This is a genomic window from Nocardioides sp. (assembly GCF_036405735.1).
GTDB lineage: Bacteria > Actinomycetota > Actinomycetes > Propionibacteriales > Nocardioidaceae > Nocardioides.
The window spans coordinates 1-96,528 of sequence record NZ_DASWXC010000109.1; the positions used below are offsets into that span (position 1 = coordinate 1).

Sequence of the window (96,528 nt, forward strand, 5' to 3'; positions counted from 1 at the left end):
CCGCCGTACCCGCCGCCACCGGCCGCAGGAGCCGCGGGCGCGGAGGCCCACGGGTCGTTGGCCGGAGCACCGCCACCGGCGGGAGCACCCCCGGAGGGGGCGCCGCCGCCGTACCCGCCCTGCCCGCCGGAGCGGGAGGCACGGGTCACCTTGGCGGTGGCCCAGGTGAGGGAGGGACCGACCTCCTCGACGTCGAGCTCGAAGACGGTGCGCTTCTCGCCCTCTCGCGTCTCGAAGGTCCGCGACTTCAGCCGGCCCTGGACGATGACGCGCGTGCCGCGCGTCAGCGACTCGGCGACGTTCTCCGCGGCCTGCCTCCAGATGGCGCAGCGCAGGAACAGGGTCTCCCCGTCCTCCCACGCGTTGCTCTGCTTGTTGAAGCTCCGCGGCGTCGAGGCAACCGTGAAGTTGGCGACGGCAGCACCCGACGGAGTGAAGCGAAGCTCCGGGTCGTCGGTGAGGTTGCCGATCACGGTGATGACGGTGTCGCCTGCCATGGGGTCTCCCTATGCCCTAGTTCTCGATCTACGTCCGTGCGTCGGAGCCCATCCAAGCGGATGGGACCGACAACGGAGAGGATCAGTCCACAACGACGCTCAGTGAGCGTCGGGGCGGATGACCTTGGTGCGCAGGATCGACTCGTTCAGCGTGAGCTGGCGGTCGAGCTCCTTGACCGTCGCGGGCGTCGCGGTCAGGTTGACCACGGCGTAGATGCCCTCGGCGTTCTTCTTGATCTCGTACGCGAGGCGACGACGACCCCAGACGTCCACGTTCTCGACGGTGCCACCGTCGTTGCGGACCACGTTGAGGTACTTGTCGAGCGACGGGGCGACGGTGCGCTCCTCGAGGCTCGGGTCGAGAATGACCATCACTTCGTAAGCACGCATAGCGTTCTCCACCTCCTACGGACTCGGCGGCCACGGTCTCTCCGTGGCAGGAGGGCTTTGCGTTGTCCAGGCTCCGACAGGGCAGAACCGGACGGGACAGGCTAGCAACCGGCGTACGCCGTCCCGAAATCGAGCGCGGGCCGCGTGGGCTTGCGGCGGACGTCATACGAGCTGGCGGCCAGAGCAGCCGCTTCGTATGACGTCCGCCCCGACACCTAGGCTGGGCCGCATGGTGGCCATCGGTGCGCACGTCGACCAGACCGACCCGCTCGCGGAGGCACGGGCTCGCAACGCGCCGCTGGTGCAGTTCTTCCTCGGCGATCCGCAGGGCTACAAGGGCCCCGAGGTGCGGTACGCCGGCGGCGCGGCCGCCCTGCGCGCGGACGCCGAGGCCGCGGGCGTCGACCTCTACGTCCATGCGCCCTACATCGTCAACGTCGCGACCACGAACAACCGGATCCGGATCCCCTCGCGCAAGCTGCTGCAGCAGCACGTCGACGCGGCCGCCGAGATCGGCGCGAAGGGACTGATCGTGCACGGCGGCCACGTCAACCAGGCCGATGCCCCGGAGAAGGGCTTCGACAACTGGCGCAAGGCGATCGAGGCCACCGACCTCAAGGTCCCCCTGCTGATCGAGAACACCGCCGGCGGCGACAACGCCATGACCCGCTACCTGGAGCGGATCGCCGGCGTGTGGGAGGCGATCTCCACGACCGAGCAGTTCGACCGGGTCGGATTCTGCCTCGACACCTGCCATGCCCACGCGGGCGGCAACCCGCTCGAGACGGTCGTGGCCGACGTACGCGCGATCACCGGCCGCATCGACCTGGTGCACTGCAACGACTCGCGTGACGACTTCGACTCCGGCGCCGACCGCCACGCCAACTTCGGCGCCGGCCGGATCGACCCCGACCTGCTCGCCGCGGTGGTCCGCGAGGCCGACGCGCCCGTGGTGTGCGAGACGCCCGGCGGCGCCGCGGAGCACGCCGCCGACTTCGCCTGGCTGCGCGAGCGACTCTGATGAGACCGGCTCTCCGGCGCCCTGCGTCACGCCGCCACCGGTCGGGCAAGAGCTGCAGCGATCTGACCGAAGAACCTGTCCGGCTCCAGACGAAGGCCGAGCAGGGGCAGGCGCAGCACCGTGTCGCCTTGCAGCATCAGGGTGTTCTGCCGCAGCGCGTCCGCGACGACGTTCTGGGCCCAGGTGTGGTGGATCCCGTCGATCTCGACCACGAGCCGGTGATCGGGCCAGTACAGGTCGAGGAAGTAGCGGCCACTCCCGTCACGCCGCAGGACCTGCCGCTCGGGCACGGGAAGCCCCCGGCGACGCAGCTCCGTGGCGAGCTCCAGCTCGCCCAGGGACCGAGCGCCGCCGATCAGGTCGTTGACCACGGCATGCAACAGCCGTAAGCGGCGGTGGCGCTTGATCCGCAACAACTCCACGCCCAGCTGCTCGGGAGTGGCCAGACCCTGCTGCACCGTCAGGGTCAGCAGATACGACGCCTGCTTGTCGGTCGTGGCCCAGAGCGCACCGCGGATCGCGGCGACCGGCGGTCTGGTGCGCGCAATGCCCGACGGCGACCGGTCCTCCTCACGCAGCCGCCGCGTCTGGCGGATGTCGTAGAGGCGCGTACGTCGCACCCTCGCCCCCCGCGGTACCGAGACGCGGTGCCGGTCGACCGTGAACCGCTCCAGGCCCGAGGCGATCAACGCCGACGCGCCGTCCAGGCAGGCTCGTGGCCCGCCCTGGATCACCGCCGCCCAGCGATGGGAGTCGTCGCTGACCTCACCGTTGTGGAGGCAGACCGACTGGTCGCCCAGGAGCTGCCAGCGGCCGGCGCGGACCTGGCCGGTGATCTCCCACCGGGTGATGCCCAGGCCGTACAGGTCCTTGCGCGACAGCACCCAGGCCTGCTCCTTCGCCGCGGCCAGGGCGGTCGTCATGCGCTCATTGGTCGGTCGGGTTCGCTGCGGCATGGAGTCACCGTGGACCACACCGCAGCCGAGGAGGACCGGTCGGCCGACCGCTGTGGACGACGGCACCGGGAACCACTGGCGTGGACGATGACTGGCCCGCGGCGTTCCAGCCTGCGTCATGCGGGCGGTGGACCCGTTGCCACCGACCGTATGACGCTCGGGTCGACGGGATGAGGTGGAACCCCCGGCCGGGTGCCCTGCAGACCCGACCGGGGGCGGTCTGGTCAGTGGCCGCGGCCGAGGGCCCGGAACTCCCAGCCGGCGGCCCGCCACGCCTCGGGGGAGAGCACGTTGCGACCGTCGATGATGACCCGGCCGGCCACCATCCCACCGATGGCGGAGGGGTCCATGGCGACGAACTCCGACCACTCGGTGAGCAGCAGCACCAGGTCGGCGCCCTCGACGGCGGAGGCGAGCGACGGCGCGTAGGCGAGGTCGGGGACGCGGCGCTGCGCCGGGCCGGTGGCCTCGGGGTCGTAGACGACCACGTCGGCGCCGTGCAGGTGGAGCTGGCAGGCGACGTCGAGCGCCGGCGAGTCGCGGACGTCGTCGGAGTTGGGCTTGAACGCCGCGCCCAGGACCGCGACCCGGTGACCCGCGACGCGCCCGCCCAGGACCTCGTGGGCCAGGTCGACGGTCCGCTGCCGACGGCGGGTGTTGATGTCGTCCATCTCGCCGAGGAACGACACCGCCCGCCCGAGGCCGAGCTCACCCGCCCTGGCCTGGAAGGCGCGGATGTCCTTGGGCAGGCAGCCGCCCCCGAAGCCCAGCCCGGCCTTGAGGAAGCGGTGCCCGATCCGGTCGTCGTGGCCGACCGCGTCGGCGAGCTCGACGACATCGGCGCCGGTGGCCTCGCAGACCTCCGCCATCGCGTTGATGAAGGAGATCTTGGTGGCGAGGAACGAGTTCGCGGCGACCTTCACCAGCTCGGCGGTCTCCAGCCCCACTTTGAGGAACGGCGTGCCGTTGGCCACCGGCTCGCGGTAGACCTCACGCAGCCTCTCGACGGTCTCCGGTGACGGCGAGCCGACGACGATCCGGTCGGGGGACAGGGTGTCAGCGACGGCGTACCCCTCCCGGAGGAACTCCGGGTTCCACGCCAGGTCCGCCGACGGGCACGCCTCCTTCACCCGCTCGCGCAGCGCCGTGGCGGTCCCGACCGGCACCGTGGACTTGCCGGCGACCACCGCACCGGGGCGGAGCACCTCGCAGAGGCCGCTCACCACCGCCTCCACCTGGGAGAGGTCGGCCGCGGGACGGCCCGGCAGCTGCGGCGTGCCGACGCAGACGAAGTGGACGTCGGCGTCGGCGGCGTCGGGCAACGCAGTGCTGAACCGCAGCCGGCCGCTCTCGACGTGCTTGCGCAGCAGCGGCTGCAGCTCGGGCTCGAAGAACGGCGGCTCGCCCTGCTCCAGCAGCGCGACCTTGTCGGCGTCGGTGTCGATGCCGACCACCTCGTGGCCGAGCTCGGCCATGCAGGCGGCGTGGGTGGCGCCGAGGTAGCCGGCGCCGAGAACGCTGAGACGGAGAGGAGTGGCAGTCATCGCAGGGCGGTCCTTTCCAGGTGCGACCCGGAGGGCCGCAGACAGGTGGTGTTCAGCTCGCGGAGGGTTCCGCGGAACGCCGAGAGCTCGGCGTCGCTGGTGAGCTCGTAGTGGCCCGTGGCGCCGGTGGACTCCGGCGTGGTGTTGAAGTAGACGAACCCGACGATGTCGGGCCGCTCGGTGAGGAAGCCGGCGAGGCTGGCCAGCCAGCGGGTCTTGTCCTCGCCGTCGGCGCCGATCTCGCTGAGGATGGCCGGCTTGTCGGTCAGGTCCCGCACCTCGTCGTACCACTCGCCGTAGGTGTCCTCGACGGTGCCGGCATGGCCGTAGCCGCTCACCGCGACGTAGTCGACGTACCGGTCGCCGGGGTAGACCTCCTCGAGCGGCAGCGGGTCCTCCCACCAGGTCCGGGCCGGGGCCCAGACCCACTCCAGGTTGTCGGCCTCCCGCGACATCAGCCGGTGCACGTGCTTCCAGGCCGCGACGTAGTGGTGGGCCTCGTTGTCGTTCGCGCCGACGCCCCAGGGGTACCAGTCGGCGTTCATCTCGTGCGCGAACCGCAGCAGCACCCGGTCGGGGTGCGCCGCCAGCACGCGGGCGATGCGGATCAGGTCCGCGTCGTGCTCGCCGCGCACGATGCTCTCCAGCGAGTACGCCGGCAGCTCGGGCTGCTCGCGCTCCGACTGCCACGACCAGGGCTCCAGCGTGATCATCGGGGTCCGTGCCGCGCCGCTCATCGTCTCGAGCTGGGCGGGCGTGAAGGTGCTGTCCAGCTTCACGAACCGGTTGACCACCTCGGGGCCGCACCCCAGCTCCTCGGCCAGCCGCGACACCCGGGCCGGGTCCGCCTGGGGGACGTCGACGCCGAAGAACGGGCGCGCGGACCGGTCCGACCCCAGCCGCTGCGCGACCAGCGCCCCGGCCAGGACCACGACGACCGCGGTGATCGCTGCGACGACGGCGGCCAGCACCGGGCCGGCCGGCAGCCGTCCGATCCGCGGCCTCATGATCCGCCCTCCGCCGCCGGTGCCGGCTGGGCAGGGGCGCCACCGCCGGCGGCCGGGTCGAACAGCGGCGCGGTCATCGGCGCCAGCCACTCGGCGAACGTCGCGGTCATGTGGCTGTCGTCGCGGTAGACGAGCATGTCGCCCACCACCACCGGGCAGCCGCGCGGGGTGCACAGCCAGTCCGACGGGTCGACGGTGGTGACGCCGACGTCGGTCAGTGCCCGGTCGACGTCCTGGACCCGGTCGCCGAAGTGGCGCGACTCCTTGACCGACGTGTTGCACGCCCCGACGTCGTCGAGGTTGCCGGCGAGGCACTCGGGCACGTCCTGCGCGGGCATCGGCGTGTCGAGGAGGTAGACCGCCGGGACGCCGCGGGACTTCAGCGCCGCCATCGTCCGTGCGGTCGCGTCGGCCCACTCGGCGTTGCTCGACGAGCCGGCGACCGCGTCGCTCTGCGAGACGACGACCATGTCGGGCTTCGCACCGACGATGCGCTCGGCGGCCTGGCTGCGCCAGTCCATGCACTCGTTGTACCGGCGGCCGAGCTGGTCGTTGTAGACCTCCCAGTCCGCCACCGAGCACGCCGCCTTGGTCAGGCCGAGCACCCGCCAGCCCTTGGCCTTCGCCTCGGCGTCGAGTGCGGGGAGCCACTGCTGGGCGTGGCTGTCGCCGTACAGGACGAGCGTGTGCTGGCCGCCCGGGTCGCCGTAGACGCACTCGCCCTGCTGCACCTCCAGGAAGTCGAGGTGGCACCCGTCCTTGGTGGAGGCCGGCTGGTCCTGCGTGGCGCTCTCGATGGACGGCTTGAGGTTGCTCGGCGCCTCCACGATCTGCAGGCCCTCGCCGAGCGCCCGCTGCACGGCGGCGTTGTCCGGCTTGGCCAGGTTGACGGCCCGGGCCGCGTCGCCCGAGCCGACGAAGGCGGGCAGCGTGACGGCGAGCGCCAAGGCCAGCGCGGAGACCGCACCGGACCCGAGCAGCCCGGCGCCGAGCCAGCTGCGGGGGTGCAGTCGGCTGCGCAGCGCGGGGTTCTCGACGAGGTAGTGGGTCAGCACGGCGAACCACAGCGCCAGCAGCGAGATCTCGACGAGGTAGGGCCACGGGAGCTCCGAGCCGATCGCCAGCGGCACGAGGATCACCAGCGGCCAGTGCCACAGGTACCAGCCGTACGACACCCGGCCGATCCCTCCCATCGGTCGCCGTCCGAGCAGCGCCTCGACGCCGCCCCTGACCAGCGGCCCGCCGGCCGCGATCACGGCCGCAGCGCCCAGCGTCGGCAACAGGGCCGCGAGGCCGGGGAACGGCGTCTCGTCGGTGTAGCCGATCGCGCTCTCCACGATCAGGACCAGGCCCGACCAGCCGAGCGCCACGGCGACCCAGGTCGGCATCTTGGCCAGCCGGTCGGCGGCCAGCGCCACCAGGCCTCCGAGCGCGAGCTCCCAGGCCCGGGTGTGGACGCCGAAGTACGCCTCCGACGGGTTGCTCTGCGTGATGGTGGCCGATGCCCACAGCGACAGCGCCGCTCCGGCGAGCAGCCCGACCGCCACGGCCGGGCGCCGGTGGCCGCGGAGCAGCAGCGCGCCGAGGAAGCCGCAGGCCATCATGAGCAGCGGCCAGAACAGGTAGAACTGCTCCTCGACCGCGAGGGACCACAGGTGCTGCAGCGGGGAGACCGGACCCGAGGCCTGCTGGTAGTCCACGCCCTCGGCCGCCAGGTGGTAGTTGATGGCGTAGAAGGCGCCCCACAGTGCCTCGTTCGCGATGTCGCGGACGTGGAAGATCGAGCCCCAGACCCGCGCCATCACGAGGGTGGCCGCGATGACGATCAGCGCGGGCGGCAGCAGTCGCCGGATCCGCTTGCCGTAGAACCGCACCAGCCGGATCCGGCCGGTCTGGTCGAGCTCACGCATCAGCTGGCCGGTGATGAGGAAGCCGGAGATCACGAAGAAGACGTCGACGCCGACGTAGCCGCCGGTGATGCCCGGGACGTTGGCGTGGTAGAGCACGACGAGCAGGACGGCGACGGCGCGCAGGCCCTGGATGTCCGGCCGGAACCGCCGCGGTCCGACCGCCTCCGGCGTGAGCTCGGGCCCCGCGGTGGTCGGCTGCCGCCACCGCTCCGCGAGCCGGCGCAGCGGCGCCAGCGAGAGTCGCGGTCGCAGCGAGAGGCCGGTGCGCATCAGCAGGATCGGCAGCTGGATGAACGCGGCCAGTGCCGCGAAGACCAGCATCGCCCAGTAGGCGTCGACGCCGTAGCTGCGGGCGCCGAGGTAGAGGCCGGTCCACAGCAGCACCTGGCTGGCGAGGATGTAGAGCTTCGTCCAGCGCAGGATGGTGACGGCCAGCGGCGTCCCCCGGGCGGCACCGGTCGCCACCCAGCCGCGGGTGCGGCCGGTGAGCGTGTGCACGATGGCCGCGAGGTGCGAGAACGAGTAGAGGTACTGCACTCGCAGCACGTCGAAGCGCCAACGGCCCCGCATCACCGCCGGGAGGATCAGGAACCACAGCGCCAGGGCGCCGACCAGCCACACCGAGTTCGCCGGCTCCACCCAGTCGGGGTGCAGCCACAGCATCGCCAGCGCCGGCAGCGGCGCGACGACGGCGTTGACGGCCGTGGAGATGTAGTAGAGGAAGCCGGCCCAGAAGCAGAGCTTCTGTCGCTTCGAGAGCGCGTCGTGCTCGTGGAAGGAGTCGTCGCGCAACAGGCTCATCGAGCCGGTGCACCAGCGGTACTGCTGGCTGACGAAGGCGGCCACCGTGTCGGGGCACAGGCCCTTGGCCAGCACCGCGGGGACGTAGCGCAGGTGGAAGCCGCTCTTGAGCAGCTTCACCCCGGTGTGGACGTCCTCGGAGTGACCGATCTGCGCGAACCCGCCGGCCTCCTGCAGAGCGGCGCGCCGGTAGACGGCGCAGGTGCCGACGCAGATCGCGGCCCTGACGCTGTCACGGCTCGGCTGGACGAACCGGTAGAACAGCTCCTGGGTCGCCCCGGCGCAGCGCTGCAGCCAGCCCATGCCCTTGACGTGGGTGTCGAAGAACTGCGGGGACTGCACGATCCCGACCTCGGGGTCGTCGAAGTACGGCGCCAGCTCCAGCAGCATGTCGTGGCGCGGCACGAAGTCGGCGTCGAGGATCAGGATGAGGTCGCCGCGGCTCTGCTCGTAGCCGTAGCGCAGGTTCCCCGCCTTCTTCAGGTGCCCGCGGTCGGGCCGGCTGCGGTAGCGGAAGCCGTGCCGGTTCGCGAGCTCCTCGACCTCGGGCCGGGCGCCGTCGTCGAGCACCCACACGTCGAGCTCCCCGGCCCACTGCAGCCGGCTGACGTAGCGGTAGGTGTTGGCGAGCACGTCGAGCGGCTCGCCCGCGGTCGGCAGGAACACGTCGACGCTCGGCACCCGCGGCGGGTCCCACCCTGCGACGTCGGCCAGGTGGTCGTCGAGGTCGACGCGGCGCCGGTGCGTGCCGCTGAGCAGCGACACGAGCAGCGTGACGCCGTACAGCGTCACCGGCACCAGGAAGAGCAGGAACCGCACATCGGCGGTGGCGAAGCGGAGGATGGAGTAGGCGATGAGCAGGAAGGAGAGGGCCTGCACGCCGAGCAGCCAGCGGTGCTGGCGGCCGAAGTAGGAGTACTTCTCCTCGCGCGAGGGCGGTGCGGGCAGGAAGTCGGTCTCCGCGGGCGCCGGCGCCGGAGGTGGCACGGGCGGGGCGGAGCGCAGTAGCTCGAGCTGAGCGGTCATCGTGACGGGGCCTTCGCTGTCGTCGGACGATCCGCGTCCGGGCAGCGCGCAGGGCCGGCAAGGCGGCGCGCGCGGTCCGGGGTGCAGGGCGGATCCCAGTGCAGGACTGGGCGGATGGGCTTTGGTCGACGAGCGTGTCGTCGTGGCGGGCGAGCGTGTCGCCCTCGGCCAGCCCGGGACACCCGGGGGCCGGGTCGCGCACAGCGGTGTGCGGGACCGTGATCTCTCCCCCGGTGGCACACCCCACGCTCCCGCAAACGGGGTACGCCGAGGAATTTCTCGCACTCGATCGCCGGGTAGGGTCACCGCGTGACCCAGTCCTCCCCCTCGGCCCTCACCGTGCGCCGGATCGCGCCGGAGGAGCACCTGGAGTTCATCGCCGGCCAGCGGTCGGTCAGCTTCCTGCAGACCCCGGCGTGGGGCCGGGTGAAGTCCGAGTGGCGCTCCGAGAGCATCGGCTGGTTCGCCGGCGGCGAGCGTGGCGAGGAGCTGGTCGGGGCGGCGCTCGTGCTCCACCGCCCGGTCCCTAGGCTGAGGCGGGCCACACTGGCCTACCTGCCCGAGGGTCCCGCCATCGACTGGTCGGGCGACCTCGACCAGTGGCTGGCGCCGATGACGGCGTACCTGCGCGCGAACGGCGCCTTCGGCGTCCGCATGGGTCCACCGGTGGTGACCGCCCGGTGGACCGCGGCGCAGGTCAAGGAGGGCGTCGCCGACGAGGCGGTACGCCGGCTGACGGATCTGCCGCCCGCGCACCGCGACCCTGCCGGCGCTCGGGTGGTCAGCCGGCTGCGTGAGCTGGGCTGGCGGCTGCAGAGCCCGGAGGACGGCTTCGGCGCCGGCCAGCCGCAGTACACCTACGAGGTCCCCCTGGTCTCCGAGGACGGGACGCCGCTCACCGAGGACGAGGTCCTCAAGGGCATGAACCAGCTGTGGCGCCGCAACATCAAGCGCGCCGACAAGGAGGGCGTCGAGGTCGTCTCGCGCCCCGGCGGGGCGCTCGAGGACGGCGACCTCGAGGCGTTCCACGAGCTCTACGTGCACACCGCCGAGCGCGACCACTTCACCCCGCGGCCGCTGTCCTACTTCCGCACGATGCTCGCCGCGATGAGCGAGGAGGACCCCGAGCGGATCCGGCTCTTCCTGGCCCGCCACGAGGGCGACCTGGTGGCCGCCACCCTGCTGGTCCGGGTCGGTGCCCACGCCTGGTACTCCTACGGCGCCTCCTCCACCAAGAAGCGCGAGGTGCGCGGCTCCAATGCGCTGCAGTGGGCGATGATCCGCCACGCGCTGGGCTCCGGGTGCGACGTCTACGACCTGCGCGGCATCACCCCCACGCTCTCCTCCGACGACTCCCACGTCGGCCTGATCCAGTTCAAGGTCGGCACCGGCGGCCAGGCCGTGGCGTACGTCGGCGAGTGGGATCTGCCGCTCAACCGGCTGATCTACAAGGCCTTCGACCTCTACATGCGGCGGCGGTCGCGGTGAGCCTGGAGCTCCACGTCGACGGGCCGCGGTGGCGTGCCCACCTGCGCTCGGTCGCCGACGCGACCGCCGGCCTGGTCCCGGTCGCCAAGGGCAACGGCTACGGCCTCGGTCTGGGCCGGCTCGCCCGCAAGGCCGGCTGGCTGGGTGCGGACACGCTCGCCGTCGGCACCTACGAGGAGCTTCCCGAGGTGGCGTCGCGGTTCGACGGGTCGCTGCTCGTCCTCACCCCCTGGCGGCCGTTCTCGCCGCTGCTGGAGGCGGGTCTCGCCGCCCGCGTGATCCACACCGTCTCCCGCGCGGCGGACCTGCCGCTGCTGCTCGCGCGCCAGCCCGGTGCGCGGGTGGTGCTGGAGCGGATGACCTCGATGCGGCGCCACGGCATGGCGGCCGCCGAACTGTGGGAGGCGGCCGCGCTCGCGCGATCGCAGGCCCGGTACGAAGGCGTGGCGATCCACCTCCCGCTCGACCGCGGGGAGAACGAGAGCGAGGCCCGCCGACTGATGGACGACGTGGTCGGTGCCGAGGCGGCGACCGTCTGGGTGAGCCACCTCAAGCCGGCCGCTCTGGACCACCTCGCGCAGTCGTACGCCGGCCTGGCGGTGCGTCCCCGCGTCGGCACGGCGCTCTGGCTCGGCGACCGGGGCGCGCTGTCGGTCTCGGCCACCGTGCTCGACGTCCATCCGCTGGGCCGCGGCGAGCGCTACGGCTACCGCGGTCGCACCTCCCGCCGCGGCGGTCATCTCGTCATCGCCAGCGGCGGCACCGCCCATGGGATCGGGCTGGCGGCGCCCACCGGCGAGTCGAACGTTCGGGCTCGGTTCTCGAGCGCCGCGAAGGGCGGCCTGGAGTCGATGGGCGTGCTGCGGTCGCCGTACCTCCTCGACGGCGAGCCGCTCCGCTTCGCCGAGCCGCCCCACATGCAGGCCTCCATGCTGCTGCTGCCGTCGGGCACCCGGGTGCCGCAGGTCGGGGACACGCTCGACGTGCGGGTGCGCTACACCGCCACGACGTTCGACTCTGTCACCATCACCTGACGGCTGGTCGAGCAGTGAGGCCGGCTCTCCCGCTGGTCGAGCAGTGAGGCCGCCCGCCTTATCCCGCTGGTCGAGCAGTGAGGCCGCCTGCGGCCGAGCGTGTCGAGACCACCGCGACGTCGGCACCCGCTGTGGCCGGGGTCCCAGCACCGCCCACCGAGGTCTCGACACGCCTCGCCTAGCGGCTCGGCGGCTCGACCAACGGAGAACGCGGCTCGGCGGCTCGACCAACGAAGAACGCGGCTCGACCAACGGACACGCCCGTGCTCGACCAGCGGACTCGGGCGCGCATCACACTGCTTGCGCCGGGGTATGACACCCCTACGGGACGGGTCCGCCGACCCGGCGGGAGGTGCCGCGATGCCCGAGCTCGATCTCCGCGACGGCCACGCGCTGCGTCGCCCGCGCTCTCCAGCCGTCCCGCCCCGCCAACTGGACCGGCCGCGAACCGAGCGCCGGCCGGTCCTGCCGTCCTCGGTGTGCCTCTACACCTGCTCGGTCAACCCGTCCGGCATGGGCGTGCACATGCTCGCGCTCGCTCGGCACCTGGTCGAGGCCGGCGTGCGGGTCCTGGTCGCCTACTGGCCGGCCGAGGCGGCCGAGGCCCTGATGTCGCAGGCCGGCTCGCTGGGCGCGACGACGGTGCGGACGCCGCACCCGCGCGACCCGGCGTACGCCCGCGAGCTGACGGCGCTGCTCGCCGAGCACGCGCCCGACATCTGCCACGTCCACGTCGGGACCGGCCGCGAGGACTTCGGGGGTGCCCGGGCGGCGAAGGCGGCCGGCGTGCCGGTCGTGGTCGAGACGCTGCACCTGCCGTGGCTGCTGCATGCCCGCTGGAAGCGGGAGGCGTTCTTCGCCTCCCTCGACGCGGTCGACCAGCTCGTCGTCGTGTCCGCGGCCCAGCGCGCCACCTACGAGCGGATCGGCGTCGCACCCCACCGCCTCGTCACGGTGCCCAACGGCGTCGTCCCCCGCGGGCCCGGCCCCGGCCGCGTCGCGGCACGGCACCGTCTCGGTCTCGGTCCGGCGGTCCCGGTGGTCATCACGGTCGGTCGGCTGGTCGCCCAGAAGGGCCACCGCGACCTCATCGACGCCGTCCCGGTCATCCGGCGCGACCATCCGGACGTCACCGTGGTGATCGTGGGCGACGGCCGTATGCGCGGCCCGTTGGAGGACCGGGCGCGGCGACGGGGCGTGGGCGATGCGGTCCGCCTCGTCGGGCACCGCGACGACGCCCGGGCGCTGCTCGACGCCGCGGACGTCTTCGCCCTGCCCTCCCTCGAGGAGGCCATGCCGATGGCGGCGCTCGAGGCGATGGACGCCGCGCTGCCGGTCGTCGCGACCCGGGTCATCGGCACGACCGAGGTCGTCCAGGACGGCGTCACCGGACGGCTCGTCCCACCGCACGACCCGGAGGCCCTGGCAGGGGCGATCTCCGAACTGCTCGCAGACGCCGACCTCCGCCGGCATCTCGGCCGGGGCGGCCGGCAGGCGTTCGAAGCGCGCTTCACCGCACGCCGCATGGCGACCGACACGCTGGCCGTCTACCGCCAGGCGCTGCAAGCGGCCACCGTCCGGGCCCGGGTGGCGCCGTGACCCGCACGCGCGTCGCGTGCATCGGCAGCGGCTTCATCGCCGGCCGCCACCTGGCAGCGCTCGGCTTCTTCGACGACGTGGAGGTCGTCGCGGTGGCCGACACCGTGCCCGACCGCGCGGAGGCGGCGGCTGCCGCCTTCGGCGCTCGCGCGTACGGCGACGGCCTCGACCTGTTGCGTGAGCAGGAGCTGGACGCGGTCTGGATCTGCGTGCCGCCGTTCGCCCACGGCGCGCTGGAGGAGCTCGCCGTCGCACGCGGCGTTCCGCTGTTCGTCGAGAAGCCGCTGGCCTGCGACCTCCCGACCGCCGAGCGCATCGCCGCGCTGGTGCGCTCGACCGGCACGCTGGCGGCGGTCGGCTACCACTGGCGCTACCTCGCGCTCGTCGAGGAGGTGCGAGAGCTGCTCCGGGACCGGCCACCGGCCGTCGTCACGGGCTACTGGCTGGACCGCACGCCGGCGGCCCCCTGGTGGGTCGACCGGGCCAGCTCGGGCGGCCAGATGGTCGAGCAAGCCACCCACCTGCTCGACCTCGCCCGGCTGCTGGTGGGCGAGGTCTCGGCGGTGCGGGCGGTCGAGGTCCCGGCCGGCCCCGACGCGGGGCCAGCCACGATGGTGCCGATGGCCGCTTCGGCGACCCTGTCGTTCACCGCGGGAGCGATCGGCACGGTCACCTCCGCCCGCTTCCTCCACGCCCGGCACCGGGTCGCCCTCCATCTCCTGGGCGAGGGGTGCGCGATCGAGCTGTCGGAGCGCTCCCTCACCGACCACGAGCTGCTGGTGTCGACCACCGAGGGCACGCGGGTGCGCGCGTCCGACGAGGACCCGATCCGTCGGGAGGACCGCGCGTTCCTCGATGCGGTCACCGGTCGCGGGCACGACGTGCGGGCGCCGTACGCCGAGGCCCTGCGCAGCCACCGTCTCGCCACCACGGCCGAGCGCTCCGCCCAGGAGGGCGGCACCCTGCTGAGCATCGGGGACGGCGATGCGTGAGTGCCGCTCGCTCGGGGTGGCGGCACCGCACGAGCTGGCGTTCTTCGAGCTCCCGGTCCCGGCCGTGGAGCCGGGCGGAGCACTGGTGCACACGTGGTTCAGCGGTCTGTCGAGCGGCACGGAGCTGACCTACGTCAAGGGCACCAATCCGGCGTTCACCTCACGGATGGACCCGGACCTGTGCGCGTTCGTGCCCGGCGACGGCGCGCGGCGCTACCCGGTGACCGCCATGGGCTACATGGAGGTCGGCGAGGTGGCGGAGAGCCGGCGGGAGGACCTGCCGGTGGGGACGGTCGTGGCGGCGGCGTACGGCCACCGCTCCTGCCACGTGGTCTCCGGCACCGACCATGTCGTCCCCGTACCGGCGGACATCGACCCGGTGCTGGGCGTCTTCCTGGCTCAGATGGGGCCGATCGCCGCCAACGGTCTCCTGCACGCCGCCGCCGAGTTCCGACCGCACCCCGACCCGGCGCTGGGCGACGGGGTCCGGGACAGGTGCGTGCTCGTGACCGGCGCGGGCGTCGTGGGGCTGCTCACCGCGCTCCTGGCCCGGCGGCACGGGGCGGCGGCGGTCGCCGTCGCCGATCCGGACCCGCGGCGGCGTGCTGTCGCGGCGGCCCTGGGCCTCGAGCTGGCCGAAGACCCCGCCGACGACCCCGCCGCCGACCCTGCACGTGAGCCTGCCGGCGAGGCCTGGCGATGGTGCAAGGACGCCTGGGTCCACGGCCATCGCGACCGGGGGGCCGACCTGGTCTTCCAGTGCCGCGGTCGCGACGCCGTCCTGCACGACGCCCTCCGAGCGCTGCGGCCGCAGGGCGTCGTGATCGACCTGGCGTTCTACCAGGGCGGTGCGTCCGGCCTCCGCCTCGGCGAGGAGTTCCACCACAACGGCCTCACCATCCGGTGCGCCCAGATCAACCGCGTGCCGCGCGGGCTCGCCGGCAGGTGGGACCGCCGCCGGCTCTCGGAGGAGACGGCGGCCCTGCTCCGCGCGGACGGCCCGGCGATCCGCGAGCACCTCGTCACCGACGTGGTGCCCGTCGACGAGGCGCCCGAGCTCATCGGGCAGCTGGTACGGCGAGAGCGGCATGCGCTCCAGATCGTGCTCGACTTCCGTCGGGGGTGAACAGCGAGCGCACGACGAGCGCGACCAGGAACAGCTGCCCCGCGACCCGGACCAGGATGGCGAGCCAGTAGAACCACGCGTCGTCGCCCGCGGCCGGCTCGAGGAAGCCGCCGAGATACCACCACACGGCGGCGAAGTAGACGATCTCGCTCGCCTGCCAGACCAGCTGGTCGCGCCACCGCGGTCGCGCCAGCACCGCCAGCGGCAGCAGCCACAGGACGTACTGCGGCGAGTAGACCTTGTTGACCAGCAGGAACCCGACGACGACGAGGAAGCCGAGCTCCGCGAGGGTCGGGGTGCGCCGGGCGGCCAGGCCCAGCACCAGCACGGCCACGCACCAGGCCCCGAACGCGATCCACGACCCGGTGTTGACGGTCCCCGGGGAGATCGCTCGGTCGCCTGCCTGCTGCAGCACCAGCCAGAGCGACCCGAGGTCGGGGCCGCGCTCGGCGTTGAACGACCAGAACACTCGCCACTGGTCGCGCCCGGAGAGGTACGCCGGCGCGTTGGCCAGCAGCCAGGCGACCGCGGCCGCCGCGGCCGCCACCACGAACTCGCGCCAGCGGCGCGCGCGCCAGCAGATGACCAGCAGGCCGCCGAGCAGGAACAGCGGGTAGAGCTTGGTCGCCGCGCCGAGTCCGATGAGCACGCCGGTCCAGCCGGCTCGTCCTCGGGACCAGGCGAACAGCGCCGCCGCGACCATCGCCACCGCCAGCAGGTCCCAGTTGACCAGACCGGTCAGCAGCAGGGCCGGCGAGAGGGCGAACGCCGCCGCGTCCCAGGGCCGGCGCCGGTCGACCCCCGCGAGCAGCCAGGTGGTCAGGAGGGCGAGCACGGCGAAGCCGACGGCGTTCACCGCGAAGTAGAGCCCGATCTCGCGCTGCACGTCGGGTCGGCCCCACAGGGCGTCCACCGCGCCGGCGTACCGATCGCCGAGCTCGGGCAGGCCGACGAGGACGTGGGTGGCCCACGCCGCGCCGTACGCCCAGTAGGCGATGCCCACGGGGTACTCCATGACCGTGTAGCGACTGCGCACCTGCGCGTCGCCGGTGAACGGCCACTCCCGCTCGGCGAAGCCGCGGCCGGTGTAGAGGTAGGGCAGGTCGGAGTAGCACATCTGGGTGTAGCGACCCTCGCCGTCGCTCCACTGGTCCGCGACACACCCGGCCTTCTGCACCATGCCGAGGGCGAACGTGAGCGCCGTCAGTGCCAGCAGCACCCGGACGGGCGTCCACCAGGGGTGGCGGCCCGCCCGGCGTCCGGGCGGGCCACCGACGCCCTCACTGAGGCTCGCCACGACCGGGTCGGCCGTGGCCGGACGCACAGGCACTGGGCTACGGCGCGACGTACCGACCAGCAGGCACACCGCCGCCGGTGCCACCAGTGCCGCCGCCTGTGCCGCCACCCGTTCCGCCGCCACCCGGAGGAGGGCAGACCTGTGGGTCGGGATCCAGGCAGTCATCCGGTGATGGCGTCGGGACCGGGACCGGGGCAGTGCTGCTCGGTGTCGGCGTCGGCGTGGGCGTCGGCTCGGCGCTCTGCGTCGGCTTGGGCTTCGGCTTCTTGGTCTTGGTCGGCTCGGGCTTCGGCGCCTGCGTCGGCACCGGGTCGTGGCCGTGCGCGGGCGCGTCACCGTCCACGAAGGCCGGCGGCGGGAAGCGCAGCACCTCCTCGCCCTCCAGCAGCCGCGACATGGTCGCCGCCCAGGTGTCGGCCGGATAGGCGCCACCGAAGTACGACGGCAGCCAACCGTCCAGCTGCTCGTTGCCCTTGCCCCGCACGTACACGACCGAGGTCGCCAGCTGCGGGGTGAAGCCGGTGAACCACGCGGAGGAGACCTCGTCGCGGCCGTTGGTCGCCGTACCGGTCTTGGCGGCCGCGGGTCGGCCGATCTCCCGCGCGGTGGAGGCGGTGCCGTTGCTGACGGTGCGCTGCAGCGCGTAGGACACGTCGGCCGCGACGTCCTCGTCGATCGCCTGGATCGTGTTGTTCTTGAACTCGTACCGGACGACGCCCGAGCGGTCGACGACCTTGGTGACGACGTGGGCGTTGGCGCGCTTGCCGCCGTTGGCGATGGTGGCGTACGCGTTGGCCATGTTGATCGGGCTGACCACCGCGTTGCCCAGCGTCAGCAGGAAGTTCTCCGGGTTGAAGTCCGCGCCCGAGGCCATCGGGATGCCGGGGAACTTCGGGTCGGGCTGCGCCGGCGGGATGCCGGCGGCCCGCGCGATGTCGTAGATGGCCTTGGGACCGTCCGGGATCGCGTCGGTCATGTCGACGAAGGCGGTGTTGACCGACTTCTCCATGGCGCGGATGCCGTCGACCTGGGAGCCGTAGTCGGAGCCGCCGCCCTCACCCTGGTTCTCGATCTCCAGGCCGCCCGGGAACTCCATGGGCGAGTTGCCCTCGAAGGTGTCCTTCAGCGAGAACCCGGCCTCGAGCGCGGCGGCCAGCGTGAACGGCTTCATGGTCGAGCCGGCCATGCCGCCGGTCGCGGCCCAGTTGATCTCGGACTTGAGGAAGTCCTGCCCGCCGTAGAAGCCACGCACCGCCCCGGTGCCGACCTCGACGCTGGCCACGCCGACGTGGAGCTGCTTGTCGCCGAAGCCCTCCGGCCGCTGCTCGAGCACCGCCTGCTCGGCGGCGTCCATCGCCTCCTTGGTGAACGTGGTGGTGACCCGCAGGCCGCCGCCGGTGATCTCCTCGTCGCTGAAGCCGAGCCGTGCCAGCTCGTCGCGCACGAGCCGGAGCTGGTGGCCGCGCTGACCGCCGTTGCTGCTCTGCTTGCGCACCTTGGGGAACTCCGGCAGCGTCGCGGCGGCCTCCGCGGCCTCGGCGTCGGTGATCGCGCCGACCTCGGCCATGCCGTTGAGCACGTAGCGATAGCGCTGCAGGAGCGCCGCCTCGGACTCGGGCCCGTTGGCCGGGTCGAAGCGGTAGGGGTTGTTGATGACCGAGGAGAGCACCGCGCACTCCTGCAGGTCCAGCTTGGCCGCCGGCTTGTCGAAGAAGGCGCGCGCCGCGGCCTGGATGCCGTAGGCGCTGCGCCCGAAATAGATGGTGTTGAGGTAGCCCTCGAGAATCTCCTGCTTGCTCTGCGTGCGCTGCAGCTTGAGCGAGAGGAAGGCCTCCTTCATCTTGCGGGTGTAGGTCCGCTCCTGGGTCAGGTAGAGGATCTTCACGTACTGCTGGGTGATCGTGGAGGCGCCCTGCGTCGTCCCGCCGGCCTTCGCGTTGCTGAACGCGGCGCGCACGATGCCCTTCGGGTCGATGCCGCGGTCGGTCCAGAACGTGCGGTTCTCCGCCGCGACGACGCCGTCCTTGATGCAGTCGGGCATCTCGGCGTACGGGATCGACTCGCGGTTCTGCTCCGCGAACTGCCCGACCTTCGACTTGCCGTTGGCGTAGTAGATGAACGTCGTCTGCGTCTGGAAGCTCTTGTTCGGGTCCGGGATCTCGGTGCGCTGGTAGGCGAAGACCGCCGCCGCGATGCCGATGATGCCCAGCACGAGAGCGCCGAGCGCGCCCCACTTCAGGGCCCGCAGCGCCCAGCCCTTGACGCCGGCCGGCCGCTGGCGTCCCTTGGTCGTGCCACGGCCTCGGGCAGGGGCGGCCTTCTTGGCCGGGGCGCGGCGGTTGCCGCTCGCAGACGGACTCACGAAAGGGATCTCCACGGGCTCGGGGAAACGTGCGAGGCCGCTCTGGCCCCGCTAGAGACTACGCAACCGGCCATGGCGGTGCCGATTCACGCGCGCCGGGGGCGGCCGAGGGTTCGGGACTGCCCACGGGTTCGCACAAGCCGGATATATCGCTACGATAGATCGCATGGCACGTCGTGGGGAGACCATCGAGCTCGCAGTCCTCGGACTGCTGCACGAGGGACCCATGCACGGATACGAGCTGCGCAAGCGGCTCAACCTGATGCTCGGGTGGGGCAGGGTCCTGTCCTACGGATCGCTCTACCCGACGCTGAAGAAGATGCTCCGGGCCAACCTCATCGAGGAGGAGACGGCGTCGGTCACTCCGGTGACGCGCCGGCCGCGCATCGTCTACAGGGTCACCGAGGCCGGTCACCAGGAGTTCGAGCGCCTGATGTCGGAGGTGGGTCCGACCGCCTGGGAGGACGACAACTTCGACATCCGGTTCGCGTTCTTCTCCAAGACCGACATGGAGATCCGGTTGCGGGTCCTCGAGGGCCGGCGCACCCGGCTCCAGGAGCGCCTCGACCGGGTGCAGCAGCAGCTGTCGATGACCCAGAAGGAGGTCGACCGGTACGCCGCGGAGCTCCAGCGCCACGGTGTCGAGTCGGTCGAGCGGGAGGTCCGCTGGCTCTCCGACCTCATCAATGCAGAGCGCAACACACAGCAGCAACCATGAGAGGAGCCCTGATGGGTTCGGTTCGCGTAGCAATCGCGGGAGTCGGCAACTGCGCCAGCTCCCTGGTGCAGGGCGTCGAGTACTACAAGGACGCCGACCCGTCGGGCACCGTGCCCGGCCTGATGCACGTCAAGTTCGGCGACTACCACGTCTCCGACGTGGAGTTCGTCGCCGCGTTCGACGTCGATGACAAGAAGGTCGGCAAGGATCTGTCCGAGGCCATCAACGCCTCGGAGAACAACACGATCAAGATCGCCGACGTCCCCTTCAAGAACGTCGAGGTCCAGCGTGGCCCGACCCTCGACGGCCTCGGCAAGTACTACAAGCTGACGATCGACGAGTCCCACGCCGACCCGGTCGACGTCGTGCAGGTCCTCAAGGACAAGCAGGTCGACGTCCTCGTCTCCTACCTCCCGGTGGGCTCGGAGGAGGCCGACAAGTTCTACGCCCAGGCCGCGATCGACGCCGGCGTCGCGTTCGTCAACGCGCTGCCGGTCTTCATCGCCTCCGACCCGGAGTGGGCCAAGAAGTTCGAGGACGCCGGCGTCCCGATCGTCGGCGACGACATCAAGTCCCAGGTCGGCGCGACCATCACCCACCGGGTGATGGCCAAGCTGTTCGAGGACCGAGGTGTGATCCTGGACCGCACCTACCAGCTCAACGTCGGCGGCAACATGGACTTCAAGAACATGCTCGAGCGTGAGCGCCTGGAGTCCAAGAAGGTCTCGAAGACCCAGGCGGTCACCTCGAACCTCAACGGTCCGCTGGCCGGCAAGATCGACGACAAGAACGTCCACATCGGTCCGTCCGACTACGTCGCGTGGCTCGACGACCGCAAGTGGGCCTACGTCCGCCTCGAGGGCCGCGCCTTCGGCGACGTCCCGCTCAACCTCGAGTACAAGCTCGAGGTCTGGGACTCCCCGAACAGCGCCGGCATCATCATCGACGCGGTCCGCGCCGCCAAGATCGCCAAGGACCGCGGTGTCGGCGGCCCGATCATCCCGGCGTCGGCGTACCTCATGAAGAGCCCGCCGGTTCAGATCGAGGACACCGAGGGTCGTGCGCTCCTGGAGAAGTTCATCGCCGGCGAGTGACCTCGTCGGCCGAGTAGCGAGCCCCGACGCGGACTCGCTGGTCGAGTAGCGAGCGCCAGCGGGCGTATCGCGACCACGAAGGCCCCGCCTCCCGTGAGGGAGGCGGGGCCTTCGCCGTACGCCGGGCCTAGCTCAGCGCGACGACTCGATGTCCGCCTTCAGCCGCTCCAGGGTGGTGCTCATGCCGTCCAGCAGCTCGGCGGTGAACGGCTCCTGGCCGCCGAAGGCGACCTTGGTCAGCGCCTTCGACAGCGCGGAGATGCCGCGCGGCGTCTCGCGCCGGTGGGTGACGAGGGTGCCGCCGTCCGCGGTGGGCTCGAGCTGGAAGGACCACACGGTGTTGTTTTCCAGCACGGTGAAGGCGAAGTCGCTGTGCGGGGTGAAGCGGATGACCTTGGCGTTGGTCGGCCAGTGCTTCCAGCCCTGGTGGTTGATGTTGAAGAACCGGGTGCCGAGGCGGACCGGGCCGCCGAGCACGAAGCTCTTCACGACCTGGTCGCTCCACTCCGACATCCGCTTCACGTCGGCGACCAGCGCCCACACCTGGGCGGGCGACGCGTCGATGGTGATGGTGGCCTTGAGCTCGGTGCCGGTCGCTGAGGCGGCTGCATTCGTCATGGACGAGATGTTACCGATGAGTACGTCATCCCGACAGAGGCGTTTCGGGCGTGGGCCCGAGCGCCCGCGCTCAGCGACGTTCCGCCCACCAGGCTCGCAGCACCGCCTCGGCCTCCTGCTCGCTCATCGGCCCCGACTCGATGCGCTGCTCGAGGAGGAACCGGTACGCCTCGCCGACCTCGCGGCCGGGTCGGAGGCCGAGGATCTCCATGATCTGGTTGCCGTCCAGCGCAGGACGCAGCGAGTCGAGCTCCTCCTGCTCCGAGAGCCGGGCGATCCGCTCCTCGAGCGAGTCGTAGGTGCGCGCGAGCCGCTCCGCCTTCTTCCTGTTCCGCGTGGTGCAGTCGGCGCGGGTCAGGACATGCAGCCGGTCCAGCTGCTCCCCCGCGTCCCGGACGTAGCGCCGCACGGCCGAGTCGGTCCACTCGCCCGAGCCGTAGCCGTGGAACCGGAGGTGCTGCTCGACGAGCTGGCAGACCGCGTCGATCTCGGCGTTGGAGAACTTCAGCGCCTGCATCCGCTTGCGGGTCAGCTTGGCGCCGACCACGTCGTGGTGGTGGAAGGTGACGGACCCGTCACCGACGAACTTCCGGGTGCGGGGCTTGCCCACGTCGTGCATCAGGGCCGCGAAGCGCGCGACGAAGTCCGGACCGTCCCCGAGCCGCGGCTCCAGGTCCATGGTCTGCTCCAGCACGGTGAGGGTGTGCTCGTAGACGTCCTTGTGGCGGTGGTGCTCGTCGCGCTCGAGCCGCAGTGCCGGCAGCTCCGGCAGCACCCGGTCGGCCAGCCCGGTGTCGACCAGGAGCGTCAGACCGAGGCGGGGATACGGCGCGCACACCAGCTTCACCAGCTCGTCGCGGACCCGCTCGGCGGAGATGATCGTGATCCGCTCCGCCATCTCCGTCATGGCGGCCACGACCTCCGGCGCCACGGTGAACCCGAGCTGGGCGGCGAAGCGGGCTGCGCGCATCATCCGCAGCGGGTCGTCGGAGAACGACGCCTCCGGGGTGCCCGGCGTCCGCAGCGTGCGGGTGGCCAGGTCCACCACGCCGCCGTACAGGTCGACGACCTCGCGGCCGGGGAGCCGCACCGCCATGGCGTTGACGGTGAAGTCGCGGCGTACGAGGTCGCCGGCGAGCGAGTCGCCGAAGTCGACGTCGGGCTTGCGGGAGGTCGGGTCGTAGACCTCGGAGCGGTACGTCGTCACCTCGACCTGCCACGGTCCTCTGCGGCAGCCGATGGTGCCGAAGTCGCGGCCCATGTCCCAGGTCGCCCCCGAGGGGTCCTGCCGCGCCCACCGCTTCAGCAGCCGCTCGGTGTCGTCAGGGCGGGCCGAGGTGGTGAAGTCGAGGTCGTTGTGGTGCCGGCCGAGCATCGCGTCCCGAACCGGCCCGCCGACGAGCGCCAGCTCGTGGCCCGCCTCGGCGAACAGCGCGCCGAGCTCGTCGATCACCGGGCCGATGCGATCCAGCTCCGCGGTGACCGAGCGCTGCACGTCCGCCACGGTCAGGGACGGCAGCGGGGCGGAGGGATCGGCGGCGGACACGAGGGACGAGTCTAGGGCGTGTCTCCCAAGCCCCAGGGCGTCCCTTCCGACGGATATCCTCGACGCCATGCCCCGTCCCCGGTCGTCTTGGCGTGCCCCGGCCGCGGTGGCGACCCTGGTGACGCTCCTCGGCCTGATGGGGACCGGGCTCGCGGTGCTCGCACCACCCGCTGCCGCGCGGGTCGCCGACGACACGCCCCTTCGGGTCGCGATCGAGTCGCTCACCCCGAGCGTCGTCCCGGCCCGCGGGCCGGTCGTCGTCCGCGGCCGGGTCACTAACGCGGACACCGAGCCGTGGCAGGACGTCACGATCGCCCCCTTCGTCGCGAGCAGCCCGGTCACCACCGTCACCGAGCTCGCCTCCTCGATCGCGACCGCCGACCTGGACCCGGCGGCTCCGGTCGGCGACCGGATCCTGGACCCGGGAACCTTCGCGACCGTGCCGCTCCTCGAGGCCGGCTCGAGCGTCGCCTTCGAGCTCACCGTCCCACGGCGCGTGCTGCGCGCCCGGGGCGTCGTCGCCGACGGCGTCTACTGGTACGGCGTCCACGCGCTCGGCTCCGGCCCCGACGGCTGGGACGAGGTCGCCGACGGACGCGCCCGCACCCTGCTGCCGCTCGTCACGCGCCGCACGGAACGCCGCGCCACCGCCTCTCCCGTCGAGGCCGCGGTGGTGGTGCCGGTCCGCGCGCGGATCTTCCGCAACGCCGACGGCCGGCTCGCCAACGTGACCGGGTGGGTCGGCCTGCTGAGCCCGAACGGCCGGCTGGGCCGGCTGCTCGCCCTCGGCACGGCGCCCGAGGGGGACCGGCTGAGCTGGCTGGTCGACCCGGCCGTCATCGACGCGGTCCAGCAGCTCGCCGCCGGCAACCCCGCCCGCGACATCGGGCCGACCGACGGGGCCGAGGAGCCGGACGCCGAGGACCCGGCGCCGGAGGCGTCGGACGCGCCCTCCCCCTCGGCCAGCTCCACGCCGGAGCCCGACCCCGCGACTGACACCGCCACCGTCACGGCCACCACGCTCGCGACCGGCTGGCTGGCCGGCATGCGGCAGGTGCTCGCCGAGAGCGACACGCTCGCGCTGCCGTACGGCGACCTCGACCTGGCGGCCACCGCCACGCACGCGCCGGCGCTCTACGAGACCGCGCGCACCCGCAGCGCCGCGGTGTTCGAGGAGCTCGGCGTCGACGTGACGCCGGTCAACGCACCCGCCAGCGGACGGATCACCACCGAGGCCCTCGACCTGGTCGAGCCGGAGCTCCCGGTGCTGCTCTCCGACGAGATGCTCGAGCCCCAGCAGGCGAGCGACACCGCAGACCCGATCGCCGGCGCCGCGCCGGTCGTCGCCACCGCAGCGCAGCGCCGAGTGCTGCTCTCCTCCTCGGCCGCGGCGCGGGGCGGCCCCACGCCGGGCGACCCGCTGGCCGGCGTACCGCTGCGGCAGCGGCTGCTCGCCGAGGCCTCGCTGCGCCTGCTCGACCCGACGCGTCCACCGCTGCTGGTGACGCTGCCGAGCCGGTGGCGTCCCGACGCCGCCCTGGCCGAGGGCCTGGAGCAGCCCTGGCTGCGGCTGAGCGGGCTCACGTCCCTCGCCAGCGCACCGGCCCCCGCCGACAGCGAGGTCGAGCTGACCTACCCGGCCGACGAGCAGGCGGCCGAGATCGATCGGGCCTCCTTCGTCGCCGCGGAGCGGCTGATGGCCGCCGGGAGGACGCTGCAACGGGTGCTCACCCGCAACGACCGGGTCGCCGACGAGGTGAGCGCCGAGGCCCTGGCCACGCTGGCCTACCTCGCGCGGGGCGCGGTCACGGACCCCGCGGTGGCGTCACGGCAGGCCATCCTCGCCATGCTCGACGACATCGAGGTCCAGGCGCCGGCCGCGGTCACCCTGTCCAGCTCCAACGGCCGGTTCGCCGCCACCGTCGTCAACGGCCTGCCCGAGCCGGTCACCGTCGAGATCGAGCCGGTCGGCGGCGACGGCATCACCATCGGCGTGCCCAGCGACGTGGAGGTCGCCGGCGACGGGCGGGCGACGGTGCTGCTCTCCGCGGACACCCAGCGCGCGGGCCTGCACAACGTCTCGCTGCGGATCACGGACTCCGAGGGCGTCGCGCTCGGCGGCGCGACCCGGGTGCCGATCCGCGCCGCCCAGGTCAGCGGCATCATCTGGCTCTTCCTCGGCGTCGGCGCCGCCCTGCTGTTCGGTGCGATCGGCGTCCGGCTGTTCCGTCGGATCCGGGCCGCCCGCCGTACCCCCGCCCCGGAGGCGGCCGAGACTCCTCAGCCCGACCCCGCGACCCTCACGGGCGCGCCGTGAGCGAGACCAGCTCGATCCTGCGCTCCAGCGCCGTGATGGCGGCCGGCACGACCGTCTCCCGGCTGAGCGGCTTCGTGCGCTCGGCCCTCCTCGCGGCGGCGCTCGGCAACTCGCTGCACGCCGAGGTGTTCACGATCGCGAACACCGTGCCCAACATGGTCTACATCCTGGTCGCCGGCGGCGTCATCAACGCCGTCCTGGTGCCCCAGCTGGTGCGGGCCCTGAAGGGCGACCCCGACGGCGGTGACGCGTACACCGCCCGGCTGCTCACCCTCGTCGCGCTCTTCCTGGCCACGGTCACGGTGGTGCTGGTGCTGGCCGCGCCCTGGGTGATGCGGATCTTCGTCGACGACTCCTGGCCGGACTCCGCCTTCGACAGCACGGTCTCCTTCGCCCGGCTCTGCCTGCCGCAGGTCTTCTTCTACGGCATGTTCGTCCTGGTCGGACAGATCCTCAACGCCCGCGGCCGGTTCGGTCCGATGATGTGGGCGCCCATCGCCAACAACGTCGTCGCCACGGCGGTGCTCGCACTCTATCTCGTCGTCTACGGCGCCGGCGACCCGCACGCCCCCGGCTTCGGCCAGGGCGAGACGCTGCTGCTCGGCCTCGGGTCCACCCTCGGGATCGCGCTGCAGCTCGCCGTGCTGGTGCCGTTCCTGCGCGCCGCCGGTGTCTCGCTGCGCCCGCGCTTCGACTTCCGCGACGCCGGTCTGAGCCACACGTTCCGGCTCGGCGTGTGGACCGTGCTGTTCGTCGTGGTCAACCAGATCGCCTACGCCGTGGTCGTCCGGCTCGCCTCGACCGGTACGGCCGAGGCGGACCCCGACGGCACCGGCTACACGGTCTACTCCTCGGCGTTCCTGATCATGATGGTGCCGCACTCGATCATCACCGTCTCGCTCGCGACCGCGCTGCTGCCGCGCCTCTCGGCGTACGCCGCGGACGCCGACCGCCGCGGCCTGGCCCGGACCCTGGCCCCGACACTGCGCACCGCGCTCGCCGTGGTGGTCCCGTTCGGCGCGCTGCTGCCGCTGCTCGCGGCCCCGGTCGCCCAGGTCGTGTGGGGGTACGGCGCCGCCGCCGGCGCCGTCGACAACTACGTCGACACGCTCCGGCTCTTCGGGCCCGGCCTGATCGCCTTCACGGTCCACTACCTGCTGCTGCGCGGCTTCTACGCCCGGGAGGAGAACCGCACCGTCTTCTTCATCCAGTGCGCCGTGGCGGCCACCAACATCGTCGCCGCGGTCGTCCTCGTCGGCGTCTCCGACGACCACGGCACGGCTCCGGCGCTGGTCGTCGCCTACACCGCGTCGTACGCCGTGGGCTCGGTGGTCTCCTACGTCGTGCTGTCCCGGCGGCTCGGCGGCCTGCAGACCCCGGTGCTGGTGCGTTTCCTGGTGCGTCTTGCCCTCGCGGTCCTGGGCGCCGTGGCCGCGGGTGCCGCCGTCGTCGCCGCCCTGGCCCCGCTCGACCTGGCCGACTCGACGCCGGGGGCGCTCGTCGTGGGTGCGGCCGTCGGCGGCGCCGCGCTCGTCGTCCTGCTGGCGCTCGCCCGGACGATGCGGATCACCGAGGTGACGGAGATCGTCGGCACCGTCACCGCTCGGATCCGGCGCTGACGCCGGCCTATCTACCCGTGCGTCCCTCCGCCACCAGGGGTGGGTTCGTCCTACGATGTCGGCGCATCGGTACGTCGGGCGGGGGGAGGACCGGTTCATGGTGACCAACCGCCCCGGCGACGTCCTGATCGGGCGCTACCGCCTGGTCGACCTGATGAGCGAGAGCCGCGAGGGCCGGTTCTGGCGCGGCTACGACACCGTGCTGGCCCGCCCGGTCGCGGTCCACGTCCTCGACGCCGACGACGACCGGGCACCGCAGCTGATGGCCGCCGCCCGGGCCTCGGCGCAGGTGGTGGACAGCCGGCTGCTGCGGGTGCTCGACGCGGAGCGGGACGGCCGGATCTGCTACGTCGTCAACGAGTGGGGCGAGGGTGCCTCGCTGGATCTCAGGCTCGCGGAGGAGGGGCCGCTGCCGCCTCGGCTCGCTGCCTGGGTGACCGACGAGGTGGCGGCGACCCTGACCGTCGCCCACGAGGCGGGCATCGCCCATGGCCGGCTCATCCCCGAGAACGTCCTCATCGACCACAACGGCTCGGTGCGCATCATCGGCTTCGCGGTCGAGGCCGCCCTCTACGGCCTGGGCCCGGACCGGATCGCCGTCGACGTGGTCGACCTCGCCGGGCTGCTGCACTGCGCGCTGACCGGTCGGTGGGCGGGGCAGACGGAGTCCGGCGTACCCCGGGCGCCGGTCGAGCGCGGGCTGCACCAGGACCGGGTGCTGCGTCCGCGGCAGGTGCGGGCCGGTGTGCCCCGCACGCTCGACGACCTGGTCGACGAGGTGCTCAACCGCCCCCACGGCAAGCATGCGGGGCCGAACACCGCACGCGAGATCCACGAGCTGCTCAGCGCCTTCGTCGGCGACCCCACGGGGCTGCCGGAGCGGCTCGCCACCACGGCGCGTCGGCCGGTGACCATAAACCTGGCGCCGACTGAGGCGGTGCCGGTGGTGGAGCCGGCTGCTGAGCCCGTTGAGGAGCCCGTTGAGGAGCCCGTTGAGGAGCCGGTCGGGGAACTGGCCGAGCAGACGGCCGACCCGACCGGAGGTACCGGCGAGGCGACAGCGCTCGGCACGCCGGTGTTCGAGGACAGCGGCGAGGTCGGGTGGTTCAGTCCGCGCGCCGAGCCCGCTCCGCCGCCGCCGGCGTTCGAGCCCCCGCCGGAGCGGCCGCTGTTCGCTCCCGAGCCGAGCAACGGGGACACCGCCCGCCGCGGGTCCGCGGCCGCCGCTCCCCAGCCGGACGACGGCGGCGAGGACGCCGCACCCGGCTTCTGGCCCTGGTCCCCGGCCGGGGCGGGTGAGGAGCAGGGCGAGGTGCCGGGTCGCGGCTGGCTGCGGCTCGGGATCGCGCTGGCCGTCCTGGTCCTGCTGGTGGTCGGTGTTGTCACCGCCTACTCGCTCGGTCGTGACGGCAACCTGCTGTCCGGCGAGGACGGGACGCCCTCACCATCCGCGCCGACGACCGCGCCGAGCGAGACGGCGGCGGTGGTGCTCGAGGGCCTGACCGCCATCGATCTCGACCCGGAGGGCGACGACGGCGCGGAGAACCCCGACCTGGTGGCCGCAGCGGTCGACGGCGACCGGGACACGGCCTGGCGCACCGCGACCTACAGGCAGAACTTCGGGCCCGGCGGGCTGAAGTCCGGGGTGGGGCTGGTCGTCGACCTGCAGCAGCCCAGCACGGTGACCGAGGTCGTCCTGGACTGGGCCGACGACGGCGCCACCGTCGCGCTGTACGTCACCGAGACCGAGCCGACGACCGTGGCCGGCCTGGAGCCGGTCGCGGAGCTGACGTCGCTCGCGCACAGCACGGTGCCGCTCGTGACGCCGGCCACCGGCCGGTTCGTGACCGTCTGGATCACCCAGCTGCCGCAGGTGCGCGACGGCTTCCGGGCGGACCTGGTCGACGTCACCGTGACCGGCCGGCCGGCACCATGAGCGACACCCGCTCGGACGCGCAGCTGCTCGCGGACCACGTGGCGGGCGATGTGACGGCGTTCGGCGTGCTCTTCGGGCGGCATCGTGACCGGCTGTGGGCGGTCGCGCTGCGCACCACCGGGAACGCCGAGGACGCCGCGGACGGACTCCAGGACGGGCTGATCGCCGCCTACCGCCGGGCCGCGTCCTTCCGAGGCGACGCGGCGGTGACCACCTGGCTCCACAGGGTGGTGGTCAACGCCTGCCTGGACCGGCTCCGCGCCGCGGCCGTACGCCGCACGGCGCCGCTGACCGAGGTCCCCGACCTGCCCGATCCGACCGCCGACGTCCACGCCGGCGCGGAGGCCGACGAGCGTCGGCGGCGGGTGCTCGCGGCCCTGGCCGAGCTCCCGGCCGAGCAACGCGCGGCGCTGGTCCTCGTCGACATGGAGGGCTACTCGGTCGCGGAGGCGGCGAACGTGCTCGAGGTGCCGGTCGGGACCGTCAAGTCGCGCTGCTCGCGCGGCCGGGTCCGGCTGGCCGGGATGCTGCGGGACCTGCTGTCCGACGGCGAGCAGCCGGCGGAGGGGAACCCCGACGGGCCGCCGGCCGTCCCACCTCCGGACCGACCCGCGCGAGCGCCACCGGCCTGACCGTTCCCGCAATGCTCCGGACCCCGGAGCCATCCGTGCCATCCGCGTCCCCACCCCGAGAGGAGGTCCGCCCGTGAACGACGACGAGCTGGTGCGCCGGCTGCTCGCCGAGGCCCGTCACGACGAGCCGATGCCGGCCGACGTCGCCGACCGCCTCGACGCCGTCCTCGCCGAGCTCGGAGCGGAGCGGTCCGAGGGCGAGCCGGACCCGGCGGTCTCCTCGCTGGCGGCGCGGCGTGCGACCCGTGGCCGGGCGTGGACGCGCGTGGGCCTGGTGGCCGCGGCGGCAGCCGTCGTCGGCGGGGTCGCCGTCGGCCAGTTCCTAACCACCTCCTCGCCCGACGCGAGCCAGTCCAGCACGGACGGCAGCGCGGGCGGCAGCGTCCGCGAGGACAGCCTCACCGAGGGCGGCTCGCTCGCCGTGGATCCCCGGCTGGCCGACGCCTACAGCGAGCAGGGATGGCGTCCGGTCTCCTCGCAGCGGCTCGCGGCCGACGTACGCGCGCTCGTGGCGGGGCTGCCCCCCGCGGACGCGGACTCCGGATCGGACTCTGGGTCCGACTCTCGATCGAACTCTGGGTCGCCCGGTGCGCTGCTCGACCTCCGGGCCGCCTGTGCGCCCGCGGCCTGGGGCCCGGGTGAGCTCGTCCCGGTGATGCTCGACGGGACGCCCGCCGTGCTCGCGGTCCGCCCGCCCGACGGCAGCCAGCGCCGCGCCGACCTGTTGGCGTGCGGCACCGGCGAGCTGCTGGCGTCCGTGCCCGTGCGCCAGCGCTGATGGGGGAAGAATCCTCACCTAGGATCGGTTACAGACGGTGCGCATAGACGCGCATCGATATCCAGGCTTCAACGGAAGGTCCGTCATGTCCGACGCCGCGCTCCGCAACGTCATCGTCATCGGCTCCGGCCCGGCCGGCTACACCGCCGCGGTGTACGCCGCCCGTGCCTCGCTGAACCCGCTCGTCTTCGAGGGCTCGGTGACCGCCGGCGGCGCGCTGATGAACACGACGGAGGTCGAGAACTTCCCCGGCTTCCGCGACGGCATCATGGGCCCGGAGCTGATGGACAACATGCGGGCCCAGGCCGAGCGCTTCGGCGCGGAGCTGGTAGCCGACGACGTCGTCGAGGTCGACCTCACCGGCGACGTCAAGGTCGTGAAGACCGCGACCGACACCTACACCGCCAAGGCCGTGATCCTGGCCATGGGCTCGGGCTACCGCAAGCTCGACCTGCCGAACGAGGAGGCGCTCTCCGGGCGGGGCGTGTCCTGGTGCGCGACCTGCGACGGGTTCTTCTTCCGCGAGCAGCACATCGCGGTCGTCGGCGGTGGCGACTCCGCGGTCGAGGAGGCCACCTTCCTGACCCGCTTCGGCTCCAAGGTGTCGCTGCTGGTGCGTCGCGACGAGCTGCGGGCCTCCAAGATCATGCAGGAGCGCGCGTTCGCCGACCCGAAGCTCGAGATCGAGTGGAACACCGCGGTCGAGTCGATCAACGGCACCGACCGGCTGGAGTCGCTGACGCTGAAGGACACCGTCACCGGCGAGACCCGCGAGATGCCGGCGACCGGTCTGTTCATCGCGATCGGCCACGACCCGCGCTCGGAGCTGGTCCGCGGCCAGGTCGACCTCGACGACGAGGGCTACGTGCTGACCCGCACCGGCTCGACCGCGACCAACCTCACGGGCGTCTTCGCCGCCGGCGACCTGGTCGACCACACCTACCGGCAGGCCATCACCGCCGCCGGGTCGGGCTGCTCCGCGGCGCTCGACGCCGAGCGGTTCCTGGCGCTGCTGGAGCACAACGAGACGGCGCTCCTCGACGAGGCCGCCGACCCGATCCTGACCCCCTGACGAGGGCCGTCGCGCCGGGAATGAACCGGCCCGAGCCCGCTGTTGGGATGCACAGACGTTACGTTCACCGCCGGCACCGCCGGCTCAACCGAAGGGTGGCCCTCTGTGGCTGACAACATCGCTGCCGTGACCGACGCCGAGTTCGAGCAGACCGTCCTCAAGGCCGACAAGCCCGTGCTCGTCGACTTCTGGGCCGAGTGGTGCGGGCCGTGCAAGCAGGTCGCGCCGATCCTCGACGAGATCGCCGGCGCGCACGGCGACAAGATCACCTTCGTGAAGATGAACGTCGACGAGAACCCCGTCACGCCGTCGAGCTACCGGGTGACCGGCATCCCGACCATCAACGTCTACCAGAACGGCGAGGTCGTGAAGTCGATCGTCGGCGCCCGCCCGAAGGCGGCCCTGCTCAACGAGCTGGCGGACTTCATCAACGCCTGACCCCCCGCGGGCACCTGACCTCCTCCACCGCGACACGCCGGTGGATGGTTGAGGTTGTCAGGTGCCGGCCACACTGCCCCGGTTCCACGTGGAACCGGGGCAGTTGTCATGGGGGGCCTCAGGTGAGCGTCATCGGAGGCCGCGGTGGGCGCGGGTCGCCTTCGGCGCCGCCTTCGCAGGCCGTACGACGCCCAGCAGCCGCTCCAGCGCACCCTCGACCTCCTCGCGCCAGGTGACGGCGCCCTTGAGGTCCATGCGCAGCCGCGGCGCACTCGGATGCGGCCGGTGGGTCTTGAAGCCCACCCGCGTGAGGAACTCGGCGGGCGTCGCGCACGGATGACGCCGGTCGAGGGCGCCGAACGCCTCGACGGCGCGCACCCCGCCGCGGTCGATCAGGTCGCGCGCCATCCCCTGCACCAGCAGCCGGCCGAGGCCGCCGCCGCGGTGCGCCGGGTCCACCCACACGGTGGTGAGCAGCACCGCGTCGGAGGAGATCGGAGCGGTCGGGAAGCCGGCCGCGCCCGGGACGAACGCCTCGGGGGCGTAGACCGCGAACCCCACCGGCTGGTCGTCGGCCACGACGACGCGACCGCACGATCCCCACTCGCGCAGTACGTGCGAGAGCCAGGCGTCCTTCTCGAGCGTCTGCTCGTCGTCCCGGACCGCCCGGCGCCGGACCGGGTCGAGCTCCCAGAAGAGGCATTCGCGGCAGGGGGCCGCGAGTGCGGCGTACCGGTCCAGGGTCAGCGGCACCGTCCTGCGGGCCATCGCAACCTCCCGTGTGACGCGTGTGATGCGCCCGATTGGCGGCCCGGCCGTGCGGGACGGGCCGCCATCGTTCATGCTAGTAGGACCATGGAGATCCAGCCCGCGCGCCACAGTCACGTCCTCGACCCCTTCGTCGACCGGTACGCAGCGCGGACGGCCGGTATGACGGCCTCGGAGATCCGGGCGCTGTTCGCGGTCGCGTCGCGGCCCGAGGTAGTCTCGCTGGCCGGCGGCATGCCGAACATCTCCGGCCTCCCCCTCGACGTGGTGGGCGGGGCGATCTCGGACCTGGTGGCCACGCAGGGCCCGGTGGCCATGCAGTACGGCTCCGGCCAGGGCGTTCCGGAGCTGCGGGAGCAGATCTGCGACGTGATGCGGCTCGAGGGCATCGAGGCCAGCGCCGACGACGTCGTCGTGACGGTCGGCTCGCAGCAGGCCGTCGACCTCGTCACGCGGGTGTTCTGCGACCCCGGTGACGTCGTGATCTGCGAGGCGCCGTCATACGTCGGCGCGCTGGGTGTGTTCCGCTCCTACCAGTGCGAGGTCGTCCACGCCGACATGGACGCCCACGGGCTGGTGCCCGAGGCGCTGCGGCAGGCGATCCGCGCCACCAAGGCGGCGGGCAAGCGGATCAAGTTCCTTTACACGATCCCGAACTTCCACAACCCCGCCGGCGTGACGCTGTCGGCCGAGCGGCGGCCGGAGATCCTCGAGATCTGCCAGTCCGAGGGCATCCTCATCCTCGAGGACAACCCCTACGGCCTGCTCGGCTTCGACCGGGAGCCGATGCGCGCCATGCGCGCCGACGCCGCGGACGGGGTCATCTACCTCGGCTCGTTCTCGAAGACGTTCGCGCCGGGCTTCCGCGTCGGCTGGGCGCTCGCACCCGCCTCGGTGCGCGAGAAGCTGGTGCTGGCCCAGGAGTCGGCGACGCTCTGCCCGCCGCAGTTCAGCCAGATGGCGATCTCGGCGTACCTCGCCCAGCACGACTGGCAGGGGCAGATCAAGCAGTTCCGGGAGATGTACCGCGAGCGGCGCGACGCGATGACGTCCGCGCTCTCGGACCTGATGCCGGCCGCCGTGCGCTGGAACGTCCCCGACGGCGGCTTCTACGTCTGGCTGACGCTCCCGCCCGGCATCAACGCCAAGGCGATGCTGCCGCGAGCGGTCACCGCGCGGGTCGCCTACGTCCCCGGGACGGCCTTCTTCTCCGACGGGTTCGGGTCCTCGGCGATGCGGCTGTCGTACTGCTACCCGACCCCAGACCGCATCCGCGAGGGCGTACGCCGGCTCGCCGGCGTGCTCGAGGCCGAGATCGAGCTCCACTCGACCTTCGGCACCGGCACCGACACCGCCGAGCTCCGCCTGGGCTCGCGCGGCGTCGAGAACCCGGGCACCGACGTCCACTGACCGGGTGCGCGGAATCCCCGGTTCACCGGTGACTCCGCGACGGTCTTTGTCGACAAAGAGACCAAACGACAAACCGCTACATCTGTTTGTCGTTCAGATCGAGCGCGGGTCCATGATGTCGACGATGCGTCGCAGGTCGTCCAGCGTCGCGAACTCCACGGTGATCTTGCCCTTGGCCTTGCCGAGGTCGACCTTGACGCGGGTCTCGAGGCGGTCCGACAGCCGGTCGGCGATCTCGTGCAGTCCGGGCGCCACGGGCTTCGCGCGCTTCGTCCGCGCAACGGCGGGCGACGTGCCGTCGCCGACGGCCACGATCTCCTCGAGGCCACGCACGCTGATGCCCTCGGCCACCACGCGTTGGGCCAGCCGGTCCTGCTGCTCGGGATCGTCCACCGAGACCAGCGTCCGTGCGTGCCCGGCCGACAGCACGCCGGCGGCCACGCGGCGCTGCACCGCCGGGGAGAGCCGGAGCAGCCGGAGCGTGTTGCTGATCTGCGGTCGGGAGCGGCCGATCCGCGCGGCCAGCTCCTCGTGGGTGCACGAGAAGTCGCTCAGCAGCTGCTGGTACGCCGACGCCTCCTCGAGCGGGTTGAGGTTCGCGCGGTGCAGGTTCTCCAGCAGCGCGTCCCGCAGCATGTCGGTGTCGTCGGTCTCCCGCACGATCGCGGGGATCGTGTCGAGTCCGGCCTCCTGGGTCGCGCGCCAACGGCGCTCGCCCATGACCAGCTCGTACTCGTCGGGGCCGGTCCGGCGGACCACGACCGGCTGGAGCAGCCCGATCTCACGGATCGAGTGGACCAGCTCGGCCATCGCCTCCTCGTCGAAGACCGTTCGCGGGTTCACCGCGTTGGGCCGGATCTGCGTGACCGGCAGCTCGGCGAAGTAGGCGCCGTCGACCGGCCGTAGACCCGGATTCTCGATCTGAGCGCCGTTCTCACGACCGACGGACTCGGGGTCCGCCGCAGTGCTGCGCGGCGCTCCAGCGCCGATTTCGCCGTTCTGCTGCAGAACGGCCGCAGGTGCGGTAGGGATCAGCGATCCCAGTCCCCGCCCCAGGCCGCGGCGCTTGTCGTTCACCAGTTGGCTCCCGTCGCTGCGTTGGTCGCGATCTCCCGGGCCGCCTCCAGGTAGCTCAACGCGCCCGGCGAGCCCGGATCGTAGGTCATCACGGTCTGCCCGTACGACGGCGCCTCGGAGACCCGGACGGAGCGGGGGATGTAGGTCTTCAGCACCTGGTCGCCGAAGTGCGCCTTGACCTCCTCGGCCACGCCGGCGGAGAGGCGAGTGCGAGCGTCGTACATGGTGATGAGGATGGTCGACACGGCGAGCTCGGGATTGAGGTGGGCCCGCACCATGTCGACGGTCTTCAGGAGCTGGCCGAGTCCCTCCAGGGCGTAGTACTCCGCCTGGATCGGGATCATCAGCTCCGCGCCAGCCACGAGCGCGTTGATCGTCAGCAGGCCCAGCGACGGCGGGCAGTCGATGAAGACGTAGTCCCACCGGTCCTCCCCCGCCTCCTGTGCGCCGCCGACCCGCGGGTGGGACCGCAGTGCCTTCTGCAGGCGGCTCTCCCGCGCGACGATGCTGACCAGCTCGATCTCGGCGCCCGCCAGGTCGATGGTCGCGGGGACCACGTCGAGACCCGGCACCTCGGGCGACGGGACGACGACATCGGCCAGAGGCGTCTCCTCGACGAGCAGCTCGTAAGTGCCCGGGGTGCCCTGGAAGTGGTCGATGCTCAGCGCGGTGGAGGCGTTGCCCTGTGGATCCAGGTCGACGACCAGGACCCGCTGGCCCAGTTGCGCGAGGGCGGCGGCGACGTTCACGGTGGAGGTCGTCTTGCCGACGCCCCCCTTCTGGTTCGCGACCACCATGATGCGGGTCGCCGTGGGACGCGGCATGGCCGGCTGGCTCTGGGCGCCGAGACGGACGCGGACCGAGTGCTCAGCGGCACGCGCGAGCGGCGTGGCCTCGTCGGCGAGGCTGGTCGCGAAGTCGGCGAGATCCGCCGCCGTCTTCACCTGGAAGCCGCTGGGTCCGCCGGTCGTCGTTTCACGTGAAACGTCCCCGTTGCTGTTCTCGCCCATGCTGCCTTCCTGTGGATGAACCACCGCTTGCTGTGGATAGTCACGCTCAGTCGGCGCACTTCCACCGGTGGAAAACTTCGAGCCGACCGGCTGCGCCGCGTCGGACTGATCGGGGCGCCGAACATGGTCGGCCACCTCAGCGTCCCCGGTTCCTGCGTCGCTTGCGACCGCCGCCCGAGGCAGTGGCCGTTGCCGCGCGGGCAGGGCGCAAAGATACCCGCGAAGGATCGGCCCAGGCCACCCGGACGGCAGCGGTCGGCTCCGCGAGCACGTCCTCCCCGAACCGCACGATCTCCGGCGGCGCACATCCGAGCCGCGCCAGGACCGGCCCGGCAGGGTCCACCTCCGCGTCGGCCGCCGACCCCTTCAGCGCCACCATCGCACCATCGGCGGCGACCAGCGGCATGGACCATCGCAGCAGCCGCTCCAGCGGAGCGACCGCCCGCGAGGTGACGACATCGAAGGATCGGACGCCATGCAGCGCGTCCGCACGGCCGCGCACCACCTCGACATTGGTGAGACCGAGGTCTGCGGACACCTCCTCCAGAAAGACCGTACGTCGCAGCAGTGGCTCGATCAGTGTGAGCCTCAGGTCCGGGCGCGCGATCGCCAGCACGATCCCGGGCAGGCCCGCCCCAGAGCCGACATCGGCCACCGACGCACCGTCGGGTAGCAGACGCTCCAGCACCGCACAGTTCAACACGTGCCGGTCCCACAGCCGCGGCACCTCGCGCGGGCCGATCAGACCGCGCACGACGCCCGCATCCGCAAGCCAGGCCGCGTACCGTTCCGCCAGCGCCAGGCGCTCCAACGGGAACACCCCCCGCGCCACCTCAGGCGCGGGGGGTGCTTCCCTCAGGGAGTCCTGGCCGGCCTCGGCGGCGTCCGTTTCACGTGAAACATCGCCACTCATGACTGGCTCCTCGCTCTCAGTCGGGCTGGACCACCACGAAGCGACGCGGCTCGACGCCCTCCGAGGAGGAACTGAGTCCGGCAGCGGCCACGGCGTCGTGAACCACCTTGCGCTCGAAGGGCGGCATCGGGGTCAGCGCGACCGGGGCGCCCGTCTCCCGCACCCTGGCAATGGTCACCTCGGCAACCTTCACGAGCTCGGCACGCTTGGCGGCCCGGAAGCCGGAGATGTCGAGCATGAGGCGCGAGCGCTCGCCGGTCTCCCGGTACACAGCCAGCCGGGTCAGCTCCTGCAACGCGTCGAGCACCTCGCCGTCCTGGCCGACGAGCTGCGAGAGGTCAGCGCCGACGATCGACACGGCGGCACGATCCCCGTCGACGTCCATGTCCAGGTCGCCGTCCAGGTCGGCGATGTCGAGCAGCTCCTCGAGGTAGTCGGCCGCGATGTCACCCTCGCGCTCGAGCTGCTGCACGCGGTCGTCGGCGTTCTCAGGGCGCGCGGCGCTCGCGTCGATCATCTCGTCAGTCACTGGTTCGTCCCATCGTTGGTCGGGCGCGCGGCGGGCTTGGAGCCGCCGGACTTGCGCTGCTGTCGGGTCTGGCGCTTCGGCTGCTGACGCACCGGCGGGCGACGCTCGGCGACGGGGGTCTCCTCCACCGGCGTCTCCTCGACCACGCCCTTGCGGGCGGCCTTCGCACGGTCACGCTGCTCCTTGGCAGCCGCGGCCGGCGTACCGGGCGCCGGGTTGTTGCGGATCACGTAGAACTGCTGGCCCATCGTCCACAGGTTCGAGGTCGTCCAGTAGATCATCAGGCCGATCGGGAACGCGATGCCCGAGACCGCGAAGACGACGGGCAGCACGTAGAGCAGCAGCTTCTGCTGCTGGGCGTAGGGCCCGCTCATCGCGTCGGCCGGCATGTTCTTGCTCATCAGCTGGCGCTGCGTGACGAACGTCGTCGCGGTCATGGCGATGACCAGGAAGATCGCTAGCACGACGACCGCGCTGTTGTCGGCGCCCGTGAGCGAGTCGGAGATGTTGGCTCCGAAGATGATCGCGTCGTTCTTGATGTGGCTCGCGTCCACCGCCGAGAGGAAGCCCTTCGCCTCGCCCTTGGCCGCGGCGTTGAGCAGGTGGAACAGCGCCAGGAAGACCGGCATCTGCAGCAGCAGCGGCAGGCAGGAGGCGAACGGGTTGGTGCCCGTGTCCTTGTAGAGCTTCATCGTCTCCTGGGCGAGACGCTCCCGGTCGTGGCCGTACTTCTTCTGCAGCTCCTTGACCTTGGGCTGGATTAGCTGCATGTTCCGGCTGGACTTGATCTGCTTGACGAACAGCGGGATCAGCAGCGCCCGGATCACCACGGTGAGACCGATGATCGACAGGGTCCACGACCAGCCGCCGGCGGGATCCAGGCCCAGTCCGGTGAACAGCTTGTGCCATCCCAGCAGGATGGCGGAGATCGCGTAGTAGAGCGGTGTGCCGATCGCGGTCAGCAGGTCTCCCACGGTGTCAGGCTCCTTGGTCGGTGACGGGTGAGGATCGGTGGTGTCCCGCAGCCGGGACGGGGTCGTACCCGCCGGCCGCCCACGGGTGGCAGCGGCCGAGTCGGCGTACGGCGAGCCAGGTGCCCCGGAGGCTGCCGTGCTGCTGCACCGCCTCGAGCGCGTAGGCCGAGCACGAGGGGTGGTAGCGACAGACCTGGCCGTACAGCGGGCTGATGAAGGTCCGGTAGAGCCGCAGCAGTCCGACCAGGAGCAGCCTCACCGCAGCACCCGCTCCAGCGAACGCGCCAGGTCGGCGCCGAGTTCCTCACCGCGCGCCTGCGCGGCCGCCGGCAGGGCACGGACCACGAGCACAGCAGAGCCCGGGAGCTGCGTCTCCAGGACGGAGAGCTGCTCCCGGGCCAGGTGGCGAAGGCGCCGCTTCACTCTGTTGCGTACGACGGCAGGGCCGACGGCTTTGCTGACCACGAACCCGACCCTGACACCTCCGACGTCCGCTGCCGGCAGCAGGTGCACCACGAGGGTGCCGGTCCCTGCGCGGCGCCCGTGCCGGACCGCCGCGCGGAACTGGTCCGCATCGACGAGCCGGTGGGCCGCGGAGAGCACTGCCGTGAGGGTCGGGGCCGGGTGGACCGCGTGGTCGGCGTCAGCCGAGGCCGCGACGGTCTCAGACGGAGAGGCTCTTGCGGCCCTTGCGGCGGCGCGCCGACAGGATGGCGCGGCCAGCGCGGGTGCGCATGCGCAGGCGGAAGCCGTGCACCTTGTGGCGGCGACGGTTGTTCGGCTGGTACGTACGCTTGCTCACGAGCGGTCTCTTTCCGTGGTGGTTCTGGGCGTGTCAACCGATGTGATGTGACGGCACCATGATCTGATTCGGCTGGCACCGCCCATCCGCGGTCGAGTGACACTCCCGTGGACATGCGGCACCAGTCGTCGAAGGGCGACAACGGCGGCTGACCGCCCAACGGTACGCGCTGCCGTTCGACAGGGTCAAACCCTCGCGCGCACGAGCCGACCGGCCTTCCACCGCGAGCAAACCACGCCGACCGGGACCATGGGCCCTGCCTGTGGACAACGGCTTGCCGACGCGCCGGAGCGAGGGTTAAGTTCACCTCAACCCGAGGTTCCCTGCCGTCGCCCTGACCCCGCGGTCATCGCCCCGCCCAGCGCCTTCCGGACACCACCGCACACCGCGCTGACCTGGGAAAACGATCACCTGCGAGCCAGTCGCACGTGTCTCGGGCCGGCTCGTTCCACGCCCTCCGGGCCGGGTTCACAGCTTGTGGACAAACTTGTGGAAGCAGCGCTGACGACCCTCAGCCCGCACCCAGCATCACCCGCATCGAGCAAGAGCACGACACCGAGCACGCGAGCCGCCGGCCGCCCATCCGGGTGCCGCCGCGCCTCCAGGGAAGGCAAGCAGTGGACACCCCGCCCAACGACGGTCAGCCCCTCGACCAGGCCTGGCACACGGTCATCGCGGAGCTCCCGCCGAACCAGAAGGCATGGCTACGGGCCAGCGAGCCCGTCACTCTCCACGGCAACACCGCCATCGTCGCGGTCCCCAACGACTTCACCCGCAACCAACTCGAGGGCCGTCTGCGCGACCGGCTCGAGGAGTCGCTCTCGCTCCGCTTCGGCCGCGAGATCCGGATCGCCGTCACCGTCGACACGGCTCTCGACGTCGACAGCGCCACGCAGCCTGTCGCACCCGCGGAGGACGACACCCAAAAGTCGACGGATATCCAAAACGACATGTCGACAAACATGCCCACCGCTCCGGCTCCTGCTCCGCTGGGAGAGCGAGTCCCGGACCGTGCCCCGGAAGCGGCCCCGATCGCGAGCCGCGCCGACGAGAGCCCCAAGCCGAGCAGCCTCGAGACGCGACTGAACCCGAAGTACACCTTCGAGACCTTCGTGATCGGCTCCTCCAACCGCTTCCCGCACGCGGCGGCGGTGGCCGTCAGCGAGGCGCCCGGCCGGGCGTACAACCCCCTCCTGGTCTACGGCGAGTCGGGACTCGGCAAGACGCACCTGCTCCACGCGATCGGGCACTACGTGCGCTCCCTCTACTCCGGAGCGAAGGTGCGCTACGTGAGCTCGGAGGAGTTCACCAACGAGTTCATCAACGCCATCCGCGACGACCGGCAGGACCGCTTCAAGCGGCGGTACCGCGACGTCGACGTGCTGCTGATCGACGACATCCAGTTCCTGGAGGGCAAGACCCAGACCCAGGAGGAGTTCTTCCACACCTTCAACACGCTCCACAACGCCAACAAGCAGATCGTGCTCACCTCCGACCGCGCGCCGAAGCGGCTCGAGGCGCTGGAGGACCGGCTGCGCAACCGGTTCGAGTGGGGACTGATCACCGACGTACAGCCCCCCGACGTCGAGACGCGCATCGCGATCCTGCGCAAGAAGGCCGCGATGGACCGACTCACCGCACCGCCGGACGTGCTCGAGTTCATCGCCACCAAGATCCAGACCAACATCCGCGAGCTCGAGGGTGCGCTCATCCGCGTCACCGCGTTCGCGAACCTCAACCGCCAGGAGGTCGACATGACCCTGGCCGAGATCGTGCTCAAGGACCTGATCCCGGAGGGCGGCGAGCCGGAGATCACCGCCGGCCTGATCATCGCCCAGACGGCGGCGTACTTCGGACTCAGCATCGACGAGCTCACCGGACCCTCCCGCGGCCGCCACCTGGTGATGGCACGCCAGATCGCGATGTATCTGTGCCGGGAGCTGACCGCCCTGTCGCTGCCGAAGATCGGCGCGCAGTTCGGAAACCGGGACCACACGACGGTCATGTACGCCGAGCGCAAGATCAACCAGCTGCTCGCCGAGCGACGGGCCGTTTTCAACCAGGTCAGCGAGCTCACCAACCGCGTCAAGATGCAGGCGCGGCAGGCCTGAGGCCTGCGCACGCTCCGGCGGCTGCTTCGGCCCCTTGCCCCTCAGGGCGGGGGGCCGAAGCGATTTCCTGTGCTTCCCCACCTTGTGGACGACGAGCCGAAATGGGTCCGAATTACACGGGGAGGATCTGCGGAGGAGCCGCGCGAACGCGGTGGAAGGACGCCGAACTACACACCGCGCCTTGTGGTTCCACGGCGTCGTCCACAACCGGTGTGCACGCGGATCGCTCCGCACCACCTGCGGAAACAGCGTCTCTCCACAGTTTCCACGCCACCTATGACTCAGACTGACCTACATGCGGATCGATCATCGGTGAACATCCATCCGGCCCCTTGCCTGGGGAGAACCGACCAGCGGCGCAGGACAACCCGACCGACATCCGAGCCACATCAGGCACATCCGAAGCACATCCGGTCCCACCGCTGCGCGTCGCCGCGCCACGTGGCAGGATTCGTGTCCCCACCCGTCCGATCCAGCCGCTCGATCCGGAGGACCACCATCGTGAAGTTCCGCGTCGACCGTGACGTGTTCGCGGACGCCGTCGCCTGGGCTGCCCGCAGCCTCCCGGTGCGCCCGAGCACGCCCGTCCTGTCCGGCCTCCTCATCGAGGCCAGCGACGCGGGCCTGGTGCTGTCGACCTTCGACTACGAGACGTCGGCGCGCGCCACGCTCGCGGCCGAGGTCTCCGACGAGGGCACCGCGCTGGTCAGCGGGCGGCTGCTCGCCGACATCTGCCGCAGCCTTCCCGCCAAGCCGGTCGAGATGGTGCTCGACGGTGCGCGGGTGAGCCTCACCTGCGGATCGGCCCGCTTCAGCCTCCAGACCATGCCGGTCGAGGACTACCCCAGCCTCCCCGAGATGCCGTCGGCCACCGGCACGGTCAAGAGCGACCTGTTCGCCCACGCCGTCGCCCAGGCCGTCACGGCCGCCGGCCGCGACGACATGCTGCCGGTGCTCACCGGTGTGCGCCTCGAGATCGAGGGCTCGACGATCTCCCTGCTGGCCACCGACCGGTTCCGGCTCAGCCACCGCGAGCTCGAGTGGGACCCGCGCACGCCCGACGTCTCGGCGGCCGCCCTCGTCCCGGCCAAGGTGCTCGGCGACACCGCCAAGTCCCTCACGGCCGGCAGCGAGATCACCATCGCGCTGAGCACGACCGGTGTGGGCGAGGGCATCATCGGCTTCGAGGGCCAGGTCGCCGGCGGCGTACGACGCACCACGACCCGGCTCCTGGACGGCGAGTTCCCCAAGGTCCGCAGCCTGTTCCCCAGCGAGCACCTCACGGTGGCGCGGGTCGACAAGGCCGCCCTCATCGAGACCGTCAAGCGCGTCGCGCTCGTCGCCGAGCGCAACACCGCCGTCCAGCTCGCGTTCTCCGACGGCGTCCTCACCCTCGACGCCGGCTCGGGCGACGAGGCGCAGGCCTCGGAGTCCATCGAGGCGCAGATCGACGGCGAGGAGCTCACCACGGGGTTCAACCCGCAGTTCCTCCTCGACGGCCTGACCGTCATCGACGAGGCGGTCGTCGACCTCGCCTTCACGCAGGCCTCGAAGCCGGTCGTGATCAGCGGGACCGTGCAGGACGGCGCCGCCGAGCCCGGGTTCCGCTACCTGCTGATGCCGCGGCGTTTGCTTTCATAGCCGAACAGGGCACCCGCAAGGGATCCGTCACCCCCGGGAAGGGCATCGTCATGGACATCGGACTCATCGGCCTCGGCAAGATGGGCGGCAACATGCGGACCCGTCTCCGCGACGCCGGGCACACCGTGGTCGGCTACGACCGCAACCAGGAGATCTCCGACGCGACCAGCCTCGAGGACATGGTCGCGCAGCTGCCCGCACCCCGGGTGGTGTGGGTGATGGTTCCGGCCGGTGACCCCACCCGCGACACGATCAAGGAGCTCGGCGAGCTCCTCGGCCAGGGCGACGTCGTCGTCGACGGCGGCAACAGCAAGTACACCGACGACGCCGTCAACGCGGCGTACCTCGGCGAGAAGGGCATCGGCTTCGTCGACTGCGGCGTCTCCGGCGGCGTGTGGGGCCTGAAGAACGGCTACGCCCTGATGTGCGGCGGCTCAGACGAGAACGTCGCCAAGGTTCAGCCGTTCTTCGACGCGCTCAAGCCCGAGGAGGGTGGCTTCGTCCACGTCGGGCGCAAGCCCGGTGCGGGGCACTTCGCCAAGATGGTCCACAACGGCATCGAGTACGCCATGATGCAGGCCTACGCCGAGGGCTGGGAGCTGCTCGAGAAGGTCGACCTGGTCGAGGACGTCCCGGCGACGTTCGACTCCTGGCGCAGCGGCACCGTCATCCGGTCCTGGCTGCTCGACCTGCTCGTCGAGGCCATCGAGGACGACGAGCACCTGGACAAGATCCGCGGCTACGCCGAGGACTCCGGTGAGGGGCGGTGGACGGTCGAGGCCGCCATCGAGAACGCCGTGCCGATGAACGTGATCGCCGCATCCCTCTTCGCCCGGTTCGTGTCGCGTCAGGACGACAGCCCGGCGATGAAGGCGATCGCCGCGATGCGCAACCAGTTCGGCGGCCACGCGGTGCGCACGGAGGCGCCGCAGGGCGGCGACGTCAACCCCTAGGTCGGCAGCACTCCGTGCACGTCTCCCATCTCTCCCTCCACGACTTCCGCTCCTACGCGACCGCGGAGGTCGAGCTCGGGGCCGGCGTCACGGCGTTTGTCGGCCGCAACGGCCAGGGCAAGACCAACCTCGTCGAGGCCATCGACTACCTCTCCCGGCTGCAGTCGCACCGGGTCGCCAGCGACGCCCCGTTGGTGCGCGCCGGCGCCGAGCAGGCGGTCGTCCGGGCGGCGGTCGTCCGGGACGGCCGTACCGCCGTGCTCGAGGTCGAGATCAACCCGGGCCGCGCGAACCGGGCGCGCATCAACCGTGCCGCACTGCCGCGGACCCGCGAGCTGGTCGGTCTGGTGCGCACCGTGGTGTTCTCACCGGAGGACCTCGCCCTGGTGAAGGGCGACCCGTCCGAGCGGCGCCGCTTCCTCGACGACCTGCTCGTGCTGCGGACGCCCCGCCTCGCGGGCGTCCGCTCCGACTACGACCGGGTGCTCAAGCAGCGCAACTCGCTGCTCAAGACCGCCCGCGCGGGCGGTCGCTCCGCCCAGGAGGGCGTGCTGGCGACGCTGTCGGTCTGGGACGACCACCTCGCCACCCTCGGCGGCGAGCTCCTCGCGGAGCGGCTGGCCCTCGTCGACGCGCTCCGGCCGTACGTCGGCAAGGCCTACGAGACCGTCGCACGCGGTGCGACCCGCGACGACGCGGAGATCGCCTACCGGAGCTCGATCCCGCTCGAACCGGAGACCGCCGGCACGGTGCCGGCGACGGAGCTGAAGGCGATGATCCTCGTGGAGCTCGAGCGCCGTCGGCGCGACGAGCTGGACCGTGCGCTCTCACTGGTCGGCCCGCACCGCGACGACCTCCTGCTGACGCTGGGCCACGGTCCGGGCGAGGGCGCGCTGCCGGTGAAGGGCTATGCCTCCCACGGCGAGTCGTGGTCGTTCGCGCTGGCGCTGCGGCTGGCGTCGTACGACCTGCTGCGCGCCGACGGCGACGACCCCATCCTCATCCTCGACGACGTCTTCGCCGAGCTGGACTCCGACCGCAGGGACCGGCTCGCCGAGCTCGTGGCGGGCGCCGAGCAGGTCCTGGTGACGGCGGCGGTCGGTGCCGACGTACCCCAGGCGCTGGCTGGTACCCGGTTCCTGGTCGCCGGCGGGGAGGTGACGCGTGAGCCCTGAGGAGCCGACCGATCCGCCCCGCGCTGAGGAGCACCCGGCCGCGGAGGCCGAGGAGCACCGCGCCGACGGGCTCGACCTGGCGCGGGCGCTGACGAAGGCGACCGCCGGGACGACGCCGGCGCGCCGGGCCAAGCTGCGCCGCCGCGACAAGCCCACCCGCGGCCGCGCCTCGGGGAGCCATCCCGACGACCGCGATCCCCAGCTGCTCGACGCCACCCTGGGCCGGCTCGTGGAGGACCACGGCTGGCGGATCGACCTGCGGGTCCACGGGGTCTTCGGCCGGTGGGAGGAGCTGGTCGGCGCCGACGTGGGTGCCCACTGCACACCGGAGTCGTTCTCGGAGGGCCGGCTGGTGGTCCGCACCGACTCCACGGCGTGGGCGACCCAGCTGAAGCTGCTCGCGCCGACGGTCGTGCGCCGGCTCAACGAGGAGCTCGGCCACGGCACCGTCACCTCGATCGAGGTGCTCGGCCCGCACGGCCCGTCGTGGAAGAAGGGACCGCGCTCGGCCCGCGACGGCCGCGGTCCGCGCGACACCTACGGGTGAGGAAGCCGTTACGGAGCGTTCTGCCGTTCTCAGGACCGCTCGGACGTATCGGGACACATCTGCGCCCCTGATCGGCCGTCTCACCGGCCCTCCCGAGCCGCTCACGCGACATTTCCTCCACAGATGCGGCGTCTTCCAGGGTCGAGACATGGTTTACGGGCTTCCAGGCGGTAACATGGCCGTTGGGTCGAACCGTCGCCACAGCAGGCCGGGCCTCGACCCACGCTCATGTTCATGCCCACGGCGGCTCATTCGGGACGAGGCCGCCCCTCACCGCAGAGGTGCCTGTGACCGACGAGATGCCGGCCGACGTGACGGAGCAGGAGACGGTTGAGTCAGCTCCAGCCCCCACGCCACCCAACGGGGTCGAGTACGACGCCTCCGCCATCCAGGTCCTCGAGGGACTCGAGGCCGTCCGCAAGCGCCCCGGCATGTACATCGGCTCGACCGGTGAGCGGGGCCTGCACCACCTGATCTGGGAGATCGTGGACAACGCGGTCGACGAGGCGCTCGCCGGCTACTGCGACACGATCAACGTCACCCTCAACGCCGACGGCTCCGTCAGCGTCGAGGACAACGGCCGCGGCATCCCCACCGACACCGCGCCCGGCCAGGAGCTGCCCGCCGCGACGCTGGCGCTCACCGTGCTGCACGCCGGCGGCAAGTTCGGCGGCGGTGGCTACAAGGTCTCCGGCGGTCTGCACGGCGTCGGCAGCTCGGTCGTCAACGCGCTGTCGACCTGGCTCAAGCTGGAGGTCAAGAACCGCGGCTACCTGTGGGAGCAGGAGTTCTCCCTCGGCGTCCCGGACTACTCGCTGCGCCAGGTGCGTCCGCTGGAGGACGGTGAGCGCACCGGGACCAAGGTCACCTGGTTCGCGTCGCCGGAGATCTTCGAGACGACGTCCTACAGCCTGGAGACGATCTCGACCCGGTTCCGCGAGATGGCCTTCCTCAACAAGGGCCTGCGGATCGTGCTGCGCGACGAGCGCCCCGAGGCCGAGGAGATCGCCGAGGCGGTCGCCGACGACACCATCAGCGAGGACGTCGAGGACGCCGCGGGCGTACACGTCGCGGAGGAGGGCGACCACAAGGTCCTCGAGCAGGTCTTCCAGTACGAGCGCGGCCTGGCCGACTACGTCGACCACCTCAACAAGCGGAAGACCGCGGTCTCCCCCATCATCGCGTTCGAGGCGGAGACCCCGGCCGACGCCGTGAACCCGATGAGCCTCGAGATCGCCATGCAGTGGCAGGTCTCGTCGTACAACGAGTCGGTCCACACCTTCGCCAACACGATCAACACCCCCGAGGGCGGCACCCACGAGGAGGGCTTCCGCGCGGCGCTCACCTCGCTGATGAACCGGTGGGGCGAGACCTGGGGCCTGATCAAGAAGAAGGAGGACCGGCTCACCGGAGACGACATCCGCGAGGGTCTCACCGCGATCATCAGCCTCAAGATCGGTGAGCCGCAGTTCGAGGGCCAGACCAAGGCCAAGCTCGGCAACACCGAGGCCAAGGGCTTCACCCAGGGCGTCGTGAACGACGAGCTCGGCGCCTGGCTGGAGCAGAACCCGGGCGAGGGCAAGGAGATCATCCGCAAGGCGCAGGCCGCGGCCACCGCCCGCATCGCCGCGCGCAAGGCCCGCGACCTGGCCCGCAACCGCAAGGGCCTGCTCGGCGGCGGCGGGCTTCCGGGCAAGCTCTCGGACTGCCAGTCCAACAAGCCCGAGGAGTGCGAGGTCTTCATCGTCGAGGGTGACTCCGCCGGCGGCTCGGCGCGCCAGGGTCGCGACCCGCGCATCCAGGCGATCCTCCCCATCCGCGGCAAGATCCTCAACGTCGAGAAGGCGCGGCTCGACAAGGTCCTGGCCAACCAGGAGGTGCAGTCGATCATCTCCGCGCTCGGCACGGGCGTGCACGACGAGTTCGACATCGCCAAGCTGCGCTACCACAAGATCGTGCTCATGGCCGACGCCGACGTCGACGGCCACCACATCAACACGCTGCTGCTGACCCTGCTGTTCCGCTTCATGCCGGCCCTGATCCGCGACGGCTACGTCTACATGGCCCAGCCGCCGCTGTACCGGATCCGCTGGAACAAGCCCGCCGAGCACGAGTTCGTCTACTCCGACGCCGAGCGCGACGCCGTCATGCGCGACGGACTCGAGCAGGGCAAGAAGCTCCCCAAGGAGAACCCGGTCCAGCGCTACAAGGGTCTCGGAGAGATGAACGCCAAGGAGCTATGGGAGACCACGATGGACCCCGAGCAGCGGCTCATGCTGCAGGTGACCCTCGAGGACGCCGCCCAGGCCGACGAGATCTTCTCGATCCTGATGGGCGAGGACGTCGAGCAGCGCCGCTCCTTCATCCAGCGCAACGCCAAAGACGTCCGGTTCCTGGACATCTAGGTCTCGATACGCCCTCGCTCGTTCCTCGCGAGGGCTACTCGACCAGCGAACTCACGAGAGATGATCAATGACTGAGACTTCCGACAACGGCGGCGTCGCCGTGCCGCACGGCGGCCGCGTCGAGCCGATCGAGCTGCAGACCTCGATGCAGCGCTCCTACATCGACTACGCGATGGCCGTCATCGTCGGACGAGCCCTGCCCGACGTACGCGACGGCCTCAAGCCGGTGCACCGCCGGGTCCTCTACGCGATGTACGACGGCGGCTACCGCCCCGACCGCGGCTTCTCCAAGTGCAGCCGCGTCGTCGGCGACGTCATGGGTCAGTACCACCCGCACGGCGACACCGCGATCTACGACACCCTGGTGCGGCTCGCGCAGCCGTGGGTGATGCGCGCCCCGCTGGTGCAGGGCCAGGGCAACTTCGGCTCGCCGGGCAACGACTCCGCCGCGGCCATGCGGTACACCGAGTGCCGGATGGCGCCGCTGGCCATGGAGATGGTCCGCGACATCGACGAGGAGACCGTCGACTTCCAGCCCAACTACGACGGCCGCTCGCAGGAGCCGACCGTCCTCCCGGCGCGGTTCCCCAACCTCCTGGTTAACGGCTCGGCCGGCATCGCGGTCGGCATGGCGACCAGCATCCCGCCACACAACCTGCGCGAGGTCGCCGAGGGCGCGAAGTGGGCGCTGGAGCACCCCGACGCCAGCCGCGAGGAGCTGCAGGACGCGCTCATCGAGCGGATCAAGGGTCCCGACTTCCCCAACGGCGCGCTCATCGTCGGTCACAACGGCATCGAGCAGGCCTACCGCACCGGTCGCGGCTCGATCACCCAGCGGGCCGTCATCGAGGTCGACGAGGACAACCGCGGCCGCACCTGCCTGGTGATCACCGAGCTGCCGTACATGGTCAACCCGGACAACCTCGCGCTGACGATCGCCGAGCTCGCCGACAGCGGCAAGGTCCAGGGCATCGCGGACGTCCGCGACGACACCTCCGACCGCACCGGCCAGCGCCTCGTCGTCGTGCTCAAGCGCGACGCCGTGGCCCGGGTCGTACTCAACAACCTGCTCAAGCACACCGAGCTGCAGACCAACTTCAGCGCCAACATGCTGGCGCTGGTCGACGGCGTGCCGCGCACGCTGACCATCGACCAGTTCGTCTCGAACTGGGTCGAGCACCAGATCGACGTCATCCGCCGCCGTACGGAGTTCCGCCTCCGCAAGGCCGAGGCCGACGCCCACATCTGGCGCGGCCTGGTCAAGGCGCTCGACATGCTCGACGAGGTCATCGCGCTCATCCGCAGCTCGCCGGAGGTCGACGACGCGCGTCAGGGTCTGATCTCGCTGCTCGACATCGACGAGCTGCAGGCCAACGCGATCCTCGACATGCAGCTGCGGCGCCTGGCGGCCCTGGAGCGGCAGAAGATCATCGACCGGCTCGCCGAGCTCGAGATCATCATCGCCGACCTCAAGGACATCCTGGCCAACGTCGCCCGGCAGCGCCAGATCGTGGCCGACGAGCTCGGCGAGATCGTCGAGAAGTACGGCAACGAGCGTCGTACCCAGATCATCGCGGCCGACGGGGACCTCTCCATGGAGGACCTCATCCCCGACGAGGAGCTGGTCGTCTCCATCACCCGCGGCGGCTACGCCAAGCGGACGCGCGCCGACCAGTACCGCTCGCAGAAGCGGGGCGGCAAGGGCGTGCGCGGCGCCACGTTGCGCGGCGACGACGTCGTGGAGCACTTCATCGCCACGACCAACCACCACTGGCTGCTGTTCTTCACGACCGCCGGCCGGGTCTACCGCACCAAGGCCTACAACCTGCCCGAGGCGGCCCGCGACGCGAAGGGCGGCCACGTCGCCGGCCTGCTGTCGTTCCAGCCGGACGAGTCGATCGCCCAGGTGCTGGCGATCCGCGACTACGAGCAGGCGCCGTACCTCGTGCTCGCCACGAAGAGCGGCCTGGTCAAGAAGACGCGGCTGGGCGACTACAACAGCCCCCGGCAGGCCGGCGTCATCGCCATCAACTTCCGCGAGGACGACGACGAGCTGATCGGCGCCGAGCTGGTCAACGCCGAGGACCACATCCTGCTGGTCTCCCGCAAGGGACAGGCGATCCGGTTCCCGGCCGACGACAGCCAGCTGCGCCCGATGGGCCGGGCGACGTCCGGCGTCTCCGGCATGAAGTTCCGCGACGGCGACTCGCTGCTGTCGATGTCGGTCATCCGGGCGGCCGAGGCGGCCCACGAGGAGAGCGACGAGGACGTGCAGTACGTCTTCACGATCACCGACGGCGGCTTCGCCAAGCGGTCCCGGATCAGCGACTACCGGCTGCAGTCGCGCGGCGGCCTCGGCATCAAGGCGATGTCACTGGCCGACGAGACCCGCGGCGTGCTCGTGGGTGCGTTCATCGTCAAGGACGGGGACGAGGTGCTGTCGATCACCACCGGCGGCCAGGTGGTCCGCTCCCCCATCAACGCCGACTTCCGGCCCACGGGACGCTCCACGATGGGCGTGAAGTTCGTGTCGCCGAAGAAGGGTGACGCGGTCGCCGTGGTGGCTCGCTCGGTGGAGTCGCGTGAGGACGAGCTTGAGGAGGAGCTCGAGGAGCTGGCCCAGGACGCGGAGCAGGCCGGTGTGGCCGCGGATGCAACAATCGGGGACGGGGCCGACGCCGACGGCGCGGCCGACGATCTCGGAACCGACACGGAGGACTGATGACGGACCGTCCCGTAGAGCGGCCGACCCGGCGTCCCCCGGGCCAGCCTGCGGGCCGACCGCCCGCGGGACGGAGCGAGGTCCGGGAGGACACCGCCGTACGCCCGCTCGGCCAGCAGCTGCGCAACAAGCTCGCCTCGGCCGCCGACGAGCTCCGGGCTGCCGCCGCGCCGCCGCCCCGCGCCGGCGGGCGCCCGCCACGCCGGGCCCGGCTCCGGCTGACGCGCATCGACCCGTGGTCGGTGATGAAGATGTCGTTCCTGCTGTCGATCGCGCTCGGCGTCGTCACGATCGTGGCGGTCACCATCGTGTGGTCGGTGCTCGGCGCCGCCGGCGTCTGGGACTCGATCAACCAGGCGGTGCAGGAGAGCATCGGCGGCGAGGAGGGATCCAGCTTCGACGTCACCAACTACATCGGGACCTCACGGGTGCTCGGCTTCACGATGCTGGTCGCGGTGATCGACGTGATCCTGCTGACCGCCGTCGCGACGCTGGCCGCCTTCCTCTACAACATGGCGGCCGCCCTCCTCGGTGGCGTCGACGTCACGCTCACCGAGGACCGCTGAGCAACCGGACGTCATCCCGGACGTCCCCTCGTTTTGGTAGCGGCTCGCCGCTCGGGTAATGTCTGCGCTCGGTCGCTGCCGAGGGGCTTCCACCCGAAGCGGCGTCCACCCGGGCCTATAGCTCAGACGGTTAGAGCACCACACTGATAATGTGGGGGTCGGAGGTTCAAGTCCTCCTAGGCCCACGGACGAGCCCCGGACGCGACAGCGGACCGGGGCTTTTCACAAGGAGATGGCAATGAAGAAGCTCGTGCTCCTCGCGGCGGCCGCGGCCGGCGCCGTGCTCGCCAAGAAGCAGCTCGACAAGAGCAAGGCCGAGCAGGCCCTGTGGGCCGAGGCCACCGACCCGGTCGCACCCGCGAAGGGCTGATCTCCCCCTCCGGGGCGTTGGCGCAATTGGTAGCGCACCTGCTTTGCAAGCAGGGGGTTAGGGGTTCGAGTCCCCTACGCTCCACTCGCTGAAACCGCTGGTCAGCCTGCGGTTTCTTTCATTTCTCGGTGCGCCGGCTGCCACGCTCTCTTGTCGCTGTGAGACCAGTGGCGGACGAGCGCGACCGGCCGCTACGGTTTGCGTTTCGATTGTGCTTGCCACGACGTCGAGCGGTACTGCTCGAGATTCCGAAGCGTCTCCTTCGCCGCGCCCTTGGTGACAGGCTCGCCGCCGAGGTTCCTTAGCCACGCGACCAGGCGCCGGCCGCCGACGAACGGGATGCCGTCGACTTCGAACTGATCGGGCACCTGGTGTTGCGCCGGTCCCCAGATGACGACGAGCGGACGCACCGTCACGGCGTGGCCCTTCGCCCGATGGGATCCCCGCTCTGACTTGAGCAAGCTCTGGGCGACACCTTCGGCCCGACGCCGGGCTCGAGCGGCGGATCGAGCCATCACGTCGGTGTCTCGACCGTCGCTGCGCCACTTCGAGTCGATCGACAGCAGACCTCCGCCACGCGTGACCACGACATGGTCGAGGTCGCCCGCTGCCAGGCTGATGCTGTCGACCCAGCCCCAAATGAGGCGCTTGCGTCGCGCGCGGCGCAGTTCATCACGTGTTGCGTCCTCACCCCAGGCACCACGCAGGTGCCAGATGGCCTCCCGCTCGTGGGCGAGGAACGCAGCGTTGACAACGTGGAGCGCGACGCCGACGAGAGCGGCTTGGAGGACTCCGAGCAGCCACCAGCTCAAGCCGGCGTCGGGCATCAGGGACAGAAAGACCACGGTCTCGAGGGCCAGGAAGGCCAGCACGAACACCGACAGCACAACGAGTGCCGTGGCGTTACGGCGCGCCCATCGTCTGAAGAGACGGCGGTATTCACGCCGGGGATATGGCCTGAACTTGGGCACCGTCCGATCCTTCCTTGTGCGACCTGGGTTGGTGGCGAGATCGCCAATCATCTAGACCACGTAGCTTCTCGAGCTGGAAGCTGCGAAGCTCCGCCCGATGGACGGCTACGCGCGACATGTGAAGGCGGAGCTTCTGCCTGACCAGGCTGCGGAACTGCAGGCTGTTGACCTGCTGGCCGAACGACTGCTTGCCCACATCGCATCCACCAGCGCCGATATCGCGGCGCTGCATGTGCACGGTGCGAAGAGCAAGGCGATCCAGGATCATTTCGCATCCCTGTTGAAGGAAGAACTCGGCTTCGGCGAGGAGGTCGTGCTGACCCCGCAAACCGGACTGGTCACGCAGGCGCGGCCCGACTTCTTCTTCGAACTGGCGGACGGCCGCGGGATCATCGCGGAGGTCGAGCGCGGAGGAACGATCACGAACAACCACGACCTCAAGGACCTGTGGAAGGCACATGTCGCGCCGGATGCGCACCATCTCTTCCTGATCGTTCCCAGGAACAATTGGAAGGGAGACGGCTCGCCACGTGAGCGTCCGTTTCAAACCGTTTCGCGGCGGTTGGGTGCGTTCTTCGGCGATCCCCGGCGAGAGATTGACGTGCTGAGCGTTCACGTCTTCGCGTACTGAACTCCGCCACCCGCTCGGCTCGCGCGGGGCTGGCCGAAGGACTCGGTGTTCGCTCATGACCGATCAACGAACACCGGCAGGGTCAGGTCCGACTCGTCCGCTGACGGCGTCGGCGAGGCTGACCGTCAGGGTCGTCCTGCTGGAGCGGCGAGGAAGAGCGGCAACGGCCTGTCATGATGCTCGCATGACGTTTCTGCCAGGCAGGTGGCTCGCTTGCGGCACGGCGTACGTCATCGTGGTGATGGCGCTGATGGTGGCCAATCTGCTGGATCAGGGCCACGTCGGTTGGTATCTCGCAGCGCAGGCGCTGACGCTGCCGCTTGGTGGCCTCGCGGTCCACCCGACTCTCTTCCTGGCGAGCCTCGTGTCGGCCACAACCGGCGGTGACGCGGTCAACGGCAACGCCGCCTCCGCCGTCACGGTTGTTCTTTGCTTCGGCTTCGTGGCCGCCGCCAACGTCGCGGTGATCCGAACCGCTGCGTTACTGCTGCAGGACTGCTGCGCCGGTTGGCGGCAGAGCCGGACGGCATAACAGGACCGCGTGGCGCAGCGGGATCACCCGCCGTGGTTCGTCTCGTCGGCGTTGCCAGAAACCCCCTCTCAGCCCGATCCCGAATGCCGACCGCTCGGCCCGCCGACGTACCCTGACGGCGTGTCCGCCCCGCCGAACCTGCTCAGTCCTCGGCTGTGGGGCGCGCACGCGCTGATGCTCGTCTGCCTCTGCGCGGCTCTGGGGCTGGGCTTGTGGCAGCTGGGCTCCTGGCAGGCACAGCGGGAGCAGGCGGCGCGCGACCTCACCGACGCCGCGCCGATTGCGCTCGCGGACGTGATCGGGCCCGACGACCCGTTCCCGGGCGCGTACGTCGGCCAGCCGGTCGAGCTCGCCGGGACCTGGGTCCCGGACGGCACCGTGTTCGTCAGCGGCCGTGAGTACGACGGCGCCGCCGGCTACTGGGTGGTGACACCGCTGGCGATCGGCGACGCGTCGGCCCCCGCCGTGCCCGTGGTGCGGGGATGGGTCGCCGATCCGGCCGAGGCTCCGGCCGCGCCGACGGGGGAGGCCCGGCTGGTGGGCTGGCTGCAGCCGACCGAGGGCACCGGCGCCGTCGACCCGGACCCCCACGACGACGTACTCCCGCAGCTGCGGACCGCGGACGTCATCCAGCACGTCGACCAGGACCTCTACGGGGCCTACGTGGTCGACCGGGGGAGCGCTCCCGGGCTGGAGCGGGCGACGCTCGAGCAGCTGCCCGACGCCGGCATGTTCACCGGGCTGCGCAACTTCCTCTACAGCCTGGAGTGGTGGGTCTTCGCCGGCTTCGCCGTCTTCATCTGGTGGCGCTACGTGCGCGACGTCACGAGGGTGGAACCGGACGGGGAGACCGCCGCCGAGGACGATCGGGAGCACGCCGTACCCTCGGGCACGTGAAGGGCAATCTCACCGCGTACCGGGTCATGGCGACCATCGTCGGCGTCCTGCTGGTCGTGCTCTGTCTGGTCGGTCTCCCGCTCCACTACGGCTACGTCGTGAGCGATGCGGCGTGGCTGGCGCAGCCGGCCATCCCGGGCATGGACGACACCGCTGGCGCCGGCTGGCGGATCGGCGCCGACATCTCCCGCTACCTGGGCGTCGCGCACGGATGGCTCTACCTGATCTTCCTCATCACCGCGTACCTGCTCTCGCGCAAGGCGCGCTGGGACATCGGCTTCACCGTCGTGACGCTGCTGTGCGGCACCGTGCCGCTGCTGAGCTTCTGGGCAGAGCACAAGGCCACCCGGCGCGTGCGCGCCGAGTGGCCCGAGCTGGTCTGAGCTGGCCTGGGCCGACTGAAGCCGGCCTTCGGTCCTGGTGCTCCGCGTCAGCGAGCGTCCGGGTCGATGACGTCGCGACGGAAGGTCTCGGCCGGGTCCTCCTCGGGCATGCCGTTGGCCGAGGCACGCGGGGTGGCGGCCGAGGTGCCGGTGGGCGCATACGACACCCAGTCCGACTTGCTCGTCAGCTTGCGCGCGACGGCGCCGACGACGGCCGCGAGCAGCGAGAGCATGAGGAACGCCTTCATCTTGCTGCGCTTCTTCTTCTTGCGACCGGTGAGCTCGGCGGCCTTGCTGTCAGCGAACTCCTTGGCGTGGGCGGCCTTCTCCGCGGCCAGCGTGGCGCCGGCGGCCACCAGCGGGACGGCCTTCGCCTGCGCCCGGTGGGCGGCGTCGTGCAGCGCGGGGCGCGCGGTGCTGTCAACGAACTCCGTGGCCGCCTCGCGCGCGGTCTCGGCGGCGTCGGTGGCGCGCTCCAGCAGCGACGTCTTCTTGCTCATGGTGGCCTCCTGCGTAGATGCCGGTTGATGGCGGTGGCCGGTGGCGTTGGCCAGCCGTGCGAGGATCGACCCGCACAACTGTGGCGGTACCCACCTGAGAGAAGGACAGTCATGTCGGACCAGCAGGCCATCCTGCACACCAACCGGGGTGACATCACCCTCAACCTCTTCCCGAACCACGCGCCGGAGACGGTGGCGAACTTCGTCGGCCTGGCGAAGGGTGAGAAGGCCTACGACGCCGGGAACGGCAAGACCGGCCCCTTCTACGACGGGCTGACCTTCCACCGTGTCATCGACGGCTTCATGATCCAGGGCGGCTGCCCGCTCGGCACCGGCACCGGGGGCCCGGGCTACACCTTCAAGGACGAGCCGCACCCCGAGCTCGTCTTCGACAAGCCGTACCTGCTCGCGATGGCCAACGCCGGCCCGGGCACCAACGGCTCGCAGTTCTTCATCACGGTGGGTGCGACCACCTGGCTGAACTTCAAGCACACCATCTTCGGCGAGGTCGCCGACCAGGCCTCGCGCGACGTGGTCGACGCCATCGCCACCACCAAGACCGGCCCGATGGACCGGCCCGTCGACGAGGTCGTCATCGAGTCGGTGGAGATCGTCGGCGCCTGAGCGCCCGCCACCTTGACGAGCACGAACGACGCCACCGCGCCCGGGGTCCCGGTCTGCTACCGGCACCCCGGGCGCGAGGCGCACATCCGCTGCCAGCGGTGCGAGCGACCCATCTGCCCCGACTGCATGCACACCGCATCCGTGGGCTTTCAGTGCCCCGACTGCGTGGCAGAGGGCCGCCGCACCCAGCGCCAGCCGCGCACGTCGTACGGCGGCCTGGTGCCTGCCTCGGCCGGCCTGGTCACCCTCGTCCTGATCGGCATCAACGCCGCCGTGTGGCTGCTCATCAACGCCAGCGGCGGCAACGGCAGCGTCCTGCTGCACTGGCTCGAGCTCCGGTCGTCCGGACTCTGCCTGGTCGGTGACGGTGGCTTCGAGGCCGACGGCTTCGCATGTCCACCGGGGACCGAGCTCTTCCCGGGCGTCTCCGACGGCGCCGTGTGGACGCTGCTCACCACCGCCTTCACGCACGTCGGCCTGGTCCACCTGGCCTTCAACTGCCTGAGTCTCTACGTGCTCGGCCCGACGCTCGAGGCGACGCTGGGCCGGGCCCGCTTCGTTGCGCTCTACCTGCTCTCGGGCCTGGCCGGCTCGACGCTGGTCTACTGGCTCACCCCGGAGTACCAGGCGACCGTCGGCGCCTCAGGCGCGGTCTTCGGTCTGATGGCCGCCATCCTCGTGGTGGTGCTGCGCACCCGTGGCGAGACGCGTGGCCTGCTCGTGTGGGTCGGGATCAGCTTCGCCTACAGCTTCGTCGCCCCCGGCATCTCCTGGCAGGGACACCTCGGAGGATTCCTGGGCGGTCTCGCCGTGACGGCCGTGCTGGTGCTGGCGCCGCGCGCCCGGCGTACGCCGGTGCAGGTGGCCGGCCTGACGCTGCTCGCCGTCGCCATGGTCGTGGCGGTCGTCGTCCGCTCGCTCCAGCTCGCCTGAGCCACGCCCCCGCCACCGAGCAAAAGGTCACCGTGACCGTACGCGGCGAGAGTGACCGTTCGGAACGGTCACTCTCGCGCCTAGTGGTCACGGTGACCTTTTGCGAGCGCAGGCCGCGCGTCCACAGACTGTGCACACGCCTGTGGACGAATCACACGTGTGTAATTCGTCCACAGGTTTATCCCGAGATGTGAAGAACCGCCGCCCTGGTGACCAGGACGGCGGCTCTCGAAACGTTCGCGTGGGGGCGGCGGCTCACTCCCACTTCGTGGCGTAGGCGAACCCGACCGCCATGAAGGCGATGCCGACGATGAGGTTCTTCTGCCCGAGGTCGTTCATCACCCACAGCGGGCTGAGGTCGTTGCTGAAGACGTAGAACACGCAGATCCACACCAGGCCGACCAGGAAGCAGCCCAGCATGCCGACCACGACGCCGCGGCCGCGGCCCAGCGGGGTGGAGCGGTGCGCGGCCAGGGTGAGGCCGAGGAAGAACAGCACGAACCCGATGAGGTAGTTCCAGCCGGCGAGGTCGGCGAGGAAGTCCGGGCCGCCCGCCTTGCCGTCGTCACCGGGGCGGACCACCGCATAGTAGAAGGCGATCCAGGCGATGCCCACGATCATCAGGACCAGGGACAGCACGAAGCGCAGCGAGAACAGCGGACCCCGGGTCGGGTCGTCGAACGCCAGCGAAGGCTTCAGCTTGGGCACGGGTGCTGCTCCTGTGAGTCGATGCGGTTGTGGTTGCGACACGAAGTCGCGCCTACCCTAGTCGCCGTGACCTCCTCCACGCACAAGCGCTCGCCGTGGCGCTACGGGACGCCTGCGGTCGTCCTCGTGTGCGGTGCGCTCTTCGTCGTGAGCGCGGAGAACAGCGAGGGCACCGACCTACGGCCGGGTCGCTACACCGACCTGGCCACCCTGGCCGGCACCGAGGCGGAGCGCTACGAGCGGCTCCAGGACCGCGTGACGTCGCTGACCGAGGAGGTCGCCGCCCTCACCGACCAGGTCTCCGACACCACCGTGGCCCGCTATCGACGTGAGATCGACCGGCTCGAGGACCCTGCCGGGCTCACCGCGCGGCGCGGGCCCGGCCTCACGATCACCCTGGCCGACGCGCCGGAGGAGCTGATCGAGTCGACCGAGGGCGATCCGAACCTCCTCGTCGTGCACCAGCAGGACATCCAGGCGGTCGTCAACGCGCTCTGGCGCGGGGGCGCGCAGGCCGTGACGATCGCGGGCCAGCGCGTCATCAGCACGACCGGCATCAAGTGCTCGGGCAGCACGGTGCTGCTGCAGGGCGTGCCGTATCCCCAGCCGTTCGAGATCGAGGCCGTCGGTGACATCGACGACCTGATCCGGGCGGTCGACGAGGACGACTACATCTCGCTGTACCGCGACCAGGCGGCCGACCCCGACATCGCGATCGGCTGGAGCATGGAGGTCGCCAGCCAGGTCCAGGCGCCGGCGTACGACGGGCTGCTGGACCTCAGCTACGCCACCCCGATCACCGAATAGCCCCGAACAGCCCCGGGTAGCCGCGGAGCCGGTCAGCCCGTGACCGGAGGGCACACCGGGGGGTTGGTGGGCTGCGGGTCGATGCCGGGCGTGGGGGTGATGCAGGTGACCGGCGGGGGCGGCGGCGGTGGCTCGTAGGCCGACACGAACAGCACCACGGTGCTGCCCTCGTCGAGCGTGCCGTCGGCGGGGACCTGGTCGACCACCGTGCCCTTGGGCTGGGTGGAGGTGGCGTCGATGCGGGTGTCGGGCCGGAACTTGGCGTCCCGGATCCGCTGCTCGGCCTCCGCCTGCGGCAGGCCGATGACGTTCGGCACACGCTCGGGCCCGTCGGAGAAGAACACGGTGACGACCGTGCCGGCGTCGACCTGGGTGCCGGGGGCGGGGTTGGCCTCGAGCACCTGGTTGCGTGGCTGGTCGGACTCCCGCTCCTCGGTCTGCACCTGCAGGCCGACCTTGGCCAGCTCGGCCTGAGCGTCCTTGAGCCGCATGCCGAGCACCGGAGGGACGGCCACCTGGGGGAGTCCGGAGGAGAGCACCAGGTTGACGGCGGTTCCAGGGTCGACGTACCGGTCCCGCGCGGGATCCTGGCCGATGACGTGATCGAGTGGGACGGTCTCGCTCGGCTCGCGGGTGACCTCGCCGACGCTGAGCCCGACCTGGCCGATCGCGTTGCGTGCGGCCGCCTCGGTGAGGTTGACGACGTTCGGCACCTGCACCTGCTCGGGAGCGCCCGGGAAGAGCCGCGGCCACAGCAGGAAGCCGCCGACGACGAGCGCCGCGATCAGCGCCAGGACCAGTGCGATGACACCACCGCGCGATCGGCGCGAGGCGTCGTAGTCGTCCTCGCCGGTCTCGGTGCGGGCGGCCACGGTGGTCGCCGCGGTGACCGGGGGTACGACGGCCGTGTGACCGGCCGCGACGGCGGCCGGAGCCGGGGCGACCGCCTGGATGGGGCGGCCGTCGAGGTACCGCTCAATGTCGTTGCGCATCGCGGCGGCCGACTGGTAGCGGTCCTCGACGCGCTTGGCGAGCGCCTTCATCACGATCGCGTCGACCTCGGGCGGCAGGTCGGCGTCGTGGTCGGACGGCGGCTGCGCCGGCTCGCGCACATGCTGGTAGGCGACCGCCACGGGGGAGTCACCGACGAACGGGGGTCGCCCGGTCAGCAGCTCGTAGAGCAGGCAGCCGGCGGAGTAGACGTCGGAGCGGGAGTCCACGGTCTCGCCGCGCGCCTGCTCGGGGGAGAGGTACTGCGCGGTCCCGACGACGGCCGCGGTCTGGGTCATCGTCGACTGGGCGTCGCTGATGGCCCGGGCGATGCCGAAGTCCATCACCTTCACGTCGCCGCTGGGGGTGAGCATGACGTTGCCGGGCTTGATGTCGCGGTGGATGATGCCGGCGCGGTGGCTGTAGTCGAGGGCGGAGAGCACCCCCGACGTGATCTCCAGGGCGCGCTCGGGCAGGATCTTGCGACCTTCACGCAGGATGTCGCGCAGCGTGCGGCCGGCGACGTACTCCATGACGATGTAGGGCTGCCGGATCACCTGGCCGCCGTCGTCGACGGCCTCCTCGCCGGTGTCGTAGACGGCCACGATCGCGGGGTGGTTCAGCGACGCCGACGACTGCGCCTCGCGCCGGAACCGGGCTTGGAAGGTCGCGTCGCTGGCAAGGTCGGTGCGCAGCCGCTTGATTGCGACCACGCGGCCGAGCCGGGTGTCCGTGCCCTTGCGCACCTCGGCCATGCCGCCACGTCCGAGCAGCTCACCGAGCTCGTAACGGCCACCGACGGTGGTGGGCTCTGGGGTGCTCATCTACGGGTGTCCTCTCGGGCTGCGGGAGAAGTCTCCACCACGGCGGGGCTGCTCGTGTCGGTGACCCCGGTCGGCGACGGCGCGGTGGTGGTCGGCGCCTCCGTGGGCTCCTGGGTGGGCTCCTCCGTCGGCGTCGGCTCCTCTGGCTCGGGCTCGGGCGGCGCCCCGAAGAACGTCACGACCACCTCGTCGCCCTCGCGCAGGTCGGTGGAGGGAGAGATGTCGTCGACGGTGTCGGCCTCGCGGTCGCCGGGGTTGTCGATCCGCTGCGACCGGGGATCGAGCCCCAGCGCGCGCAGGTCGGCGAGGACCGCGTCGATGTCGCGACCGCGGTAGTCGCCCAGCCGCAGGTCGAAGGTCTCCGGCGCCTCGGTCGTGGCGGTGGCCGTGGGCGACGGCGTGGTGGTGGCCGTCGGGCTGGTCGTCGCCGGCGCCGGCGGCGGCGCCTCGTCATCGTCACCCCGCGCGATCAGCCACCCGACGAGCAGCACCAGCAGGAGCAGCGCGGCCACGCCGGCGACGATCGCCCCGGTGCGCCGGCGCTCCTCGTCCTCGGGTGTGGGAGCAGCTCCGGTGTCGCCCGTGGTCGGGACGGCGCTGGGAATGGCGGCCGTCGCGGGCAGCGGGTCGGCCGGGAGTACGGCGGGCACCACCGCGGTCGCCTCGTCAGCCGGACCGGCCTGGGTTGCCCCACGCAATGCCGCGGCGAAGGCGCCGCCGTCGGGGTAGCGGTCGGCGGGCCGCTTGGCCAGCGCCCGCTGCACCACGGCCGCCAGGTCCGCGGGGACGCTCGCGGGCAGTGCCGGGACCGGGTCGTTGAGGTGGGCGAGCGCGGTGGCGACCGGTGTCTCCTTCTCGAACGGCCGCCGCCCGGCGAGGCACTCGAAGGCGACGACGCCGAGCCCGTAGACGTCGGAGGCCGGGGTCGCGGTCTCGCCGCGAGCCTGCTCCGGGGAGAGGTACTGCGGCGTCCCCATCACGGCGCCGGTGCCGGTCATCGCCATCCCGGCCATCGCGCGGGCGATCCCGAAGTCGGTGATCTTGACCGTGCGCTGCGGGGTGACCAGCAGGTTGGCCGGCTTCACGTCCCGGTGCACGATCCCGGCACGGTGCGCCACCGCGAGCGCGTCGCCGGTCTGCGCGAGCAGCGCTCGCACCGCCTCCGGGTCGAGTGGGCGGCCGCCGCCGATCAGCGCGGAGAGCGGCTGGCCATCGACCAGCTCCATCACCAGGTACGGCCGTGGGAGCACGTCGTCGCTGTCGGTCGACTCACCGACGTCGAACACCGCGGCGATGCCCGGGTGGTGCAGCCCGGCGGCATGGCGAGCCTCGGCCTCGAACCGCGAGCGGAACACCGGGTCGCCGGCGTACTCGCGCTTGAGCAGCTTGACCGCCACCTCGCGCCCCAGCGCGGTGTCGTGGGCGCGCCAGACCTCGCCCATGCCGCCGGTGGCGATGAGCGACTCGAGCCGGTAGCGCCCGGCGTCGTCGGCGAACTGCGGGTCAGTCACTCTTCAGCACCGCTTCCATGACCTTCTTGGCGATCGGGCCGCCCCACTTGCCGCCGGCGATGTCGTCACGCGGGATGTCGGCGTTCTGGATCATCACCGCGACCGCCACGCGGGCGTTCTCGGCCGGCGCGAACGAGGTGAACCAGGCGTACGGCGGCACGTCGTCGTGCCCGCTCTGGGCGGTTCCGGTCTTGCCCGCCACCTGGATGCCGGTGATCGCCGCCGCGGAGGCCGTGCCGTCGTTGACGGTGGCGACCAGCAGCTTGGTGAGCTCGCTGGCGGTCTGCGGGGAGACCGCGGTCGAGAGCTGCTCGGGCTCGGTCGTGGCGACGACGTCGGAGTCGGCCGACTGCACCTCGTCGACGAGGTAGGGCTTCATGACGACGCCGTTGTTGGCGATGCCGGCCGCCACCATCGCCATCTGCAGCGGGGTGGAGCGGACCTCGAACTGGCCGATGCCGGACTGACCGGTCTGCGGGGGGTTCATGTCCGCGGGGAACGTCGACTCGGCGAGCAGGCTGCGGCCGTTGGTGCTCTGCAGCTCGTCGAACCAGGTTGAGTTGAACCCGAACTTCTCTGCCTGCTCCAGCATCGCGTCGGCGCCGACCTCCACGGCCAGCTGGGCGAAGGTGGTGTTGCAGGAGTTCTCCATCGCCTGGGTGAACCGCACCCCGGACTGCGAGCTGCCGCACGCCCGGCCCTCGTTGTCGATCAGGCCGCTGTCGCCGCTGGTCTGCGGAAGCTGGTAGCTCGAGCCGCCGGGCACCATCGAGCCGGCGTCGTACTTGCCGCTCTCGAGCGCGGCGGCGGCGGTGACGATCTTGAACGTCGAGCCCGGCGGCAGCGTCGTCTGCACCGCACGGTTGAGCAGCGGTTGCGCCGGGTCGTCGGCGAGCCGCTCGTAGGCCCGCTGGTTCGCGGCGAAGTCGTGGTTGGCCAGCGTCCCGGGGTCGAAGGTCGGGGTGGTGACCATCGCGAGGATCTTCCCGGTGCTCGGCTCCAGGGCGACGACCGAGGCTTGCACGTTGTCCCCGGGCAGCGCGTTGACGGCGTCCCACGCGGCCTGCTGCGCCGCGGCGTTGACGGTCAGCTCGACGTCGCCGCCCTTGGGGCCCTCGTTGCCGAGCATGTCGATGAGCCGGTTCACGAAGAGCCGGGAGTCGTCGCCGGAGAGCACGTCGTTCTGCGAGCGCTCCAGGCCGGTGACGGCGCCGCCGTACCCGAAGTAGCCGGTCAGGCCGGCGTACATGAACGGCTTCGGGTAGACCCGCTGGAAGTCGAAGCGGTCCTCGGACGGCACGCTCTCGGCGACGGGGTCGCGGCCGACGAGGATCGCGCCGCGCTCGCGGGAGAACTCCGCGTCGACCACCCGGCGGTTGCGGGCGTCGTCGTTGTAGCGGCCCGCCGCGTAGTACTGCAGGTAGGTGGCGTTGACCAGCAGCGCCCCGAAGAGCACCAGGCAGAAGATCGAGATGGTCCGGATCGGCTTGTTCATGCGGGGTCCCCTCGGCGGTGCGAGCGGAGCGAGCAGCGTCGTGGGGTGCTCACGACATCCTCACCACCTGGGTGGCCTGCTCGTCGACGTCGTCGACGCTGAGGTCGGGCAGCGGGCGGCGGGCGTGGTCGGAGATCCGCAACAGCAGCGCGACGATCACCCAGTTGGCCACCAGGCTCGAGCCGCCATAGGACAGGAACGGCGTGGTGAGACCGGTGAGCGGGATGAGCTTGGTGACGCCGCCGACGACGACGAAGACCTGCAGGGCGAGGCTCACCGCGAGACCGGTGGCCATCAGCTTGCCGAAGTTGTCGCGGGAGATCAGCGCGGTCCGCAGGCCGCGCTCGACGATGAGGGCGTAGAGCAGGATGACCGCCATGACGGCCGTCAGGCCGAGCTCCTCGCCGATCGCGGCGACGATGAAGTCCGACTCCGCGAACGGCACCCGGTACGGCGCGCCCTCGCCGAACCCGCGGCCGACCAGGCCGCCCCAGGCCATCCCGAACAGGCCCTCCACGAGCTGGCCGCTGCCGGGGGAGCGGTCGAAGTACGGCATGGGGTCGAGCCAGATCTCGAACCGGTTGCGGACGTGCGCCAGGAACCCGACGGTGCCCGAGAGCAGGTAGGTCGCCAGGACGCCGGACACGAACAGCAGCCCGCCCACCACGAGCCAGCCCGGCCGCTCCGTGGCGACGAACAGCATCACCAGGAACAGCCCGAAGAACAGCAGCCCCGAGCCGAGGTCGCGCTGGGAGAGCAGCACCAGCATGCTGACCAGCCACATGGCGAGGATGGGGCCGAGGTCGCGGCCGCGCGGCAGGTCGATGAGCAGGAACCGCCGTCCGGCCAGCGCCAGCGCGTCACGGTGCAGCACGAGGTAGCCGGCGAACGAGACGACCAGCAGCACCTTGGCGACCTCGCCCGGCTGGAAGGTGAGCGAGCCGACCTGGATCCAGATCCGGGCGCCGTTCACCGACTTCCCCAGGCCGGGGAGCATCGGGAGCAGCAGCAGCGCCACCGCGGCCAGGCCGCTGGTGTAGGTGAACCGCTGCAACGTGCGGTGATCGCGCAGCGCCACCAGCGTGGCGACGAACAACCCGACGCCGAGGCTCATCCAGAACAGCTGGCGGGGGGCGAGCGAGGAGCTCTCCGCGAGGTCGATGCGGTGGATGACCGCCAGGCCGAGGCCGTTGAGCGCGGCCACGACGGGGAGCAGCACCGGGTCGGCGTACGGCGCGACGAGGCGGATCGCGACGTGGGCCACCAGGACGAGCCCGGCGAGCCAGCCGCCGTACCCCACGATGTCGGCGGGGACGTGGCCCTCGACGCCGAGCCCGACGGCGGCGTAGGCGCCGATGCCGACGGCGAGGGCGAGCAGCAGCAGGACCAGCTCCGCGCCGCGCCGGCTGCGGTGCACGAACAGGGCAGGGGCGTGGCTCATCTCAGCCTCCGGCTCCCGGCTCCGGGCTCATCCGCTCGGCGAGCTCCTCGACGTAGCGGTGGGCGGCGTCGAGATCGGTCTGGCTCACCGTCGCGCGCACCTTGCGCAGGTCGAAGGGCGCGAGCTGCGCCACGTCGAGGTCCGTCGTCTGGTACGGCGAGTAGAGCTCGAACCCGGCGACGGTGCTGTGCACGCCGCGGAAGATCGCGACCCGGCCGTCGTGCTCACCGACGAAGAACTGTCGTTGCGTCCAGGACCAGGCGGTCGCGGCGGCGACCCACAGCAGGCCGACGACCAGGACGAGCGCGAGCACCCGCCGCAGCCACGCGAAGCGGCGCGGCGGCCGGGGCGCGTAGCGGGCGGCTTCGGTGGCGTGGGGATCGAGCGGGTCGGCCTCGATCGCACCGGGCGGCAGGTCGGCGACCTCCGCGTCGACCGGCTCGAGCTCGCCGGTGTCCCCGTTGCGGTGGCCGCGGAAGAGTCCCGCAGTGCGTGGCGAGCGCCGACGCAGCTCGGCGGCGGCACCGACCAGCTGGGGCTCGTCGTCGATGGCGGTCGCGTCCGGGGAGTCGGCGTCCACCACGTCGGCCACCACGCAGGTGACGTTGTCGCTGCTGCCGGCCTCGAGGCTGGCCCGGACCAGCTCGACGGCGGCGAAGTCGGCGCTGCCGCCGGCCAGGACGTCGCCCAGCCGGGTCTGGTCGAGCACCCCCGAGACGCCGTCGCTGCAGAACAGCAGCCGGTCGCCGGGCTGCAGCGGCACCACGAACAGGTCGGGCTCGGCCTCCCGCTGACCGTCGAGCGCCTTGAGGATGAGGTTGCGGTGCGGGTGGACCCGCGACTCCTCCTCGGTCAGCCGGCCCTCGTCGATGAGGGTCTGCACGAAGGTGTGGTCGTGGGTGAGCTGGCTGAGCTCGGCGTCGCGGAAGAGGTAGGCACGGCTGTCGCCCACGTGTCCGACCGCGAGCTGGACGCCGTCGAAGAGTCCGACCGTCGCGGTCGTCGACGTGCCGGCCAGGGCCGGGTCGTGGTCGACCAGCTCCGCGATCCGGTCGTGGGCCCGGTGCAGCGCACCGGCGATCTGGGCGACCATCTCCTCGGCGGTGTGGTCGGGAGCCGGCGGCTCGTCGAGGTTGCGCAGCTGCTGGACAGCGGTGCTGGACGCGATGTCACCGCGTGCCGCACCGCCGACGCCGTCACACACGGTGAGCAGCCAGGGACCGGCGTACCCGCTGTCCTGGTTGTCCTTGCGGACCCGGCCGACGTCGGAGATGGCCGCGAACCGGAGCCGGAGGGCTGGTACGTCGGCCGTCACTTGCGCAGCTCCAGGATGGTCTTGCCGATCCGGACCTGGGTGCCGAGCGTGAGCGTGGTCGGCTGCGAGAGCCGGACACTGCCGATGTAGGTGCCGTTGGTGGAGCCGAGGTCCTCCACGAACCACTGTCCCGGCTCGCTGGCGCTGGCCGCGATCCGGGCGTGCCGCGTGGAGACGTAGTCGTCGTCGAGCCGGATGGCGGCGTCGCTGCCGCGGCCGATGAGGATCGGCGCGTCGGCGAGCTCCGCGCGCTCCCCGGCGTTGCGCCCCTCCACGACCAGCACGTGGGTCGGCGCGCCGCGACGCGGCTTGGCGGGCTTGCTCTTCGACGGCCCCTTGGACCGCTGCCGCGCCGGCGCGCGGCCCGCGTCGGGCACCCGTGCGCCGAACATGTCCGAGCGGATCACTGAGACCACGGAGAGCACGAAGATCCACAGGATCGCCAGGTAGGCGATCCGGATGAGGAAGAGGGTCAGCTCAGACACGGCCGTCGGCTCCCGTCACCGGCTCCTCGACGATCCGGACGGTCAGCACGGTGCTGCCGATGCGGACCTCGGCGCCGTCGCCCAGCACCGCGCTGCCCAGCTTCTGGCCGTTGACGAGCATCCCGTTGGTGGACCCGAGGTCACGCACTTCGATCCGCGGGACCGGGCCGGTGCCGACACGGAACTCCACGTGCCGGCGGCTGACGCCGGGGTCGTTGATGCGCAGGTCGGCCTCGGAGCCACGGCCGATGACCAGCGGTCCGTCGAGCGGGTGCCGGGTGCCGTTGACCTCCAGGACCGCCCGTGCCCGCGTCATCCGGGTGTCGGTGGCCTGGAAGTCCGGCGAGCCGGTGACCTGGGCCTTCGCCCCGCTGCGGATCCGGAACCGTCCGGTCGTCAGGTCGTCGGCGGCCTCGAAGTCGATGGTGACCGGACCGGGGAAGACGTAGCCCTGGGCGTCGGCGTGGTCGTGCAGCTGGGTGCTCAGGTCGTCGACCAGCGCGGAGTCGAACGGGCGCAGTCGCTCCAGGTCGGTGGCCGACAGCTCGATGTGGAAGTCGTTGGGCACCAGCCGCCGCTGTCGTGACAGCACCTGCGCGTTGTTGTCGCACTCGCGCTGCAGCGCCGCGGCGATCTCCACCGGCTGTACGGCGCTGCGGAACGCCCGGGCGAAGACGCCCGAGATGACCTGCTCCAGGCGCTGCTCGAACCTCTGCAGCCCGCTCACCGCGCCTCCTCGCCTGTGCCGTCGTCTGATGCGTGTCGCTCGTGCGTGTCGTACCCGTGCCCGCCGGTACCCGGTCATGCCGAGACAGCCCGGCGTGCGGGTCGGGCTCGCTCGATCGTAACGGGGTGGCCCCGACGGGTGCCTCGGGCCGCGCCGTCGGGCAGGTCGCCGGCGTCGGTGTGTTCGGCAAGGTATGCAGCCGGGTGGGCACTCCCCGTGCGGAACTCCGCGCGGGAAGCGCGCATTCGTCTGCATACCTCGACGAGCAGACAGCTCGCGGTACGCCGGTTTGGGTGATCCCTCGCGGCTGGGATAACCTTCGGACTGCTTCACGCGCGAGTGGCGGAACGGCAGACGCGCTGGCTTCAGGTGCCAGTGTCCGAAAGGGCGTGGGGGTTCAACTCCCCTCTCGCGCACGTGAGGGACTGACCCCGGGTCTTCGATCTGGGGTTTCGTCTCTGTTGGGCCGGCAGTCGTTGGTGCCATTGGCCCGGAGGGGTGCCGGTTGTTGCGGTTGGTGCCGGTGAGTCTCCTTGCTTGCGTCGGTTCAGTGGCCTCGGTCACCTATGTCGTCCGCGAACCGTCGAGCGATCACGTGGAGCCAACTTCTCGATGAGCCTAATGGCGTGCGCGGACGGACTGCGTGGCTCGTGAACCATTTGAGAAGCGATTAGACGCGCGCGACGAGTGGCAAAGGCGTCGTCATTCCGGCGCCGCCCGACGACGCCGACTGGCGGCCCGGGATACGACCGTGACCGGGGCCGCTCCGGCTGCCGGCGCCCGCGGCGGGGCTTCCTACCGGGATGTGTGGAGGCGGGAGCCTGCATCGCGTTCCGAGCGGGAACTGGCGTGCGACATCCGTGCTGCCCGTCCTCTTCACGCGCTGCTTCGCACCCGGACTGCCAGCCGTCGGTTCCACCAGCGCGGCTGGGCGGCCGCTTGCTCCAGCAGGCGGGCGTACTCTCGTGGGGTCAGCCATCGCAGTGCCGGCACGGCGATCAGGCCGGCCGCGACCGCCCACCGCCAGGCGCTGAGGTTCTCGCCGAGTCCGCCCACGGCAGCCACGGCCGACACCTGGAGCACCATGTTGTAGGGGGCGATCAGGGCGCCCTCGATTCCCTCGCACTCGACCAGCCAGGGAAGTCCGTGCCAGGTCGTCCGCGGCCAGCTCGCATAGTGCGAGATCACCGCGGACGCGAACAGCCCGTTCGCGACCGCGAACCTACGGTCTCCGCGCGGCCCGGGGAGACGACCGGCGGCCCGGTAGGCGCCGGCGGTTCCGAGGGCGTACCCGGCGAGGGCGGGCCGCAGGCCGAGCCTCGGGGCACCGGGCACCCCGGCCCCGACGGCTAACTCGTAGCCGAGATGGGTGGCCACGGCGACTATCCCGAGCCGGGTCCAGCGACGGTACGGCATGCGGGTCAGGGTACCCGCGCGGTTACTGGTCAGCTGGCGTTCTCGGACAGGGTCAGGAACCCGCGGTTCGCACCCTCCGTGGCCCACGAGTCGCCGGGCCTTGACTCTTGCCTGCTCCGTTGTCGGGAGGATACTCGTTGGGTTCCTTACAAAGGGTAAGTATCTACTTCGCATGCGAGGAGCTCTCATGGACGTTCTAGGCCTCTCCGGCCGGATCTTCTCTCTATGGTCTCTCGGGGCCGGGATCGGCCACTTCGCCCAGCGGGAGATAGTGACCGGTTACGGGGCGAGCAAGGTTGTGCCGGCAGCGGGGTTGTGGGTGCCCGTCCCCGGTGGCGTGGTCATCTTGGGCGGCCTGATGGTGTCCGTCGGTGTCTGGCCGGACCTTGGCGCGCTGCTGCTGGTCGCCTTCCTGGTGCCGACGGCGGTGCTGATGCACGGCTTCTGGCACGAGGCTGACCCGGCGCGGGAGGCCAACGAGCAGACCCAGTTCCTCACGATACGGTCCCTGGCGGGCGCCGCGCTGGCCGTGTTCGCGTTCTTCGCCGCCGAAGACGACCTGGGCCTGGTGGACCTCGGCCTCCTGTTCCTGCTGTGACCGGCCCGCTGACCGGTCCACTGGCGGACCTGCCTGCCCGCAGGGGCGACAGGCCGCGGGCCACGTTGAGCAACCCGCACACCCAGCTGGATCAACAACCTGACGACGATGGGCCGCGCCGCCTCCTGGAGGAACGGCTCGCCCAGCTGCCGGGGGTGGTCTGGCGCCCCAGCATGATCTCGGTGCCCGGAGCCCGCGCCCTGACCCTGCCGACAGGTGCCGCGCAGGGCCCGGCCGAGGCCTTCATGGTGGGCGCCGAGTTCGCTCACCTGCATCCCGCCCCGGACCACTCGCTGCACCTGGTACTGCCGCCCGACGTCGCCTCCCGCGTGATCGAGGCGGGGTGGGCAGAGCAACACCCGGTCGCCCGCCGCGGCCTGATCAGCGCGGGTGCGGTGATGGTCTACGCCCCGCGCGATGCGGAGGAGGCAGAGCTGGTCTTCCAGATCGTGGGTGCCTCGTTCGAGTACGCACGGAGTGGTCCGGCCTGACCGGCCGTGCTGACAGGATGCCGGTGTGACCGGTATCCGGGCCGTCGGGTCCGGGACCAGTTGGACGAAGATCGGAGTCGACCCTCATGCGCATCCACGAGCTGGGCCACCTGGTGCTCTACGTCCGGGACCTGGAGCGGTCCCGCCGGTTCTACCGAGACGTGCTTGGTTGGACCGAGATTCGCGGGGAGGTGCCTCTGCCGGTCCCCGCGGCGGCGTTCTCGTCTGGACGCACCCACCACGAGCTGCTGCTCATCGAGGTCGGTTCGGCCGCGGCGGCGATGCCCACGGGGCGCCGGGTGGGCTTGTACCACTTCGGCCTGAAGGTCGGCGACAACGACGACGACCTGCGCGAGGTCGTGCGTCACCTGACCGAGCACGGGGTGCAGATTGAGGGAGCCAGTGACCACACGGTCACCCACTCGCTCTACATCGCCGACCCCGACGGGCACGAGATCGAGCTCTACGTTGACGTGCTGTCGACGGAGGAGTGGCTCGCCGACCCGTCGTTGGTCTTCGCCCCGATCCGTCCCCTGCGTCTTTGAGCTCCCGTGGATGCCTGCGGTGGCTCAGCGGCAGCGGGTTGGCCACCAGCACACCTCGTGCCCACGCGTGATCGGCATGCGAGGTGCCTGGCCTCGTTCGCCAGGTCAGCGCTGGGTCCCTGTGGAGCCACCTCGACCCCGCTCCACGCCCCTTCGGCCGGCGTAGCCGCGGCTACGCTGAGCGCCGGATCCAGCTGTGATATTGGCTGCGCACCCCGGGGTTACCCGCCCCGGTGAACGGCAACCGAGCGGTGGCGGCGCCGCGGTGGTGCCTGGCCGGGGCCGACGTCTCGGTCGTCCGGGCGCAGCCGGAGATCGTGGGACGCTCAGCACGGTCAGTGAGCGTGCATGCTGCCCCTTTTCAACTTTCGCGGGCATGCCTGTGCGGAGAAGGCGGCGACTGTCTCCGGGCGCCGATCAGGAGCGGCGTCGGCCGCGATCGGGTGCAACGAGTCCGCCCGGGGTGAAGGCTCCACGCATTCGAGCGGCCGTTCTGCTTCTCGCCGTCTGGGGCTGGCCCGTGCCACGTCGGCCACGCCACCACCACGACGACTCGGGGCGGGCCTCGGTGGGGTGAGGGGAGACAACGCCTGACCACTCGACCCGTTGGCACGACCGGGCTGCCGCCAAGGCGTGGCCCCCCTTGACAGCGGCGACGACCTCGTCGCTGAGTTGGGGCTGAGCGTCACGACCGTCATGTCTTCATCCTGGCGTGATGGCCCAGCCCCGTGGGCCGGGGCAGCGCTACCCTCGAGCCATGACCAAGACCCGGGCCACCGAGTCCTCATTCATCTCCGCGGCCGACGGCCTCACGATCACGAACTATGCCTGGACCGGCGCCGGTGAGGCCCCGCGGGGCGCCGTCCAGATCGCCCACGGCCTGGCCGAACACGGCGCCCGTTATGACCGGCTCGCCCGCGCCCTCAACGCCGCCGGCTTCCTCGCCTTCGCCACCGACCACCGCGGCCACGGCCGCACCGGCCAGGACCACCTTGGCGACTTCGGCGAGGCCGGCTGGGACGGTCTCATCGCGGACGTCGCGCAGTACGGAGCCCAGCTTTCGGCCGCGTACCCCGGCTTGCCGATCTTCCTCATCGGCCACTCGATGGGCTCCTTCGCCGCCCAGTCGGTCATCATCGACCACTCCGGCCAGTACGACGGCGTCGTACTCTCGGGTTCAACCGCGCTCGATGCCCTGGCCGGAGCGCTCGCCGACGCCCCGGCAGACGCCCCCGCCGGGCTCGAGGCCTTCAACACTGGCTTCGAGCACCGCACCGGCTATGAGTGGCTCTCCCGCGACGAGGCCGAGGTCGACGCCTATGTCGCCGACCCGTGGTGCGGCTTCGACACCCCGCCCGAGACCATCCCGATGCTCTTCGCCCACGCAGCGAGGCTGGCCGACCCCCAGATCCTCGCCGGGATCCGCCAGGACCTGCCGCTGCTGCTGGCGGCGGGGGAAGACGACCCTGTCGGCGGTGGCGGCGGTCAGCTCGTCGACCTGCTGGGCCAGCGCTACCGCGAAGCGGGCCTCACCGACGTCACGGTGCGGATCTACCCCGGCGCCCGGCACGAGATCTTCAACGAGACCAACCGCGACGAGATCACCGGCGAGGTCGTCTCCTGGCTCACCGATCATCTGGCCCAGCGCTGAACCGCGCTACGACCCGCGCCACCAGTTGGTCCGCTACCAGGTGGGCCGCTGAGGGGCACGGCGGCGGGCGGACCCCCGCTGGTCATCGCGCGGCAGACATGGCGTCCGGGCGACGTATCCTCGTCACATGGCGATGCCGCTGGACCAACGGGAAAGGCTGGCACTGTGCGACTTGTTGCTTGCCCTCGGGCCCGGGGCTCCCACCCTGTGCGAAGGCTGGACAACCCTCGACTTGGCGGTCCACCTGGACGCGCGGGAGCACCCGGTACGCCGGACGCGAGCGCGCATTGAGAACCCCGACGACGTCCGTAGTCTGATAGCGCGTCTCCGCTCTGGCCCTCCGGTATTCTTGCGGGCTCCAGGGCTGCGCAAACTCTTCAACGGCCTCGAGTTCTTCATTCACCACGAGGACGTGCGACGCGCAAACGGCCTGCCTGCGCGGAAACCGAACGAGGAGCTCGAGGACCTGTCCTGGGGCATGCTCGCCTTCCTCGGACGCCACTCAGCGCGCGGTATGCGGCCCTTCTGCCTGCGTTTGGAGTCACAAGACGGCCGACGGCGGACCTTCGGAACCGGGGCTGGGGCCACCGTGAGAGGTCGGCCCAGTGAACTCGTCCTGTACTTCAGCGGCCGCCAGAACGCCGCCGTGGTCGAGACTTCCGGTGAGCCCCTGGCCATTGCCGCCCTCAGCCCCGCGGTCAAAGCCCTGTGACCGCGGGCCCGATTCTGGTTGAGGCGTGACCGCTGGGCACTCATCGCCCAGACCGGTCCGGCAGGCGCCGTACTCGCCGGGCATCGCTGGGCCGCCCGGACACACGCACGGATCCAGCGCGCGGCGTCTTCAGACAGCCGTGATGGCAACCTCGTGGAGAGCCAACACGCGTACCGCCCAGAGCGAAGAGCGGTCCGAAGCATGTCAAGGAGCCATCCGCGCGTCGAACCGCAACTGACGCGTTGTAGCGGGCCGACGGCGTGATGACTTGTTCACGAGTCCCATGCTGCGGTCACAGCGTACCCCGGCCGAGGTGATCGACGTTCACGCACACCGCTGCAGACGTTCCCACCAGGGACCCGTCGGGCCGGTCGGGCCGGTGGCGAGGAACAGCCTTCGCTCCTCTTGACTCCCCGCCGTGCCTGCATCCAGCGGGGACGTCGATCAGTACCGCCGCTCGGTCGGTGACCGTCAGCTGTGGGTGCGCCGACGAGGTAACGCAGCACCCGTAGCGCTTGTGGGTGACGGCGGCGATAGCGCCGCCGAGGCGATCCCGGCACCGCCGACGTGCCGGCTCGAAGGTGTGGTCGGCCACGACGCCGTCTCATGGCAGCGGCGCTGGATTCACTGGTCGGGCCGGGTGTCGGGTTCGTGTTCGGAGCCGCTGCTCCACCGTGTCGTCCAGTCCGCGAGCGCGCGGAGCATGGGGACGAGGGCTTGGCCCGCCTCGGTGGGGTCATAACCCACCAGGCTCGGGTCCTTCTCCGCGTGGCGCTCGAGGAGTCCCTCGGCCTCCAGCCGGCGCAGCCGGTCACACAACATCCGGTCCGAGACGCCCGGAACGGCCATGCGGATGTCGCTGAACCGCCGGGCTCCGGCGAGCACGGCGAGCAGGATGCTGCCGGTCCATCTGCCGCCGATGAGTTCCAGAGCGTGCTGCAGGCGCGGGCAGTGACCGGGCGGCCATTGTCCGGAGGTCCTGTTCTGCTCGGTCACGCGTCCATGATGACGTCTTGATCCGTCACACGGAAACCTGCGGTCGGTCGGACACAGACTCGCCGGAGTCATGTCAAGGCCGGGCGCTCCTTCGGGTCACTTATGGTTCGTACTTACTTTTCATAAGTCAGCGGTCTAGGATGGAGCTGTTGGGCCGGACGGCTCAGTCCCGGTCCGCATCGTCACGTGAAGGGGTCTGGAGGGTGACCGTGGACGTAGTCGTGTTGGTGGGGCGCATCCTGTTCTGCGTGTTGTTCTTGATGTCGGGCTTCGGGCACCTGACCCAGACCAAGATGATGGCTCAGTACACCGCCTCTCGCGGGGTGCCTCAGGCGCTGGCGCCAGCGGTGGTGTTCGGGTCGGGGCTGCTGATCGTGGCCGGCGCACTGATGGTCCTGCTGGGTGCTTGGGGTGACCTGGGCGCACTGTTCCTCGTCGTCTTCCTGGTTCCCACGGCCGTGGTCATGCACGGCCCGTGGGGCATTGAAGATCCGCAGCAGCGGATGATGGAGCAGACCCAGTTCCTCAAAGATTTGGCGCTGGCCGGGGCCGCGCTGATGGTGCTGATCCTTTTCGCCTGGGCCGGCCCGGAACTGGGCCTCACCCTGACCGACCCGCTGTTCGACCTGGACTGAGCGCGCCATGCCCAGCGTCCCGACCCGAACCGCCCAGATCGCGTGCAGTCGATGAGCGGGCAGGTGGGAGTCGGTGACCTTGCCCCGGACTTCGAACTGCCCGACCAGCATCAGACTCGGGTTCGGCTGAGCCGGCTGCTGGAGGCGGGCCCGGTGGTGGTGTTCTTCTATCCGTTGGCGATGAGTCGAGGGTGCACCGCGGAGAGCTGTCATTTTCGTGACCTGGCCGCGGAGTTCGAGGCGGCCGGTGCGACCAGGGTCGGGATCAGCCGCGACACGGTTGCTCGGCAGCGTCAGTTCGACGATGAGCATGACCTCGGGTACCGGTTGCTTTCCGACGCCGATGGGACCGTGGCCTCCGCCTACGGCGTCCAGAGGAGTCTTCCCGGGTTGCCGCCGCGGCGGAGCACCTTCGTGATCGGTTCCGACCGTCGTGTGCGGGGGGTGATCCGTAGAGAGCTGCGGATGGAGGCCCACGCGGACGAGGCGCTGCGCATCCTCGTAGCTGAGGGGCCACCGAGGCCTGGATGACCGGTGCCGCCTAGGTGGAGCCTAAGCACGTTCCGAGTCTGCTCGTTGATCCCGTCCGCGAGTCGCTGATCTCGGGTGCGCTGTTGGTGAAAAAGGCGATCCGGGTCGGCGGCCTGGGCCGTAGCTTGTCCAAGGCGCCCTCGCCGTGCGGCGTGGGGAAGGTGCGTGACTCGGGCCGGATTCTGCTCGATGTGGCGCCCGCGGTCGCGCTGGGTGGGGACTGCCTGGCCGACGTGGCCGCGGTCCGAGCTCAGCCCGAGGTGTTCGGCACGGTCGCCTCTGGCGCAACGGTCTCACGGGTCTTCGCGGCACTGGGGACCCCCACGCCGCGATGCTCGCCATCCGGCACGCCCGCGCGGACGCGCGCGCCCGGGTCTAGTCACGCCGCCGGCCGTTGGCCGGGGTCCACGGTCGGCGCTGCGGCGGGCAGGTCATCGTCGACCTCGACGCGCCACCCTGGTCGGTGCCCACTCCGAGAAGGAGGCCGCCGAATCGACCTACAAGCGCGGTTTCGGGTCCTCACCCGATGTGCCCGGCTATCGACCACGGTGCAGGCTGACCTGGAGTACTCGGTCGGGTTCATCGCTCAGGAGAGCGTGCGGACCGCCACCGAGACGATTCCCGACCAGGCCTGGCTCGATAGTGATGGCGTGGCCCGTGAGGGTGCGCAAGTCGCCGAGCCGACCGACTGGGTGCCGCCCACCAGCCGGACCGGCACCAGGGTCGATGTTGGATCAACAGGCACGTGCGGTAACAGGCCATCACCCGACCAACGGTGGAGGAGCAAGGAACACCAGGGTGGTGCTACCGGTGCGGTCACCAACGGCGGGAGGAGCGCAGCTTCACGAGGCGCCGCTCGAGCCGCTGCGTGGTGCGGGTTGGGCAGGACGTCGGCCGCGAGGAGGCGTCCGTCGTCGGTTGGCCCGCTCGATACCGGGCAGCCCACTTCGATGCAGCGGCTGGTGAGACCTGGAACCGCTCAGCAGTACGCCGTACCGGCCAGATGGTGAACTCGGACGTCCGTCCCGTCTGGGCCATCACCGCTGGCCTGGCGGTGATTGCCCCGAGTGGTTCCATGTGCCGACTAGGGTTGCGCCATGTTCTCCGCGCTGGGTGGGCTCGTGGTCCGTCGTCCTTGGTACGTCATCGGCGCCTGGGTGGTCCTGGCGATTGTGGTGGTCTCTTTGGCGCCGGCGCTGCAGACGACCACGGACGAGGCGGAGTTCCTGCCTGACCATTATGAGTCGATCAAGGCGACCGAGTTGCAGTCGGAGAAGTTCCCCGGCGCGACCACCCCGGCCGCGATCCTGGTGTTCGAGCGCCAGGACGGGGGGGTGCTGACCGAGGAGGACCAGGGCGACGTCGACCGGATTGCGGAGGAACTCGGCCCGAAGTTGGGGGCCGAGACGTTCGCTCAGCGGGTGGTCACGGTCGACCCGCAGGGACGGCCGAACTTGTCCGAGGATGGCCTGGTTCAGATTGGCATCATCGGCTTGGCGGAAGGGGCTACCGGCTTTAACCCGGCGGCGTTCACCGACGGGGAGCGGCTCCGGGACGACGTCGAGTCGTCGGTTGAAGGGACGGATCTGCAGGTGCAGTCCACCGGGTCCGTCCTCCAGGGACTGGACTCCCAGGAGTCGAGTGAGCAGACCCTGATGATCGTCGGCGCGGCCACGATCCTTCTGATCTTGTTGCTGCTCGCGGTGATCTTCCGCAGCGTGATCATCTGCGTGATGCCGATCGCCGTGGTGGCCCTGGCCGGCACCATCGCCACCGGTCTGATCGCCTGGGCCAACGAGGTGTTCGACCTCCGGGCGGATTCTTCGATCGAGGTGATCCTGTTCGTCGTTCTCTATGGCATCGGCACCGACTACATCCTGTTCTTCCTCTTCCGTTACCGCGAGCGGTTGCGTCAGGGCGCTGACACCCCAGCGGCCGTCGTCCACGCGATGGAGCGCGCCGGTGAGGCGATCGCATCGGCAGGCGGCGCGGTCATCGTCGCCTTCCTGGCCCTGCTGCTGAGTACACTGAGTATCTTCAGAGCAATCGGACCGGCGCTCGCGATCGCGGTGGCCGTGACTCTCGTCGCGGCGCTGACCCTGGTGCCGGCGGTCATCACGGTCATCGGCCGCGGGCTCTTCTGGCCGTCCAGGAGGTGGCGCCGGGAACCCGAGGGCGGCCGCTTCAATCGCATCGGGGACGCACTTGGGCGGCGGCCGGGGAGGTTCGCCTTGGTTTCGGGGCTGGCCCTGGGAGGCCTGGCGATGTTCGCGGTGAGCTTCAACCCGTCGTTCGACTTCACCGCCAGCCTGCCCGACGACGTCGAGTCCACGGAGGCGCTGCAGACGTTCCAGGACCACTTCGCCGCTGGCGCGAGCGAGCCGATCCCGGTGATCCTCTCCGCCGACAACGGCCGGTTGGAGGAATCCGCACTGAAGGCCTTCGGCTCGGAGCTGGAGAGGGCTGAGGGCGTGGCCCAAGCATTCCCGGGTCAGCTCTCCGAGGACGGCACCACCGCGCAATTCTCCCTGATCCTGGACGACGACCCCGCCTCCGACGCCGCGCTCGAGGCCATCAAGGGCCCAGTCCGTGAGGCCGCGCACGCCGCGGCGCCCGACGGCACCAAAGCGTACGTCGGCGGCACCCCATCGATCTTCGCAGACCTTCAGAAAGCGATGGCACGCGACTACAGCGTGGTATTCCCGGTCGCAGGTGGCTTGATCCTCTTGATCCTCGCGCTGCTCCTGCGGAGCCTGGTGGCACCGTGGTATCTGATGGGTGCTGTCGGCCTCGGATTCGCTGCCACCCTCGGTGCCACGGTCATTGTCTTCCAGCACATCCTGGGTGAGCCCGGCCTGATCTTCCTGCTGCCGATCTATATCTACCTGTTCGTGACTGCGCTGGGCACCGACTACAACATCTTGATGATCGCCCGGCTGCGCGAGGAAGCGCGCGAGGGAAAGGACCCACACGCGGCGGCCGCGGAGGCGGTCAAGCACGCCGGTCCCACCGTCGCTGCCGCGGGCGTGATCCTTGCGGGCACCTTCGCATCGCTGATGCTGAGCGGCAACACGCTCATAGTCTCGCTGGGCTTCGCGCTCTCGGTCGGCATCGTGCTCGCTGCCTTCGTCATGTCCATGTTCCTCACACCGGCACTGACCGCCATGATCGGCCACGCCGCATGGTGGCCGGGTCACGGCGACGAGAAGCGCGAGGAGCCGAAGTCACTCCAGACGTCCACGCACAGCACCTGAAGAAACAGCGGCGTGGCCGATGTGCTTCTCCCTGATCTGCGACGGCCGCAAGGGCCTGCCGGACCCGGTCGAGGCCCGTCAATGCTGCGAAAGCCGCGCAACCACCGCTGACGATTCCTCCTCGTGGGACGGTGCTGCGCCCGTCGGGCGGCACCTACCGTCGAACCGGCGGGTTCGTGAGGTGTCGCGGCATCCGGGCGCCGGCCGCGTGGAGAGGATGGTCCTGACGACCGAGTCCGCCTCCTTGAGGGCTACCGCAGGCTTGTGTGGTTCGCGCCGCCGGGCAGGCTGCCCACCAAGCACGATATGTTCACGATCGGGCAGCAGTCTGGTCCCTCGCAGTGGCTCCACACCGACTGGCCGCTGCGCTTGACCTTGGCCGGCCACCGTGCTCGGAGGACTCCACCGAGGTCCGTTGCACCGACTGGGAGCGATTCCGCGACCCCGCCCAGCTGGGCGCACAGTTCCTGGTCGTCTTCCTGGTTCCCACGGGCGTGGTGATGCAGGCCCGTGGGGCATGGAAGATCCGCAGCAGCGGATGATGGAGCAGACCCATCCTCAAAGACCTGGCTCTGGGCCGGGGCGGCGCTGATGATGCTGACCCTGTTTCGGCTGGGCCGGCGCGCGGCTCGGGCTCACCCTGACCGACCCGCTGTTCGACCTCGGATGAGCAGCGGCGGGAGTTCGACGCCGCACATCAGCTCGGGTACCCGTTGCTCTCCGACACCGAAGGGGCCGTCGCCTCCGCCTACGGCATCCAGCGGAATCTCCCGGGTTACCCCGCGGCGGACCACCTTCGTGATCGGCTCGGACCGCCGGGTACGGGGGTGGTGCGCAGTGAGCTGCGGATGGAGGCCCATGCGGACGAGGCGCTACACATCCTCGCGGCCGACGGGCACGGACGCCCGGGGACCGGGCCTGCCTAGCGACCGTGGGGTGGTCTCCCCGGGCGCGGGGGATTCTCGGGCCGCGGTTCGTCGTCGGCGAGATGTGCGTCGGGGTCGACCGAGGTCTCGAACGCGGCGGCCAGGTCCTCACCGGAGGTGTGTCCCCGGGTCTGTCGCAACGGGGTCTCCCGCAGGAACAGCAGGATGACGAACCCGAGGACCGCGAACGGTACGGCGGCCAGGAACGTGGTCTGCAGCGCCTCGGCGAACCCGGTGATGACCGCCAGGTGAATGGGCTCGGGCAGCGCCGCGATCTGCTCGGGGCTGCCCTGGGTGGCGGACCTGGTGGGCATCTGCTCGGCGCTCACCCCGGCCGCCCGCAGCTGGGCGGGGATGGTCTCGCGGAGCCGGTGGGTGAGCAGCGCGCCGAAGACCGCCACTCCCATCGCGCCGCCCAGCGACCGGAAGAAGGTCGCCCCGGAGGTGGCCACGCCGAGGTCGGCGTGAGGAACCGCGTTCTGGGTCGCCAGCACCAGGACCTGCATCACCATCCCGATGCCGGCGCCGGTGATGAACATGAACACCCCGGCCAGCCACAGCGAGGTGTCCACCGACAGCCGGCTCATTAGCGTCAGGCCCCCGGCGGCGACCAGCAGGCCGACGACCGGGAAGATCTTGTAGCGGCCGGTGCGGGTGATCAGCCGCCCCGATCCGATCGAGGTGGCCAGCAGGCCGACCATCAGCGGCAGGGTCAGCAGCCCCGAGGCGGTGGGGGACTCGCCCTTGACGATCTGCAGGTACTGCGGCAGGAAGATGATTGCGCCGAACATCGCGACCCCGACGACGAAGCCGGCCAGGCTGGTGATGACGAAGGTGTGGTTGGTGAACAGTCGCGGCGGCATGATCGGTTCGACCGCCCGGCGCTCCTGCCACACCGTGAGCGCCAGCATCAGCAGCGCCACCGCAGTGAGTCCGTAGGTCCAGCCAGAGTTCCAGGCGAACTCCTTGCCGCCGAGTGAGAGCATGAGCAGCAGCCCGCTGATTCCGGCGACGATGAAGAACGCTCCCAGCCAGTCGATGGCGTGCCGACGTCGGGGGAACGGCAGCTGCAGCACCCGTTCGGTGACCACCAGGGCGGCGAGGCCGATGGGGATCCCGACCCAGAAGGTCCACCGCCACGAGAGGTGCTCGACCAGGAAGCCGCCGAGCAGCGGTCCGGCGACGGTGGCCAACCCGAACACCGAGCCGATGTAACCCTGGTAGCGGCCCCGTTCGCGAGGACTGACCACGTCGCCGATGATCGCCTGAGACAGCGCCATCAGCCCGCCCACGCCGAGTCCCATCACGGCCCGGAACCCGACCAGCTGTCCCATGTTCTGGGCGAACCCGGAGGCCAGGGAAGAGAGCAGGAAGATCCCGATCGCGGCCTGGAACATGATCTTGCGGCCGTACAGGTCCGACAGCTTGCCCCAGATCGGGGTGGAGGCGGTCGAGGTCAGCAACGTGGCCGAGACGACCCAGGCGAGCTGGTCCTGACCGCCGAGCTCACCGACGATCGTGGGCAACGCGGTGGCCACGATCGTCTGGGACAGCGCAGCGACCAGCATGCCCAACATCAGCCCCACCAGAACGGTCAGGATCTGCCGGTGAGTCAGCTCCGGCATCACCTGCTCGTCCGGCGCCCCAGGCAGATCGGCATCCGGGGAGGACGGGGTGCTCACCGCTGACTCCCCTGAACCGTGTGCGGATCTCCGGTCAGGTGCTCGTCCAGGCCGGCGTTGAACGCGGCGAGCAGGGAGGCGAAGCTGGCCAGATCCTGCGGCGACCACGACCGGAGCAGGCTGCGGACAACGGCGCGCCGTTCCGCCCGCGTCGTGCTCAGCACCTTCTGGCCGTGCTCGGTGAGTCGCAGCCGGAGAGCGCGTCGGTCCTCGGCGTCCGGTGCGCGCGTGACCAGGCCGGCCTGCTCCAGGGAGCCGACCTGTCGGCTGATCGTCGAGGCGTCCAGATGGAAATGCGCTGCCAGCTCACTGGGCCGCAGCGGGCCGGCGTCATGGAGCCACGCGAGAATCCCGTAGGCGGCCCTCTCCACGACCTGCTCGGTCGGGCCACCGCGCAGATGCACCTTCTGAGCCCGCCGTACCAACAACGTCAGCTCCTGCTCGATGGCCTCGACCGAGACCAGGTCGGTCTCCGATCCAGCTAATTGCATGTACCAACCATAACCTTGGGAGGGCTGGGAGTCCCAACCCCAAATTTTCCGCGTGGCCGGAGACGGGGTGGCGCCGGGGTAGGCGTTGCTACTCCCCATGGGGCCGGTTCAGCAGGTTCCATGCGATGGGCGCCCCGGCGGCGTACCTGCGGGCTGACGCGGATCAATGGGGGCTAGGTCCTGGGACCGGCCGGACGCCGGTCAGGTGATGTCGCCGACCAGGTAGCGCTGCAACGTGGGAGCAAGCGCGGCCACCAGCTCGTCTTGGCTGGCCGACGTCAGATCCTCAAGACCGATGACGTGGCGAGCCAGGCCGAGGCCCAGGATCTGCGACATCACGAGCGCCGCGCGCAATGGTGCCTGCCCGGCGCCGAGCTGGGACACGACCGGTTCCAGCAGCTCACTGGCGAACTTGTCGCCGATCATGCGAGCGGTGTCGGCTTCCACCGCGGCGGTGCGGATGGTTCCGACGATGCGCTGTTGCCGGTCTTGCTCGTCGAGTGCCTCGATGAGCAGTCTCGCCAGCCGTTCGCCGACGCGCTTCGAGTCCCCGTCCAGGAGCCGCGCGATGAGCGCGGGCGAATCGGAAGAAATGTGGACGACTTCGTCGAACAGCTGTCGTTTTGAGCCGAAGAAGTATGCCACGAGGGCGGCATCCACGCCGGCCTGTGCTGCGATCGCCCTGAGGCTGGCTCGGTCGTAGCCTTCGGTGGCGAACTGCTCGCGTGCTGCCCGCGCTATCTCCTCGCGTGCCGAACTGTGCCCCGGGCGGCGCCCTGGTCGTGCGCGGACGGTGCTCGCGGGCCGCCGCTCGCGGTGCCCCGTTTCACCAGCAGGTTGCGTCATACCCCACCAACCTTGTCCTCCGCCAGCGCCGCCGCCAAAGTGCTGGGCATCATCCGCTAGGCCGGTACGCTCCTCCCTACAGTCTCGGACGACAGCGCCCGAGACGGAACGTCGCTCAAACGACATCGGGGCGACATCGGCTCAGGCGCCGGCGAGGCCTCAGGCCAAACGCCGGTCGATGGCCCGGGAGACCGGGCAGGCCGAGTGCCGCGACTGCAGATCACGGGTGCCTGTAGCAACCGCTGCACCCGGCGGACACCTGCGGCGGCAAAGTGAGGCTGCCGGCCTGGCCGCGAACGTCGCCGTGGTGACCACCACGTCGTGAAGTCCTCGCGGGCGACGTCGGACCTGAGCGCATCGACGAAGCGGCACTCTGCGGGTGGAGAGACCCCGCGTCATGGCTCTGGGCGACCCCTCGTCTTCCCGCCAGGCCGACTCCGGGCTCGGCGAACGCCCGCCTGTCTGGCAGCCTGTCTGGCAGCCATTGGGAGACCGCAACGAAAGCGCCATCGATAGCCCGGCAGCCTGTGACAGGGAGCGCGGCGGCGGTGCACTGGCGGCTGCGCGGCTCTACCCTTTTCCTCCTATGCATTTCGGCGTACGGTGGGTGGTGCCGCTGCGGCCACGGAGATGGGCGTCCCCGGGTTCGGCCGCCACGCCGGGAGGTGAGGCAGGTGAGATACGGAGATCCGTTCGGGCTGGCGTGGCAACACCTGGCGAACGCGCTGGTGGACCTGCTGGCTGTGGTGTGGTGGACACTGCTCGCTGGCAGCGTCGCGTTCGGTGCATGCTGGTGCATGGGGCAGTTCATGTATACGGAGTGGGTGCGCGACCATCCTCCGCCCCGCCCCCGGTTCCTTGCCGAACGCAGGCTGCGTCGGGACATCGCCCGCGGGTTGGGCGACCTCGAGGAATACCTGCGCCAACGCGATCCAGCGCACCTCAAGGACGGGCCTGCCCGTCCCGGCCGGTCCCGGACCTGGAGGCGCGCGCGCACCGACATTGAGAAACACACCGGACCTTGAGTCACAGACAGACAGCCCGGACGCCTCCAAGGCCCGCCGCCCGCTCGTGGATTCCTTGACCTGCCGAGGGACGCCGACGCCGCCACGCTGCTTGCGGTCACGCGGGGGCGTGGCTGGAGTGCCCGGGCAGCCGAGGTGGCGCCGATACCCAGCGCGCGCTTACCTCGCGAGACATCGGCATCCCCGGCGCGGGGACTGACGCCGCCGGGAAGAGCGCAGCGAGCAAGGTCTCGAGGGGCTCACAGGACCCGATGACGGCCGCGACGGGCGGTCACAGCCGGACGGACCTGGCCCGCCGGCCGATGCTGAGCGGCTGGGAGGACGAGAGCGAGGCGCTGCTCCGGGTGGTCGAAGGCATGGCCGGGATCCTGAACGAAGCCGGGATCCCACGAACGCCCGCCAGGGTGTTGGCCTACATGCTCGCCGACGACGCCGACCGCCACACCTCCGCCGCGCTCGCGGAAGGGCTCCGGGTCAGTCCGGCAGCGATCTCCGGGCGGTGCGCCATCTCACCGCGACGCGGATGGCGGTCAAGGCGCGCGAACCAGCCAAGAGGCCCGAGCTCTACCGGGTCAGTGACGGCGACGTGTAAGGGATGGTTGGCAGCCGCCTGGATCCCGGTTCTCAAGCACTGGGAGTCCGCGCTGGAGCGGGCCACGGTCGAGCTCGGCGCGCACGGCGGTGATGGCGGTCGACTGGCCGAGGCGCCTTCATCGCGTTCCTGCGCGGCGAGCTGGAGGCAATGTTGGAGCGCCGGTCTGATTCCCGCGGGATCCCTTGGTGAGTAAGGCGCCGGCGCCGATGGTCGTCCGCGGTCAACGGTGCCGCCGGAGACCGGTCGGTCTGGTGGGGCTCATTGAACGTGCCCGGGCGTTCAGCGCTAGAGAGTTTTCGGATAGCTCAGGTTGCGGACCTCGAGGTCGTGTCGATCGGTGGCCTCGGCCTGCTGGTTGAGCATGGTCAGCAGCTTGTCGCCCTCGATGTCGAGGTCCGGCAGCAGGCGGTCGAGCCAGCGGGGCAGCCACCACGCTCGCTCGGTGAAGAGGGCCATGAGTGCCGGGACCAGCGTCAGCCGGACGATGAAGGCGTCGATCAGGATGCCGGCGGCGAGGGCGAAGCCGATCTGCTTGATCATGATGTCGTGGCTGAAGATGAAGCCGGAGAACACCGCGACCATGATGATGGCGGCCGCGACGACCACCCGGCTGGCCTGGTCGAACCCATGGACGACGCTTTGGCGGGCGGCTTGGCCGTGGATGTGTGCCTCGCGCATCGAAGAGACCAGGAAGACCTCGTAGTCCATCGCGAGTCCGTAGAGGATGCCGGTCACGATGATCGGCATGAAACTCATGAGCGGTCCGCCGGTGTCGAACCCGAAGAGTTCGCTGAGCCAACCCCACTGGAAGACGGCGGTGGTGGCGCCGAAGGTGGCCAGGATGCTGAGCAGGAAGCCGGCCGTGGCCTTGATCGGGACGATGATCGAGCGGAAGACGAGCATCAGGATCAGCACCGAAAGGACGATGATGATGCCGAGGTAGAGCGGTAGGACGTCGGCGAGCTTGTCGGACATGTCAATGCCGATGGCGGTGAACCCGGTGACGCCCAACTGCACCTGATTGTCCTGCGCGATCGCGTTGTCTGGCTCCCGCAGTGACTTCACCAGGTCGCTGGTGGCCTCATCGCTGGGGCCGGAGGTGGGGATGATGCTGAACACGGCCAGGTCACCGGCCTCGTTGACCCCCACGGGTGAGGCCAGCACGATGTCGTCTCGGTCTTGGAACTCCCCAATCAGTTTCGCGGTGAGCTCGGGAGTGACGCGACCAACGGTGCCGGTGGGCTCTGCGGTGACCAGGAGGGGGCCATTGAATCCCTCCCCGAAACCCTCGGAGACCGCCTCGTAGCTCTGCCAGGCGGCGGTGTCCTGGTTCGCGGTCGCACCGGAGGGGATACCCAGGTTCATGCTGGCCGCGGGGATCGCCGCCACACCCAGGATCGCGACCACGCCGGCGATGACGGGCCACCGGAACCTGATCACCCCCTTCACCCAGTGGTCAGCGACACTGTGCGACTCGGCCTCCACCTTGGCGCGGCGTCGGGCTCGGGCCTTGTCCGAGCAGATCCGCTCCCCGACCAGCCCCAGCAGTGCGGGCAGCAGGGTCAGCGCGATAAGCACGGCCAGGGCCACCGTGGACGCCGCGACCAGCGCCATCGTGGACAGCATCGCGATACCGATGACGGTCAGCGCGGTCAGCGCGATGAGGACGGTCAGGCCGGCGAAGAAGACAGCGCTGCCCGCGGTGCCGACCGCTCTGCCGGCCGCCTCCTGCGCGGTGAGTCCCCGATCCAGGATCAGCCGTCGCTGCCGGTTGACGACGAACAGCGCGTAGTCGATGCCGACGGCAAGGCCGACCATGAGACCAAGCACGGGGGTGGCGGAGTTCATCTCGACGGTCGTCGAGAGCGCGTACGCGCCTCCTACGCCGATGCCGACCCCGACCAGCGCGGTGACCAGTGGGAGGCCGGCCGCGATCAGCGAGCCCAGGGTGAGCACCAGCACCAGGGCGGCGACGGCGAGACCGATCACCTCGCCGATACCGACCGGGATCTCGATGGCCTTGAGCGAGTCACTCGGGAGAACGGTGATCCCGGTTCCCTGCTCGGCGGCCTCCACCACCTCCACCACCGAGCTGACCTGCTCATCAGTCAACGAGGTCGAGGCGACCGTGAACTGGAACTGGAACAGCGCGACCTGACCGTCCGAGGACACCAGCACGCCGGGCACCGGTCTCCCGTCCACGATCAGCGGCTGATACGGCGGCGCCTGCGCCTGCCCCTGCCCCTGCCCCTGGTCCGGCCCGGCCGGCGGGTTGCCCGGTGCATTCTGCTGCGGAGCGTCTGGAGCGCCCTCTTCAGGGGCGCCGGTGGCGAGGTCAAGGGGGTTGACGACCTGCTCGAGGTCGTAGACGTCGTTGACGGTGTCGCTGATCACCGCGAGTCGCTCCGCGGTGTCAAGGCGCTGACCGTCCGGCACGGTGAACACCACACTGGCCTGCCCACCCGAGGCGGCGGGAAGCTCATCGGCTACGCGGTCGAGCACGGTCTGGGCCTCGGTGCCCTCGATCTTCATCTCCGAGCTGACGCTCACCCCGTTGATAACGACCGCCCCGACGACCACGGCGAGGACGGCGAGCCAGCCCGAAATGAACAGCCACGGCCTGCCGAACGCGGTTCGTCCGAGCCGGTACAAGAAAGTGGACACGGGTGGTGCTCCTTGAGGGCAAGAGGGGCAGGGGGCGGCGTCTAGAAGCCGTGGCGCAGATAGTCGAATGTGATGTCGAGGAACGAGGTGTAGTCCATCGACGCGGGGCTGAGGTCGCTTTCGTCGCCGAGCTGCACGCCGAGGGTTCCCTCAAGGGCGGCCATCACGGCGCCGTACACGGCACCGAACAGCAGCGGCACATACACGGTGGGGTACCGGTCTCCCGCCACCGAGGTCAAGAGCTCCTGTGCGGTATGGCGCATGCGTTGCTGAACGCCCAGCACGTGAGGCTCCAGGGTCGGGTACTGCCGCGCCATTGCCATCAGCTCGCGCATCCTCACCAACGCGTCCGCGGTGAACTGCGTCTTCATCACGGCCAACAGGGCATCGAGCAGGGGCAGGTCGGCGGGAAGGCCCGTCAGGATCGCGCTCGCGTCCTCGACACCACCGAACGCGACCGAAGCGACGGCCTCCTCCTTGCAGGAGAAGTGGTTCGCGAAGGTACGTCGCGAGTACCCCGCCCGCTCGACCACGTCCGCGGTGACGAACCCCGACATGCCGCGCTCACGGGTCAGCTCGAACGCCGCCTTGGCCAGCGCCTGCGCCGTCGCCTCACGCTTGAGGTCCCGCAACCCACGATCCACGGCCTCAGTATGCTCGCGCCTACCCAATGAGCAAAATTGCCCAATGCGCAGACCGCGTCGCGCCTCCGCGCGGTTGCTCCAAGCGGCAGCCCACCGACCGCCGGCCGCTAGCGTGAGGGCACGTCGAAGCCGCACGACCGCTACGACACCGTCTCTTGGTCAAGGGGTGTTCATCAACCGAGGAGCGCGTATGGGTGCCGGTGATGCAGGTGTGCCATCTGACAGCGGAGCAAATCAGGCCACGATGGGGCAGGGAGACCAGTTCGCTGACTCAGTGCTCGCTCTGCTGGCGGTCGCTCGGAGGACCCGGGGCCGGTTGCAGCCGCTTTTCGAGGACGTCACCGTGCCGCAGCTAGTGCTCCTCGATGCCGTGCAGGCCTGCGGCCGCGAGGGCATCGCGGCCATCTCGGCGTACACATTGCTGAGCCAGCCCACCGTGACCCAGCAGGCGGCCGGGTTGGAAGCGGCCGGGCTGCTGCGTCGCATCACGGCCGAGGACGATCGACGCCGCCGCGTCCTCACGCTCACCGAACGCGGTGAACAGCTCCTGGCCGCCAAGCGCAGCCTGGTTGCCGACCGGCTGTCGGCGGCCTGGACATCCCTCACCCACGAGGAGCAGTCCATCGCGGTCCCGCTGCTGCGCCACATCATCGACCTTGTCTCGGACCTCGCCTGAACCCCACCCAGAAGTGACCCCGGCGGACCGACGCCCGGGACCGGCCGGAGCACACGCCGATCTCTTTGGTCCATGGCTGGAGCGACAAACCCGATGACGATCGACCCGGCAATGCGATCAACTCGAGTGACCGCCGCAGACCCACGCCTTCCCGGGACTGCGGTAGCTCGTCCCACTGAACATCTTCGGCTCCGCCGGGAGGTCCGCCGGCAACGCCGTTGAACTGGTGTTCGGATCGGCCAACCGCGCGGTGAGCAAGTCTTCTGGCCCGCTGGCGACAGCCGTCGACCGGAAACCGAGCGGCATCTCGCGCGAGGCATCGGCTTACGCCCGGTCGCGGCGCTGGCCGGTCTGGAAGCCCGCCTCGCTCTGGGCGTGATGGAGCCACACGGCCCTACGGGAGATCGACTTGGAGGTTCGTGACCGCTCGAGTCCGGTCCGATCCGCGGGGTACTGGGGCTCCCGTGCACGATCCAACCTTTGGATCGCGCCGTTGCGGGGAACCGGTAACTGCTAATGCGTCACGACTTTGAACTAGGCGCCCAGTCCCTCCGCGTCGCTGCCCTGTGTGAAATGGTCGACGCCCACTGTCACGAACACGGCTGTCGAAGTGGCCACGGACCGACCTTCCAGTGCGCTCACGGTGGCGGCGACGAACAACTTCCGGCCCTCGCGCTGGGTCACGGCCGCGTCCAGTCGGTATGTCGCTCCGATCAGCACCGGCGCGTGGTAGTCAACCGTCAGCTGGCGGGTCACGGCGGGTTCGCCGACCAGGTAGAGCAAAAACCCGTAGAGGTCATCAAGCACGGTGGCGATGGCGCCTCCGTGCACGATGCCGGGCGCGCCGACATGGCGGTTGTCGAAGGTGTGCCAGGCCTGCACGCCATCGCCCTGGCGGATGACCCGCAGGCGATGACCGTGGGGGTTGCCCGTTCCGCAGCCCAGGCATTGGTCGTGGTGCTCCGGTAAGTCGGCGCCGTCCGGATACGGCCGGAACTTGTCTCCCCACGCTGCCAGCAGGGCTCCCATGTCAGCCACGCGCACTCGACTTCAGGCGCCGTGCCCAGGCGGCCAGCACCTCCGCCTGCCGCCGCTCGGGATGTGGTGTCAGCAGGCCGCTGACCCCCCGCCCGAGGAGAAGGTCAAGGGTCAGCCGGACCTCGATCGGATCCGTGGTGACGTAGGCCCGACAGACCTCGGCGAGGCCAGCGTTCACGCGCTCTTCGGCGGGAACGAGCTCGGCGCCCAAGGCGGGGTGTGAGCGGGCCGCCACCCACAGCTCGAGGCTTGCCGCATATAGCGGGCCGGAGACTGCCTCCGCCAAGAGCCTCAGCGCTGCCTCCGGCGGCCCCGAGTCCGTGGAACCCACCGGCGCGGCACCCGAGGGTCCCAGTCGCGACATCTCGTCCCGCACCCTGCGCAGGCGCTTCTGCGCCAAGTGCTCGACGGCTGCAACCACCATCTGGTCACGGGTCCCGAAGTGATGCAACTGTGCCCCCCGCGACAGCCCAGCCCGCTCCGCGACCGCGGCGCTGGTGGTCCCCGCATATCCGAGCTCGGCCAGACACGTCACCGTGGCGTCCAGCAGCGCCCGCCGCGTTAACGCCGAACGTTCCTCCTGTCGTCTCGCTTGCACCGGCACAGGGAGAATCTATCATGCGTTCATGAACGTATGTTATGTATGGCAGCCGCGGACGAGGAGTCATCACGGGGTTGTCCCTTGGATTGCGGCCACGCGCCTTGTGGGAGCGCGTGCCAGTGGTGGGTGAACCAGCGGTAGGAAGGAGCGCCGTGCGGCTCAGTGCGCGATCCTAGCGCCGCGGTGGCCGCTCCTCGGATTCGAAGACGTAGGCCTGGGCCAACTGGTACGGCTGGTGCCCCCTGGGGGTGCACGCCCCTGCGGAAAACGGGGGGAGTCGGATGGAACGAGGCCGGGTTCACCACCAGATCGAGCTCTACGTCGACGTGATGGCGACCGAGGAGCGGCTCGCCGACCCCTCGTTGGTCTTCGCCCCGATTCGGCCCTTGCGTCTCTGACCTGCGGTGGACCGCTTGAGCGGCCCGGCGGCTCAGCCGGGCTTCGGCAGGGACCGGGCGATGATCCCCTTCATGATCTCGGTGGTGCCCGCGTAGATCTGGCTGATCCGCAGGTCGGTCCACGCGCGCGCGATCGGATACTCCTCCATGTAGCCGTAGCCGCCGTGGAGCTGCAGGCACGCGTCAGCGACCCGCTGAGCCCGTTCCGAGGACCAGTACTTCGCCATCGCGGCGGTCGGGATGTCCAGTTTGCCCTTGACGTGCAGTTCGAGACACTCGTCGATGAAGGCGCGGGTGACGCGGGCCTCGGTGGCGACCTCGGCGAGCTTGAACTTGGTGTTCTGGAATCCGAAAATCGGCTTGCCGAACGCCTCGCGCGTGAGCGTGTACTCATGCGTCAGGTCCAGCATCAAGTCCATTGATGCGGCGCAGCTCACGGCGACGATGAGCCGCTCCTGCGGCAGTTGCATCATGAGCTGGATGAAGCCCTGACCCTCCTCGATGCCGAGCAGGTTGCCGGCCGGCACGCGCACGTCATCGAAGAACAGCTCGCAGGTGTCCTGGCCCTTCAGGCCGATCTTGTCCAGGACCCGACCGCGCCGAAAGCCCTCGGAGCTGCTCGGCACGATGAGCAGTGAGACCCCGGCAGCGGCCTGATCGGGGCTGGTCTTGCAGGCGACCAGCACCATGTCGGCGTGGAAGCCGTTGGTGATGAAGGTCTTGGCGCCGTTGACGACGTAGTCCTCGCCTTCTCGCACTGCTCTGGTCTTGATCCCTTGGAGGTCGGAACCGGTGCCGGGCTCGGTCATCGCGATGGCGGTCACGACCTCGCCGGAGGCCATCTTGGGCAGCCACTGCTGCTTCTGCTCCTCGGTGCCGTAGTGCAGCAGGTAGTGCGCGACGATGCCGCTGTGCAGCGCGGCTCCCCAGCTGCTGTCACCGATGCGAGCCTGCTCCTCGATCAGGATCGCCTCGTGGAAGAACGTCCCGCCTCCCCCGCCGTACTCCTCCGGGATCGACGTGCACAACAGACCCAGCTCGCCGGCACGGGTCCAAAGCTCACGGTCGACGCGCTTGTTGTCGATGAACCGCTCGATGTTGGGCTTGACCTCCTTCTCGCAGAACGTGCGGGCGAGCTGGCGGAAGTCGTCGAGGTCCTGGGTCATCCAGGGCGAACGTCGGCCGGGCACAGAGCCTCCAAGGGGTAAGGGGATAGCGGGTACAGCATGTACCACACGCTACGGGTACGCCATGTACCCGCGCTACTCCGTGGGCTAGGTTGCGGTCGTGGATCTCGCGAAATGGGTGGACACAGCCGTCGTGCGTCGGTCCACTGCGCACGATTCCCATCGAGCTCCGCGGCGCGAACAGATCGTGGTGGCGGCGGCCGACGCGATCGAGGAGTACGGCGCCGGGGTCGGCACCGCTCAGATCGCAGAACGCGCAGGCGTGGCGCGGCCCCACGTCTACCGCCACTTCGACAGCAAAGAGGATCTCGCCGGCGAAGTGCTGCGGTTCGCGGCGGACCAGCTCATCGACACCGTGCGGCCCGTGATGCGAGTCAGTGGCACGGCCCCTGCCATCATCCAAGGTGTGATCGGGGCTGCACTCGGGTGGGCTGCCGAGCACCCGAACCTCTATCGCTTCATGGCAGTGCGGCAGCAGAACAAGGAGACGCATCGGGCCAGGCTGGGGCGCACTCGGTTCCTGGGGGAGGTGGTGGCCGCTGCGTCGGCGTACCTGCGCACCCCCGAGGTCGAGGTTGACCTTCCGGACGGGGTCATGGCCGGGCTGATGGGCATGGTAGATGCCGGAATCATCTGGTGGCTCGACCACCACGACGAGTCCCAAGACGAGGTCGTCGCGCGGATCGCGCACCAGGTCTGGTTGATCCTGCGCGATCTCGCTAACAGCGTCGGGCTCGGCATCGACGACGACAGCTACTTGAGCGTCCGATGAGGACCGCTCCAGCATGTGGACGGCGCGCACCGTGCACAGCCGCGTGGGCACAGAAGGCCGCAGGATGGACGTCGAAGTCGGGAATGCCGACGACCGCCCGGCGGCGGCGATGACGCCGGCAGCGGGGGCGGACTTCGGGGCGACCTTCTTCCTCGATCATGTCAGCGCTTCGGTGCGCGACTTCACACAGCAGGTGGTCGCCGGCGCGTCGAGTCCGCGTGAGCGAGCGAGCCTGCGCTTCGCAGCGGTCGGGACAGGGTCTGGTACGACCCCTACTCGTTGTCCCGAGACCCTGCGCACTACCGGGTCAGCTACGTGCTCGAGGCGGGCCGCGCCTACTGCGTGCCCAAGGCGGTGCTGCTGGCCGCGGTGCTGCGGGCCGCAGGCGTCCCTGCCCGGCTGGGCTTCGCCGACGTCCGCAACCACGTGCAGTCCGACACCCTGCGCGCGCCGTCATGGGTGGCACGGACCTGTTCGTGTACGACGGCTACTGCAGCGTCCACCTCGACGGACGATGGTTGAAGGCGACGGCAGCCTTCAATGTCGAGCTGTGCGATCGCTTCGACGTGCCCGGTGTACTTCGACGGACAGAACGACCTGCTCATGCACGCCTTCACCTCCGACGGCACCCGGCACATGGAGTACGTGCGGGCCCACGGCAGCTTCGACGACCTCCCGCTGGGCCGGATCCTGACCGCCCTCGACCAAACCTACGGCCGCGTGGCCCCCGGCGCCGGGTTTGCCGACCACGCCTTCGCTGCTCCTGCCGACACCGGGGAGGCCACCGAGCATGCACCCGTGGACTTGTCGGTGAGCTCGGACTGGGCACCCTCGCCTCATCGGTGCTCGTGCTCACCTCGGAAGTGGCTCGGTGAGCTGCCGGTCCATCTCTTGAAGGCGTGCGAGAAGTTGGTGAGATCGCTGTAGCCGAGCTCGTTGGCGACCTCGCTGACCGACGTGGAGGGGTCGAGAAGCCGCTTCCTCGCGCGGTCGACCATCGACTGCTGCAGCACCTCGCGGAAACTGGTCCCCTCGGCGGCGAGGCGCCGTTTCAGGGTGCTCGAGGACATCGAGAACTCGTCCGCGACGGACTGGACCGTCCTCATCCCGGACCCGCCGTCGAGCAACGCCCGGACTCTGCGGGTGAACTCCGGGGAGTCGGCCCGGCGCGCGAGCGCCTGCTGGAGCTCGGTGACGGCGAGTCCGTACGTGATCGGGTCGGGGAAGCGGCAAGCAGCCCGAAGCGTCCTCGCGGGCAGGTGCAGGTAGGAGAAGGGGGCGTCGAACTCGAGCCGGGACAGGCTCTCGGCCTCTCGGGGTAGCACGCTCGGCTCCGGCCAATGGCTGTGCATAGTCGCCTCCGACACCTCGCCGACCAGCAGGTCGATCAACCGCATCAGTGCCAGTCCGCAGTAAGTGACGACCAGACAGTCGAGATCGGGGTCGCCTGCGTTCCCCGACAGCCTGATCGTCAGGTCGTCCTGCTGCGGATGGAACTGCGTGGTGACCGCTTTGGTGATCAAGGGCAGGTAGGTCAGCAGCTCCACGACCTCTGCGACTGTGCACGCGCTGACCAACGGGACACTCAACGGTCCGAAGGACGTGAGCTGCGCCTGTTCTGCGCAGGCGATCCCGAGCCGGGTGGCCTGCTCGACGTCGAGGTCGGGATAGACCTCGCGGAACCACCGCAGCGGTGCCTCGCCCTGGGTCTGGATGAGAGCCAGCTCACCGGTTCCCTCGCGCGCCATGATGATCCGGAAACGCTCGACGGCGTCCTCGTCGATCGCCGGACTGCTCAGGAGCTGCACGAAGGCCAGCGACGGGACGCCTGGCTCGTCTGTCCACACAGGCAGCCCTCACGTGATCCGAATTCACAACATACTGACACGATACGACATGGCTTTGCCAGCGGTCCGTCGACAACAATCATCACCGAAACGTCCATCCGGTAGGCAAAGGCAGGAGAATTGTCGATGGCAGTGGTCACCTTCATGTCGCACGACGGGGAGCAGCACGAGGCCCCGCTTGAGGAGGGCAGCTCGCTGATGCAGGTGGCGACGAACAACGCCATCCCGGGCATCGATGCCGACTGCGGCGGCGAGGCCGCCTGCGGCACCTGTCACGTGATCGTTGATCCCGCCTGGGCCGACAAGGTCGGCCGGTCCGGTCCCGAGGAGGAGGAGATGCTCTCGATGAACCCCGAGCGACAGCCGACGTCTCGCCTGTCGTGCCAAGTCAAGGTCTGCGAATCGTGGGACGGCTTGACCGTGCAGTTGCCCGAGTTCCAGATGTAGCAGGAGGTCAAGCCAGATGAAGTTCCCAGAAGTGAAGATCCCAGAAACAGTGAAGACGAAGGTCGAGTCCGCCATCCCCCTGGAGCGACAGATCCAGGGCGCGCGCCTCTACGACAAGGGCCGGCGGTGGCTCACCGGCGCGAACGGGCCGATGTTCGTCGAGGCCCCGATCCCGCCGGTCGAAGAGGTCCCCCTCGCCGAGATCGACCTCAGCAACCCGTTCCTCTACCGACAGGGGCGGTGGGCGTCCTACTTCGAACGTCTGCGCAACGAGGCTCCGGTCCACTACCAGCCCCACAGTCCCTTCGGCCCGTTCTGGTCGGTGACGCGTCACGCCGACATCATGGCGGTGGACAAGAACCACGAGGTCTTCTCCGCCGAGCCTCTCATCGTCATCGGAACACCCCCGCGGTTCATGGACGTCGCGATGTTCATCGCCATGGACCCGCCCAAACACGACATACAGCGTCGCGCCGTCCAAGGTGTCGTCGCGCCGAAGAACCTCCATGAGATGGAGGACCTCATTCGCGAACGCGTCAGGGACGTCCTGGACAACCTGCCCGTCAACGAACCGTTCGACTGGGTGAGCACGGTGTCGATCGAGCTGACCGCCCGCATGCTGGCCACGCTGCTTGACTTCCCCTTCGAGGAGCGGCACAAGCTCGTCGAGTGGTCGGACCTGGCAACCTCGATGGAGCAGACCAACGGCGGCCCCGCCACTACCGACAACGACGAGCTGTTCCGCGGCATGCTCGAGATGGCGCGAGGACTCACTGAACTCTGGCACGACAAGGCCGCCCGGCTCGCGGCCGGCGAAGAGCCCGGGTTCGACCTGGTCACGATGCTGCAGAGCGATGAGGGCACCAAGGACCTGATCAAGCGTCCGATGGAGTTCATCGGCAACTTCGTTCTGCTGATCGTGGGCGGCAACGACACCACACGCAACTCGATGAGCGGCGGAGTTCTCGCGCTGAACCAGTACCCCGACCAGTTCGAGAAGCTCAAGGCCAACCCGGACCTGATCCCGAACATGGTCTCTGAGATCATCCGCTGGCAGACCCCCCTTGCGTACATGCGGCGGATCGCCAAGACCGACACCATGCTGAACGGCCAGTTCATCCGCAAGGGCGACAAGGTGGTCATGTGGTACGCGTCGGGCAACCGCGACGAGACGGTGTTCGAGCGACCGGACGAGCTCATCATCGACCGGCCCAACGCCCGCAACCACATTGCTTTCGGCTTCGGCGTGCATCGGTGCATGGGCAACCGGCTGGCCGAGCTGCAGCTGCGGATCCTCTGGGAGGAGCTGCTCCCGCGCTTCGAGAGGATCGATGTGGTCGGGGAGCCGCAGTACGTGCAGTCCAACTTCGTTCGCGGCATCAGCAAGCTGATGGTCGAGCTCACCCCCAAGGACCCCGGATGAGCACGGAACGCGCGGTGGTGGTCGGCGCCAGCCATGCCGGGGTACAGCTGGTCACCAGCCTCCGCCAGGAGGGTTGGTCGGGTGACATCGTGCTGGTCGGTGACGAGTCGGCGCTGCCGTACCAAAGGCCTCCGTTGTCGAAGGCATATCTGGCCGGGAAGTGCTCGCTGAAGGAGCTGGCCATCCGGTCGGAGGACTTCTACGTCAAGCAGGACGTCGAGCGCGTGACTGCCAGCGTGCAGGAGATCGACCGGTCGGCGGGCGAGCTCGTGCTCGGCACCGGGGACCGCCTGTCCTATGACGCTCTTGCTCTTTGCACGGGAGCGCACCCGCGACGTCTCCGCGCCGAGGGTGCCGACCTCGACGGGGTGCACTACCTGCGTCGGTCGTCGGACGTGGAGCGGATCCGCGAGGACGCGATCCCCGGACGCAACGCCGTCATCGTGGGTGGTGGGTACATCGGGCTGGAGACCGCCGCCTCGCTGCGCTCGTCGGGCCTCCACGTCACGGTCCTCGAGGCCGCAGACCGGGTCCTCGAGCGGGTCACCGCCCCTGAGGTGTCGGCCTTCTTCACGCGGATCCACCAAGAAGAGGGCGTCGACGTGAGGACGAACGCCTCGGTCGAGGCCCTGGTCGGCGACACCCGCCTGCGAGAGGTGGTCCTGGCCAGCGGCGAATCGGTCCGAGCCGATTTTGTGATCGTCGGGATCGGTATCGAGCCGACCACCGAGCTCGCCGAGGCAGCCGGCCTGGTCGTGGACGACGGGATCCTCATCGACGCCCACGCCCGCACCAGTGACCCTGACATCGTGGCGGCCGGGGACTGTACGTCGCAGGACATCCCCCGCTACGGCCGACGAATCAGGCTGGAG

At 70.5% G+C, this 96,528-nt stretch carries 86 protein-coding genes, 3 tRNA genes and 2 pseudogenes; 50 read left to right on the forward strand and 41 right to left on the reverse strand.

The annotated features are described in order from the left end of the window. Positions 1–497, reverse strand: a 497-nt coding sequence (locus VGE38_RS17035; protein WP_331143752.1) for a single-stranded DNA-binding protein, incomplete at its 3' end; no start/stop codon positions are given. 99 nt (positions 498–596) lie between these two features. Beyond that, entirely contained in the window at positions 597–887 is a 291-nt protein-coding gene (rpsF, locus tag VGE38_RS17040; RefSeq protein ID WP_331143753.1) for a 30S ribosomal protein S6, read from the reverse strand. Between the two features lie 229 nt (positions 888–1,116). On the opposite strand from rpsF, the gene VGE38_RS17045 reads away from it, so the two are divergent. After that, a complete protein-coding gene (locus VGE38_RS17045) occupies positions 1,117–1,908 on the forward strand; it encodes a deoxyribonuclease IV (protein ID WP_414690998.1) in 792 nt (263 codons plus the stop codon). Positions 1,909–1,934: 26 nt separating this feature from the next. Here VGE38_RS17045 and VGE38_RS17050 read toward each other — a convergent pair whose 3' ends face one another. From VGE38_RS17050 to VGE38_RS17065, 4 genes are all read right to left on the reverse strand, one after another. After that, the gene (locus VGE38_RS17050) at positions 1,935–2,831 is read right to left on the reverse strand and encodes an endonuclease domain-containing protein (RefSeq protein ID WP_331143754.1); all 897 of its coding nucleotides are present in this window, start codon (positions 2,829–2,831) and stop codon (positions 1,935–1,937) included. 257 nt (positions 2,832–3,088) lie between these two features. Then, a complete protein-coding gene (locus VGE38_RS17055; protein WP_331143755.1) occupies positions 3,089–4,408 on the reverse strand; it encodes a UDP-glucose dehydrogenase family protein in 1,320 nt (439 codons plus the stop codon). Beyond that, positions 4,405–5,415 carry a glycoside hydrolase family 26 protein gene (locus tag VGE38_RS17060; protein WP_331143756.1) on the reverse strand — a complete coding sequence of 337 codons (1,011 nt, stop codon included), beginning with the start codon at positions 5,413–5,415 and terminating at the stop codon, positions 4,405–4,407. Before VGE38_RS17060 ends, VGE38_RS17055 begins: the two co-directional genes overlap by 4 nt. After that, on the reverse strand, positions 5,412–9,152 hold the full coding sequence (locus VGE38_RS17065) for an SGNH hydrolase domain-containing protein (RefSeq protein WP_331143757.1): 3,741 nt from the start codon (positions 9,150–9,152) through the stop codon (positions 5,412–5,414). The genes VGE38_RS17060 and VGE38_RS17065 overlap by 4 nt, the downstream gene beginning before the upstream one ends. 309 nt (positions 9,153–9,461) lie before the next feature. Here VGE38_RS17065 and VGE38_RS17070 point away from each other — a divergent pair, with 309 nt between their 5' ends. The 5 genes from VGE38_RS17070 to VGE38_RS17090 all read left to right on the forward strand — a co-directional run bounded on the left by VGE38_RS17070 (position 9,462) and on the right by VGE38_RS17090 (position 15,391). Then, a complete protein-coding gene (locus tag VGE38_RS17070) occupies positions 9,462–10,640 on the forward strand; it encodes a lipid II:glycine glycyltransferase FemX (protein WP_331143758.1) in 1,179 nt (392 codons plus the stop codon). After that, the gene (locus tag VGE38_RS17075) at positions 10,637–11,674 is read left to right on the forward strand and encodes an alanine racemase (RefSeq protein ID WP_331143759.1); all 1,038 of its coding nucleotides are present in this window, start codon (positions 10,637–10,639) and stop codon (positions 11,672–11,674) included. Before VGE38_RS17070 ends, VGE38_RS17075 begins: the two co-directional genes overlap by 4 nt. Positions 11,675–12,034: 360 nt before the next feature. Beyond that, on the forward strand, positions 12,035–13,273 hold the full coding sequence (locus VGE38_RS17080) for a glycosyltransferase family 4 protein (protein WP_331143760.1): 1,239 nt from the start codon (positions 12,035–12,037) through the stop codon (positions 13,271–13,273). Then, positions 13,270–14,265 (forward strand): Gfo/Idh/MocA family protein, encoded by a 996-nt coding sequence (locus tag VGE38_RS17085; RefSeq protein WP_331143761.1) that lies wholly within the window; start codon positions 13,270–13,272, stop codon positions 14,263–14,265. The genes VGE38_RS17080 and VGE38_RS17085 overlap by 4 nt, the downstream gene beginning before the upstream one ends. Continuing rightward, the gene (locus VGE38_RS17090; protein WP_331143762.1) at positions 14,258–15,391 is read left to right on the forward strand and encodes a zinc-dependent alcohol dehydrogenase; all 1,134 of its coding nucleotides are present in this window, start codon (positions 14,258–14,260) and stop codon (positions 15,389–15,391) included. Before VGE38_RS17085 ends, VGE38_RS17090 begins: the two co-directional genes overlap by 8 nt. On the opposite strand, the gene VGE38_RS17095 is transcribed toward VGE38_RS17090, so the two are convergent. Both VGE38_RS17095 and VGE38_RS17100 read right to left on the reverse strand, forming a co-directional pair. Then, positions 15,324–16,715: a glycosyltransferase family 87 protein gene (locus tag VGE38_RS17095; RefSeq protein ID WP_331143763.1), complete on the reverse strand. Its 1,392-nt coding sequence runs from the start codon at positions 16,713–16,715 to the stop codon at positions 15,324–15,326. The two genes, VGE38_RS17090 and VGE38_RS17095, sit on opposite strands and share 68 nt — an antisense overlap. 10 nt (positions 16,716–16,725) lie before the next feature. Further along, positions 16,726–19,050 carry a transglycosylase domain-containing protein gene (locus tag VGE38_RS17100; RefSeq protein ID WP_331143764.1) on the reverse strand — a complete coding sequence of 775 codons (2,325 nt, stop codon included), beginning with the start codon at positions 19,048–19,050 and terminating at the stop codon, positions 16,726–16,728. A 166-nt stretch (positions 19,051–19,216) separates the two neighbouring features. On the opposite strand from VGE38_RS17100, the gene VGE38_RS17105 reads away from it, so the two are divergent. Together VGE38_RS17105 and VGE38_RS17110 are read left to right on the forward strand one after the other, a co-directional pair. Further along, positions 19,217–19,768, forward strand: coding sequence for a PadR family transcriptional regulator (locus tag VGE38_RS17105; protein ID WP_331143765.1), 552 nt, complete (start codon positions 19,217–19,219; stop codon positions 19,766–19,768). A gap of 11 nt (positions 19,769–19,779) precedes the next feature. Further along, positions 19,780–20,862 carry an inositol-3-phosphate synthase gene (locus tag VGE38_RS17110; RefSeq protein ID WP_331143766.1) on the forward strand — a complete coding sequence of 361 codons (1,083 nt, stop codon included), beginning with the start codon at positions 19,780–19,782 and terminating at the stop codon, positions 20,860–20,862. A gap of 132 nt (positions 20,863–20,994) precedes the next feature. Here the strand turns inward: VGE38_RS17110 and VGE38_RS17115 are convergent, their stop codons facing one another. Continuing rightward, positions 20,995–21,480, reverse strand: coding sequence for an SRPBCC family protein (locus VGE38_RS17115; protein ID WP_331143767.1), 486 nt, complete (start codon positions 21,478–21,480; stop codon positions 20,995–20,997). A 70-nt stretch (positions 21,481–21,550) separates the two neighbouring features. After that, positions 21,551–23,095 (reverse strand): CCA tRNA nucleotidyltransferase, encoded by a 1,545-nt coding sequence (locus VGE38_RS17120; RefSeq protein ID WP_414690999.1) that lies wholly within the window; start codon positions 23,093–23,095, stop codon positions 21,551–21,553. Here VGE38_RS17120 and VGE38_RS17125 point away from each other — a divergent pair. The 7 genes from VGE38_RS17125 to trxA all read left to right on the forward strand — a co-directional run bounded on the left by VGE38_RS17125 (position 23,094) and on the right by trxA (position 31,818). After that, positions 23,094–25,343, forward strand: a complete 2,250-nt coding sequence (locus VGE38_RS17125; RefSeq protein WP_331143768.1) for a hypothetical protein — start codon at positions 23,094–23,096, stop codon at positions 25,341–25,343. The two genes, VGE38_RS17120 and VGE38_RS17125, sit on opposite strands and share 2 nt — an antisense overlap. Further along, on the forward strand, positions 25,340–26,962 hold the full coding sequence (murJ, locus tag VGE38_RS17130; protein WP_331143769.1) for a murein biosynthesis integral membrane protein MurJ: 1,623 nt from the start codon (positions 25,340–25,342) through the stop codon (positions 26,960–26,962). The genes VGE38_RS17125 and murJ overlap by 4 nt, the downstream gene beginning before the upstream one ends. A gap of 97 nt (positions 26,963–27,059) precedes the next feature. Further along, positions 27,060–28,898, forward strand: coding sequence for a protein kinase family protein (locus VGE38_RS17135; RefSeq protein ID WP_331143770.1), 1,839 nt, complete (start codon positions 27,060–27,062; stop codon positions 28,896–28,898). Next, complete coding sequence (gene sigM / locus VGE38_RS17140; protein WP_331143771.1) at positions 28,895–29,530, forward strand: RNA polymerase sigma factor SigM; 636 nt, start codon at positions 28,895–28,897, stop codon at positions 29,528–29,530. Before VGE38_RS17135 ends, sigM begins: the two co-directional genes overlap by 4 nt. 73 nt (positions 29,531–29,603) lie before the next feature. After that, positions 29,604–30,308 (forward strand): hypothetical protein, encoded by a 705-nt coding sequence (locus VGE38_RS17145; RefSeq protein WP_331143772.1) that lies wholly within the window; start codon positions 29,604–29,606, stop codon positions 30,306–30,308. An 85-nt stretch (positions 30,309–30,393) separates the two neighbouring features. Beyond that, positions 30,394–31,380 carry a thioredoxin-disulfide reductase gene (gene trxB / locus VGE38_RS17150; RefSeq protein WP_331143773.1) on the forward strand — a complete coding sequence of 329 codons (987 nt, stop codon included), beginning with the start codon at positions 30,394–30,396 and terminating at the stop codon, positions 31,378–31,380. Between the two features lie 105 nt (positions 31,381–31,485). Continuing rightward, the gene (gene trxA, locus VGE38_RS17155) at positions 31,486–31,818 is read left to right on the forward strand and encodes a thioredoxin (RefSeq protein ID WP_331143774.1); all 333 of its coding nucleotides are present in this window, start codon (positions 31,486–31,488) and stop codon (positions 31,816–31,818) included. Between the two features lie 129 nt (positions 31,819–31,947). On the opposite strand, the gene VGE38_RS17160 is transcribed toward trxA, so the two are convergent. Further along, entirely contained in the window at positions 31,948–32,586 is a 639-nt protein-coding gene (locus tag VGE38_RS17160; protein WP_331143775.1) for a GNAT family N-acetyltransferase, read from the reverse strand. Positions 32,587–32,673: 87 nt separating this feature from the next. Here VGE38_RS17160 and VGE38_RS17165 point away from each other — a divergent pair, with 87 nt between their 5' ends. Continuing rightward, complete coding sequence (locus VGE38_RS17165; RefSeq protein WP_331143776.1) at positions 32,674–33,996, forward strand: aminotransferase-like domain-containing protein; 1,323 nt, start codon at positions 32,674–32,676, stop codon at positions 33,994–33,996. A 93-nt stretch (positions 33,997–34,089) separates the two neighbouring features. Here the strand turns inward: VGE38_RS17165 and VGE38_RS17170 are convergent, their stop codons facing one another. The 8 genes from VGE38_RS17170 to rpmH form a co-directional block, all read right to left on the reverse strand. After that, positions 34,090–35,076: a ParB/RepB/Spo0J family partition protein gene (locus tag VGE38_RS17170; RefSeq protein ID WP_414691002.1), complete on the reverse strand. Its 987-nt coding sequence runs from the start codon at positions 35,074–35,076 to the stop codon at positions 34,090–34,092. Next, a complete protein-coding gene (locus VGE38_RS17175; protein ID WP_331143778.1) occupies positions 35,070–36,083 on the reverse strand; it encodes a ParA family protein in 1,014 nt (337 codons plus the stop codon). Before VGE38_RS17175 ends, VGE38_RS17170 begins: the two co-directional genes overlap by 7 nt. 136 nt (positions 36,084–36,219) lie before the next feature. Continuing rightward, entirely contained in the window at positions 36,220–36,996 is a 777-nt protein-coding gene (rsmG, locus tag VGE38_RS17180) for a 16S rRNA (guanine(527)-N(7))-methyltransferase RsmG (RefSeq protein ID WP_331143779.1), read from the reverse strand. Between the two features lie 16 nt (positions 36,997–37,012). Beyond that, entirely contained in the window at positions 37,013–37,513 is a 501-nt protein-coding gene (locus tag VGE38_RS17185) for a Jag family protein (RefSeq protein WP_331143835.1), read from the reverse strand. Between the two features lie 8 nt (positions 37,514–37,521). Beyond that, the gene (gene yidC, locus VGE38_RS17190; protein WP_331143780.1) at positions 37,522–38,499 is read right to left on the reverse strand and encodes a membrane protein insertase YidC; all 978 of its coding nucleotides are present in this window, start codon (positions 38,497–38,499) and stop codon (positions 37,522–37,524) included. A 4-nt stretch (positions 38,500–38,503) separates the two neighbouring features. Beyond that, entirely contained in the window at positions 38,504–38,758 is a 255-nt protein-coding gene (gene yidD, locus VGE38_RS17195; RefSeq protein ID WP_331143781.1) for a membrane protein insertion efficiency factor YidD, read from the reverse strand. Continuing rightward, on the reverse strand, positions 38,755–39,102 hold the full coding sequence (gene rnpA, locus VGE38_RS17200; protein ID WP_331143782.1) for a ribonuclease P protein component: 348 nt from the start codon (positions 39,100–39,102) through the stop codon (positions 38,755–38,757). The genes yidD and rnpA overlap by 4 nt, the downstream gene beginning before the upstream one ends. A 61-nt stretch (positions 39,103–39,163) precedes the next feature. Next, the gene (gene rpmH / locus VGE38_RS17205) at positions 39,164–39,301 is read right to left on the reverse strand and encodes a 50S ribosomal protein L34 (protein WP_331143783.1); all 138 of its coding nucleotides are present in this window, start codon (positions 39,299–39,301) and stop codon (positions 39,164–39,166) included. 587 nt (positions 39,302–39,888) lie between these two features. On the opposite strand from rpmH, the gene dnaA reads away from it, so the two are divergent. The 11 genes from dnaA to VGE38_RS17260 all read left to right on the forward strand — a co-directional run bounded on the left by dnaA (position 39,889) and on the right by VGE38_RS17260 (position 51,875). After that, on the forward strand, positions 39,889–41,412 hold the full coding sequence (dnaA, locus tag VGE38_RS17210; RefSeq protein ID WP_414691000.1) for a chromosomal replication initiator protein DnaA: 1,524 nt from the start codon (positions 39,889–39,891) through the stop codon (positions 41,410–41,412). A gap of 501 nt (positions 41,413–41,913) precedes the next feature. Continuing rightward, the gene (dnaN, locus tag VGE38_RS17215) at positions 41,914–43,053 is read left to right on the forward strand and encodes a DNA polymerase III subunit beta (protein ID WP_331143785.1); all 1,140 of its coding nucleotides are present in this window, start codon (positions 41,914–41,916) and stop codon (positions 43,051–43,053) included. A 50-nt stretch (positions 43,054–43,103) separates the two neighbouring features. Beyond that, the gene (gnd, locus tag VGE38_RS17220; RefSeq protein WP_331143786.1) at positions 43,104–44,006 is read left to right on the forward strand and encodes a phosphogluconate dehydrogenase (NAD(+)-dependent, decarboxylating); all 903 of its coding nucleotides are present in this window, start codon (positions 43,104–43,106) and stop codon (positions 44,004–44,006) included. A 14-nt stretch (positions 44,007–44,020) separates the two neighbouring features. Next, the gene (gene recF, locus VGE38_RS17225) at positions 44,021–45,181 is read left to right on the forward strand and encodes a DNA replication/repair protein RecF (RefSeq protein WP_331143787.1); all 1,161 of its coding nucleotides are present in this window, start codon (positions 44,021–44,023) and stop codon (positions 45,179–45,181) included. Beyond that, positions 45,171–45,728: a DciA family protein gene (locus VGE38_RS17230; RefSeq protein WP_331143788.1), complete on the forward strand. Its 558-nt coding sequence runs from the start codon at positions 45,171–45,173 to the stop codon at positions 45,726–45,728. The genes recF and VGE38_RS17230 overlap by 11 nt, the downstream gene beginning before the upstream one ends. A gap of 299 nt (positions 45,729–46,027) precedes the next feature. Then, positions 46,028–48,133 carry a DNA topoisomerase (ATP-hydrolyzing) subunit B gene (gyrB, locus tag VGE38_RS17235; protein ID WP_331143836.1) on the forward strand — a complete coding sequence of 702 codons (2,106 nt, stop codon included), beginning with the start codon at positions 46,028–46,030 and terminating at the stop codon, positions 48,131–48,133. A gap of 67 nt (positions 48,134–48,200) precedes the next feature. Further along, positions 48,201–50,855, forward strand: coding sequence for a DNA gyrase subunit A (gene gyrA / locus VGE38_RS17240; protein WP_331143789.1), 2,655 nt, complete (start codon positions 48,201–48,203; stop codon positions 50,853–50,855). Further along, positions 50,855–51,421 (forward strand): DUF3566 domain-containing protein, encoded by a 567-nt coding sequence (locus VGE38_RS17245; RefSeq protein ID WP_331143790.1) that lies wholly within the window; start codon positions 50,855–50,857, stop codon positions 51,419–51,421. The genes gyrA and VGE38_RS17245 overlap by 1 nt, the downstream gene beginning before the upstream one ends. Before the next feature lie 111 nt (positions 51,422–51,532). Continuing rightward, positions 51,533–51,606, forward strand: a tRNA-Ile gene (locus VGE38_RS17250). A 53-nt stretch (positions 51,607–51,659) separates the two neighbouring features. Beyond that, positions 51,660–51,791, forward strand: a complete 132-nt coding sequence (locus VGE38_RS17255) for a DLW-39 family protein (protein WP_331143791.1) — start codon at positions 51,660–51,662, stop codon at positions 51,789–51,791. Positions 51,792–51,802: 11 nt separating this feature from the next. Further along, positions 51,803–51,875: transfer RNA gene (locus VGE38_RS17260), tRNA-Ala, on the forward strand. A 107-nt stretch (positions 51,876–51,982) separates the two neighbouring features. Here VGE38_RS17260 and VGE38_RS17265 read toward each other — a convergent pair. Continuing rightward, entirely contained in the window at positions 51,983–52,762 is a 780-nt protein-coding gene (locus VGE38_RS17265) for a hypothetical protein (protein WP_331143792.1), read from the reverse strand. A 97-nt stretch (positions 52,763–52,859) separates the two neighbouring features. Between VGE38_RS17265 and VGE38_RS17270 the strand changes: the two genes are divergently transcribed. From VGE38_RS17270 to VGE38_RS17285, 4 genes are all read left to right on the forward strand, one after another. Then, positions 52,860–53,393, forward strand: a complete 534-nt coding sequence (locus VGE38_RS17270) for a hypothetical protein (protein WP_331143793.1) — start codon at positions 52,860–52,862, stop codon at positions 53,391–53,393. 184 nt (positions 53,394–53,577) lie between these two features. Beyond that, complete coding sequence (locus tag VGE38_RS17275; RefSeq protein ID WP_331143794.1) at positions 53,578–53,925, forward strand: hypothetical protein; 348 nt, start codon at positions 53,578–53,580, stop codon at positions 53,923–53,925. A 120-nt stretch (positions 53,926–54,045) separates the two neighbouring features. Continuing rightward, positions 54,046–54,822 carry an SURF1 family protein gene (locus VGE38_RS17280; RefSeq protein WP_331143795.1) on the forward strand — a complete coding sequence of 259 codons (777 nt, stop codon included), beginning with the start codon at positions 54,046–54,048 and terminating at the stop codon, positions 54,820–54,822. Continuing rightward, a complete protein-coding gene (locus VGE38_RS17285; protein ID WP_331143796.1) occupies positions 54,819–55,205 on the forward strand; it encodes a DUF3817 domain-containing protein in 387 nt (128 codons plus the stop codon). Before VGE38_RS17280 ends, VGE38_RS17285 begins: the two co-directional genes overlap by 4 nt. Positions 55,206–55,252: 47 nt before the next feature. On the opposite strand, the gene VGE38_RS17290 is transcribed toward VGE38_RS17285, so the two are convergent. Further along, the gene (locus tag VGE38_RS17290) at positions 55,253–55,705 is read right to left on the reverse strand and encodes a hypothetical protein (protein WP_331143797.1); all 453 of its coding nucleotides are present in this window, start codon (positions 55,703–55,705) and stop codon (positions 55,253–55,255) included. Between the two features lie 111 nt (positions 55,706–55,816). On the opposite strand from VGE38_RS17290, the gene VGE38_RS17295 reads away from it, so the two are divergent. Further along, on the forward strand, positions 55,817–56,329 hold the full coding sequence (locus tag VGE38_RS17295) for a peptidylprolyl isomerase (RefSeq protein ID WP_331143798.1): 513 nt from the start codon (positions 55,817–55,819) through the stop codon (positions 56,327–56,329). 12 nt (positions 56,330–56,341) lie between these two features. After that, positions 56,342–57,262, forward strand: a complete 921-nt coding sequence (locus VGE38_RS17300) for a rhomboid family intramembrane serine protease (protein ID WP_331143799.1) — start codon at positions 56,342–56,344, stop codon at positions 57,260–57,262. Between the two features lie 255 nt (positions 57,263–57,517). Here VGE38_RS17300 and VGE38_RS17305 read toward each other — a convergent pair whose 3' ends face one another. After that, positions 57,518–57,970 (reverse strand): cell division protein CrgA, encoded by a 453-nt coding sequence (locus VGE38_RS17305; protein ID WP_331143800.1) that lies wholly within the window; start codon positions 57,968–57,970, stop codon positions 57,518–57,520. Positions 57,971–58,036: 66 nt separating this feature from the next. On the opposite strand from VGE38_RS17305, the gene VGE38_RS17310 reads away from it, so the two are divergent. Further along, on the forward strand, positions 58,037–58,777 hold the full coding sequence (locus VGE38_RS17310) for a DUF881 domain-containing protein (RefSeq protein WP_331143801.1): 741 nt from the start codon (positions 58,037–58,039) through the stop codon (positions 58,775–58,777). A 32-nt stretch (positions 58,778–58,809) separates the two neighbouring features. Here the strand turns inward: VGE38_RS17310 and pknB are convergent, their stop codons facing one another. The 7 genes from pknB to VGE38_RS17345 are packed head-to-tail and all read right to left on the reverse strand — an operon-like array spanning position 58,810 to position 67,565. Next, the gene (gene pknB, locus VGE38_RS17315) at positions 58,810–60,591 is read right to left on the reverse strand and encodes a Stk1 family PASTA domain-containing Ser/Thr kinase (protein WP_331143802.1); all 1,782 of its coding nucleotides are present in this window, start codon (positions 60,589–60,591) and stop codon (positions 58,810–58,812) included. Further along, a complete protein-coding gene (locus VGE38_RS17320; RefSeq protein WP_331143803.1) occupies positions 60,588–62,102 on the reverse strand; it encodes a protein kinase domain-containing protein in 1,515 nt (504 codons plus the stop codon). Before VGE38_RS17320 ends, pknB begins: the two co-directional genes overlap by 4 nt. Then, entirely contained in the window at positions 62,095–63,597 is a 1,503-nt protein-coding gene (locus VGE38_RS17325; protein ID WP_331143804.1) for a peptidoglycan D,D-transpeptidase FtsI family protein, read from the reverse strand. Before VGE38_RS17325 ends, VGE38_RS17320 begins: the two co-directional genes overlap by 8 nt. A gap of 49 nt (positions 63,598–63,646) precedes the next feature. Further along, the gene (locus VGE38_RS17330; protein ID WP_331143805.1) at positions 63,647–65,038 is read right to left on the reverse strand and encodes an FtsW/RodA/SpoVE family cell cycle protein; all 1,392 of its coding nucleotides are present in this window, start codon (positions 65,036–65,038) and stop codon (positions 63,647–63,649) included. Position 65,039: 1 nt separating this feature from the next. Next, the gene (locus tag VGE38_RS17335; RefSeq protein WP_331143806.1) at positions 65,040–66,353 is read right to left on the reverse strand and encodes a PP2C family protein-serine/threonine phosphatase; all 1,314 of its coding nucleotides are present in this window, start codon (positions 66,351–66,353) and stop codon (positions 65,040–65,042) included. Continuing rightward, positions 66,350–66,838: an FHA domain-containing protein FhaB/FipA gene (locus VGE38_RS17340; RefSeq protein WP_331143807.1), complete on the reverse strand. Its 489-nt coding sequence runs from the start codon at positions 66,836–66,838 to the stop codon at positions 66,350–66,352. Before VGE38_RS17340 ends, VGE38_RS17335 begins: the two co-directional genes overlap by 4 nt. Continuing rightward, positions 66,831–67,565 carry an FHA domain-containing protein gene (locus tag VGE38_RS17345; protein ID WP_331143808.1) on the reverse strand — a complete coding sequence of 245 codons (735 nt, stop codon included), beginning with the start codon at positions 67,563–67,565 and terminating at the stop codon, positions 66,831–66,833. The genes VGE38_RS17340 and VGE38_RS17345 overlap by 8 nt, the downstream gene beginning before the upstream one ends. A gap of 333 nt (positions 67,566–67,898) precedes the next feature. Between VGE38_RS17345 and VGE38_RS17350 the strand changes: the two genes are divergently transcribed. Then, positions 67,899–67,981: transfer RNA gene (locus tag VGE38_RS17350), tRNA-Leu, on the forward strand. A 460-nt stretch (positions 67,982–68,441) separates the two neighbouring features. On the opposite strand, the gene VGE38_RS17355 is transcribed toward VGE38_RS17350, so the two are convergent. After that, entirely contained in the window at positions 68,442–68,981 is a 540-nt protein-coding gene (locus VGE38_RS17355) for a hypothetical protein (protein WP_331143809.1), read from the reverse strand. A 187-nt stretch (positions 68,982–69,168) separates the two neighbouring features. Here VGE38_RS17355 and VGE38_RS17360 point away from each other — a divergent pair, with 187 nt between their 5' ends. The 5 genes from VGE38_RS17360 (at position 69,169) to VGE38_RS17380 (ending at position 72,978) form a co-directional block, all read left to right on the forward strand. Further along, positions 69,169–69,579: a DoxX family protein gene (locus VGE38_RS17360; protein WP_331143810.1), complete on the forward strand. Its 411-nt coding sequence runs from the start codon at positions 69,169–69,171 to the stop codon at positions 69,577–69,579. Between the two features lie 182 nt (positions 69,580–69,761). Beyond that, positions 69,762–70,070: a luciferase domain-containing protein gene (locus tag VGE38_RS17600; protein ID WP_524538556.1), complete on the forward strand. Its 309-nt coding sequence runs from the start codon at positions 69,762–69,764 to the stop codon at positions 70,068–70,070. Between the two features lie 86 nt (positions 70,071–70,156). Beyond that, on the forward strand, positions 70,157–70,615 hold the full coding sequence (locus VGE38_RS17370; RefSeq protein WP_331143812.1) for a VOC family protein: 459 nt from the start codon (positions 70,157–70,159) through the stop codon (positions 70,613–70,615). Between the two features lie 757 nt (positions 70,616–71,372). Continuing rightward, positions 71,373–72,266 carry an alpha/beta fold hydrolase gene (locus VGE38_RS17375; RefSeq protein WP_331143813.1) on the forward strand — a complete coding sequence of 298 codons (894 nt, stop codon included), beginning with the start codon at positions 71,373–71,375 and terminating at the stop codon, positions 72,264–72,266. Positions 72,267–72,393: 127 nt separating this feature from the next. Further along, on the forward strand, positions 72,394–72,978 hold the full coding sequence (locus VGE38_RS17380; protein ID WP_331143814.1) for a maleylpyruvate isomerase family mycothiol-dependent enzyme: 585 nt from the start codon (positions 72,394–72,396) through the stop codon (positions 72,976–72,978). A gap of 624 nt (positions 72,979–73,602) precedes the next feature. Here the strand turns inward: VGE38_RS17380 and VGE38_RS17385 are convergent. Further along, positions 73,603–73,974 carry a winged helix-turn-helix transcriptional regulator gene (locus VGE38_RS17385; RefSeq protein WP_331143815.1) on the reverse strand — a complete coding sequence of 124 codons (372 nt, stop codon included), beginning with the start codon at positions 73,972–73,974 and terminating at the stop codon, positions 73,603–73,605. 203 nt (positions 73,975–74,177) lie between these two features. On the opposite strand from VGE38_RS17385, the gene VGE38_RS17390 reads away from it, so the two are divergent. Further along, entirely contained in the window at positions 74,178–74,609 is a 432-nt protein-coding gene (locus tag VGE38_RS17390) for a DoxX family protein (RefSeq protein ID WP_331143816.1), read from the forward strand. 51 nt (positions 74,610–74,660) lie between these two features. Then, positions 74,661–75,140: a peroxiredoxin gene (locus VGE38_RS17395; protein ID WP_331143817.1), complete on the forward strand. Its 480-nt coding sequence runs from the start codon at positions 74,661–74,663 to the stop codon at positions 75,138–75,140. An 819-nt stretch (positions 75,141–75,959) separates the two neighbouring features. On the opposite strand, the pseudogene VGE38_RS17400 reads toward VGE38_RS17395, so the two are convergent. After that, a pseudogene (locus tag VGE38_RS17400) lies at positions 75,960–76,142 on the reverse strand (IS481 family transposase); the annotation flags it as partial. Positions 76,143–76,237: 95 nt separating this feature from the next. On the opposite strand from VGE38_RS17400, the gene VGE38_RS17405 reads away from it, so the two are divergent. Further along, positions 76,238–78,394 carry an MMPL family transporter gene (locus VGE38_RS17405; protein WP_331143818.1) on the forward strand — a complete coding sequence of 719 codons (2,157 nt, stop codon included), beginning with the start codon at positions 76,238–76,240 and terminating at the stop codon, positions 78,392–78,394. A gap of 922 nt (positions 78,395–79,316) precedes the next feature. Here the strand turns inward: VGE38_RS17405 and VGE38_RS17410 are convergent. The 3 genes from VGE38_RS17410 to VGE38_RS17420 all read right to left on the reverse strand — a co-directional run bounded on the left by VGE38_RS17410 (position 79,317) and on the right by VGE38_RS17420 (position 82,339). Next, positions 79,317–80,945, reverse strand: a complete 1,629-nt coding sequence (locus VGE38_RS17410; RefSeq protein WP_331143819.1) for an MDR family MFS transporter — start codon at positions 80,943–80,945, stop codon at positions 79,317–79,319. A gap of 53 nt (positions 80,946–80,998) precedes the next feature. After that, entirely contained in the window at positions 80,999–81,493 is a 495-nt protein-coding gene (locus VGE38_RS17415; protein ID WP_331143820.1) for a MarR family winged helix-turn-helix transcriptional regulator, read from the reverse strand. Between the two features lie 201 nt (positions 81,494–81,694). Then, positions 81,695–82,339 carry a TetR/AcrR family transcriptional regulator gene (locus VGE38_RS17420; protein ID WP_331143821.1) on the reverse strand — a complete coding sequence of 215 codons (645 nt, stop codon included), beginning with the start codon at positions 82,337–82,339 and terminating at the stop codon, positions 81,695–81,697. 674 nt (positions 82,340–83,013) lie between these two features. Here VGE38_RS17420 and VGE38_RS17425 point away from each other — a divergent pair. Further along, positions 83,014–83,364: a hypothetical protein gene (locus VGE38_RS17425; protein WP_331143822.1), complete on the forward strand. Its 351-nt coding sequence runs from the start codon at positions 83,014–83,016 to the stop codon at positions 83,362–83,364. Between the two features lie 880 nt (positions 83,365–84,244). Here VGE38_RS17425 and VGE38_RS17430 read toward each other — a convergent pair. Together VGE38_RS17430 and VGE38_RS17435 are read right to left on the reverse strand one after the other, a co-directional pair. Then, entirely contained in the window at positions 84,245–86,623 is a 2,379-nt protein-coding gene (locus VGE38_RS17430; protein WP_331143823.1) for an MMPL family transporter, read from the reverse strand. A gap of 41 nt (positions 86,624–86,664) precedes the next feature. Further along, on the reverse strand, positions 86,665–87,267 hold the full coding sequence (locus VGE38_RS17435) for a TetR/AcrR family transcriptional regulator (RefSeq protein ID WP_331143824.1): 603 nt from the start codon (positions 87,265–87,267) through the stop codon (positions 86,665–86,667). A 274-nt stretch (positions 87,268–87,541) separates the two neighbouring features. On the opposite strand from VGE38_RS17435, the gene VGE38_RS17440 reads away from it, so the two are divergent. Then, positions 87,542–87,943: a MarR family winged helix-turn-helix transcriptional regulator gene (locus VGE38_RS17440; RefSeq protein ID WP_331143825.1), complete on the forward strand. Its 402-nt coding sequence runs from the start codon at positions 87,542–87,544 to the stop codon at positions 87,941–87,943. A 534-nt stretch (positions 87,944–88,477) separates the two neighbouring features. On the opposite strand, the gene VGE38_RS17445 is transcribed toward VGE38_RS17440, so the two are convergent. The 3 genes from VGE38_RS17445 to VGE38_RS17455 form a co-directional block, all read right to left on the reverse strand. Beyond that, positions 88,478–88,972: a PaaI family thioesterase gene (locus tag VGE38_RS17445; RefSeq protein WP_331143837.1), complete on the reverse strand. Its 495-nt coding sequence runs from the start codon at positions 88,970–88,972 to the stop codon at positions 88,478–88,480. Between the two features lies 1 nt (position 88,973). Beyond that, the gene (locus VGE38_RS17450; RefSeq protein WP_331143826.1) at positions 88,974–89,585 is read right to left on the reverse strand and encodes a TetR/AcrR family transcriptional regulator; all 612 of its coding nucleotides are present in this window, start codon (positions 89,583–89,585) and stop codon (positions 88,974–88,976) included. Between the two features lie 427 nt (positions 89,586–90,012). After that, a complete protein-coding gene (locus tag VGE38_RS17455) occupies positions 90,013–91,146 on the reverse strand; it encodes an acyl-CoA dehydrogenase family protein (protein ID WP_331143827.1) in 1,134 nt (377 codons plus the stop codon). A 121-nt stretch (positions 91,147–91,267) separates the two neighbouring features. On the opposite strand from VGE38_RS17455, the gene VGE38_RS17460 reads away from it, so the two are divergent. Both VGE38_RS17460 and VGE38_RS17465 read left to right on the forward strand, forming a co-directional pair. After that, positions 91,268–91,939, forward strand: a complete 672-nt coding sequence (locus tag VGE38_RS17460; protein ID WP_331143828.1) for a TetR/AcrR family transcriptional regulator — start codon at positions 91,268–91,270, stop codon at positions 91,937–91,939. 279 nt (positions 91,940–92,218) lie between these two features. Next, positions 92,219–92,461, forward strand: coding sequence for a transglutaminase-like domain-containing protein (locus tag VGE38_RS17465; protein ID WP_331143829.1), 243 nt, complete (start codon positions 92,219–92,221; stop codon positions 92,459–92,461). Between the two features lie 314 nt (positions 92,462–92,775). On the opposite strand, the gene VGE38_RS17470 is transcribed toward VGE38_RS17465, so the two are convergent. Further along, positions 92,776–93,747: an AraC family transcriptional regulator gene (locus VGE38_RS17470; protein ID WP_331143830.1), complete on the reverse strand. Its 972-nt coding sequence runs from the start codon at positions 93,745–93,747 to the stop codon at positions 92,776–92,778. A gap of 165 nt (positions 93,748–93,912) precedes the next feature. Here VGE38_RS17470 and VGE38_RS17475 point away from each other — a divergent pair, with 165 nt between their 5' ends. The 3 genes and pseudogenes from VGE38_RS17475 to VGE38_RS17485 form a co-directional block, all read left to right on the forward strand. Then, a complete protein-coding gene (locus VGE38_RS17475) occupies positions 93,913–94,233 on the forward strand; it encodes a 2Fe-2S iron-sulfur cluster-binding protein (protein ID WP_068121188.1) in 321 nt (106 codons plus the stop codon). Between the two features lie 31 nt (positions 94,234–94,264). Further along, positions 94,265–95,641 (forward strand): annotated as a pseudogene (locus VGE38_RS17480) (cytochrome P450); the annotation flags it as partial. A gap of 11 nt (positions 95,642–95,652) precedes the next feature. Next, positions 95,653–96,528: NAD(P)/FAD-dependent oxidoreductase (locus VGE38_RS17485; RefSeq protein ID WP_331143832.1), on the forward strand; the 876-nt coding region annotated here is incomplete at its 3' end.

Bases quoted from the DNA above. Each gene is read 5' to 3' on its own strand.
- VGE38_RS17475 (WP_068121188.1), top strand. From the start codon at position 93,913: ATGGCAGTGGTCACCTTCATGTCGCACGACGGGGAGCAGCACGAGGCC.
- trxB (WP_331143773.1), top strand. From the start codon at position 30,394: ATGTCCGACGCCGCGCTCCGCAACGTCATCGTCATCGGCTCCGGCCCG.
- VGE38_RS17410 (WP_331143819.1), bottom strand. From the start codon at position 80,945: ATGCCGGAGCTGACTCACCGGCAGATCCTGACCGTTCTGGTGGGGCTG.
- VGE38_RS17455 (WP_331143827.1), bottom strand. From the start codon at position 91,146: ATGACCCAGGACCTCGACGACTTCCGCCAGCTCGCCCGCACGTTCTGC.
- VGE38_RS17405 (WP_331143818.1), top strand. From the start codon at position 76,238: ATGTTCTCCGCGCTGGGTGGGCTCGTGGTCCGTCGTCCTTGGTACGTC.
- VGE38_RS17090 (WP_331143762.1), top strand. From the start codon at position 14,258: ATGCGTGAGTGCCGCTCGCTCGGGGTGGCGGCACCGCACGAGCTGGCG.
- VGE38_RS17370 (WP_331143812.1), top strand. From the start codon at position 70,157: ATGCGCATCCACGAGCTGGGCCACCTGGTGCTCTACGTCCGGGACCTG.
- VGE38_RS17185 (WP_331143835.1), bottom strand. From the start codon at position 37,513: ATGATCGACGCGAGCGCCGCGCGCCCTGAGAACGCCGACGACCGCGTG.
- VGE38_RS17065 (WP_331143757.1), bottom strand. From the start codon at position 9,152: ATGACCGCTCAGCTCGAGCTACTGCGCTCCGCCCCGCCCGTGCCACCT.
- pknB (WP_331143802.1), bottom strand. From the start codon at position 60,591: ATGAGCACCCCAGAGCCCACCACCGTCGGTGGCCGTTACGAGCTCGGT.
- VGE38_RS17045 (WP_414690998.1), top strand. From the start codon at position 1,117: ATGGTGGCCATCGGTGCGCACGTCGACCAGACCGACCCGCTCGCGGAG.
- VGE38_RS17110 (WP_331143766.1), top strand. From the start codon at position 19,780: ATGGGTTCGGTTCGCGTAGCAATCGCGGGAGTCGGCAACTGCGCCAGC.
- VGE38_RS17135 (WP_331143770.1), top strand. From the start codon at position 27,060: ATGGTGACCAACCGCCCCGGCGACGTCCTGATCGGGCGCTACCGCCTG.
- VGE38_RS17270 (WP_331143793.1), top strand. From the start codon at position 52,860: ATGGACGGCTACGCGCGACATGTGAAGGCGGAGCTTCTGCCTGACCAG.
- rsmG (WP_331143779.1), bottom strand. From the start codon at position 36,996: ATGAGTGGCGATGTTTCACGTGAAACGGACGCCGCCGAGGCCGGCCAG.
- VGE38_RS17420 (WP_331143821.1), bottom strand. From the start codon at position 82,339: ATGACGCAACCTGCTGGTGAAACGGGGCACCGCGAGCGGCGGCCCGCG.
- VGE38_RS17115 (WP_331143767.1), bottom strand. From the start codon at position 21,480: ATGACGAATGCAGCCGCCTCAGCGACCGGCACCGAGCTCAAGGCCACC.
- VGE38_RS17275 (WP_331143794.1), top strand. From the start codon at position 53,578: ATGACGTTTCTGCCAGGCAGGTGGCTCGCTTGCGGCACGGCGTACGTC.
- VGE38_RS17175 (WP_331143778.1), bottom strand. From the start codon at position 36,083: ATGGGCGAGAACAGCAACGGGGACGTTTCACGTGAAACGACGACCGGC.
- VGE38_RS17290 (WP_331143797.1), bottom strand. From the start codon at position 55,705: ATGAGCAAGAAGACGTCGCTGCTGGAGCGCGCCACCGACGCCGCCGAG.
- sigM (WP_331143771.1), top strand. From the start codon at position 28,895: ATGAGCGACACCCGCTCGGACGCGCAGCTGCTCGCGGACCACGTGGCG.
- VGE38_RS17160 (WP_331143775.1), bottom strand. From the start codon at position 32,586: ATGGCCCGCAGGACGGTGCCGCTGACCCTGGACCGGTACGCCGCACTC.
- VGE38_RS17380 (WP_331143814.1), top strand. From the start codon at position 72,394: ATGGCGATGCCGCTGGACCAACGGGAAAGGCTGGCACTGTGCGACTTG.
- VGE38_RS17060 (WP_331143756.1), bottom strand. From the start codon at position 5,415: ATGAGGCCGCGGATCGGACGGCTGCCGGCCGGCCCGGTGCTGGCCGCC.
- VGE38_RS17355 (WP_331143809.1), bottom strand. From the start codon at position 68,981: ATGCCGTACCGTCGCTGGACCCGGCTCGGGATAGTCGCCGTGGCCACC.
- VGE38_RS17125 (WP_331143768.1), top strand. From the start codon at position 23,094: ATGCCCCGTCCCCGGTCGTCTTGGCGTGCCCCGGCCGCGGTGGCGACC.
- VGE38_RS17245 (WP_331143790.1), top strand. From the start codon at position 50,855: ATGACGGACCGTCCCGTAGAGCGGCCGACCCGGCGTCCCCCGGGCCAG.
- VGE38_RS17120 (WP_414690999.1), bottom strand. From the start codon at position 23,095: ATGGCGTCGAGGATATCCGTCGGAAGGGACGCCCTGGGGCTTGGGAGA.
- VGE38_RS17105 (WP_331143765.1), top strand. From the start codon at position 19,217: ATGGCACGTCGTGGGGAGACCATCGAGCTCGCAGTCCTCGGACTGCTG.
- VGE38_RS17325 (WP_331143804.1), bottom strand. From the start codon at position 63,597: ATGAACAAGCCGATCCGGACCATCTCGATCTTCTGCCTGGTGCTCTTC.
- VGE38_RS17395 (WP_331143817.1), top strand. From the start codon at position 74,661: ATGAGCGGGCAGGTGGGAGTCGGTGACCTTGCCCCGGACTTCGAACTG.
- VGE38_RS17445 (WP_331143837.1), bottom strand. From the start codon at position 88,972: ATGGGAGCCCTGCTGGCAGCGTGGGGAGACAAGTTCCGGCCGTATCCG.
- VGE38_RS17050 (WP_331143754.1), bottom strand. From the start codon at position 2,831: ATGACGACCGCCCTGGCCGCGGCGAAGGAGCAGGCCTGGGTGCTGTCG.
- VGE38_RS17330 (WP_331143805.1), bottom strand. From the start codon at position 65,038: ATGAGCCACGCCCCTGCCCTGTTCGTGCACCGCAGCCGGCGCGGCGCG.
- VGE38_RS17255 (WP_331143791.1), top strand. From the start codon at position 51,660: ATGAAGAAGCTCGTGCTCCTCGCGGCGGCCGCGGCCGGCGCCGTGCTC.
- VGE38_RS17055 (WP_331143755.1), bottom strand. From the start codon at position 4,408: ATGACTGCCACTCCTCTCCGTCTCAGCGTTCTCGGCGCCGGCTACCTC.
- VGE38_RS17360 (WP_331143810.1), top strand. From the start codon at position 69,169: ATGGACGTTCTAGGCCTCTCCGGCCGGATCTTCTCTCTATGGTCTCTC.
- VGE38_RS17165 (WP_331143776.1), top strand. From the start codon at position 32,674: ATGGAGATCCAGCCCGCGCGCCACAGTCACGTCCTCGACCCCTTCGTC.
- VGE38_RS17415 (WP_331143820.1), bottom strand. From the start codon at position 81,493: ATGCAATTAGCTGGATCGGAGACCGACCTGGTCTCGGTCGAGGCCATC.
- rpsF (WP_331143753.1), bottom strand. From the start codon at position 887: ATGCGTGCTTACGAAGTGATGGTCATTCTCGACCCGAGCCTCGAGGAG.
- VGE38_RS17375 (WP_331143813.1), top strand. From the start codon at position 71,373: ATGACCAAGACCCGGGCCACCGAGTCCTCATTCATCTCCGCGGCCGAC.
- VGE38_RS17295 (WP_331143798.1), top strand. From the start codon at position 55,817: ATGTCGGACCAGCAGGCCATCCTGCACACCAACCGGGGTGACATCACC.
- VGE38_RS17080 (WP_331143760.1), top strand. From the start codon at position 12,035: ATGCCCGAGCTCGATCTCCGCGACGGCCACGCGCTGCGTCGCCCGCGC.
- gnd (WP_331143786.1), top strand. From the start codon at position 43,104: ATGGACATCGGACTCATCGGCCTCGGCAAGATGGGCGGCAACATGCGG.
- gyrA (WP_331143789.1), top strand. From the start codon at position 48,201: ATGACTGAGACTTCCGACAACGGCGGCGTCGCCGTGCCGCACGGCGGC.
- gyrB (WP_331143836.1), top strand. From the start codon at position 46,028: ATGCCGGCCGACGTGACGGAGCAGGAGACGGTTGAGTCAGCTCCAGCC.